This is a genomic window from Noviherbaspirillum sp. FW303-A3, assembly GCF_058788695.1.
Genome location: NZ_JBYTAZ010000004.1, coordinates 106,656 through 220,080, shown reverse-complemented (window position 1 = coordinate 220,080; position 113,425 = coordinate 106,656). Strand labels below are relative to the sequence as shown.

Sequence of the window (113,425 nt, the reverse complement as noted above, 5' to 3'; positions counted from 1 at the left end):
TCCAGCGGGAAATAGAGATGACTTTGAGGTCATTCTTACTTTAGTGCCTACCCTGGTGGCCGGTGACGACGTGGAGCGCGAGCAGATGGAGAGCGATTTGCATCGCGTTCAGGCGCTGGCCGGTATTGGAACCTGGTACTGGACCCCTGCGACAGATCCTTTCGTTTCCTTATCGCCGGAAGCGCTTCGCGTCTTCGGTTTCGACAATAGTACGCGGATGCAGATCGACACCGCACATCTGCTGGAGCGGGTTCACCCTGGGGACCGGGAACGGATTCTGGAGGTACGGCGGGCGGCGCTTGATGAGCCCGGAGGACATTATGACGTCCGTTACCGCGTCGTCCGTCCGTCTGGAGAAATGCGCCATGTCCACTCAATTGTCGAGGTTCGTCATGATGCCGCCGGGCTTCCGTCGATGTTGGTTGGTCTGCTTCAGGACGAAACCGAGCGTGTGCGCGCGGAGGAGTCGATCCGGCGCCTCGCCTACTACGACACGATCACGCCGCTGCCCAATCGCAACTTGTTTGACCTCGTATTTAGCGATGCGCTAAAGCAGGCACAAGCCGCCAGCGGTCGCCTTGCGCTCATGATCGTCAATCTCGTGCAGTTTCGGGACGTCAATTTTGCGCTTGGCCATTCCCAGGGAGATGTCTTGCTAAAGCTGGTGGCAGAACGAATTCAGGCGCAGTTGCGCGACGGCGATTGTGCAGCGCGCGTCGGCTCCCGCTTTCCGATTATGCTACGTGCGGCAAGTGGCAATGAGGCGCGAGAGCGGGCCCACGCAATTCAGCGAGCACTGGAGCTGCCGTTTAGGATTGCGGGCATTGGTTATGAAATCGGCGCGCATGTTGGCATCGCCCTCCATCCAGATCACGGCGACAGCTACGCGACGCTACTGCGACGCGCCGACATTGCTTTACACCAAGCGCGACTGAACGGACAAAGTCTCGCCGTCTATGATAAAGCGATGGACCCGCACACCCCGGAGCGCCTGGCGCTTATCGGCGATTTCCGGCATGCCGTCGAACAGCGCCACATCCAACTCTATTGCCAGCCGAAGGTAGACATGCGGACTGGGACCGTGGTGGGTGCCGAAGCGCTGGTCCGCTGGGAACATCCAAAGCTAGGTACGATTGGGCCAGACCTCTTCGTTCCCTTGATCGAGTCGACGGACCTGATTCATGTCCTGACCCAATACATGCTGACTGCTGCCGCGGAGCAATTTCACGCTTGGGGTGGAGAAGGCATAACATTGCCGCTCGCAGTGAATCTATCGACGCGCGACCTTGCGGCATTGGACCTTGCAGGCAAGCTCGAAGCCCTGCTCTCCACGCATGGTCTTGCACCAGATGCCATCGGACTCGAAGTCACTGAAAGCTCGATCATGCGGAATCCGAACGTGAGCATTGCAGAGCTCAGTCGGCTCAGCCGTATAGGATTTCGCTTGTACATTGACGATTTTGGCACTGGGTACTCGTCCCTCAGCTACCTAACCCGTATGCCGGTGAACGTCATCAAGATCGACCATGAATTCACGATGAAGATGGTGCACGACCGGCGGGTTGCGGCGATTGTGCGCTCTACAATCCAGCTGGCGCACGAACTGGGCATGACCGTCGTCGCCGAGGGTACTGCCGACCGAGCCATTTGGGAGGCCCTCGTGGCTATGGACTGCGATGAAGCGCAGGGTTTTCTCATTGCGAGACCATTTCCCGCAACCGAACTTCGCCGCTGGCTCGCAAGCGCGCCCTTCAGGCTGCCCGAAGTTTCACTGTACCGCGGCCACTGAAACGGCTTAGCAGGTGCCGAAAGGCAACGTCTTTGTCTTTTTCCAGCGACGCCGCAGGGCAGTGGACGTACGGCCTTGATTGGAGGTTGGACACTCACTATGGTCAGGGACGCTTCAGCGCTCCCAATGTGAGCCTAGGAGGATGCTGCAGAGATTTCCGCGCTGGAAGTGAGGATCCTTAAATGCGAGAAAGTCATCGTTGAAGGTGCCGAACGTGGTTTCGGGCCGGTGCTTCAGGCCCTCGTAGAACGTTTCGATCACCTCATCCCCAAATTCGCGACCGCGAGGATACGCTGTGACCACTGCTGTACGTTCTTCTTGCGTGAAGTGGTGGTAGTTGCGGCCAGCCATGTCCATGCCGGCACCCTCCTGTACGAGGAATACTTCAGGATGCATGTGTTCCGGAATGCCCGGCGTTGTGTGTAGCGCGATCGCAAGCCATACCTTCTCGATGTCACCTTCGGAGATGCCATATCCTTTCAGATAATCGCGTGCAGCGTTCGCGCCATCCACCTCGAAGCGCAAATGACTGTCGTGGAAGCGTTTCGTAATGCCGATATCGTGGAACATGGCAGCGGCATAGAGCAACTCGGAATCGAACTTTAGGCCGTGCCGTTTCCCAGTCAGCGCGCCCCACAAATAAACCCGTACGGAGTGATGGAAGAGCATATCGCTCTCGGTGTCGCGGATCAGCTGGGTAATTTCGCGAGCAATGGTGCTATCCGGAATTTTCACACCGAAGATGTCGAAGTTTTTCATCATGTCAGTCTTGTTCTGTCCTGTTGATAGGGCAATGTCTGATTTCCAGGCGTCCGGCGCAAGAACCCCGACGAAGCTCACGATAGTTTAGAAAAGGCCGATTGCTTCGCGGGGGGGGGGGCGGCATGCTGCGGCAATTGCTATTTCGGCACAGGGAGAACCAGTTGCTTTTCGCCTGGGTCGGCGACAAAGATGGCAAGGAGCTTGGCTGGCTTTTCCGTGCTTGGATTACGCGTCACCAGATGATGTGCGCCCGGCGACTCGTACCAGCTTTCGCCAGCGCGGTAAACACGCGGCTTCTCGCCATCAACCGCGCTGACGATCTCCCCGGCGAGTACATAGCCGAAAACAAACGCCGACTTGGGATGGGTGTGGGCGGGGGAATTCGCGCCAGGCGGGAAAAGCACTTCTACGGCGATCAACGCCTTACCAGGCGCGTTCGGCAGCGCATGGTTGAACACCGGCGTAATCGTCTCTGGATGCTTGCCCTCACTATAGCCGGTACCTTGGTCCAACTCATGAGCGCCGGCGTGGATGGACACAGCAGCAAGCGCGGCAATACAAACGCCCAAAATTGCGTGGGTCATCAGACGGTTTCCTTGTCAATGGATCAATTATTGATTGACCGCAGCCGGTGTCGCACGGAAGCTAATCGCCATTCGGTTATATACGTTCATAAGGCCGATCGCGATCGTCAGATCAGCAAGCTGCTTCTCGGAGAACATAGCGGCGGCAGCTTCGTACTCGGCATCCGGAACGCCGGTCTCGGCTACTCGGGTCACCGTCTCAGCCCAGGCAAGGGCAGAACGTTCTGCGGCATCAAATAAGGCGCCGCCTTCTCGCCACGCCGGAACAAGTACTAGCTTATCGACAGACACACCCGCTTTCAGCAAGTCGCGTGAGTGCATGTCAATACAGTATGCACAGCCATTGATCTGCGACACGCGAAGGTAAACGAGATCGACCAGTGTTTTCGGCAACCCGCTTTGCAGAATGTGGCCGTAAACGTTACCGAGTGCCTTCATGCCATCGGGGGTCGCGGCGTTGTGATCCATGCGTTGCGTCATTTTGTATCTCCTAATCAAGGAGCCGGCGCACGGAGCATCGTGCGTCCGGCAGTGGTTAAAAAAACGTTGCCATAAATGGCGGATTTGTATGAGCCATAGCGACACTTCCGATAGGGCTGTGCAGCGTCAGGAAAATCGCGATGCTTACGGAGTGCCCAGCAGGTGCAGAAGCCAACTGGGTAGGGCTAACCGTGGGGAAGACAGCAATACGCCCGCTAACTACCATTCAAATGCCGGCGTATAAGTCTTGCAAGCCGAGCGGCGCAAGATCACAGCCGCGGCCCTTCTCACATTCCCGTTTTTCGCTACGAGTTGCATAGGATTTTGCGCGCGCTACGAGTGCACGGGTAGCGTCCGGACGGACGACATTCGATATAATTGGGCCATACGAAAGATGGCGCCAATTGCCCGACGCACGAAGGTCGCCGTCTTCGCCTTCGACGGCATTACTCCCTGTCCGTGCCGTACCTGATTTTTGGGGGCAATCAACTCGATGCTGCGATAGCAGCGTTCGATGTAGTCGTCTGCGCGGCTGACGCCGGTTCTTAGCTGACCACCTCTGGCTTTTCCATCACTACGGATTTCGGCCTTTGAGAGGTTGAATCGGCCGAGTTTCTAATCATGCCGTCTTGCACGAGGACTGTCGTGAGGCATCGCCCGAATTGATCGAGGCGTTACGCTGGTCGCACCGCCGCAGTGCAACTGTAGTGGGGTAGTGTCCGGGCACATTTCCGCTGGCCCAAGCCGGCCTGTTAGATGATAGAACAGCGACAACCCATTAGCAGCGCGTTGATACGTTAGCAGAACGCCATCCGAAAGTTAGAGTGAATCCGGACGTGCTGTATGTTGACGAGGGAAATATTGTTACTTCCGCTGGTGTCGCGGCTCGACTCGATTGCTGCCTGCACCTGCTACGCCGACTGTCCGGCGCAGAACGCGCCAATCGCTGGGCGAACAGGCTATTGATCTCACCATATTGGCAAGGCGGGCAGGCGCAATTCATTGAGAGCCGCTGCCCTTGACCAAGAGTGCCGGTCGGCTTTCGGGCATCCGCGAATGGGTGATGGCGGACCTTGAGCAGACACACAACATTGAATCACTCGCGAAGCGTGCGGCGATGAGCAAACACAACTTCACTCGTCACTTTCGGCAGGCGACCGGCACATCGTTCATGCAGTGTAAAGAGTCCGCCGGCCGAAATATGACATTATAGCGCTAATGTCATATTTTACGGGCGAGGAGTTAGATAATCGAGGTATTACGTAATATTATCAATGCTCATTTGCCGTTTCCGCGCCCACGAAAACACCCGAATTCAATGAAAGCCAGCTGCTCGCCGATATCGACCAGCTGCGCAGCTGCTTCCCGCACACTCAGGACGTGTACCGCGAAGTGTGCGCGCTGCTGTTCTTCCGCTACGGCATCACCCCGACCACCAACAAGCTGTACCAGCTGGTGCGCAAGGGCAGCATGAGCGCGCCGGCGGAGGCGCTCAACCGGTTTTGGGAAGACTTGCGCGACAAGAGCCGCGTGCGCATCGAGCATCCGGATCTGCCCGAGTCGCTGAAGACCGCTGCCGGCGAGCTCGTCGCGTCACTGTGGTCAGCGGCGCAGGGCGCCGCGCAGGAAGGACTGGCGACACTGCGCAGCGAAGCACAGGCACGGGTGGCGGAAGCCAGGCAGGCACAGGCAACTGCGGAAGCGGATCGGGACGCCGCAAGGGCATCCCAAGCACTGATCAGCCAGACGCTGGAGCAGGCACATGCGCGGGTTGGGGAGCTGGAACAGGCAGTCGCCGCACGTGAGGCGACGATAGCGGCGCTGGAGGCGCAGCTGCAACATGCGCGCGGTGAAAATAGCGGGTTGTTGCAGAAGCTGGACGACGCGAGGCGAGATTTCGGACTCGAACTCGAAAGACTACGGTCGGCTGCAAATCTCGCGGAAGAACGTTTCCGCGCCTCAGAAGCACGCGCACTGATGGAGATTGATCGTGAGCGAACCGCCGCGAGTAAGTTGCATAAGGAAGTTAATGGGTAATAGCTCGGCGAGTACCGTCTGGACGAATTAGCGTCGGGAAGCGACATTAGTCCCCACTGAAATGATGGTGGTGACAATAGTGGAGCGACAAGCGTCGAACGGGTCAGGAAGGCGGCCCCGATTTCCAATCGAGTTCAAGGCCAAGCTGGCCGCACGTGCTTGCGAGCCTGGCGTATCAGTTTCCAAACTGGCGCTCGAGCACGGGCTCAACACCAACATGCTGTTCCGATGGCGCCGGCAATATCGGGATGGCTCGCTCAGCGCGCCGCTGGACACGCCTCCGACGCTTGTGCCGGTCAACGTCGTGCCGCACACCGAAGCGCCGCTGGTCGAATTGCCGAGTCCGGCAACACGATTTGGCAATGCTCCAGCTACGCCACCGACGCCAAGCGCAATCGAGATCAAGATCGCTGGTGCAGTTGTGCGCGTCGAGGGCGAGGTTGATGTGATACGCCTGCGCGCCGTGCTGGCGGCATTGCGCGCATGATCAGCCTACCGGCGGGCACACGCATCTGGATTGCGGCCGGCGTGACCAACATGCGCAAGGGAATGAATGGTTTGTCGGCGCTGGTGCAAACCGCGCTCGAACAAGACCCGTTCAGCGGCCAATTGTTTATCTTCCGCGGGCGGCGCGGTGACATGGTCAAGGTGCTGTGGTTCGACGGCGATGGCTTGTGCCTGTTCATCAAGCGCCTCGAGCGCGGCCGGTTCGTCTGGCCGCAAGCGCCTGACGGCACGGTGTCGTTGACGCCGGCGCAGTTATCCATGCTGCTGGAAGGAATTGACTGGCGGCGCCCACAGCGCACATGGCAGCCACTGATGGCGGTGTAACGCCTGCGCAAGAGTTGTAAACATCGCGCGGTTTAGGCATACTGCTCACATGCCAATTCAACAACAGCTGCCCGAAGATATAGCCACGCTCGACATTGATGCGTTGCGCTCGCTGTTGCTGGCTGAGCGTCAAACGGTTCAGGCGCTCAAAGAGAAACTGCATACACGCGATACTGAAATCGAGCGGCTCACGCACATCATTGCCAAACTGCGTCGCATGCAGTTTGGCCGCTCCTCCGAGAAGCTGGATCGCCAGATCGAGCAGATGGAACTCAAACTCGAAGAGCTGCAAGCCGATCGCGCGGCGCAAGAAGCGGTCGCTGCCAGCGACACGCAGGCCCCGGAGAAGAACAAACCAGCACGGCGTCCCTTGCCTTCGCACCTAGAACGCGAGACCCACACGCATACACCGCAGTAGCAGTGCTGCCCGCCCTGCCAGGGCAAGCTCAATTACCTCGGTGAAGATGTGTCGGAAATGCTGGACTATGTGCCCGGGCACTTCAAGGTAATTCGCCATGTCCGTCCGAAGTACAGCTGCACCGGCTGCAGCCACATTGTGCAGGCCGCTGCGCCGTCGCGCCCCATCGAGCGTGGCTTGTTTGCGCCGGGTTTGATCGCGCAACTGCTGGTGGCGAAATACGCCTACCACCTTCCGTTGTACCGGCAGGCGCAAATGTATGCCAACGATGGCGTCGAGCTAGAAAGCGCGACCATGTCGGATACGGTGGGCGGCGCGTCCCGCCTGCTCGCGCCCCTGGTCGATGCACTGCGCCGCTATGTGTTTGCTTCGTACAAGCTGCATGGCGACGACATTCCGGTGCCGGTGCTGTCGCCTGGCAAGGGCACGACCCAGACTGGCCGGCTGTGGGTGTACGTGCGTGATAACCGGCCAGCGGGAGACGCGGCCGCACCGGCGGTCTGGTTTGACTACTCTCCCAACCGCAAGGGTGAACATCCGCAGCGACACCTGAAGCACTTCACCGGTATCCTGCAGGCCGATGCATTTGCCGGCTATGCGCCGCTGTATCAAACTGGGAAAGTGATTGAGGCGGCCTGCATGGCACATGCGCGCCGTCATTGGCATGACATCCATGTCGAGCATGCCTCACCGACCTCCACCGAGGCGCTCGACCGGATCGCTGCACTCTACGTCATCGAACGGGAAGTGCGTGGCCAGCCGCCGGACATCCGACGTATGGCAAGGCAGTCGCGTGCCGGGCCACTGCTCGAATCAATGCATCGATGGCTGCAAAGCATATTGGCGAAGTTCTCCGCGAAGTCGGACACCGCCAAGGCGATTCACTACATGCTCGAGCGCTGGCAGGCATTGACGCGCTACGTCGACGACGGCCGCATTGAAATCGATAACAATATCGCCGAGCAGGCGCTGCGCGGTGTGGCCGTCGGAAGAAAAAATTGGCTGCATTGCGGATCGGACGCCGGTGGCGAACGCGCTGCGGCGATGTACAGCCTCATTGGTTCTGCCAAAATGAGCGGCCTGGACCCGTTGGTCTACCTGCGGCACGTGCTCACGCACATCGCCGACCACCCAATCAACCGGATCGACGACCTGCTGCCCTGGAACGTCTCCGTCGCGCTCGCACCCGCTCAACTCGCCTGACCTGGCCGGCAACACCACCGCTCACCGTACCACTTCGCGTCGACAAATTCAATACGTGATCGACCGAGGGCTTACGTTAATGGCCTGCGAGAGAGCCTTGAGCAAGCGGCAGAGCGCCATCGCGCCGAACTGGCAGTTCTGCAGGAACAACTTGGCAACTATCGGCAAAAGGCAGGGGAGCTCGAGGGGAATCTGAAGGCGGTCATCGCAAATAGAGACTTGGTGCTGGTAGACCTAAAGACTTTGCGAAGTATGCTGGAAGAGAAACAGTCAATGCTTGTTCGTACGGAAAACGAAGCGGGCGAACTACGGATTCAAATTGAACGTGCACAGCTTAAGATTGAAGAGCTATTGCGCGCCGAAAAGCAGATGCGTATGCCGCGAAAAAAAAGTCAGGCCAAGGGGACAACTAATCCGTAATCAGTAGGGCGGAAGTTTCGCTCCCTCATCGGCACCAGCAAGTAGAGCTAGCGACGTTTTGCGACTGAGCTGAGACAACCCGCTTCGAATGGTGTAGCAGCGCCTTGTAATCCCCAGGACCGTTAGTCTTCCGCATCCGCACCGATTCCGGCGAAGTGAGCGGGGGGGCTGAGTCGACCAGAATGATTTCGACAACATCAGCTACACCACACCACGTTGACAACCACTTTGGCGCAGCAATCGCCGTAGTACCCACCGGCAAACGGCGGCTTTCGGATTACGTGCAGACGCTGATGAAGCCTTTCCGGAAGGCAGTTATCGGCCAAAAGCTGCCGATGTGCGATGAAATCCGATGAGGTCGTTCGAACCTGCTATAAAAGCAGTCTTGTTGCAAAAAATCAATTTTTAGCCATACACTACAAGGAGAATTTAGTTACATTCTTTGGTCCAATGAGGGCGAACATGGACGACAAACTTCTTGCTGTTCTGGTCGGCATATTTGGAGGCGCAGTTGGCTACTTGGTGACCACGTTTTGGATGAGGCCGATACTCCAGTTCCGCGAGTTGCGGATGAAAGTCTTTGCCGACTTTATCTTCTATGCGCAGGTTGTTAATGCCGAAGGCCTGAATGACCGAATGCAAAAGCTGTATGAGGACCGAATTCTTGCGAACCGTCGGCACTCTGCGGAACTTGCCGCGTGTATTACCGAGTTCCCATGCTGGTACATGCGCTGGTTGTATCTTCGCGGTCTTGCACCAGAACTCGCGGCTTCGCATTTGATTGGGTATTCCAATACAACGGACTACGATCAAGCGGCAAAGGTCATGCGCGCTATAAAGAAGTCTCTCGGATACAAGCTAGGCCCCAATGATTAGCGGCGAACCGAACATGACACTCAAGTTTGACGAGGCGCATATCATCTATCGGTACAAATACCTTCCCTTTACGGAAGGCTCCCTTAAGACGATATCTGAGGGCACCATAAAGTTTACCTGTCCACTCGATTTCAACGACCCATTCGATTGTCTTCCCTACTACGACACGACAAATCTAAGCAATATCCACAAGATACGCTCCGATCTATTTAGGGCAGCGGGAAACCGTCGAGGCCTGAGCCCCGCGCAGCGGATTCAAAGGAAAGAAGAATTCGTTTCTCGCCTACGCAATCGCATAAACGACGGGACGTTCGCCAAAGATCGACTGCAGCGCGTTGGCGTTGTGAGCCTGAGCAGAAATCCCCTGAACATACTAATGTGGTCCCACTACGCCGCATATCATCAAGGGTTTGTTTTGGAATTCCGCATACCGACAATGGGTCGAAGTGACGACATTATCCATATAACCGACCGACTTCTTCCTTTCCCTGTAGTGTACCTGACAGATAGACCTAAAATCGTCGTATCGCAGTTTGATACAGAAGACTTGGTTAGTAAGATTCTTCTCACGAAAAGCGATCTTTGGCAATACGAAGAGGAAGAAAGGGTAATTTCCGAGGATCGGCCTCCTGGAATATTCCCATATCGGCGAGATGACATATTGTGTTCCGTTGTGGCTGGAATGCGTATCTCGGATGCCAATTTCGAAACCCTAATGTCTATATGCAATGAAGTCAAAAGGAGCAAAAATCCGGGCTTATCTCTCTATAAGGCTGAGCCACTTAAGGATAAATATGCACTCCATGTTCCCGGACATCCTCGTCTTAGTCTCGGCGTTGATGTATGACATATTGCTTAGCTCGGTAGGCTGGGATGCAATCCCAGCTATCATTAATCGAATTTGATCCTGCTGGGATTGCATCCCAGCCTACTGAACTCACTTTCCGAATCAGTGGAAGCCTGCTTGTCCTTTCTCTGACTGGATTGGTGCTGCCACTTAACAGGGAAATGTCACTCATCTGTTGGATTATTGGAGGCGTGTCTTTGCCGGTTTGTTTGATAGCGGCCAAGAAGTTAAAGGACGTCGAAAAAATCGATGCGCTTGCGGATGCGGCATGGCTCAAAGATGACCATTTTTCAGAAGGAATGCCGGATGCTGCCGACGATTAGCTCTAACTCATTCGACACCGACACACGAGTGCGCAGGTCAACGCTGCGTTAAGTCACATGAAGCTTTATGAATTCGTCAAGCATCTGCACGACCAACTCCTCGCGTGGTCGACGGACCTCGTGTTCGACAAGCGAAACCAGTTCGACTTCGCTCGCGTCGCCATGTACAGCACACTAATCGAGTTCACAGGGGCGATCATCTGTCTTATCGAGAATCGCGCTCGTGTCGCAGTTCCGTCTGCGTTCCGCTCACTTCTGGAAGCCGCAGTGGAGTTAAGAAATCTCAACAAGGATCCTTCGTATGTGGAGCACATGTATGCCAGCCATACAAAGCAGTGGCTGGATGTGCTTACGGAGGCCAAGAAGGGCAATTCATATCTGGCGTCATTCAAACAGCTAAACCTCGACGAAATCATCGCCAATGACGAACGTGCTCTGAATAACTTGCAGAAGAAAGGTAAGCGTCCGCTCAACATCTTCGAGCGCTTCGAGCGCGCTGGCATGGTCGAGGAGTATCGATCCATGTATAACTTCCTGAGCTGCGATGCACACAGCAACATGCGGGCCCTGGTATCGAGGCATTTTGAAGAGACGAGCAGCGACTTTGATCTCGTGCTCTACAAAGACGAGCCGATTGAATCATTCTTGGCTACGCTTGATAGCGTTGCAGGCCTACTAGTGGAGGCGTCAATCGCAACTCACAAAGGCTTCGCATCTAAGCGAATAGCTGAAGTCGAAGCCCTCTACGAACAGCTGGTAGCTTTGCGTGGTGGCTATGCGAACTAACGAGCGCATCAAGTTCGTGCGCTGTGCGCACCCGACTTGCAACGGCAAAGCGGCGTTGACTCGCACCGCGAATGGCCGCTTTCGGCAAGGCTGACCGGCCGGCAAGGGTCGTTCTCGACGAGTCCCAGCCCCGCCACGGGCGTCAGGATCCTGGCGCAAAGCAGCCGGCAATACGGATGCAGCCAACCAGCGAGAACGGCCAATAGCAGACTAAGAAGGCTGTCGCATACTTCCCGCAAGCCGCCGTTCGACAAGCTCCCCTGGCACATATTGCTTTGTCAACATTCTCATGGCAGCATCCATAGAAGCTGTCTGCTTTTCCCGGTTATTTAGTATTGTGTGAGTCCACAGCGGATTGCTGGAGGCCAGCTGCGACAAGGGTTCTAGTCGATGTGTTGCGCCAGGATGGGCGGACACGAAGCCGGGATAGGCAGAAATTTTTTCACCCTAATTAAAGTTAGGTCTCCGTGCAAAAGAAATACTGCTTTATCGGATCGTTGATGTTATGCCTTGCTGGCTGGGTATTGCTTTCCTTTGCGGAGATAAACGCCGAATACAAGGTGGAAGTCAACTTGGCTCCAATGGGAAGCGGCATTGTCCCAACATATGCCGAGTTCCTAAGTCAAAGGCGAAGCGAGTTGATCTGGTATTTATTGCCTGACCTTCGTACCCCGCTTGTAGCACTGCTTCAAGCACCGTTTATTTTGTTGTTTTTCGGCCCAGTTGCTGCTGTATTGATCACTCAGAGCAAACACATTATGCTGGCTTGCGTTTTTGGCGCGGCGATTATGACGACTTTCGATGTCCTTCAGCTACTTGCGTTTGAAGGCGGAGATAGGAAAGGTTGCGAAGGATGCTTCGTACCAATCATTGGCCATGGTTTACTCGGTGGAATTACACTCGCATTAGCGCTCGCAACAAGGAAAAGTCGAATGCCTAACATCGAATTCGACGCGGACGCCGATCGTCGTCGGTCAATATAGTCATTAGCTGTCACTCAGACCCAATGGCCCCTGACGCCATTCGCTTCGGATCAATCAAAGAAGACCGGGGTTGGTACTTTGTCGAGTACTCGCCACCGATGGCTAAATACCCTTTTTCGATATTGCAGCTTTCCGTTGTCGAGCCGCACCCGCCCGCGATGGTGGCAACAGCGATGGAAACAGAGGCACAGAGTTGGCTTAGTCGCTACCCGGTGCCGTTAATGGCAACCGCCTTTTCAGACGATGGGTCCGTATTCTCGCTGGAAGGCGTCCGTCCTATTAACCACCTGATGACTTGGTTGAGTTCACCGGAATCCACCCCCATCCTTCGCTGGGAGCTGGTCGGAAACGATGCACTACCGGACGTAGCCCTCAACCGAGAGTTGCTCAAGGAATTATTCGCCGATGTCCCGTACACGACAGGGCGCGAAATCCAAACCGACTTTGCCAAGTATGTTGCGACCCGTAAGATGCAGTGGTGGCTGGTATTTGTATGGGCCGTCGTCGTACCGCTTGTCGTAGCTGTAGTCGAGTGGTGGAGTGATCTGCTGGGACTCCTGGTCCTCGGGTACGCGTTCTTGAAAGCGATAACCCAAGCTCTTCGCCTCACTGGGCATATTCCTAAGTCAGCGAGGGAGCGTGAAAAAGAAGCCGAAGAGCTAAAGATGAAGCATCACCACTATCACTGTGAGCGCAATCCTGAAGCATTTGAGCGCCTCAGGGCAGAAAATTTTCGCCGAGAAGAAATTGAGCGCACAAGAGCTGAAGCAGCAGCCCTCAAAGCCCACGCGAACAAAAGCGACGGCTAACTATTCGTTCGAGAAGGACGCCTTCCAATGTGCTTTGCCCGCTTTTAGGCGCCCCCTCAACTCAGGCACGTTAGAAAACTTTAGGAAGGCGCAACATGGTGGCACCTTGTGGTCCGGATGACGAAACATGGCGACGAATGGGCCCGCGGGCAAAGAAGGTGTATTGGACGTTTGCAGCTCTCATCGCTGGATGGGTGGTTTATCTATGGCTAATGGCATAGCCATAATGCACCTTCGTTAAGTTCACCGATTGTTGCGGTTTGCGCTGATTTAAAACGTTGAAGGTCCGCTCTCTGGCATATCAAATGGCTGCTCAGGGTCGCCTGCTCGCGTTCGCCGCAGGAAGGACAGGTTGGACGCTGGCTCATAGCCGCCGGTGCCGCTAGGTCATGCGGCAGACACAACCGGCCAATAGCTGCCGTTCGACAAACTCATCTAACTGATATTGCTTTGCCAACTCTTCGGTGGCAGCATTTTGGCTGCGCGTCTTTTGCGCAGATTGGCCAGCCATCACCAAGGATGAGTAGCATTCCAACCACCGGAAAAAGCGATGAAAAAAATAACGAGTGTCGTCCTGCTGTCGCTTTGCTTCTTCCTTTTTAGCCAGGTGGCACAAGCACAGGCATCTGGGATACCGGATAACGGCTGGTTTCCATTGCAGGTCCGCTTTACGCCAGATGATCAACAGCTGCTCGTCAATGCCTGTCAGGAAGCTCATCCGGAGTACTGCCAGTTAATGCTCTACGACCTGCAGTCCAGGACCTGGAGCTTGTTGCCGGGACAGGATTCCAAGCGCACCTACCAGCGCCCGTCATTCTCTCCCGATGGGAAGCATTTGATCGTCTCTAGTCATGAATGCAAACCAGCCTACTGCAACTACATCGATGCCAGACTTACAATCCTTGATGCGGATGGCGGCAATCCACGCGAATTGCCCTTGGAGTCGCAGTTCAAGGGCACCGATCCGAATCGTGATCCCGGCGTCATTGCGCGTTTGCGGCCATCGTTTTCCCCGGACGGCAAACGGCTGATTTATTACCGGATGGTGATCTGGCAGCTGGCAAGTCGCGGCATGTTCCTTCCACGCTATATGCTTTGGGAACTCGATCTCGACACGATGGAAGAAAAGCGGCTGCTGCCTGACAGCGTGTTTGAAAGGATCTTTTCATCGCCAAAGTATCTGCCTGACGGAGATCGATTTCTTTATTCGGCGTGGCCGTCAATCGGTGTGCAACGCGCTCATATGATTTTCATGAACGCGCGTGACGACAAGAAGCTCTCATATTTCTTCGTGCCGAAGGACGATCGATATCACTGGTCGGCGATCTTTGACGTCTCTGTGGATGGACACTCGGTGATTTATTCGGCCGGCTCGCTGGGGACGCTTCGGTATTCCAAACTCAGTGACATAGAAGCGACCAAAAAAACAGTTTTCATGCTCTTGAACGGTGCTGGCCTGATTCTGGATAGCGCCTTTTCCAACAATGGAGATCGTGTTGCGTTAATACGCCAGGAAGCCAATCAATTCAGAAATACATCACCAGGTAAGAAAACCCTCTGGATCATCACGCCGTTGACTGCGAATGGCAATCAACAGCTTATTGCCCTGAATTGGCAACAAAGTCAGTAGTGATTTGATTTGTTGCCTTAAAGGTCCGCTTCCAGGAGCGTTCAATTTCCGCTAAGGGTCGGGTGGAGCAGTTTGCAGCGCACTCGTGACCGTCTGAAATACAGCCTAAAGCAGTCAACCCTAAGGTGCGCCACGCCGGCTCAGTCCGGCCATGAGCTGCCAGTGAGGCACGATTAATGACGCTCCAAAGCAGACATTGTCCGAAGTAACTGGAGGAGCAGCCGCCTATTCAGCGCCGAAAGGACAGAGATTGCTTCGCCCCCGGCATCGGCCAAGCCTTTCGGCTCCGTCCAACCTCGCTTCGCACGTTTCCGAGTCGCGAAGAAACGCCAGTATCCAAGGAGAGGCAACAAGCTGGACGCTCACCCTGCACCGCAGATGAGGACGCCTGAATTCTACCAGGCAGGCTATTGACTGTTTGCCAGGCGTTTCGATAGACTTCCGCTACCGAGGTGAGCAAGCCCAGACACTGTTCACCCAGTCCATTCACGCCGGGGTGACCTTGATCGCAAAAGGTTCACGCCAACTTGGACGACCCAGGACCACCTGAGTACCCCGGCTAGATAGTGCCTCGGTACGGATTTTCTGCAGTGCTGATTGACCGTCAGCACCGCAGAGAGTCTTTACCGATGGCCATCTGACGCGGTAGCGCCCGCAAATGAAGCCATCGATTTCTTCCCAACCTAGGAGATTCACGATGGCTTATTTGCATTCTGACGCCGGTATCCCGGCCAACCACTGGCACCAGCCCACCCTCGACACGCTGGTCTCGCAGGATGATCCCCGCGCGTGGCGGGGGTACAGCACCGAAGCGTGGGCCCGGTCCTGGGGGAACCACGAACTGGCCGACCGTTGCGCGGCGCATCCCGAGCTGCTCCGCAAACTCAGCCGCAGCGAGACATGGACGACCTGTCATGACGATGCCATCGAACCCGATCTGCGCGTTTACGCGGCCATGGCATACGGCGGCGCCAACATGGGGCCCGGCGAGGAGAACAACTGGCGGCTGACCAAATCCATGCCGAATCTGCTGCCGCTGCTGGCCGAACTGCCCAAGCTCACCCGGGCCGACGCCTACGAGCGTTTTCGCAAGCTGCGTCGCCAGGGCTTGCTGCGCGGCATCGGGCCGTCGTTCTTCACCAAGATCATGTACTTCTTCGGCTGCAAGGGCGCCTACATCCTGGACCAGTGGCTCGCCAAGTCGATCCTGGCGCTGCGCGCGCAGAACTGGCGCACTGGCGCCGGCGGAGAGCTGGTCTTCGAGCTAATCGAGGGCAACGGCATCCGGCTGTCCTTCGGCAAGGGCCAAGGCATCCGGGATTCCGTGAACGGGCTTGACTACGACTTCTTCTGCCGCGAACTGGAGGCGCTGGCCGAGAAGCTGGGGCTGCCGGACGGTGCCGAGGCTGAGCGCTGGGCTTTCTCCGCGCCGCAGTCGGCCTGGCGTCTGTTCCTCGACGCTCTGGACTGGACCTCCCCAGGCACCCACAAGAAGCGGCTCGAAGACGCGGCGAAGCGCCCCGCATCGAGCCGGGCACGGTGCGCCGAAGTCACAGCGATGTCGTTTCAGAGCACTCTCGGCAACCATGCCTGCGCATAGCTTGTTGCGCTGATCCCAAGGCTTTAGCCCCTCGATGAATTCATCATGCACTCTATGTCGGAATGGTGCAAAAAGGCGCCGTACCGACTCTCGCATGCTGAAATGAACAATAAACTGGCAGCTGATTCGGTTGATTGCGGACGTTCGGACGGCTGCATCGTACTTCCGGTTTGGGTCGCGTGGTGCAGATCCTATTGTCGAGTAGAAGGTCCGGAGCCTGGCTGAAAGCTGCCGGCGTACTTAACGATCATTTCTGCCGGGTTCGGCCAAAAGCAGCCGGTCACCCTCTCGTCAGACCGACCTCCTGAAGGGCTGCTTGGTGGTGGCGACGAGTTTGGCCATCGGCACGAAGAACAGCGATTCGCGGAACCACTGATCGGCCTCGACCGGCTCACCGGAGACGATGGACATGCACCCGCCTTGGGGTGAGGTCTTGCCTTTTGACGGCGCTCAGTTCGCCGCATGCAAAAGGCAAGACCTCACCCCAGACCGCAGACCGTGCTCCGATTCAGTCTCACCCATCGACTCAAAGGCAGAATCCAATGCATTCCAGCCAGTTGACCAGCCTGACAGCCTCCAGCTTGTATTCCGGTGTGTCACGTGCCCGTCGTTTCGATTCACGCATTTCTCCCTCATAAAACTGATTTTTACCTATAAACGATGGAGTATGTTTTCGAGGGGTAAGCTCCCAGTAAGTCCTCAACCAGAAAATATTTTCGGTTTTAGGGTTGGCTTATATATCAATGAATGTGGGGAAAGCATGAGCAACGAAAAGGAAGATCAACTGTTACAGGACTATATCCAGCGTATGGAGTTGGCCGAACAGATGCTGCCGATGATCGGCAGGTTGTATCGAAACAACGGCATCCTGATGCGTATTTACGGACGGGCCATTAATAACGTGACCACCGTTGACATCCTCAAGACGCACCGTTTTGCGCGTCAGTACACGGGTGAAGAGCTATCCATTCAGCACAGCTTTGACCTGGTCGTGGCTATGGAAGGCCTGCAACTGGCCCCGGCAAAAATTGACCTGGGGCGCCTCACCAACAAATGGCGCGCCAAGGGAGAAGGAATTTCTGCCACTGATTTTCTGCGTGACGAGCTGGCTCCAATCGTGGGCCACCCCGAGCCCCTGATCAAGGAACCACGCGACATCGTCCTGTACGGTTTCGGCCGCATCGGCCGCCTGCTAGCGCGCCTGCTGATCGAGCGCACCGGCAAGGGCAACAAGATGCGCCTGCGAGCCATTGTGGTACGCAAGGGCAAGGGCAATGACCTCGAGAAGCGTGCTGCGCTGCTGCGCCGTGACTCGGTGCACGGCCCCTTCAACGGCTCCATCGTGGTGGACAACGAGAACAGCGGCATCATCGCCAACGGTGTGTTCATCAAGGTGATCAACGGCGAAGGCCCGGACAAGATCGACTACACAGCCCACGGCATCAACAACGCCATCGTGATCGACAACACTGGCTCCTGGCGCGATGAGGCCGGCCTGTCACTTCACCTGCAGAGTCCGGGCGTGTCCCGCGTTCTGCTCACAGCACCGGGCAAGGGCTCGCTCAAGAACATCGTGTACGGCATCAACAGCGGCGATCTGAAAGACGAAGACAAGATCGTCACCGCCGCCAGCTGCACCACCAACGCCATCGTGCCGGTACTTAAGGCCATCAGCGACAAGTTTGGCATTGAGCATGGCCACGTGGAAACCGTGCACTCCTTCACCAACGACCAGAACCTGATCGACAACTACCACAAGGCCGAGCGCCGCGGACGCAGCGCGCCGCTCAACATGGTGATTACCGAAACAGGTGCGGCCAAAGCCGTTGCCAAGGCACTGCCGGAACTGGCAGGTAAGCTCACCGGAAATGCCATCCGCGTGCCCACGCCCAACGTGAGCATGGCCATCCTGAACCTGACGCTGGGCGCTGAAACTACCAAGGAAGCGCTCAATACCTACCTGCGTGATTGCGCGCTGAGCCCTGAGTTCCAGGAACAGATCGACTACAGCTCCTCCACCGAAATCGTCTCCAGCGACCTAGTGGGTTCGCGCCACGCCGGCGTGGTGGACGCGCCGGCCACCATCGCCAACGGACGCAACATCGTGCTGTATGTGTGGTACGACAACGAGTTCGGCTACAGCTGTCAAGTGGTGCGCCTTGCTCAACAGATGGCAGGAATTCAGTTCGCTTCTTTCCCAGCTTAATTTAACCTGTACCCGATCAAGGGGCTGCTGTGCTTGCGCACAGCAGCCCTTTTATGTACGGCAGACAACATAGCCAGATGAGACAGAATCACCCTACAATGCTTGACAAAAGGGAATGCATATTACGACCTTGAGGTCGTGAAAGACTCCACGGATTGATGGCTAGGCCCCAATAGCATGATCGACACAAAGAGAAACATCGACGTCGCCGCAAGAGAGTTGGAGGCAATGGCCCGCACAACAACTTTGAGCGATCTAAAAACGGCTTGGGAGTCGTTCCTGTTTCGTATTGAGCGTGCATGGGAGAGAGCAGAGCGGCTCGTGCAACACCAATCTGGTGGCGCAGCTCAATCCTGGTTGAGCGCAAATGCCAAACTCCGTAGAGCTGACTCGCTCCTGCAATATCTAAAGCAAGCTCGCAACGCTGAAACTCATGCGATTGCGTCCAGCGTCGAGTCAGACAAAGTCATATCCATATCTGATCGCTTTGGACGCCCTTTTACTCTCAATAACGTTAAGCTTTCCCTTGAAGGAACTACCCTTGTCATCGACTTGGACAGCCATGACATCGGTATTGATTGGACTGGCAAAGTGGAGCCATCGGACCCCAGGGCTGCCGCACCAAAACGCATTAAATTTCAATGAGTTGCGAGGCGGGTTGAAAGCATAAGGGAATCGGCGTCTACTCTGTCTTTTGGCGGAGAGCGCGATGAACCAGGAAGTGCGGTTCGAGGTTTGGAAAATACGCCAGCAACGAAGCAGACCCACAGCAGATGCGCTGCATGCGTGGCTGGCGGCACAACGACAGAGAGTGCCGGACGGCAGCGCGACGGCGAAAGCCATCGATTAAAGCTTGGGTCGCTGGAGGCCGCTGACACGTTACCTCGATGATGGCGCGCTGCCCATCGATAATAACTGGGTTGATAACCAGATCCGTCCGATTGCCGTCGGCAGAGGCAACTGGTTATTTGCCGGCAGCCTGCGCGCGGGTAAGCGGGCAGCGGCGGTGATAACCCTGATTTATTCGAACCGGCTCAATGGGCACGATGCCTATCTGTACTTGAAGGACATCCTGGAGCGCCTGCCGACACACCCGGGCAGTCGCATCGACGAACTGCTTCCACATCGCTGGCAACCCTCCGCCTGAACTACCCCGCTAACGTACATACCGCCGTCAATACGTGATGGCTGAACGCTTACGGTGGAGAACCCCCGCCAAATGCATCAAGAGATGGCATTTCCCTCCAACGCAATGGGCGCGATCCTCAAAACACGAGGAGAAAGGGATGAAGCCACGATTGACAAGGGAAAGAGGTGGGAACATAATTGACCAGCGAGTAGAATTTATGTTCAAAAGGTAAAAACATCTTCCAGTAAGTCGAAAATTGGCGGGAAAAGTGCTCCGGAGAGCCCGGTAGCATATTGCACGCATTGATCACTACAACAAGGCGCCGCAAGGCTCCATTCAAGGAGATATGATGTCCGATACTTCCGCAGTCTTCCTGAGCGAACAGGAAGTCATGATCCGCGACTCCGCCAAAAAGGTGGCCAACGAAGTCGTCGCAACGACCGCGGCCGCGCGCGATCAGTCGCAAGCTTGGCCACATAGCGAGCTGAAATCTGTGGGTGAGCTCGGCTTTATGGGTATGTTGGTGCCAGAAGAATATGGCGGATCGGGCGCAAGCTTTGTCGAATACTGTCTGGCCATTGAAGAGTTCGCGGCGGCGGATGCTGGATTTGCAACTATCGTCCATGTCCACAACAGCCTGGGTTTGACGCTGACGTGGTCAGCTAGTGAAGAACAGAAGCGAACACACTTGCCAAAGCTTGCGAGCGGTGAGCACATTGGCGCCTTCTTGCTTACCGAGCCTCACGCCGGATCCGATACCTCGGCATTTCGCACCTCTGCACGACGAGATGGCGATGATTATGTCCTGAATGGCAGCAAACAATTCATTTCCAACGGCAGCGAGGCTGGCTTGGCGATCGTGCTTGCGGTCACCGATCCGGCTGCCGGCAAACGCGGCAAAAGCCTGTTCCTGGTCGACCCGAAACAGCCTGGATATGAGATCGCTCGCGTTGAAAGTAAATATGGCCAGCACACTGCGCATATCGCGCAGATTGATCTGAAAGATTGTCGCGTGCCAGCCGAAAATCTCATTGGTGCCGAAGGCGCAGGCTATCAGCAAACGATGGCATTACTGTCGCACGGCCGTGTCGCAATTGCGGCGCAGGCCGTTGGGGTCGCTCGTGCCGCGCTGGAGGCGGCCTTGCGGTACGCCAAGGACCGGGAAGCCTATGGCGCCCCGATCATCAACTTGCAGGCGGTCAGCTTCGACCTGGCAGACATGGCGATGCATGTAGAGGTCGCACACAATTATGTACTGCATGCCGCACGCTTGGTCGATGCGAACATTCCGTGCGCGAAGGAAGCGTCGATGGCTAAGCTGTTCGCTAGCGAGATGGCGGAGAAGGTGTGCTCTACCGCGCTACAAATCCATGGTGGGTACGGCTACCTCAAAGATTTCCCGGTCGAACGCTATTGCCGGGACGTCCGTGTCTGCAAGATCTATGAAGGCACGAGCCATATTCAGAAGCTCATCATTGCGCGTAGTCTGGCCAAGGAATGACGCCGGGCGGATGTAATAACACCGTCGTCAGTTTTTGTCTCGAATGACGCAAAAAGGAGAATGCATTGAAGATTATGGTTCCAGTCAAGCGCGTGGTGGACTACAACGTCAAGGTGCGCGTCAAATCGGACGGCAGCGGCGTCGATATCGCCAACGTCAAGATGAGCATGAATCCGTTCGATGAAATCGCCGTCGAAGAGGCCACTCGTCTGAAAGAAGCCGGCAAGGCGACCGAAATCGTTGCCGTCTCTTGCGGCGTGACGCAATGCCAGGAAACCTTGCGTACCGCCATGGCCATTGGCGCCGATCGCGGCATCTTGGTCGAGACCGATGCCGAATTGCAGCCGCTGGCGGTGGCCAAGCTGCTCAAAGCCGTGGCCGAAAAGGAACAACCGCAACTGGTCATCCTCGGCAAGCAAGCCATTGATGACGACTGCAACCAGACCGGCCAGATGCTGGCCGCCCTGCTGGGCTGGCCGCAAGCGACCTTTGCCTCGAAAGTGGTGATCGAGGGCGACAAGGCCATCGTCACCCGGGAGGTGGATGGTGGTCTGGAAACCGTGTCGCTGGCCTTGCCGGCGATTGTGACCACCGACCTGCGCCTGAACGAGCCGCGCTATGTGACCTTGCCCAACATCATGAAGGCGAAGAAAAAGCCGCTGGAGTCGGTCAAGCCGGCCGATCTGGGTGTCGATGTGGCGCCGCGCCTGAAGACCTTGAAAGTGGCCGAGCCGGCCAAGCGCTCGGCCGGTATCACGGTGCCGGATGCAGCGACGCTCGTTGCCAAGCTCAAGAACGAAGCGAAAGTGATTTAGAGATCCGATGCCGATCCAAGCGATTAAGGGGCAATAAGATGGATAATCGATTCGTCAAAGAGCAGATCCGGATTTGGTTGAAGGAACGTGCCTCTCGGGACGGACCACCACCGGAGCCGGAAAAGATACGTTACGCCGTCGGCTGGGCACTCGGAGATGAGATGCAGCACACAGAACAAGAGCAGCACGACATTGCGCTATCGTAAGCAAGCGCAGCACGATAAACACATTAACTCATTTACCATGACCGCACTTGTCATTGCCGAACACGACAACGCTTCGCTGAAAGGAAGCACCCTCAACACCATTACCGCGGCTGCCCAGTGCGGCGGCGACGTTCACGTGCTGGTTGCCGGTTCGAACTGCGGCGCAGCCGCTGAAGCCGCCTCCAAGGTCGCCGGCGTAGCCAAGGTGCTGGTGGCCGATGCCGCCCACTTCGCCGATGGCCTGGCCGAGAATGTCGCCGAGCAAGTGCTCGCGCTCGCATCCGGCTATTCGCACATCCTCGCGCCGGCCACCGCCTACGGCAAGAACATCGCGCCGCGCGTGGCGGCCCGCCTCGATGTCGGCCAGATTTCCGAAATCACCAAGGTCGACAGCCCGGACACGTTCGAGCGCCCGATCTATGCGGGCAATGCGATTGCCACGGTGCAATCGGCTGACGCGGTGAAAGTCATCACCGTGCGCTCCACCGGCTTTGATGCGGCCGCTGCCGGCGGCAATGCCGCCGTCGAAACCGTGGCCGCTGCCGCCAACCCGGGCAAGTCGGCGTTCGTCTCGCGCGAGCTGGCCAAGTCCGACCGCCCGGAACTGACCGCGGCGAAAGTCATCGTCTCCGGTGGCCGTGGCATGGGCTCGGGCGAGAACTTCAAGATCCTGGAACCGCTGGCCGACAAGCTAAATGCGGCCATGGGCGCATCGCGCGCCGCCGTCGATGCGGGCTTTGTGCCCAACGACTGGCAGGTGGGGCAGACCGGCAAAATCGTGGCGCCGCAGCTTTACATCGCGGTGGGCATTTCCGGCGCGATCCAGCACCTGGCGGGGATGAAGGATTCGAAGGTGATCGTGGCGATCAACAAGGATCCGGAAGCGCCGATCTTCTCGGTGGCCGATTACGGCATCGTCGGCGACCTGTTCGAGATCATGCCCCAGCTCGTGGACGAACTTGGTTGCTAAGGAGAGAAGTGGCTCGAGCGTGGCATTTCCGGCGTGGGATAGTTCACTAGAGGGTGTTATGAACTAAAGTCGGGGAAAGAAATCTGGCGAGCATGAATGCTCGCAAACCGAACCCAAGGGACGTCAGTGATGAAGAATGGGAATTCGTCGTCTCCTATCTTTCTTGTTGCCACTGGATGCTCGACAGCGTGACCACGATTTGCGCGAGGTCTTCAACGAATTGCGCTGGTTGGTGCGCAGCGGGGCGTCTTGGCGACTGATGCCCCACGATTTGCCGCCGTGGCACACGGTGTATCAACAGACGCAGCGCTGGCTCAAAGCAGGCTGTTTCGAGGCCATGGCATATGACCTGCGCATGTTGTTGCGCATGGCAACGAATCGGCCGCCTACGCCGACGGCGGCCGTGATTGACAGCCGAACGTTGCAATCGGCTCGGGAAAGCGGTGGACGGGCTGGGTATGACGGCGCCAAACGGCGCAAGGGATCGAAAGTGCATCTGGCCGTCGACACGCTGGGGCATCTGCTGACATTGCATGTCACGCCGGCAGACCAGCAGGACCGCGAGCAGGTCGCCGAGCTGGCGCAAACGGTTCAAGAGGTGACGGGCGGGACGGTAGATGTCGCCTTTGTCGATCAGGGATACACGGGCGAATTGGCGCAGACCCAGGCACAGGACTTTGGCATGGATTTAGTGGTCGTTAAACATACCGAGGCCAAGCGCGGATTTGTCCTGCTGCCTCGACCCTGGGTGGTGGAGCGAAGCATTGCATGGATGGCCCGCTTCCGCCGCCTGGCGCGTGACTATGAGCGGCTTGCCGACACGCTGGCAGGACTCCATTTCGTCGCATTCGCGTACCTCATGCTTAGTAAGGCTGCTGCCATGTTGGGGCAAGGTTCATAACACCCTCTAGGGAATGACGCCGGGCGGATGTAATAAGGCCGCCGTATCGTGAGGAAGTTCGCCATGAAAACTGAAGACGAAGGTAGCACAGCTGCCAAGCCTGGCCTGACATATTCGTGCGGAGAGGTTCCAGAGGCGGGAACCGCCAAGGAAATCGCGCAGGGGGTGCAGTGGATACGCATGCCCCTGCCGTTCCAACTCGACCATATCAACATGTGGGCAATCCGTGACGGGGCCGGCTGGGCGCTGGTGGATACCGGCATCTGGTCGCCCGATACGGCGGCGGCTTGGCGCCGGTTGTTTTCCGGTGTGCTTGGGGATCCTGTGACGCGAGTCTTCGTCACTCATATGCATCCCGACCATATCGGCATGGCGGGCTGGTTGACCCGTACGTTTGGCTGCAAGCTGTGGATTAGTCGCCTGGAGTACCTGAGCTGTCGCGTGCTAGGAGCCGATACTGGCAGTGAAGCGCCGCAGGACGCCGTGCAGTTCTATCGTCGGGCCGGCTGGAATGAGGACGACATCGAAAACTACCGCACGCGGTTCGGCGGCTTCGGCAAGATGATCTATGCTTTGCCCGACAGTTATCGGCGCCTGCGGGATGGCGAAGAGCTTCATATCGGCGGACGGCTCTGGCGCGTAGTGGTGGGCACGGGTCATTCGCCAGAGCATGTTTGCCTGTACTGCCCTGAGCTAAAGCTGCTGATCTCGGGCGACCAGATATTGCCCCGCATATCATCCAACGTCTCGGTATTTCCCACTGAGCCGGAAGCTAACCCACTCTCAGACTGGCTGGAGTCGCTTGAAAAATTGAGGCGCGAAGTCCCGGACGACGTACTGGTGCTTCCTTCACATAATGAACCGTTTCATGGCTTGCATCATCGGATCGACTCTCTTTTGCAGAGCCAGCAGCGCGCGCTTGAGCGACTGCGGACAGCTTTGTGCGAACCGCGGCGTGTGATCGATGTATACGGGGCACTGTTCGCCCGGGCCATTACCTCGGACCACCATTTGATGAGCATGGCGACGGGAGAAAGTCTGGCCCATCTCAACTATCTCGTAGCCCGGGGTGAAGCTTCGGTGCGAATCGGAGACGACGGCAGCGCCTGGTATCAGATGGCCCCGCCGCCTAACAGCAATTCGCTAAGTACCGCTCTTGCGATCGACCACTAGTACGGTTTCCGCCGCCAGCGCATCGGCCGCTAGCCATTCGAAGTGATCGGGCTTGAGCCGGGACAGGGTCTGGAATTCCTGGGCCACCGTCTGCGCCAGTGAATCTTGTCGTGCCGAGGGGTCGACCGCCAGGCGTAGTGTGACTTCCTCGCGGTTGCCCGGGCAAGTGATCACCGCCTGAGCGGCGCGCACGCCGGGAATGCGGATGGACAACTCCTCCAGTTGCCGAGGATAAATGAAAATCTCCCTCGCCTTGACCGCTTGTCCGACCCGTCCCTGTATTGGGCCGATCCTGCTAACGCATCCGTCATCATTGGTTTCTAGAGCACAGGCGACGTCGCCGGTACCGAAACGAATCAGTGGCCAACCGGGCGAAAGCGTGGTAACGACGATTTGGCCAGGCGTTCCCGCAGCCACTGGCAAGCCGGTGACTGGGTCACAAATCTGCACCAGACGGTCTTCGTGGATTGCATAACCTTCTTGGCCATTCTGTTCGTAGCCAATCAATCCAAAATCGCCGGTGGCGTAGGTGGAGAAGGTTCGAATGCCATAGCGCTCCTCGAGGCGACGGCGCTTGCCCATCCAATCTCCCATCTCGCCGCCCAGTAGAGCAGAGCGTACTTTCCAAGCTCGCGGCAGCTCGTGACCGAGGCCCTCCAGTGTCTCGACCAGGGTCATGAAAAAAGAGGTGGAAGCACAGATGCACGTGACACCCAAGTCGAGCACAATCTTCGCCTGCAATTCGGCGCCGCCGGTCCCGGCAGGAATGACGGTGGCGCCGCAGGCGACCATGCCCTGGTCAAGCAGAAGACCGGCGGGAACGAGGTGATAGGACCAGGTGTTCAGAACGCGGTCGCCCGGCCCTACACCGGCAGCCTGAAACACCCTTGCAAAACCATGTCCATCCCGGTCGGAGCGCAGTTGAGGCTCGTTCAGGGGGCCGGGCGAGACAAAGATGTGCGCGATATCCTCTTCCCGAGCGGCGAGGAACCCGCCGAATGGCGGATGTGATTGCTGAAGCGCTAGCAGTTCGTCCTTGCTGGTGACCGGAAGGCGAGTCAGATCCTGGGCGGTACGCAGGTCTGCTGGCGTCATCCCGGCTCTTTCATAGATTGCCCGTATGGCCGGTGCCATCTGCCAAGCGGTTTCCTGCAAGGCACGCAGACGGGCGAAGCGGTCGATGGTTGTCATGGTCTCTCTCCTCGCAGATAGGTGTTCTTAGCGGCCAGTGAACACCGGCGCTCTTTTTTCGTTGAATGCGGCCAGGCCTTCCTTCATGTCCGCGCTATGGGCATGCACTTCGGAAGCCAGCAGTTCCAGTCGCAAGGCCGATTCGATCGGCTGGGCCAGTCCATCATCAACCAGTGCCTTCATTCGGCGCAAGCCGAGGGGGCTTTTCCGGGTGAGCGTGGCGACTAGCTTGCCGGTAGCGGAATGTAGCTCCGCATCTTCCACAACCTGGTTCACCAGGCCGGCCGCCAGCAATTCCTCGGCCGGCAGGAATTCTCCCGTATAGAGCAGATACTTCGCACGCGTCGGTCCAATCTTTCGCGGCAGTCGTACCGATCCACCGCCGCCCGGAAGCAAGCCGTAGTTGGCGTGCGCGTCGCCCAGCTTGGCTGAGCGGGCTGCGATTACCAAATCACAGCACAGCACCAGCTCAAGGCCGCCGGCGAGCGCCAAGCCGTTGATTGCGGCAACGACCGGCACCGGAAAGCTCTCCACGCGGTTCATGAGGGCCAGTACCTCGCTCAGGAAGTGCCGTGTTCCATTGTCGGTGTCGCCGACCTGGCTTTGCACGTACTTCAAATCGGCGCCGGCGCAGAAAGCGCGTCCATTTCCGGTCAGTACCACGGCACGTACGCCGTCAGTGTTCTGCGCCTGATCCAAGGCTCGGGAAATTCCGGCCAGCACCTGTGGCGTCAATGAGTTCATTGCTTCAGGACGGTTTAGGGTGATCCACATGGCGCCGTCGCGCACCTCGGAAATGATCTCTTCCTCATTCATGGGCTGTCTCCTCTGGTTTGGATTGAGTGTCTTATATTGAACTAATTTCTACCAATTGGAAAGTGAAATAATTAGGTAGTAATTTGATTTACTCTGCGGTAGAATCAAAACTCGAATTCTCAGCCGTGCTGTGGAGTTCACGAGTTCGGATCGGTAGCTTTTGTGTTTCGCATGAGAGGAAAGCAATGATTCTCCCACTTGAAGGCATACGTATTCTTACCTTGGCTGAACAGTATCCCGGACCGTTCGCCACTCTGGTGGCCGCCGATCTCGGCGCCGAGGTAATCATCGTTGAACGAAGCTCCGGAGACCCGGCGCGCCAATATCCTGGCTTTCACGCCTCACTGAACCGGAACAAGAAGTCGGTGGTGTTGGATCTGAAGACGGAGCAGGGCAAGGAAAGTCTGCGTAATCTGATACGTGACGCCGACGTCCTCATGGAGGGATATCGGCCGGGGACTATGGCTCGCCTCGGATTCGATTACGCCGCCACAGCCACAATCAATCCGCGCATTGTCTATCTGTCTATCTCGGGTTTCGGGCAAACCGGCCCTTACCGCGATCGGCCGGCACACGACTTGTCATATCAGGCGCTGGCCGGCCTCCTGTCTCGCCAAGCGAAAACCGGCAGCATCGAAGCACCGCCGGACCTTGCGATCGGCGACCTGTCGTCCGCAATGTTCGCATTGACCGGCATGCTGTCGGCCCTGCTGCGCCGCGAGCGCACCGACCAGGGTGCATATATTGACGTTTCCATGACGGACTGCTTGGTTTCATTGATGACCGCAATGCTGGCGCCTCGCATGAACGGAATGAATGAAGGTTTCGTCAACGACGAGCCAGGTTACGGCACGTTCGAATGCGCGGATGGAAAGTTGCTGACGCTGTCAATCGCGCATGAGGACTGGTTCTGGGAACCGCTGTGCCCGCTGTTGGGTATGGACGACGTGGCCGCATTGCGGCATCCAGAGCGCGTCGCCGAGCAGGCCGTATTGCGAGCGAGAATCGCAGCCGCTTTGAAGTGCCGATCCCGAGAAGAGTGGGGCGCCGAGCTAGAACGGGCCGGAATTCCCTGGGGGCCGGTCAATTCCCTGGAGGAGGTGGTCGCCGACGAGCATTTCCGGCATCGCGGTATGTTCAGGCAAGTGGCGCGTTACGACGGCGGTTCTTCTTGGCACGTGGCTCAGCCATTGGTATTCGGAGGCTCCCACCCGGGGCCGCTAACCGACGTTTCTCCCCTGGGGGCGGACACGGATACCGTGCTGATCAAGTACAAAAATAACTCACGCGTTAATTAAAAGTACCCGACGGTCGGAGTGTTTACTTGCGGGTAAAAACGGTGTATGGTGCCTGCAAGGCCGTTGTGCAGGCAAAGAAAACAATCTGGATGATGGAGGAGTGACACATGGAACAGATTTACGTGGTGGGCGTTGGCATGACGCCATTTGGACGCCACCTAGATGTCAGCATGAAGGCTCTGACCCGACAGGCGGTCGAAGCAGCGTTGGCCGATGCGGGGCTTGGCAAGGAGGCGCTGGAAGCGGCTTTCTTCGCCAACGCGTCGCAGGGCCACATGGAAGGCCAACACATGATTCGCGGTCAGGTGGCACTGCGCGCGATGGGGTTGGGTGGCATCCCGGTTGTCAACGTCGAGAATGCGTGCGCCAGCGGAAGCAGTGCTTTCACTCTTGCGGTTAACCACCTGCGTGCCGGAGCCGCCGATGTCGCGCTGGCAGTCGGCACAGAGAAGATGTATTCAGCGGACCGCGACCGCATGTTCTCCGTGTTTGACAGCGCCTGGGATGTGCACGAGGCCGAGCAAATTCGCGAACGTTTGCTTCAACTGGGGGCGGGTGTCGCGGTCCCGGAGGGAAGCGTCTCGTCCAAGCCGTACAGCGTTTTCATGGATGTGTATGCTGCGTTCTCCCGCGCGCACATGAAGCGCTTCGGAACAACGCAAAGACAGCTTGCCGCGGTGTCAGCTAAGAATCACGCTCACTCCGTTCACAACCCACTCTCGCAGTATCGCAATTCATATACGACCGACGAGGTTCTCGCGGCCCCTCCAATTACCTATCCGCTGACGTTGCCGATGTGCTCGCCGATTTCCGACGGATCTGCCGCCGCCGTCGTTTGCACCGCAGCGGGCATGAAGCGCTGGAATATCGACCCGTCGCGCGCGATCCGCGTACTCGCCTCGATCGTCCATACCGGGTCAGACCGTGACGATGCGGAATACCGCAATCACTGCACCGCCCTGGCTGCGCGCCGCGCATACGAGCTGGCTGGCGTGGGGCCACGCGACATCTCGGTGGCCGAAGTCCATGACGCCACCGCAATGGGAGAAATTATCCAGATCGAGAATCTCGGTTTCTGCGAGTTCGGTGAAGGCGGCCCATTTTCGGAGCGCGGTGAAACCAGCATTGGCGGTCGGATTCCGGTCAATCCCTCCGGCGGTCTGGAGTCCAAGGGACACCCTGTGGGCGCCACTGGTATCGCTCAAGTGCATGAGCTGGTGACACAGTTACGCAACGAGGCCGGCGTCCGGCAAGTGGCCGACGCGCGACTGGCGCTGGCTGAAAACGGTGGTGGGCTTCAGGGCATCGAAGAGGCGGTTGCCTGCATCACCATCCTGGGTCGCTAAAACATCAATCGCAAGCTGCAAGCTGGCGCCGACCAGCGACGCAGCTTAAACAAGGAGACGACAATTGCGTTTAGCCGATTATTTCGACGCGGCCGCGGCGAACTTTCCGCGGCATGAGGCCTTCTTGGATGGGCAAACACGCCTAATCTACAAAGAGGCACAGGAAATGGTGCACGCCACGGCGCACGCTCTGGCCCGTGAGCCGGGCCTACGCGACGGTGCCCATATCGCGATCTACTCGCCTAACGATTATCGCATCAGCTTGCTCCAGATTGCGGTCAACCGGGCGGAGATGGTTTGGGTCGCGCTACATACGCGCAATTCACCAGCCACCAATCTGGCGATGCTGGGATACGCCGACTGCGACCTGGTTTTTTTCCACAGCAGCTTTGAGCATCTTGTGCCGTCCTGGAAGGCTGACCTGCCACAAGTGCAGCGCTTCATCTGCATCGACCGCCAGTCCGAGCACGGCGAGTTCCTGGACACCTGGATTGCCGCACATCGCGAGATGTACGTTGCCATGCCGGAAGACCCTGAGCGGGCGACGGTACTACAGCCGACCGGTGGCACGACCGGCCCGTCAAAGGGTGCGCTGCATTCCCACCGCTCGCTGGAAATGACGCTGATTTCCATCTTCAATATGCTGAAGATTGACTCGGGCTCTCGAATTCTGGCCGTCGCGCCACTGACGCATGCCGCCGCAATGATCACCTTGGCCGGCGCCGCCCGCGGCGCTTGCACGGTGGTGCTGCCCGGCTTCGACGCGCAAGCGGTTCTGGCCACGATCGAGCGCGAGCGCATCACCCATCTATTCATGCCGCCTACCGTCGTGTACGTCCTGCTCGCGACGCCGCAAGTCGCGATGACGGACCTAAGCTCGCTACGTTGCCTCGCAGTCGGTGCCGCCCCGATTGCGCCGGAAAAGCTTAAGGAAGCGGTGCGGGTGTTCGGGCCAGTGATTTATGAGGTGTACGGCCAGAGTGAATGTCTGTTCCCGATAGTGGCCAAGCAGCCGGAGGACTACATCCGTGCAGACGGCAGCTTCGATGAGGAGGCGCTACGCTCAGCTGGTCGCGCCGTTCCCTATGCCCGCGTCGAAATCATGGACGACGACGGCAAGTTGCTCGTTACCGGCGAAAAGGGCGAAATCGTGGTGCGATCTTCGATGGTGATGAAGGGCTATTACAAGAAGCCGGAGGAAACGGCGGAAGTGTCTGGATTCGGCTGGCATCACACCACTGACGTCGGCATTAAGGATGCGCGCGGGCTAATCACCATTGTCGACCGCAAGAAAGACATGATCGTCAGTGGAGGGTTCAACGTCTTTCCGAGCGAGATCGAAGCGGTGCTCAACACTCATCCTGCCGTTTTGGACTGCGCCGTCGTCGGCGTGCCCGACGAGAAATGGGGTGAGGCGGTGAAGGCGGTAATCCAGCTGAAACCGGACCATCAGGCTAGCAGCGACGAGCTGATCTCCCTTTGCAAGCGCGAGCTCGGCAGCGTCAAAACACCGAAAAGCATTGAATTCTGGGACGAACTGCCACGCAGCGCTGTCGGCAAAGTGCTTAAGCGCGACATACGGGAGAAATACTGGCAGGGCCAGTGGCGCTCAGTGTGACCGATCGAACACCGCGCCGGTAGGAAGGCGCGGTCGACCCGAGCGGTCGTTTCATAGACCTATACCTAAGACAAAAAGGAAATTAGTGCATGAACGTCAATAACAAAGTCGCCGTAGTCACCGGAGCCGCATCCGGCCTGGGATTGGCCACTTGCAAGGCCTTGTCCGCCGCGGGAGCCAAGGTGGCGGGATTCGACCTGGATGGTGAGAAAGTGCAGGCCGCGCTTGGGCCGGATATCAAAGGACTGGCAGTTGATGTCGCCAATGAGAGCGATATAAAGACTGGCATCGACACCGTTCTGGAGCTGCACGGCGCCATCCATATCGTGGTTAACTGCGCCGGCATCCTCGGCCCTTGCAAGACTATGTCGAAAGGCCAGCTATTTCCGACCGAATTGTGGGATCGCGTCATTGCGGTGAACCTGAGCGGAACCTTCCACATGATCCGCTATGCGGCGCTCGCCATGTCGCGCAACGAGCAGGACGATAACGGCGATCGCGGCGTATTCATCAACACCGCGTCAGGCGCCGCCTGGCAGGGCCAAATGGGTCAGGCCGCATACAGCGCCAGCAAAGCCGGTGTCATCGGCATGACATTGCCGATCGCGCGCGACTTGGCTGAGCATGGCATCCGCATGGTGGCGATTGCGCCTGGTCTGTTCGATACCGGCATGGCGGCCGGCATGCCGCCCAAGGTGGCGGACAAGCTGATCAATAACATGGTGCTTTATCCCGCTCGCATGGGGCAGCCGGAAGAGTTCGCTGGTTTGGTGCGTCATATCGTTGAAAACTCATATATCAACGCCACCACCATCAGCATCGACGGCGGTGGGCGCGTCGGCACACGTTAGCGGAGTTACCTCGCCGGACGCGCCGAAAGGAGCGCCGGCTGGGAAGTAATTTCGGTGCGCCCGTCACGCGCCGACGCTGAAAACAAAAAACAGGAGACGAGATGAGACAAGGTATCAAAACAGTGAGGTCGGTATGAGTGCGCCTCGGCCGACGGGGAAAGGCACGAAGGTGGTGCTTGCCTCGGAAGGAATCCGCATGGCATTCGGCGGCATCGTCGCGCTCGATAACGTGTCGGTAGAAGTCCGTGACGACGAGCTGTTCGCTATCATCGGCCCGAACGGCGCCGGCAAGACTTCTCTAATGAATTGCTTGAGCGGGTTCTATCGCCCACAGCAGGGGCGGATCTTGCTAAACCAGCAGGATATCAAGGGCAAGCCTGTCCACGAGATCGCGCGTTCAGGGCTGGCCCGGACGTTCCAGGGCACGCATATTTTTTCCGGAATGAGCGTGGTGGACAACATTATGGTGGGTCGGCACATCCACATGCGCGCCACCTTGCCGGAAGCGTTTTTCTATTTCAACCGCACCCGGCGCGAAGAGTTCGAGCATCGTGAAATCGTCGAAGAAATTATCGAGCTGCTGGAGATTCAATCAATCCGGCACCAACCGGTCGGGAGCCTCGGCTACGGCTTGCGCAAGCGAGTAGACCTTGGCCGCGCCTTGGCCCAGGAACCGAAGATCCTGCTGATGGACGAGCCAATGGCCGGCATGAACTCGGAAGAGAAGGAGGACCTTGCCCGCTTCATCCTTGATGTGCGGGAAGCCAAGCGCATCCCAGTTGTACTGGTCGAACATGACATGGGCGTCGTCATGGATCTGGCCGATCGAATTGCCGTGCTCGATTTCGGCCGCAAGATTGCGGACGGTACGCCCGCTGAGATCCAGGTCGATCCGGCGGTCCTAAAAGCCTATCTTGGCGACGGAGGAAAATGATGTTACCCATGTCAACTATTCCGCAGCTGCTACAGCAGCATGCGGACCGGACGCCGGAGCGCCTTTCGCAACGTCATAAGTTTCGCGGAATCTGGCGTGAGTTCAGCTTCGGCAAGGTCCAGGACAACGTGCGTGAGCTGGCACTTGGCCTACATCGGCTCGGTATGCAGCGCGGTGAAACGATTGCGATCATCGGCGAAAACGAACCCGAGCACTTCTGGGCTGAATTCGCGGCTCAGGCACTCGGTTGCAAGGTCGTGTCCCTTTACCCTGACCTGACAGCGGAGGAAGTTGCCTACGTTCTGGAAGATAGCGAAACGGTGTACCTGTTCGCCCAGGACCAGGAGCAAGTCGACAAGGGCTTGGCCATCAGGGACCGCCTACCGCTCCTGCGAGGGATCGCCTATTGGGACAATACCGGCATGTGGTCCTATCGTCAGGATGTGCTGCGCACGGTAACCGGATTGCAGGAGGAGGGGCGGCGCCTGCATCGCGAACAGCCCGAGCTGTATCGCACATTCGTGCAAGAGGGCAAGCCCGATGACATTGCGGTGCTCTCATACACGTCAGGGACAACCGGAAAGCCCAAGGGCGTGATCCTGAGCCACAAATATTTGATAGACAATGCACAGCGCGTCATCGACGCTACCGGTGCCAAGCCGGGCATGGAATATCTCACCTATATCGCTCCAGCTTGGGCGACCGAGCAGATCATCGGCATCACGCTCGGCGTAGGCCTGCCCTTCGTGGTGAATTTTCCGGAAGGGCCGGAACAGGTGCTGAGCAATATCCGCGAACTGGCGGTGGAAGCGATGGTGTTCGCCCCCCGCCAGTGGGAAAGCCTGGCATCGACTATGCAGGCGCGCATGCTCGACGCTGGCAAGATTAGCCGCCGCGTCTACGAATGGGGATTGAGTATCGGCCACGAAGTCAATGTCGCTCGCCTGGAGGGGCGGCCGGTCAGCACGCGAGCGCGCCTGGCATTCCCGCTGGCCGAGGCGCTGGTTTTGCGGCCGTTGCGCGATCAACTGGGCCTGACTCGCCTCCGGATTGCCGGCTGCGGCGGTTCGACCATGGCGCCAGACGTGTTTCGCATGTTCCATGCAATCGGCGTGCCTTTGCGTAATATCTACGGTTCGACCGAGACCGGCCTGCTGACCATGCATCAGGGCGACTGCTACGACCTGGAAACGGTTGGGCACTGGCTGCGCGCTCATCCCGCTGCCGATGCGCCGCTGGAGTGGCAACTGACGAAGGAAGGCGAGTTGCAGATTCGCGGTGGCACGCACTTCCGCGGCTACTACCGCCGCCCCGACGCCTCCGCCGAAAAGGTCATCGACGGATGGTTTCGCACCGGCGATGCGGTCACGCGTAGCCAACGCGACGAGTTGGTGTTTTTGGAGCGCATGAGCGACCTGCGGCGCCTCGCGTCGGGGGAAAGCTTCCCGCCGCAATTCGTCGAAACGCGCTTGCGCTTCAGTCCCTTCATCAAAGACATCATGACAGTCGGTGACGCCACACGCGAATTCGTCGTGGCGCTGATTAACATCGACATGAACGTAGTGTCACGCTGGGCCGAGGAAAAGAATCTCAGCTTTTCCACCTTCACCGACTTGTCGCAAAAGCCCGAAGTGGCGGACTTGCTGCGCACCGAGATACAGCGCGTCAATTCCTTCCTGCCCGCCCATGCGCGGGTTCGCCGTTTCGCCAATTTCCCCAAGGAGCTGGACCCGGATGAGGGGGAATTGACGCGCACGCGCAAACTGCGACGTGAATTCCTGGAGCAGCGTTACGCCGCCGTGATCGACGGTCTGTACGCCGGGGCCGATGCAGTCGATATCCAGATTCCCGTCACTTATCAGGACGGGCGCCAGAGCAGTTTGATCGCCCGGGTCACCATTCACGACAGCGAGACGGCCGCACAGCGCCGCGGAGAAGCTGTCTCCCAGCGGAGGGTAGCATGATCGAGTTTCTGAATTACCTGATCAACGGTGCGCTGATCGGCTTGCTGTATGCGCTGATCGCCATGGGCTTCGTGGTGATTTACCGCGCTTCCAAGGTGTTCAATTTTGCCCAGGGCGAACTGGTCGTGTTTGGCGGCTTCCTGGTCTGGTGGATGATCATGGAGCTAGGCCTGCCGATGTGGGCCGGCCTGCCCCTGGCATTTGCAGCGGCCGTGGCGTTCGGCCTCTTGATCGAGCGCCTGTTCTTCTCGCGCCTGGTTGGCGAATCGGTCTTCTCGATGGTGATGGTAACCATCGGCCTGCTGATTCTAATCCGCGGCGTCATCCTGGTGGCCTTCGGTCCTCAGGTGCGGCCGTTTCCCATCGTATTCCCGCTGGCGCCCATCATGGTCGGTGACCTGCTGATTCCGCGCTCGCTGCTCTACGGGGGACTTCTGACCATCGTCATTGGTTTCGGCTTGTCTTGGTTCTTCAATAAGACGAGAGCGGGCCTGCGCATGACTGCGGTAGCGGAAGACCACCAGGTCGCGATGTCGATGGGAATCTCGGTGCGGCGATCCGTGGCCTTTGCCTGGGCTCTAGGCTCGGTGCTCTCGACCTTAGGCGCGATCGTCTATCTGAGCGGGAAATCGCTCAACCTGCTGACCTCGGAAATCGGCATGGCCGCTTTACCTGTCGCACTCTTGGCAGGGCTCGAGTCGATTGGCGGCCTGTTGCTGGCCGGGCTACTGGTTGGCATCGTACAGGGACTGGCGATGGCCTACCTCGATCCCCTAGTGGGCGGCGCGGTGGGCTCCGTCCTGCCGTTCATCATCATGCTTTTAGTGCTGCTAATCAGGCCGACCGGCATGTTCGGCTGGAAGACTATCGAGAGGGTATAAATCATGGATCCAGCAGGCGTATTCGCAACCAGTTTTGCACGGGATCAGGCGCTGATCCGTACTTCCAATCAGCGCTGGGCCCTGGTCTTGTTCGCATTGTTCATGGCGGCCCTGCCGCTGCTGTTCGAGCCGCGCATTGTCGCCATAGTGACCACGATGCTGATTACGGCGGTGGTGGTGCTTGGCCTTCAGATCAACACCGGCCTGGCGGGACAGATCAATCTCGGGCAAGCCGCGTTCATGGGTGTCGGTGCCTACACTACAGCTATCCTGGCAAGCAAGGCTGGATGGCCGATCTGGGCGGCGCTACCGGTGGGCGGGGTGGCAGCGGCCGTATTCGGTTTCATCTTCGGCATGTCGGCAGTTCGCATCAAGGGCTTCTACCTGGCCCTGACCACCATCGCGGCCCAGATCCTGTTCCACTTCCTGGTGCTCAATCTGCCGGCCTCCTGGCTGGGTGGTTCGGCCGGCATCACGGTGCAGCCGGCGGAGGTTCTGGGATTCCGTTTCGATTCCGACCGTTCCATCTACTACCTCTGCTTAGCGGTGGCGGTGCTCATGCTGTTCGGGGCCTTCAGCGTGGCGCGCAGTCGGCATGGGCGCGCCTTTCTAGCGGTGCGGGACGACGATGTCGCCTCGGGGATGATGGGGATCAACGTAGTCCGTACCAAGGCGGTGGCTTTCTTGCTGGGCGCCTTCTATGCCGGCATTGGCGGCGGCTTGTGGGCGTATTACGTGCGTTTCGTAGCCGTCGACCAATTCACGCTGTTCCACTCAATCTGGCTAATCGCCATGATCATCGTCGGCGGCGTCGGCTCAATCACCGGCGCCCTGATTGGCGTATTCGTGATCAAGCTATCGCAGGAAATCATCAGTTCGGCCGGGTCCACGATTGTGGAGCATGTGCCGTTCCTGGGCGGCGATATCGTCTTCGCCGCCATGAACATCTTTCTGGGGGCGATGATCGCCGGCTTCCTGATATTCGAGCCGCGCGGTCTGATGCACAGATGGCAAATCCTCAAGCGCTCATACCGTTTGTGGCCCTTTCCTTATTGAAGTAAACGGGGACGGCGAGATACGTCGTCTCCCTTGTCGGTGCGTTTGTTCAATAACTATCAAGGAGATAAAAATGGGTACCTTTGACAAAAAGCTCAGCAAACGTCCGCTCCGTGGACATGTCTGCTTGCTCGGAGCCGCCGGCGGCCTGAGCATGCTGCTCGCCGCCAGCGGCGCTCATGCTCAGACCACCTACAACCTCGCCGGCTTGGCCGATTTTACGGGGCCCTACGCCGACATCATGAAGGACGTCACGGGCTGCCGCCGCGGCGTGGTCGACTGGTGGAACGCCGAAGTTGGGAAGGAACTGGGTGTCGCTCTGAAGATCAAGGATTACGACACCCGCTACGACGTCGCGCAGGTAGCGAGCCTATGGCCGGGAGCCAAATCGGAATTGAATCCGATCTTGGTGTTCGGCATTGGCGGACCGGATGCCGCGGCGTTGCAGGAGCGTCTGCCGAATGACAAGGTGCCAATGATCATGGCCACCGCCGGCTACGGTTACGGATGGAAACCGAATCCCTGGGTCTTTAATGCGCGTCCCACCTATCCGCACGAGGCGACAGCCTTCATGGAGTGGTTCCGCAAGAAACGCGGCGGCGAGGGCCCTCTGAAGCTGGGCATCATTTCCTCGGAAGCTTCGCCGGCCTACGTGGACATCCATAAGGGCATGGAGAAGTACGCGAAGGAGAACCCGAAGCTGTTGGAAGTGGTTGAAACCATCTACACCGAGGTACAGCCGACGGATCTGACGCCGCAGGTAGCACGACTGGTACGCAAGGGCGTGGAAGTCATCCAGATCCAGACCAACACTGCGGCCGTGGTAGCGACCAGGCGCGCGTTGCAAAGCCTGGGCAAGACCAACATCCCCGTAATGATGAGTGCCCATAACAGCCTGTTGGCGTCCGGTAAGGCCATCGGCGGTCTCGCGCAAATGGAAGGCAATTACGAAGCCTACGGCATGGCCATCCCGACCGAGGACAAGACTACGGCGCGCGGCTTTTATGAAAAGCTGCGTGACAAGTACAAGGTCACTTCTGGCTACAACGTTCCCTGCCTCATGGGCCTGAACCAGGCGATTGTAGCGGTGCGTACGATCGAAAACGCGGCGAAGGCAGTGGGCGCGACCAAGCTGACCGGCGAAGTCGTGCGCAAGGCGCTGGTGACGACCCCGATCACGACCGAGCAAAGCTTTGGCGTATTGCCGACGTTAACCTACTCCGAAGAGGCGCCGTTTCCGACGCGCGGCCTGACGGTGAACATTGGCACGGTGCAAGGCGGCAAGTACACGATCGTGGACCAGAACGTGGTCGTTCCTGTCCTGAACAAATGGTAATACTGCGTGACGCGCCCCGTCTCTTACGGGGCGCGTGAACTGCTTGGGAGAGACACTTGCTTGAATTGAATAATGTGGAAGCGCTGTACAGCGACGTCATCCTCGCCGTAAAAGGAATTTCTGCCAAGGTTCCAAAAGGGAAGTGCGTGACTTTACTGGGCGCCAACGGAGCTGGTAAAAGCACGACTTTGAAGGCCATATCGAACCTGATCAGTTGCGAGGACGGCCGGGTTTCAGGCGGCGGGATTTCCTTCGATGGTGCGCCGCTGACCAATCAGGAGCCGGCGCATATCGTCCGGCACGGCATCGTGCATGTCGCCGAAGGCCGGCAGGTACTGCGGCACATGACGGTCGAGCAGAACCTTATTGTCGGCGGTCACATGGTGGGCGGCGCCGAGGCGCGCCGGCGCCTGGACCAGGTGTACCAGCGCATCGGCCGCCTTGCAGCTTTGCGCGGGCGTACCGCGGGTTATTTGTCGGGCGGCGAACAGCAGTTGCTGGTGATTGGCCGTGCCCTGATGGCTGACCCGAAGCTGATGATGATTGACGAGCCTTCGCTAGGCTTGGCACCGCTAATGATCGAAGAAGTGTATGCCTTGCTGGCGCAATTAAAGGCGAGCGGCCTTACACTATTGATCGTGGAACAGAACACGCGCGTTGCGCTCGACTTGGCGGACTACGGCTACGTGATGGAAAACGGTCGCATCGTGCTTGAAGGCGCCGCCGCCGACCTAAAGGCGAACGAGGATGTGCGCGAGTTCTACCTCGGCCTGACCATGGATGGCGAACGCAAGAGCTATCGTGACATGAAGCATTACCGGCGGCGCAAGCGCTGGCTCGGTTGAGCGACGAAACGATGGGGGAGGAAAGCATGACCAATTCGCATGAGGAGCTGGTTACCCGTTCGGACCGTGGCGCAGTGAGCTATCTAGGCCTGAACCGGCCTCAGCGCGGCAACAGTCTGTCGCTCGCGATGATCGATGCACTGCATCGGCGCCTGCTCGAGCTGCGTTCGGAAACGGGCATTGGCGTGATTGTGCTGAGCGGTGTGGGCCAAAGAATTTTTTGTGCCGGACACGACCTGAACGAGTTCAACGATGAAACGGACCCTGAATTCTTCAAGGCCGTTTCTGTGCGCTGCTCGGCCATGATGCAAGCGATGCGCGAGCAGCCGCAAATTGTGATCGCGCGGGTGGAAGGCGTCGCTACCGCTGCCGGCTGCCAACTGGTGGCCAGTGCCGACTTGGCGATCGCCGCCAGCGACGCTCGATTTGGCACGCCGGGCGTAAACATTGGCCTCTGGTGTCTGACTCCGATGGTGGCGCTCGGGCGTAGCGTCCTAAGCAAGCATGCCATGCAAATGCTTGCGACAGGTCGTCTGCATGATGCTGAGTTTGCCTTGCGCGCTGGCCTGGTCAACCAGGTGGTGCCAGCTGCCGAGCTGGATGCTGCGGTTGCGGCGCTGGCAAACGAGATTGGCAACAAGTCCACATATACGCTGGCGCTCGGCAAGCAGGCGTTTTATCGGCAGTTGCCGATGCCGCTGGCGGATGCCTATGAGTACTGCGGTGAAGTGGTGGCGCGCAACATGGCACATGCCGACGCCAAGGAAGGCATCCGCGCCTTCGTGGAAAAGCGCGCTCCGCAGTGGATCGGCCGGCAGCCCTGAGTCATTCGGAGGCGCTCGCCGCAGCAGCCAGCGGCGCCGCAAAAAAGGAAAAATCTGATGGAAAACCTGTTCAGCCTGCACGGCAAAACGGCTCTCATCACCGGAGCCTCAGGTGGGATCGGCCAGCATGTTGCGGGCGTTTTTGCGCGCGCCGGCGCCACCGTGGTGCTAGCCGCGCGGCGCATGGATCGTATCGAGACGGCAGTTGCGAACTTGCGTAAGCAAGGCCACGCCGCCCATGCGGTTTATCTCGATGTCACTCAGTCTAAGACCATCGCGGCGGCATTTGATGGTGCGGAGCAGCGGTGCGGAGCCTCTATCGATATCCTCTACAACAACTCGGGTGTCATCTACGTCAGTCCCTTCGTCGAGCAAAAGGAAGAGGAAAGCGCGCGCATCTTCGATACCAATCTGAAGGGCGCCATGCTTGTCGCACAAGAGGCAGCACGTCGCATGTTACCGAAGGGCGCAGGAGCAATCGTCAACATCGCCTCGGTGGCCGGCATGCGCGCTGGCGGCTGGCTCGCGAGCTATGCGGCGTCGAAGGCGGCGCTGATCCACCTGACCAAGGTGATGGCGCTCGAACTGGCGGGCAAGGGAATCCGTGTTAATGCGATTTGCCCCGGTACGATCGAGAGCGACATGCACGATGCCTTGAGCAATTTCCAAGAAGGTTTGCTCAAGCGCACACCATTGCGGCGCTTCGGCAGGCAGGACGATCTAGACGGCGTGTCTCTGTTGCTGGCATCCGATGCTGGCCGCTACATTGTAGGTGCGGCGATACCGGTAGACGGCGGGCAGGCGCTGGTCTGGATGTGAAAAAGGGTGAGAGTGCGACTACTCAGACGGCGAATTGATTGAACTCCTTGATCAGCGTCCTCGCAATCTCGGCGGCCGGCTCGACGGTGCGCACCGTGCCCACTCCATGGCCGGCGCTCCAGATATCGCGCCAGCGCTTGCCTTCGCTTTCCTGACCAGGGATGCGAAAAGTTTGATCGTCGTCGTGCTCTGGATACAAGCCGTAGCGTTCCAAGCTGCTGCGCAAGAAATTACCAGGCATGCCAGTCGCCGCCGTGGTCAGCACGATGTCGTCGACGCTGCTGGCTGCCAACGTGCGTTTATAGTCTTCCGAGGCGAGACTTTCCTGGGCCGCTAGAAAGCGCGTTCCCATATAGACGCCATCAGCGCTGAGCAATTGCGCGGCTCGTATCGCCCGGCCATCCGTGATGCCTCCGGCCAAGACGATGGGGCCATCGTAGAAGCAGCGTACTTCGCGAAGAAAGGCGAAAGGATTGATCCATCCCGTATGACCGCCGGCGCCGGAACACAACAGGATCAGGCCATCTACTCCCGCCTCGATGGCGCGGCGTGCGTGCTTGACGGTCGCTACGTCGCAAAACACCTTGCCGCCATAGTCGTGTATTGCGCTGATTGCCGGTCCCGGATTTCCGACACTCGCAATGACTAGCGGTACGCGATGCCGTACTAGGATGGCGAGATCGGTGTCGCGCCGACTGTTGCTGGGATGCATAATAAGATTGACCGCAAAGGGGACCACGGTTTGTCCAAGTCCCGCCGCGCGAGCAGTGGCGAGAGATGTCTCTATGTCCATCAGCCAGTCTTCTAACACTTCCGGCGTACGGGCATTAATCGACGGAAAGGAGCCGATTACTCCAGCCGTGCAGCAGGCTTTTACCACCTCGGGACCAGAAATTAGAAACATCAGCGCCACGATGACAGGTAGGGTAGGCGGGCCGGGAATGCGGCAGAAGGAGTCGAAGGTCAAGACGTAAGCTGGCCAATCAGGCTGTCAATAAATTCAGCGGCTGCCGGGAACGCAGGGCGATTTTCATCTAACCAGGGTGTGAACTAGGCACGCATCAGCCACAATTTACCTGTTGGTCAATGGTGCTACCATATGGTTAAAATTTCGTCCAGTGAAAGAATGGCAGGTGGTTCTTGGAGAAATGAGTGATTCACATCTAAAGCACCGAGCGCCCGGGCCGGGCGCGGAAATGCAACTCCCAAGGGGCCGGAAGGCTTATTCTTAATAGGACGACGCGCGCACAAGTTTTATAATTGAACCTTTGGTAGAACATGTTATCGACAAGTAGACTGTGCCGGCACAGCGACGAGGGAATCCAATTGACAAAGGCAGAAAACATCATCGAACGCGCGGAGGCAAAGATGGCGGGCACCAAGAGGAAGCCGGCAGCACCCAGACGCTGGAACAATCTGGTTAAGAGCCAAGACGAACAATATCAATTGAAGCGGCAGGCAGTGATCGCTGAGGCCACACGCGCTTTCGGACATCGGGGCTACCAAAACGTCTCGCTCGACGAGATTGCAAAGAGCCTTAATGTGACCAAGCCAGCCTTATATTACTACTTCAAGAGTAAGCAGGAGCTGCTATACGAATGCCACAACCTGTCGATGGAGATCGGGGATATGGCGCTCGAGGAGGCGATCACGACAGGCAAAAACGGTCTCGAAAAACTTGAAAAGTTTTTGTCCATATATATCCGTGACTTTGCCAGCGAATTGGGAGCTTCTGCGGTCCTTCATGAGTACAACGGGATGACCCCCAACGACCGCAAGCGGATCATGGCACGCCGTCGTCAATTTGACCTGCGCCTGCGGAACTTGATCCAGGAAGGTATAGAAGATAAGACCATCGCCGAGTGCAATCCGAAACTCGCTGTCTTCTGGTTCATGGGTGCAATCACCAGTATTCCACGCTGGTACAGGCTTGACGGCGATCTCTCCGGTACCGATATTGCGCAGGCGTTCGTTCAGTTTCTTGTGAAGGGCATTCAAGGTCAGAAGTAACAAAGTTCGCTCGATATGGCGGTTGCGTGTTGATGTTCACGTAAAACTGACCCAGTGGGAAATTCCAGCGGCATTGACAATTACCGCGATTGCAGACCGTGGCTATTTCAGTGGCGTGGAGATCCTGGCCTGCGAAGAGCAAGGGATCACGCCGCTTGTTCCCAAGCCGATCACATCAAACAACCGGGCAAAGGGGCTCTTCGACAAGCGCGACTTTACTTACCTGCCGCAAAGCGACGAATACCTGTGTCCCGCAGGGGAACGTGCAAAGTGGCGGTTTCAGGCCGTAGAGAACGGCATGGTACTCGACAAGTACTGGTCCTCATCTTGTCCGAGTTGCTCAATGAAGCCCCGGTGTACCACAGGGGACTATCGAAGAATTGCACGCTGGGAGCACGAAGACGTGCTTGAGCGGATGCAGCGCAGACTGGATGCGCGGCCGAAACTGGCAATGGTGCGTCGATGCACCGCCGAACATCCCTTCGGCACCCTGAAAGCGTGGATGGGTGTTACCCACTTCCTGACCAGGACGCTACCAAAGGTGCGAACGGAGATGAGTCTTCATGTTCTGGCGTATAACATGAAGCGGATGATGCAAATCATGGGGATGCAACAACTGATTGCAGCGATGACGGGATAGGCAGTATTTAAATCACATTCTAAAAACACTCTTTTAGGAACGCTCCCGTTACCTTCGAATCGCTAATGCGTTATCACACAGCCTCGGTCGCTTTTCCCCGTTTAACTAATAGGTATGGCGGTCCGGTAAAAGACTTATTCCTGACGGTGCTCCAGGTACTACCCTAACCGTGGGCGACGCCTGACAAGCCGAGAATTATTATCGGTATACGTTGAGCTGCCGAATTCAAGGCCGCCAGGCGGCGTAAATTCCCACATGAATTCCTCGTCAGTCATCCAGTGGCGCGCTTGCTTGAGCGCCAGCACTTTGGCATAGAGCCGCGATTTTCTAAGCCTGTTTTTCATTTATACGTATCCGGAATCAGCTGATGCCGATACTCGTACTACCACTTGATCTTGTGCAGTTCCTCGGTCTCACGGTGACGAGCGTCGTCTGATGAATGAAGATATACGCTAGTCGTGGTGATCGATTCATGCCCAAGGTTGTCACGAACATGTCGAAGATCCACCTTGCTGTTCGCCATGTGGGATCCAGCAGTGTGTCTCAACCAGTGTGCTGATGCAGCTTCAACGCGAGCAGCCACCGGTTCAAAGCCTGCGCCGCGAGCCTTTAAGCGATTCGCAGTGTCCAGGAAAACTTGCTTGACGAGCGCGTGCACTGCGCCGCGTGTCATCTGACGCTGCCGTGTACCAATCGGTAGAAGCAGTGGGATTTCTTCGGAAGGAGTGGGGAAGGGAGCTAGGCCTTTTTCTCGCCGATAGCGCGCCAGCTCGACCATCAGCTCGTTGGTCGCGGGGACAATTCGCGTCTTTTCCCCTTTGCCTACGATTTCAAGCCACCACCGTTCCTCGCCATCCTTGTCCCGGCGGCAGAAAAAGCCGCCCATCGTGTTCCCGACGACTTCCGAGATCCGCAGGCCACAGAGATATAGCAACGAAAACAGCCATCGCGTCCGCAAGTAGTGTTCGCGCTCCCGATCCGTCTCCTTGGGCATCGCATCGATGGTGAGCTTGACCTCGGTCCACAGGTCTTCTTCGAGATAACGAGTGACCCGAGGCTTCGTTTTCCTGGTGCGCTGACGTGACAGGGACAGCGGATTACCGGCTAGGTAGCCTGCATTCACAAGCCACGAGAACAGCGTGTTGAGGATGATGAATGCCTGGCGCTGGCTCGCAGGGGAGAGCGGGCCAGCGAATGGGCGCCATTCCGGATGCGACCTCCCGAACTTTCTGCCGTCACGCATGACCCAACGCGCTGCTGGCTGCGGGTCGGCAAGGAAGTGCTGATATGCGAGCAGGTCCTCGTGCGTCAGCGACGAAATCGGTTTCTGCAGTTGCGCCGTCGACCACAACAGGAGCCGTTCGGCTTCCTTTCGATAATTGTCGAACGTGGTTTTCGTGTCGGCGAAGCGGGCAAGCCAGGCTTTGATCGCATCGATATCGTTCTGTGCGGCGATCTGAGGGCGGTTTCCTGTCGCACGGTTCGTACCGTTTCGGCCGTCAAAGTCAAGTGAAATAACGACGGATTCAATGGGAGCCAGTGAGCTGGCAGATGAAGAGACGTGAGCGTCGATGGGCATTTGAAGGCCGTCGAGGAATGAGAATTTTATTCGACATTATAGTATTAATGTCATATTTGCCGGAAGGGAGGGTATTTCGGAAATGACCCAATATTCGTGAAGCCAACAGTGATGCACACTCAACAAATGAACAAAAGCCAAAACTTCACCCACTATCTTATCTTTTATTCTATTAAAAACTCCGATAGCAAAATTTAGTTTTGGTGATGTGCCCGCGGGTACCGAAACTTGGGTCATTTCGACCTGGGCACCAAGCGTACGGATTGGGGAAAACTGACGCTACTTATTTCGCCTTGCGGCTGCCCGAGGCCTGATTACCGGCGCTCTTCGAAGTCGTCGATCGTTTCGCCGGAGGTTTAACTTTTCTGGCGTTTGCAAAGAGTTTGGTAACACGTTCAAACGCGACCTCGTCCCCGGGCAGTGGGTCACGGCCAACCAGCTTATCAAGTTTGAATTTTCCGCCCGAACTATCCGACACCAGCTGCCTCTTTGTTTTTCCGGCCGTTTTCGGCGGCGGTTGCACTTTTCGGGCGCGATCGAATAAAGCATTAATGCGGTTAAACGCGACCTCATCGCCAGGTAGCTGATCACGTCCGACGAATTTGCTCAGCCTGATTACCATAGGCTTCTCCTCTTTAGGGGCGGGCGGGGGTTGGCGCGGCCTTGTTTCTTTCACCGCAGGTACTGCGACTTTTCTTGCGCGAGCGAAGAGCTCGGTCACGCGGTTAAACGCCACTTCATCCCCGGGAAGTGGGTCGCGACCAACCAACTTATCAAGCCTGTAGTTCACAGCACTTTACGTGGAACGTGGACGTTCATCAGAATACCTTAACTCCATACTACCTTAATCCCGCGACAACGTATGGGGTGAATCAGAGCGGGCAAAAACGCGAATTTTCTATAGCCAGCGCACCGAAAGGCCACTTGAAGTAAAAATATGACGACAAAGAATCGGCATCATCACGCAAACTAAAGCTATGTGGGAAAGAGCAAAATCGGCGTTTTGCTCTTTCCATCATGCGATTACTTCTTATTCCAACACACATTTAGTTTGGAGCACTACTCGCACAAATTTGCTTAAAAGGAGGCGATGCTTATAGAAAATGTTTTCTACTGATAACTGTAGTTATCCACGGCATTGATTATCAGCGGCAATACGTGCTTTAATTACTCCATAATTAGCGTATTACCCCTATGACACATGCCGCGCATCTTTAAAACGCCGCTACCGCTCGAAAAGATTGATCCGTTAGTTTTACCTGATAACTTATCAGGCGTCAATGGCACCAATCGCGTCACTCAGGCTGACTGCGGAATCCGGGCGTCTACCGATCTTGAAGCAATCCAAAGCTTCCTTGAGACAAAAACCCAGGGCGCCGGCAGTCAGCAGACTTATCGCGCTTACCGAAAGGAATGCGAGCGTTTGCTTTTGTGGTCCTGGATCGAGGCTGGCATTCCAATGTCATCCCTGAAGGCCGACGACATCCAGGAGTACCGCCGTTTTCTGGCGGACCCTCAGCCCGCGGAGTATTGGGTCGGTAAATCGAACTCCCGCGAAAAGGAGAACTGGCGCCCTTTCCAAGGACCGTTGGCCGAGGACAGCCGTATCTACGCAAACAAGATCCTTCTGTCCCTCTTTGGCTACCTGCAAAAGGCCCATTTCCTCAAACAGAACGTCGTGGAGCTGGCGGGCCCTATTCGAAAAGAGGAAGAGGAACACAAGGACACGCTGAAGGCGATGGACACCAACCGCTACTTTCCGGAGCGGTTGTGGGCTGAAATCGAGAAGGCGCTTGATTCGCTTTCTACGGAGACCGAGAAGCTTGCCATGCGCAGTGCGCGCCTGCGGTTCATCATCTACGCTTACTACATCACCGGCTGCCGACTAACCGAGCTCACCAGCGCAACAATGTCGCAGTTCCGTAATTCCGAGGAAAAGGACGGAATCAGCCGCTGGTGGTTGAAAATCCGGGGCAAAGGCCGCCTGGACCGGGAGATTCCAGTCCACGACTTGATGCCCGAGTTGGTCCGGTATCGGAAGGCGCGTGGCCTGACCCCCTACCCTCGCAAAAGCGAAACAACAATTCCTCTCATTTCACGCATCCATAACCCGACCGAGGCGGTGACGGGAAGTGTCGTTGACAAGGAAATCCGCCCTTTTTTTGTCGCCCTGGCGAAGCACATTCAAGCTGATTATCCTGAAGGCGCGAATCGGTTAACGCGCGCAAGCGCGCATTGGATGCGGCACTCGCGCGCATCTCATGCGCTAGCCGACGGCGCGTCACTCCTCAGCGTTAGTCGCCATCTCGGGCATTCCGATCTCAAAGTCACATCGGCCTATCTGCATGAAGAAAAGATCGTGCAGTATGAGGAAATGAAGCGGCCGCCAAAAGCCTAGAGTTGATAACCACCTCCCATATAGAGAGGTACTGGCGCGTTTGCAGATGGCACTGGGTGGCCATCATGTTCTAATCACCCCTCATATAGAGAGATACTTGAACCAGTCCGTAGTCACCGTCTGAATCGCCCCGGAATTCGTGGAGACTGGTTGGTTTAAGTTGAGACCTCAAGGCCGGTCTCGATGGCCTGTTGCTGACAGAAAATCGTTGAGTACACTCCCGGGCAACGGCCCCTGTCGGAACCGGCAGGGGATTAAGCCGTCGACGACTTCATAATCCGACCTTGCCCCCGGGACATGTGGCCGCCGGCGGCCCAGTATCCCTCCAGGTTTGCGCACATCGTGAACCGTGCCCGTTTTATCAATATTTCGTAGGAGCTGCGTTGAGCACGTGGCACGCTCTCGTCGGGTGCGATCACATCCTCTAGCTCAATCGAGTTCCTGATAACAAGGCCCGTTAGCCCCGCTATTGACGGCTGGAGGAAGCTGATCTGCTTTAGAAGATAACGGTCGACCAATTCTGCGAGTGCAAGCGGCCGCTCATCAGGAGGCAGTTGGTGCAAGCGCTGCCGCCTGTTCACCTTGCTGCGCGAGGTGAATCGGTACATGACGTAGTCCACTGGCTCTTCTACCAGTTCAAATCGTTGCAGGGTAACAGTGCGCTTTGCGAAGCAGCGCTCCCCAAGTGCTTCTTCCAGAACCAGCCGTAATTGGACCGCGTACCGGTCCAAAAGCGCTCCCATCTCATCGCCGGTTGCAATCACTGACACGGTGTTCTTGTATCCCGTCATTACAAACCGCGGCAGGGCGCCCGGTTCTCCTTCATTATCGTGATCCCCACCATGAGAAAACAGGAACTTTGCCGCGACATCGGGCGGGAAAAAACGTCTTATCTGCTCGCGCAGAATGCGAGTCGCCTCTCGAAGGGGAAGCGCCGTCTCAAACATGTAGTCGTACGCGATCTGCAGCTGAGTCATTTTGCCTGTCTCCCGAACCGCTCCTGGCAACTGCAGAATTCATCCCATACGGCGTGAATGTCGCCGGTATCGAGCGGCTTGGTGTGGGCGAGATGGTTGCGCGCTTCCTTCAGCGCATGCAACAGCCGGTACAGCCCGTCCGGCATCCGTTTGAGGCGGTGCTTGCCGAAGATGAAGATAATCTTTCCCGGTTCTACGGCCGTGTATTGGTCACCCTCCTCCACAATCAGCCGTTCCCACTCGTCAGTGACATGCGTCGAAATCCAATACCCAGCGTGGCGGGTGAACTCGAGCAGGGTTGGAAGCAGGGACGTAACCTGTTCCTGCCAGATCAGTCGGTCTTCGTAATCGCGTGCCGCCGCCGGCGCCACGCCTTCCCACGGGATCTGCGGCCCGCGATCGAGGGTCATGCCAGCAAGTTCCCCCCTTTCCCAGCGCAGCCAATATGCGTCCGGAACGTTCCAGCGGATTTCGCTCCGGGGCAGTTCCATCGCGTCGGGCATGCACTTGCCATCCGTCTGCAAGCCGCTCAAAAAGCCGTTACGGATGCCTACGATCTGGCGCGGCGCCTCCGCGCAGATTGCTTTCAACAGAAAAGGGTCGCCGTTGGCCGCGCCCGTATAGGACGCGATCTGCCATGCCTTCGTCAACGGATTCGTCGCTTCGCTTTCCAGCCAGGCCGTCGCCAGTCCCCGCATGTCTTCCCACCGCAGCGCATTCCAAAGGTAGCGGTGTTTCACTGCGGGAGAGCTTTTGGTGACCGGTACCCGCGCACCGTGGCAAAACACCACGAGCGGTCGCAAGCCGCCCTCCTCCACCGACTTCTCATACATCCGCTCCAGCCTTCCGAAGAGCTTTCCCCAAGCCTGGGAGGGCGGACGACTGAAGCCCACCGACAGGACGGTCACTCGCCGGGAAATCAACGACCCTTCCAACGCCTCTTCGAGACTTTTTGCCTCGTCATTGATCTCCTGCTGAAAGCTGTGTTCAGGGCGCGGGTCGTTTTCGTCGAGAAAAACCGTGTTTACCCCCTCGCCCAGCCTGCGGCTGATCGCCGCAACCAGTTCGGTTTCCCAGTCCTGCGCGCGGGCAATGGGCGGGAGATGGAAGAATGCGACCTTCCCCCCCCGCAGGTCCGTGACCGTATGTTCGGCAACGCTGACAATCGACGGTGCTGATGATATTTCCATCTTTTCTTTCTGCTAACAACCCACGAAGCACGTCTTCGCGACAATGGCCGGGACCACAAACTCGTCCGCGGAATGCGACGTACCGCGCAGCAGTCCGAGATGCGTCATCCATTGGATGAAGACGTCGGTTGCCATGTCCTTGCTCAAATCCGCGAAGACATCCCACCACTGGTCGCCATCCAGCTCCGACAACACCTCGCTCATCAGGGCACGGGTCACCGTGAACCGGCCCGTCTTCTTGTCCTCCTCCAGCACGAACGGGAACATCGATTCCGCCGCGCAGCGCAATGCGTGCGGCAAGTCGGTAATGCCGAACAGCTCCCGCACGTCGCCAGCGGCGACCGCGCCCAGCCTTTCCTCGAGGATCGGCAGCGCGGCATCCGCACTGGTGATATCGCGGGTCCTGCATTCGTTGACCAGTTCTTCAACCAGGAAGTGGAAGCCCCCGCTCTTCTCCTGAATCTCGCTGCTGAACTGCTTCGCCTTGTTGCGGATGCCGGCGACCTCCAGTCCCTTCCACACGGCGCCATCGCTCCACGGTTGCAGGATGATCTCGCTGAACTGGGTGCTCCGCGTGTCGGAATGGGCGCGGCGGTCACCGGCCGAACTGCGTTCCGCATGCACGCGGCGCGTTACCAGCCAGTCCCAGAGCTGCTTCGGTCCGGCCGTCACGAACAGCCTTCCCTTGGAGTTCTTGCTGCACGTGCTCTTGCAGTGGAACTGGATGTCCCTCACCACATCGTTGAGTGGCATGCCCGCCGCCAACAGTTCCGCGGGCGCCGTGATAAAGAGGTGCTTGCGGTCGCGGGGCCGGAAGAATTTCACCACTTCCGCCGAGAAGCGCTCGACGTTACCCATGAATTGCTCGCCGACGTCCTTGCGCGCCCAGGCGTCCTGCCCCTCACCCAACGCCTTGGCGACGCGCACGATGTTGTCATCGACCTTGGGCAGGCCGAGCGCGCGGCTCCCGAACACCAGCGTTACGCCGGAGGCCTCGGGGCGGCTAAACAGTTCAGCTTCCTGCCCCATCGTCAGCGCGCTATAGTGAGCGCCCTTTCCGGACTGGTAGTGATGGAACTCGCGCGGGTTCGCCTTGCGACGCGACTGCTGCGCAATCAGACGCTCCATCTCGTGCTCGATGACGTCGCGGTTGCCGAGCAGCCGGAGCAAGTTCGGGCTGCGCAACTGGTAGGTACGGCTGCCGTCGGTGTCGGTACGGACGAGCACCCCGAGACCCTCCATCTCCTCCAGCAGGGAACGGATGCTTGCAAGGTCCATCGAGGCGAACTCCGCGCCCCACCAGTACGCGCCAAGTTTCTGGAATTCCGACTCGCTGCGTGCCTGCGTCGGATTGCCACTCAGGACCAGTGCGTAGACCAGGACCTTGTAGCGGTCGTCCAGATCCAGCGTCCAGTCGAAGCGATCACGGATGTCCTCCGTCAGTTCCGGGTTGCGCTCCACTTCGCGCAGGTCATCGCGGGTGATGACCCGTACCGCGCCCTGCACTTTCTTCTGGCGCGTGGTTTTCTCGTAATACCGCGACAGCAGGCGGTGGCAAAAGATCTGCATCAGTCCGGGGTGGTAGTTCACGGTCGACATGATCCGCAGAACCAGCTCGGGGCTCTCGAACTCGAAGCCGAGTGCACGCATCGGGTTGACCACGAGACGCTGCGCCGCCTCGGGGGGCAGCGGGCTGATCACGATTTCCCTGCCCAGCTGCGCGAACGGATGGTTCTTCCACCGCTGGAACTGCTGTACCGACTGGAGACCGGCGAACACCGCCTTGAACTGGCGATTCGTGTCTACCATCAGGCCGCGGATCGTCTTGATCAGGCCAAAATCATGCTGCGCGTCGAGGTTGATGAGGTCATCCGCCTCATCGAGGAGAAGCGTCAGGCTGAGCGACGGGTTCTTGGCGAACGCTTCTTTGATCGCTTGCGTCACCGCTGCCTCAATGCGATGCCCCGCTTTGGCCACCGTTGCCTTCAAGTCTGCGAATTCGGACAGCGTCAGTTCGTTGGCAACGTATTCCCAGAACATGCTGCGTACTTTCTCGTACGCTTCAGTTCCTGCGCCCAAATCGTCGATGTCACGGTACAGGATGTACCGGTTCGCTTTCGGCTCATGGTACTTGTTCACCAGGTGGCGCAGGGTCGCGGACTTGCCGAGTTGCCGCCCGCCGAACACGATGCACGCCCCATCCTTGTCGAGCAGGCTATTGACCTCCCGCTCGCGGCCGACAAACGTCTCTTCCGGAACGCTCTCGCCCTTCATCTGATAGGGTTGCGAATATGTAAACGGCAAAGCGACGTCAAACAGAGTCTGCTGCCGGTTTGCGCGACTGAGGATGAAAATAAGGCTGATCAGGTCGACCGTCAGCAACTGCATCTGATCCGCCGCGCACAAGGCGCGCAGACGATGACGCATCAGGTTGCTCATCGGATGCAGCGACAGTACCAGTAGCGGGGCGCGCTTGAGTGCCAACTGTCCTACCAACTCCCGAATCTCATCTTCCGTGTAGCGGCGCAACAGCAGCAGAACCGACAACTTGCGCTTCAATTCCGACCCGAAAGCGGGCACCGGGCACGTCGGGTTGAAGCGCAGTCCGACATCGGCGACGCGGTAGTCGTTACCCCGGGTGCGGATCTTCACTTCCCCGACCATCTCGATACCCAATGCGGCAACGATCAGCGGCACGAGCGTGGGCGTGGAATCGGAGGCCAGTCCTTCGCGGGCACGCTGAATACCTTCGAACGTCTTGATTGCCGATTCGCGTTGCGGTTTTTCGAGCGTATCGAACGGCAGTCCCCACGCCGCCGTGCCGCCCTTGATGCTCTTGATCAACTCGTCCAGCCGCTGGTCAGCCTTCTGCAATGCTTCAGCAATGATGGGTTCAGCGGCTTCAAACTCACGCACGAGCGAACAACCACTTACCTGCGTGTGGGCCAGGCGGCGATGAGCACGCAGGGCGTTTTCTGCCTGATGAATGATTTCGGCGGCTGCGACCTGGTCGCCGGCGCCGGTGCTGGCGGAGAAGTGCTGGACGAAGTACTCGCGATCTTCCTGCCCTTCGGGCGTGTCGGGGAACAGCTTCGCGATCTCGACGCTTCGCTCCTCCATCTTCAGTTGCGACGCGGCCTTAACGCGGTCAGTGAAAGCAGCCACTTCCCCGATCTTTCCGATCACTTCCAGCATTCGAGGTTCGTCCGCGGTACGGATTCCGGTAAGCGCTGTCCTGGCGGACATGAGTTTGCCGAGAATTTCCGACCGGTTGACGTGTTGCTTGGCCCGTTCCGTCTCACCGTGACCGTCACCGGCGCTTTCCGGCTGCTCGAATTCGGTCAGTTCGCCCAACAGGTACGCGTCTTCAACCCGCGTCTCGAGATCGTAAATCTGAATCAGGAGATCGTTGCTTGTCTTTTCCAATGCCTCGGAATAGTCGTCCTGCGCGCGCTCGGACAGCGCAAAGGTATCGACCAGGTACTTGGCGCGCACGAATTCGTGGCGGCGCAGCGCTTCCTCGAAAGCCGCCTGCGGGTTGGCCTTGAGGGCATGCTGCAGCATGTGCACGAGGTCGTCTTCAGCGCCGTCCAGCGGCATGAAGTCGTCGTCGAGCCTCACACTGGCGTGCGGCGCGAGCATGGTATAGATGTCGCGTTCGACCTGAAGCGGTTCGCCGGCCAGGACGCTGCTGATTCGCTTGACGGTGTACGAAACCGACTGCAGGGCTGCGTCCATCATCGCGGTATTACGCCCGAGGTTGCCTTGAATTTCAGAGATAACCGCTGGCGCGGCTTTGCGGATGTAGGTGCGTAACGCCTCGATTTCCTTGCGGCGGAAATTATCAACGGTGCCAGTCGACATCTCGGTGAGTTCCACCCAACGACGCGCAAGCCCGAGGCTTGTGTTGACGTAGCGCATGAACTTGGCACGTGCGGGTCCGATCATCGGCGGGCAGCGCCCCGGAACCAAGCCCGGCGCCAGTTCGTAGCTGTCGGCAAGGGTGTCAGGCGAGATGCTTTCGATCAGACTCTTTGCTTCTTGAATCTTCGCACGCTCGTTGCCGGTTACGATCGCATGCAACATGGCCAGCGGCATTCCCTCGCGGTAAATGGCGTGAATGAGGGATTCGCCGGGCCAGAACGCCATCTTCGACACGCGGGCCTTGTGTAGTTCGTTGGCGGATTCAACCGCTAGTTCTTCCAGCTCTTTCGAGTGGTCCGTCGATGCGCCCGCGAGCATGACATCCGATGGGGTCAGGTAAATGGACTTGTTGCCCAGGTCGACCAGCTTATTGAACATCTCGTCGAGCTTCGGAAGTCCCGTTTCAGCCTTCTCGCGGAGCGCATAGATGCTCGACGGCTTGTCAGCGCAGAACAGCATCGGCGCCATCAGAGCCCCTGCGAGCAAGATCCGATTGTGCGGCGCGTCGGGGAAGGACTGCTCCAGCTCGGCAAGGCTACTGCTGAGCTCGCCCCCAATGAATCCGCCAGGCAGGATCCGGTTGCCGAACACGAAAGCGGTGAACGCCGAGTGTGACCAGTCGGGCTCGTGGTTGCGATGCGCGAGCCACGAGAGCCAGAACGCGACGTCGTAGCGGCCTTCGGCGCACGCGCTAAAGCAGCCGTCGATTGCGGAGACAGCCGGTTCTGATGCTGACGCAATCGATTCATCCGCCTCGTCAGTCTTGGCCACGTCGCTGGCAGCGGGAACCCCGGCCAGCGCCGGCGGGTCGTTTTCGGTCGTTTGCGAGTCGGTCTCCTCCATCATTATCGCGACCTCGGGCTCGACAGCGGCCTCGAGCGTCGCCTCGCCAGCGGATACGCACGATTGCTCCGCGGAGGCTGTTGCGCTCGCGGGCGTCTCGGGCGCGGGCAGAGAGTGCTTCTTGGCGTTCCCAACGATTCCGGCCAGCGCGTCCTTAGTAATGGGGGCGATGGGTGTTGTGTCGCCGGGCTTGGGGATAACTACAGGCGTCGAAGGCCCGAGTGGAGGCTTCTTGCCGAATGCGGTCGACAGTGCCTCACGCAATTCCGGGGCGGACGGTGCCGGACGCAATTTGTCGTTTTCCGCCGGGATCGTCGCCGCATCCGGCTCCTCGCCTGCGTCATCGCCTTCTTTGCCTTGTGCTTCAGGGGTAGCGTCGCGGAGATCAGGGCGCTCGACGGTAAGGTCGAAGGTGTCGTGATCCGTTGCCTGGCAGCGTTGCACCAAGGCGATGACGAATTGCGTGATCGTCCAGTCTGCCGGGTCTTCCGAAATGGGCGTCTTGGGTTTGGACGGGATGGCCTGCAATTCTTCCATCGCCGTGTCGACGTCCTTTTTGGCGGCCTCGGCTTGCGGGACGAGCTCCGCCATCTTTGTGTACTGCCGTGCTGAAGTTGCCTCTTCGATCAAGGCCTGGACTCGCTTTTCAACTGTCATCGCATTCACGATTTTGTCCAGCGCTCGGACGATTTGTTCGACTCCCCCGGTAACCAGTGCGCGACCACGTGGATCGGCAGCGGAAACCTGCTCGAGGAACCAATCGATGCGTTTGGCCAAGTCGCCAGCGCGGATGCATGAGGTGATGTAGTCGAGGCCCTTACGCAGGCCTTCGTTCCGATCGCATCTGGCAAGGTAGCCGATACGTACCAGGATTTTTGCAACAGCGTCGATAACTGAGATACGGTCGTCAATCATCTCCTGCTTGGACAGGTTGGAAAGGAACGTGACCTGTTCCTGAATCTCCCCGTATGCGTTAGCGCAGTCCGCTTCTGCAGCATAAGCATCAATGTAGTAGTCAGCGAAAGCGATGTCCCCGAGCATATCCTGTGCTTCCTCAAGCCAGTTCTCGGATATGTCAGCATCGTCCTCGCGCCGGATGAACTGCGAAAACCACTCGTAGCAGGTAATGAAGTCTTCTGCACCGGGAATGTTGCGGAGGTGCTGGCAAAGCCGGACGGGCCGCTCATCGTTGGGCACGTCCTGTATGTCGTCCGAAATGTCTTTTAGGTTTTTTTCTTCCTCTTTGGCGACCAGTTCCATGCCGCGCTGATACCACCGGAGCGTGACGAAATACTTGAACAGGCTTTTGTCCTGATGGTTTCGCTCCTGGTTGCGCGGGTCAAACTTGGTGGACTGGACAAAGGCGTGAAAATCCTTGAACGCTTCGGCGTCGCTCAGCTTCTCGAAAAGCTGCGCCGTCAGCTTGGCGGGGTCCTTGGACCATTCGCCCCCGGGTGCGTCCCAGAGCTTCTTCAGTCCGTTGCTCAACTTGTTGATGTGTTGTTGTTCCCAACCCATCACTCGGCGGAAAATCTCGGCGTTCATCGTTGTCATCAGTGTCCGGTCCCAGGTTCGTTATGGCGAGACGAAGGCGATATCATCTCACGCTGTTGCCGCACGATAATATGCAAGTACATCAAGAAAATCGAATTAGCACTGCGTGACGTTGGCGCGATCCCATATCCATGGGAGGAAGGGGCCAGCCATGGCATTAGCCTGCTGCGGTCGTGTATCCTTTTGGTCATGACTGCGTGTTGGAGACCGGTAGATGGAACTGATACTTCGACTGATGCTGGCGATCGGCGTCCTGTGGGCGATGGTGACGTTTGTGTTGATCATTCACGAGTACGGGCACGTGGCGGCGATGAATAAAGTCGGCGTCAAGCCGGACGAGATCTCGATCGGCACCCTCACGGTGTTCGAGGTGAAGATCGGCGGACTGGTCCATAAATTCGGACTGTTCCCGATTGTGGGCTACGTGGTGTCAGAGGGATACCTACGCGCGGGTGTATCGAAACGCGCCATCATCGCCGCCGGCGGTCCGCTCGCCTCGGTCCTGCTTGGTGTTCTTTTTCTCGCTGCCGGATACCTGACGCAAAACTGGCTGGTAGTGATCTGCGGGCAGGCAAGCCTTTTCCTCGCCATCACCAATCTCATCCCCCTTCCCCCGATGGACGGGTGGCCGCTACTTGAGTGGGCGTTGCACAAGCGGGGAATCGTTGTGCCGGAATTCACGAAACGCAAACTGCTCGCCGCCGGCTGGGCTGTAATCGGCGCCGTGATCTTCATCTGTGCCCTGTAGGTCACGGTATTTAGACTCCTGCTTTGAATTACCCTAGAATCGCGAGTACTTCTCCAGCAGGTACTCAACGTGAAAAAAGCACTGTTACTGGCCGCCCTCACGGCCGCTCTCCCCGCTGCGCACGCGGCCGTCGAACTCGGCACTCTCAAAATCCAGTCCAAGGCGGGCGGACCGCTCCGTGCGGAGATCCTCCTTGCGTATGACCATCCGGACGAGCTGCAAGGCCTCATGGCTGGCATTGCCTCGAAGTCCGCGCAAGCCGGGGGAGCCAAGAAGGAGTGGGAAAAGACGCTGAGCTTCGCCCTGGTCGAACGAAACGGGGCGCATTACCTGGTGGTGGAGTCCGTAAAGCCGCTGGCCGAACGCGCCGTCGAGGTCACGGTCGGGGTCGAGAACCGGGATGGGAAGGTGTTCCGGGATTACACGCTCGCACTGATGCCGACCGGATGGAAGGTCGATAGCGGCTCCACGCTCGTCGCGGCAGCGGCCCCCCAGGCTCCCGCGCCGTCGGGTCAACAGCCCGGTGACATCCCGCTGAAGGCGTCGAAAGAGCTGCACCACGTTCTACCCTTCCCTGTCGGCCAAGTTGCCCTGACTTCACCGAAAAGTGTCAAAAACCTAAGGAGCCTCGCGGAGGTGTCGCGCAGCGCTAGTCGCATTCAAATCAAGGGTTGGGCCGGCAAGCAAGGGAGTGACGAAAAGCGCCTCCAGATGGCGTTTTCCCGAGCCTACTTCGTCAAATCGGCCTTAATTCAGGGCGGGGTCAGCCCGGACGTCGTCAAGATCATGCGCCCCGAGCTGGCGCTGACCATGCTCGATCGGGACGCTGACACGACGCCGCGCGTCGTGGCGACCCTGCTGCAGGACGATGCACCCCGGGCAGAAGCGGAATCCGTTCGGCGTGGCGTGGAAGCAATCGCCTTGGCACCGGTCGGCGGCGCTCCCAGCAGCGCCGTTCCGCTACAGCTCGCGCGCGCACTGGAGTTGCGCCGATACTGAGCGGCTGCCGGTGGGCAGCACCGGCCGCTCACCTGATGTACACTGAAATCCCTGCCATATTGACAAGCTGCTATGCGGATACTTCGTCCTGCACTCACCCTCGCCTTGATCGCTGCCGCTATCAACGCCAATGCGGCTGAGCGGGATTTCGGTGCACGGACCTGCAACGAAGTCAACAGTGCGGCGGGCAAGGTCATCGCCGGCGTGACCAGCGGCGCCGGATCCATCACAGCGGGGGGAGGCATTGCGCTGAAGGCGATCGGGGTGTCGTCACTGCCTCATAGCTCCGGCGCGGCGATTGCGGCCGTCGGCGGCAAATATATGGCGGGCACCCTCGGTGCAATCGGCACGGCCACGGGTTTTATTACCGCACCAGTGGTGATCGGGGTGGGAGTAGTAACTGCGGTTGGCGCAGGCGGGCTCGTTGCCTACTGCCAGACCCGCTACCGCTAAGGCGGTTATGCCGCTTTCGCGTGCGCGGTGCGCTGCTCAGGGACGGCGACCACACTATGGGCGCCTTCGGCGGCAACGACCAGTTGGGCCGGCCGTTCCTCAACTACTGCGATCTGGGCTCCCCTGAGGCGTGGTTTGATCAGCCAGTTGTAGGTTCCAAGTACAGCCGTGGCCATGAAAAATACCTGCATAACGATCATGGGCACGTTCTTGGAGAGAATGCCATAGGTCATCCACGCGCTATTGGAGACCATGTAAAGGATGAACCCCCACCCGGCCAGGCGGTGGCGGGAGGCCAGCAACAGCGACCCCGCGATGCCTGTCGCGCAGCCCATCCACTCAATGATGTCGATGCTCATCGCTTGTTCGCAATCTGGAATTCGTGGGTGAAGCAGTCTTCTTGACGGCTGGTGCGGCAATCATTTTCGCTGCCAGTTCTCCGGTGTTCACAGCGTGGTCGACCAGGGCGGCATAGGAGGCGCGGTTGAACGCGGTGCCATGCTCGGAGATCAGGTATTGCGCGTACTGGCCATACTCCTGCTCGGAGAGACCGTCAAACACCGCCATGAAGTTGACGATCGCGGCATTACGCGCAATTTCGGTGGTTTCGACCCGCATTGCCGACACGACCTGCTCGATCTCCGCGGCTGACTTGCGCTGGTCTGGAGCGACGGTACCGTTGATCGTCGTGAGCATCGATTTCATCAACGCATACTGCATCTCAACCATCGCCTTGGACATGCCAATCGCGTTGTCGACACGCGTTGCCCAGTTAATGCGGCTTTGGGGAGGAGGATTGCTCTCGTACTTTCGAGCGAACGCATCGAACTTACCGTCACCCATCAGGAAGTCCTTTTGCATGCGGATGGCCTTCTTGCCGAGGTCGGTCGCACAAAAATCGAGGTTTGTCTTATTGGCTTCCGGCGAGACCGCCTGGCGCACGCGGTTCACGAACGCTTTGCGCACCGCTGCCTCCGAGTTCAAGGTTTGCGCGATCCGCTTTGCCTTGTCCAACGACGCCGGATCGGCGTTTTTCATTTCTTCGACCAGGCCTGCCTGCGACTGAGCGGCGAACTCCTTGATCTGGATGTCCATCCCGCACTGCTTGACGAGGGTTTGTGCCGTCCGGTCATCAATGAGATAGCGCGGGGAACTGGCAGTAGCCGTTGCCGCCATCGGGCAGGCGGCGAGAAGGGAAAGGACGAGCGACGCTGCTTTTTTCATTTGGTATTTCCGGTGAACAGGTTCGTTCGAGCCTATCAACCGAAGTGCTTAATTTCAACTTATCAAAGAAGAAACGGCGCGGGTCACGCGCCGTTCTCCATCATGGCCGTTACCGCTTAATAGCTCACGACCTTCGAGATCGTGGTGGTAGCGCCGGAATCGTCGCGAACCTCCATCTCCACAGGCACCGAACCCGACAGTGCGGTGTAGGCGTAGGTGACCCGGTTGCCAGTGGCGGACATCGGGCGCCCATCCACAGTCCAGCGGTAGCCGACGATCTTGCCGTCGGAGTCGCCGCAGGTCGCGCTAAACGACAGCGTGCGTGCCGTGGGCGAGTTCTTCGCAGTCAAGTCGCAGGACGGAGCGCGGTTCTGCACGACCACCATCGGGAAGGTCTTGGTCTGCGTTGCGCCCATCTTCGACGTCACCGTCACTTCCACCTGGTGGTTGCCGGCGTTCTCGAGCAGGAAGCGCGCAACGCCGCCGCGGTTCTCTACCGGCGTACCATTTACCGAGTAGCTATAGCCAATGATCCGGTCAAACGGGTGGCCGCCGGTCACTGCCGGTTTCGCATTGACGCTGACCGGTTCCCGCCACATTGCATTGGACGGCGACAGCTTCATGTCGATGTTGAACGCGGGTGCGTCAATCGCCAGCAGTTCCTTGGTCACGGTGCTGGAATTTCCGCGTCCGTCGGCGATCGTGATCGACACCGGATACGCCTTGCCAGTCGGCAGGCGAAGCTGCGCTGAACCGTCCTTCTGCTTCATCACTTCGGCGTCGCCCGGCAGATCCCACGTGATCGTGAGCGGCTCGCTGCGATACTGGGACATCAGTTTGCGGTTATCGAGGACGAGGTCCAGTTTCGCGACGGACGGGGCGTACGTCGTGTCCTGCTGCACTTTCAGGTCCCATACCGGCCAGACATACTTCCAGACGCGGACGCCAAACTCCCCGGAGGCGACGGCCCCGTCATCAGCGTACCCTTCCACCCAGGCGGTGTACTTCAGCGGCATCTTCTCGCCGGTTGGACTCATGTCTGCATCGACGGGAGCCCAGTTCAGCGTCGGGCCCTCGACCTTGCGGCCGTTTGGAAGAGTCCATTCGCCGCGCATCGAAAGCGCTGCCTTGGCAGGTGCCCACGGCTCGGTCACACGTGCTTCGAACGTGTAGGACTGGCCAACTTCAAGCACCGGCGGTCCCACGATCGTTACCTTCGGAGCAGCCGGAGCAGTGAATTTCACCGTCAGTCGCTGCGTGGTCCAGGACGCGAGATCGGCGGGATTGGCGGCGGAGGAGCGCGCCTTCGCCGTCACCTTGATCATCTTCGTTTCGGAAGAATTGATTGCCACACCGGTTCCGGTCAGCGGGGTGTCCTGGCCTTCGACTTCCCAAACCACTACCGGCGTTTCGGCGATCGGAGCGCCCTGCACGCCGGACACCGTCCCGTTCGTTTCGGTAAAACTTGCGGTCAGGTTGATCGGGGTCCCCGGGTAGGCCACGGTCGCCCCGGCCACGGAGAACACCGGCATCTTGAACGTCGTCACGGTGATCGGCGCGGACTCAGATTTGGCGTTGCTGTTCTTGTTGGTGAATACCGCCTTGACGAGGAACTTGCCCAAGCCGAGCGTGCGCGTCATCCGGAAAGCGGCTGCCTCCTGCTCGCTGCTCACCTTGTTCCAGCTCACACCATCATCGGTCGACATGTAGAACTCCGACGCGCCGAGGGAGGTGACGTCATCTTTCGATGCCATCTTGGCGCTGAAAGTCACCACGGCGGGCGCAGGCGCGGAACTGCGGTTTGCAACGACCTCACCCGAAAGCGGCGAGCCTTTGCTGATCGGTACAGTGCGGCTGTCCGAACGGATCTCGTACGAGAACCCCTCGATCGGGGACACGACCGATGCCACGGCGATCAAACGCGGAGCCAGCATCGTGTTGGTTGCCGGGACGGTGACGTTTGCGCGGCCGTTGACCATCTCCACTGGCTCGGTCAGGTAGACCAGGCTGTCGTTCTCGGTGAACTTGGCGATACGCACCATCCATTTGCCTTGCGTGTTCTGGTCATAGGACAGACCGGTGTTTGTAGGCAAGCCCACGCGCACGCTTACGGGAATCGTGGAGTTGTCGAGCGACACGGCAGGCGTATCCAGCGCCAGTTTCATCTTGTCGGACGGGGTGACAATGACGTCGATGTTTTTCTCATTGAACACGCCAGGCATCGCGGTATAAGCGCTCTTGATCTGCACCTTCTTCGTGCTCCACAGCACCCCCGGCCGGAATTCCACGAAGCGTGTGGCCGCGCCCTTGGGTGTATCGAACGTGATCGGAGTATCGCCGTCAATGGAATAGTAGGTTGAAACGCCCGCCCCCATCGAGTCCACGTACAGCTTGGCGCCAATGCCACCCGAAGCTGGCACGGTGAACAAGTTGGTCACGGCGTCCGTGGACGAGCGGATCTGAATATCCGGCAGCGGCGGCTCGGCCGCGGCGAACGTCTTGGTGTAATTCTTGAAGGTGACCTTTTCGCCGTTCGTGCGGAATACGGAAACGTCCCACTTAATCGTATGGTTGCCGACGGATCCTGCCGAACCGATGAGCTGCGGGTAACCCTGCCCCGGCTTTTGCACGACGCCATTGGGCAACTGCGTCCATTCCACGAGGCACTTGAGTGACTGGTCCGGGGCAAGACTTGCGCGCGCCTCGCTCTCAAGAGCCGTCAACGAGCAGAAATTCGCGCCGAAGGACTCGATCGTCACATTGACCGGATCAATGAAGGCCCGAGGGGTCCAGGTATCCGCCTTCAGGTCGTAGATGGCCTTGGAGGGATCAAGGAGATGTAGCGCAAACTTCTTTTGTGCCCGCGCGTTCTCGACGTTGTCGGCCATCGTCACATCTGCAGTGAAGTTCGCAGGCTGGAGACCGTTGTAATTGATCGTGATCGTCTTGTCGGTGCCAGTGGGCAGTTTCTGGTACTGGGTCAAGTTCGAATCCGCGAGGATACCCATCGGCTGGGTGCCATCGAACAGCTGGATGTGCAAACTCGTGTTTTTTGCGCAATTTGGAAGCGTATAGGTCAAGGTCACGGAGCCGGTGGCCATCGCGGGATACGGAGCGACCTGGAACTGCTTCAGCTCCGGATTCGGGCAAGCGGTTCGCACCGTGCCTGTTCCTTCCACCGTGTATCCACCCTTATCCGTCACCATATAGGTGAACGTCTTCGACCCGGTCCAGTCAGCATTGGAGACGAACGTCATTTTGTTCGTCACCGGGTCAATGGTCACCGTTCCTGCGCCAAGCGGCTGGCTCGTTATCGAGACCGTGTGCATATCGGTCTGGTTCGGATCCACAATGATTGGCGTCGCCTGGCCGGACCCGTTATAGTCCGCGCGGATCTCGACGGAGGAGCTCGCTACCGGAAGGTTCGGATACCCGACATCCTGCCCGTTGCCCGTCGATTCACCAAGGACGTTTTCCGAGCTGACAGTGAAATACAGGTTGCGGCCGTCGCGGTACAACGCCATCAGGTTGCCCGCTGCCGCGTTGACATAGTAGCTCGCGTCGCAGGTCGGCGCCGGTTGTCCCTCGGGTGCCGGCGGCAGCAATGCCGGGTCACACCATGCCATCGTGGACATCTGGTAGTCAGGAATATTCTTGACGTAGGTGCCCTTTAGGCCCTTGCTGTCCGACACGTACAGCTTGTAGTTGCCAGCACCGACTACACCGTCCCACGTGATTTGGACGTTGTTGTTCAAGGTGCCGTCCGTTGCCGTAACGTTCTTTGGCGCGTCAGGTACACCGGATAGCGTGCCTACTGCCTCGAAACGGAACTTGCCCGCATTCCAGGGGCCGGCGCCGATTCGTGCGGAGTCGGGGAGGTAGGCGCCGGGGTTGTAAGGCGGGTAGTTGTACCCGTGTGCGGCGCCCGAATACAGGATGGTGTTGTTCTTGGTAACGTAGTACGTACCGCCAGAACCCATCGCCATGATCTGGATGTTTTCCTGGGTTTTTTGCCACCCTGTATTTGATGTTGCGCATGCCGTTAGCGAGGCGGCGCAGTTGTTATCCGACGTGACCTTAGCAAAAACCCGCCCGTCGCGGGTCAATGCCTGTGAAATGTTCCGATCGACAAACCAGTGACTGTCCTGTGAAGACTGCGCGGGATTGGGTTCCTGCATATCGATGAAATCCTCGTCAGGCATTCCCAACGCGACATTCTGATTGATAAGCAGGTTCAATTTGTCTTCGGGCGCAGCGGCACTCAGTTCGTAACTACTCCAGGCGTTCTGCGGCGCCGTCGTGGTCATGCGGAACACTTCGCCGGTTTTTGTGTAGATATTCCACGCGTCGATGCGCTCGATGGCGTCAACGAAGCGGGTGAAACCTGCGTTGGTCATACGCTGGGTTAGCGGCTTCTTCCACGCAATACGTTGCTGACTGTCATTCGAAAGGAGCTTGCCGTTGGCGTCGAACGTCCACGGGCGCGGCCCATAGTAGGAGTTGGTGGAGTAAATGACTCCATCTGTGCCGAAAAAGTGCAGGTTCCGTGTGTAGCTGCCGTTGTAGTTATTCTCAACGTAGCGCTGGTGCGCCATCTTTTCGATCACTTTGCCCGGGAGAACGTCTACATAGCCACCGGTTTTTACACCGACCTGGACCTTCCCGTCCTTCGTCAACACGTAGAGCAAATAATCGCCCTTGTCATAGGTGTTTGCGTAATCGGATGCAATGAACCAGTCCTTCGCGTTGGTATGGACGCGGTACCACTTCCCCGCCGGCGCGGTCGCTTGCCAGAGACGGCTGGCGATGTCGGTCCGAGCCGTCCACAGTTCGCCGTTCTTCAACAAGTACACTTCCCCGTACACGAACTTGGCGACTTGGTCCGGTGCGAATGGTACATCGATACGTTTCGCGGTACCGAAGGTGATCCCTTCCCACCCCGTGCTGGCCTTCAGATACCAGTTGCCATCGGTCCGCTTGAATACCGATTTCGGCGGCCCGCCAATCAGTTCCACAGATTGCGCAATTGCGGCAGTACCGAACGACATGAACATCGCGGCGACCACGGCCAGAGGTGCAAAACGGGGTGACGAAACGTTGAACATTTTGGGGGGCTCCCTGACTACTTTATTAGTGCTGTAATTAGAGCAAAGAAACGCCGCAAGTGATTTTTGTAAGACAGCCCTTCCGGGCGCGTTACATCAATTTCTTGCGGCGGAAACGAAAAGGGGCACCGTTGGGTGCCCTTTCCATGTGCTAGAAGGTGATCATTTTGTTCACTGTGGTTACTGCACGGCTGTCATCTGTGGCTTCCATCGTGACGTTGATTGATCCGCCGACATCAGCAATCGGGTAGGTAATCTTGTTCGTTGTTGAACCCATCTGGACACCGTCGACGCTCCAGCGGTAGCCGATCACCTTACCGTCGGCGTCGGTGCAGACACCTGTTATGGTCATGGTCCGCGTGGTGGTGCTCACCTTGTTCGTGATATCGCACGTCGGAGGCTGGTTCGGAACCACAGTAATAGGTACGGTTACCGTCTGGACCGCGCCAAAGCGCGAGGTCAGGGTGACGTCGAGCGAATGTTCGCCGGGCGCCTCGAGGGTGAAGCGCCCTACACCCGCCTTGCTCTCGACCGGCGCTCCATTGAGCTTGAAGTCGTACGTGGCGGCACGATCGAACGGATGTCCGCCGGCTGCGCTCGGCTTGGCCACCACACTCACAGGTGCACGCCAGAGTGCATTCGATGGCGACAACTTCGTGCTGATAACGAACGGTTGAGCCACAAGCGCCATGAGGTTTTCGGTCAGCGTGGTCGTATTTCCGCGTCCATCCGACACGGTAACCGACACCGGGAAGGTACCCTCGGTCGACAGGCGCAGTTGCGCCTGGCTGCCCTTGTGCTTCATGATCTCCGCCCCGGGCGGGAAGCTGTAGGCAAGGTCAAGCCGCTCGTTGCGGTACTGGCCGAGCAGTTTGCGGTCCGTGGCCACCACATCGAGTTTGACGATTGACGGGGCGTAGGTTGTGTCCTGTACCACCTTCAATTCAAAGGTCGGCCAGACATACTTCCAGACCGTCACCCGCGACTCGGCATATTGCTGAGCGCCCTTGTCATCGTAGCCGTTGACCCATGCGCGGAAGGCGATAGGCTGCTTCTCAGTGGCGATATCGGCGTCGGTCGGGGTCCACGTCAGGTCGAATCCAGGGACTTTCGCACCGTTTGGCAGGATCCATTCGCCGTTGATTTCATGCACCGCCTTTGCCGGCGCCCACGGCTCCGTTACGACGGCCTTGTAGTTATAAGTCTTGCCGACCTCAACCGTAGCCGGTCCCGTAATCGTCACCTTCGGGGCGCCGATGTCGAGGAACTTTGCGGTCAGCTTCTGCGTTGTCCACGACGCTGGGTCCGCCGGGTCAGCTGCAGCCGATCGCGCACGCGCGACGATGCGAACCAGACCCTTTTCGACGGACTCTAGGGAAAGGCTGGTCGATGTAACTTTTTCCGGCTTTCCCTCGACTTCCCATTCCACAACCGGGGTGTCATCGACATTGCCAGCGCCAGCGGACGCGGCCTGCACCGTGTCTTCAAACTTTGCTTGCAACACAATGGGCGTTCCGGGGAATGCAGTCGTTGCGCCCTCAATGACCATTTTCGGCATTTGGTATGCAACGAGGGTTACCGGCTCCGATTCGCTGGTCACACCGTTATTCTTGTTCGTAAATACCGCCTTCACCTTGTAAGAACCGTTCGGGAAGGAGCGGATCATGCGGCCGCCTGCGGCCTCTTCCGGCTTGCTGTACTTTGCCCAGGTCGCCCCGTTATCAGTGCTAACCATGAAGTCTGCGGAGCGCATGGCCGCTGCATCCTCCTTCGTTGCCATTTTTACCGACAGTGTCATCATGGCCGGCGCGGGCGCGGACTTGCGGCTCGCAACGATCTCGCCGATCAGCGGCGAACCCTTCGCCATTCCGATGACCTTCGGGTCAGCAACGATCTTCTTAGTGAAGCCTTCTAGCGGAGAGATGACCTCGGCGACTGCCGTGATCTTCTGCGCGAGCATCGAGTTGAAGGCCGGTGCTTCCAGCATTGCCACGCCGTTGGATGCCAATACCGGCTTGGTTAATGGCACCAGCTCGCCCTCAGCGCCGCTCTTCGCGAGGTAGACCTTCCATTCTCCGTGCAACGCCGGGTCGTAGTTCATGACCGGGCCAGATGGAATGCCGACTTTAACGGTGATTGGCGTGACCGCATTATCGAGCGCCGTCAGCGGCGCCGTCATGGCGACTTTGATCTTTTCGCTCGGAGCAGTCAGGACGTCGACAGTTTCTTCGCTGTAGATCGTCGGCTTGTTGACGTAGTAGGTCCGCATGTAAAGCGTGTGCTTGGACCAAAGCGGAGCCGATTTTGCGTCGATTGTTCGGTCGACACGGCCCTTCATCGTCGCGAATTCCTGCATCTCGCCATCGTCGATCTTGTATTTCGTGACGACGCCGGCGCTCATGCTATCGACTAGGACGCGTGCCATCGAACCGCCATTCGACGGGAAGGCAAATACCGGTGTCCCCGTGGTCGGGGTAAGCGTTTGGGTTGGTGCTGGCGGGCGCGGAGCGGTAAAGACCTTCGATGCCTCCTTGAAGGTATGTTTCTCGCCGTTATCCCGGAACAACGAGATCTTAAAGTCGATCTTCTGCTCGCCCTCAGCGGTTGGGATGCCGGCCAACTGTGGCTCAGTTACACCGTTCACCTGCGCTAGGCCGCCGGGCAAGGAGACCCACTCGAGCAGGCACTTGTACGTAAGCCCTTCGCCGATACTGTTGCGAGCGTCCTGCTCAACCGTGGTCAGCCTGCAGAACGGGTCACCGTAGTTGTCGTGCTTGATCAGCATGCTGTCCAGGTAGGCGCGGGGCGACCAATTCTCCGACTTGAGTTGGAAATCGGTCTTCGTCGGATCGACAAGCACAAACGGGAAGTCGCGGTCGGTAGACGTCTTCCAGACCGAATCGCCCATGATCACTTTTGCACGGTATTCCCTTGATGCCAGGTTCGAGAAGTTGATCGAGATTTCACGATCAGTCCCGGTGGGCAGCTGGTTCAATCCGGCGTCGGTGGGGACCAGGTTGCCCATGTCAATGGTTCCGTCCTTCAACATCACTGCAATCCCGAGATTCTTGGAGCAGGCAGGCGCGTCATAGGTAATGATGACCCGGCCATTTTTGAAGGCTGGCTTGGGAGCGGAACGCATTCCTTTGATCGTTGGCGGCGGACAGTCTACCTTTACGGTGCCGAAGTGCAGTGTCGAGCGCCCAGCCTTGTCTGTCACCTTAACGACAAATTCATCCGTGCCCGTCCAGTCCACGTTGGGAGTGAAAGTAAACACGTCGTCATCGGTTGCTTTGACTACGCTTCCTGCCCTTGCTGGCGGAGAAAGCACCTCGAAGGCGAAGGTATCGTGTGTTCCCCATTTGATGTTGCCATCAGTGATTGTCGGTCTACCTCGGCCGCTTCCATTGTAGGTCCCGACGATGTCCAGCTTGACAGCCGCGATAGCGGCATTGGAGTAGCCGGTATCAGAAACTGTCTGTATCGCTGCCCCATCAGCGCTTTTCGCCTCGATCCAGAAGTAGACTTTTCGACCGTCGTTTTCGCCGGTCATCATGCTGGTCAACGCCTCCCCCGTTGCGCAGGAGGTGCCCTTTGTCGGCAAGAATGCGCCTATCGCACTGCATCCGTAGTAGGCCGGGTTGTAGTTGAAGTTGAAATTGTCGTTCGACAGTGGATTAACTTTGCTTGATACAGCGAATTTGTCCGATCCGTCTTCGTTAAGACCAGCGTAGAGCGTGTAAACCGACGCGCCGGGCGCATGCTCAAAATCGACGTGAATCGGACTATTGTTGAATCCCAACAGTCCATCAGTTGCCGCGATCTTGAATTTGTCGATCGCATCTGTGAGAGTGTGTACGGGGACGGGCTCCTTCGTCTTCCATGACCTATTAGAGCTCACCAGCTCCTCAACCTTCTCCTTGGGGACAACGATACCCGCTACGCCGTAGGGAACGTTCCGGTTGGAGTCGCCGAGATACTGGCTGCCCAATTGGCCGGAGAAGTAAATCTTTTGGTCATTTTTTGTGAAGAACAGCGCGTTGCTCGTGTAGACGAATGATGTAACCCCGGTAGCTAACGGCGTCCATGTCGTAGCGGTGCTTGGGCACGCTAGACCGAACTGACACGTATTTCCCTTTACAAGCAATTCACCATTTGCTTTTAGCGCAATGGCGTCCGTGCTATACGCGAATCCGTAGTAGTCGACAGTGTCATCGGGCGTACCTGCTACTTCAGCCCAGTCACGCAGGACGTCGCCACTTTTCAGGAAAATGAGAGTTCTTTCCTTCCTCTTCGCGATCGCCGTCGCCCAGGTCAAACCCTGCTGAACTGCGCGTGAGGGAAGCGTCTTTGATGACACGTTCAGGACTTTTCCGAAATCGGCCTTCCAGCGGGAATAGAATTTGCCGTCGGACTCCTTTGCGGCATATAGATATGAGGAATTTTTTGGGTATCCACCATTGGTGTCATAGTAAGCCCACGCAAACCCGTCACCGAGCTTCGTCCACGTGACTTTGGCCGACGCCTGCTCACCGTGGCTCATCTCCCACATCGACCCGTCGTTTTTGATCACAACGACCTGTGCGTCGTCGTATATCCCGGTCCACTCCTGAGAGGACCCCGTGGAATGCATGTGGCGTACGTCGTCGTTAATGCGGTAGTACGTCGTATTGACTGCATGTTGTACCGCAGAACCGTAGCGAGCTGCGCTAAAGGTAGGGGCGTATGTTCCTGACGCCCACACCGTGCCGTCCTGGAGGTGGACGGTGTTCATGACCCTGCCGCGGTAAGTGCCCTCGTAGCTATACTTCGACACAACCGGTGCTTCCCATACCATATCGACCAGCTGGGTATCAGTGCCCCAATGGGTACCAATCCTGTGCACTAACGTCCTGCCGTTCGTTTTCGTGTAAACGATATCGAAGGTCCAGGAATTGCCGGCTTCGCGCAAGGTCAGTTGTGCATGTGCGGTTGCGCTAGCAGCGAGGAGAGCGAGCGTGCTCGCGACGGTGGCGGCGGTGCGAAGGAATTTCATCACGGGAGAGCCTCTTGCGAGTGACTTTTCGGTACCCGTAACTGTAGCCAAGAAACGCCGCAACAACTTTTTGTAAGGCGACCCTAATGGGCACTTCTCATTTGTTTCCTGTACATTTTTTGCGGATATGATCAGGCGTATGCAGAAATAGGCCGGAGCCAACGATTCGCTGCCTATTTGACCCGCACTCCCCTCCCCAGTAAGGATTTGAAAGAACGCATGAGTCAATACCGTTACGACCCGTTTGACGTCACCGGCACGATTAACGTCACCGATGCAAATGCCGTCGCCCGGCACGTCGTGGGGATCTACAATGTCTTATACCCGGACCAGAGCCCCGCCCGAATTGAACGGTACTTCTATGACTTCAGCCTTCTCTTTCATGGCCAGTATCCTGGCTATCAAGCGTGCGACACGCCCTACCACGACATTCGTCACTCACTTGACGTCACCGTTGCGCTCGCCAGGACGATAGCCGGGCACGACGGTCACCGGCCGGCGGAGGACAGGCTTGGCGCCGAACTCTTTGAAATGGGCATCCTGGTCGCGCTATTTCACGACGCGGGCTATATCAGGACTGAAGGCGACCCTGCCGCGTCGGGAGCGGTCTACACCTCGACACACATTAGCCGGAGCGCGGACTTTCTGAAGCGATATCTGTCGGAGACCGGAAGTGAGGATCAAAGGGCCGCAGTGGAGCGTCTTGTGCATTTCACCGGCTATGAAGTGATGCGCAGCCCGCTCGAGGTGCGGATGAGCCGGGAACATCTCCTCGGCTGCATGATCGGAAGCGCCGATCTGATGAGCCAGGTGTCGGATTACGACTACCTCGAAAAATGCCGTGACTGCCTGTATGTCGAGTTGGAGATCGCGGGCGTGACGAAAAAACTGGATGAAGCCGGCGAGGTGCGCCGCGTCTTCATGTCGCCGCAACACCTTCTACGCGGGACCGCCAATTTCTATCCAAAAGTGATGGATAAATTGCAATACCAGCTAGGCGGCGTCTACAACTATACCTCTCAGTTCTTCGGCGGGAAGAACCTGTACTTGATCGCGGCGGAGGACAACCTCCGTCTGTTGAAGGACCTTATCGCGCGCGGTCAGCCTGATATCTTGCATCGCACCCCGCTGCGGATCTATCGCCGGCACGAGGGTGAAGGGGTACGCCTGGATGCATGAACTCCTTCCCATTCCCCTCTCGACGATCCTGGATGCTCGGTATCACCAGCTCCCGCTTTCTGAGAAGTACCGCCGGCTGAAATCGGTCTTCCCGCGCGGGATTGAGCGGGGCTACGAGTTTTTTGCTGCGGAGGGAACGAACTCGGACGTGGTCGTGATCCGGATTCCGGACGGGAAGGTCCTGTGTTTTGACAACGGCATGTTCGACGTCGCGCTGGGATTCGACGACCCGGTATCGCTTGAGCAGCTGAGGGAGCATTTTCGCGCGCAGTTCGGGGAAGCGCCGCGCCAGTGCACCTGAAAGGCTGCGTATTAGCAGCTAATTCGGTGTTGGCACCTTGTTATCATTTTGTGCCCCACTTACTGACCCACTGGCTGACGTCGGCATCGGTAATCCCAACGCTATCGTCGGCGCCGAGATCCACTTCCTCATGCCCTTCCGCAAGGCCGATGAAGGTGGCTGGCTCTTTGCCGAATATGGGCCGGATGCCTTCCATGACACCGATTGAACCAGGAGCGCCGTCGCAGACCAATAGGATGGTCAGCGCTCCATGATGAAAGGTCGCTGTTCCCACCTCGCCTTCGTCACCCACCTCCCCTGCTCGCTCGCACTGGTCCGCTGCCATTTCATCCATTTGCGCCGCAGCCAGGTCGGCGACGTTGGCGGAAGCAATCCGCGCGCGCCCCTCGTCCGACAGCCGTGCATACAATGCAGGCGACATCAGGATGAGCGAGACCACGACCAACGTTCCGTCCGGGAGACGGCCCAGAAATGCACCCCCCGTCCAACAGGGCGAGTCCACCAACGGATCAGCGTTCAGAGATTTTTCCCCTGAAGGGTTCGCGGCCAAAAAACGCTTTACCGCCAATTTCGCGGCTTGCGCACGGTCACGGCGGCCGGAGGCAGGCCATTTGCGGCTGGCCTGGCGCACGAGCTCGATCTTTCCGGCGACGCCAACGACATGGACGCGGCGGTATTCGGCCAGACGGTGCCGCAACGCCCGCGCCAACTCAATCGCGTCAACGGATGGGGAACTAGCGCTGGGGGTAGCCATAATTTGAATTTCTCCGCGAGAGGAGTATTTATGTAATTGCGAATTGTAATACTTTGGAGCTGATCATGAACGCAGTACTGCAACGAAGCGGCATGTACGACGACCTCGATAACGATGCGTACCACGCAGACCGCACCGCTGTTTCCTCCAGCGGCTTGAAGCAAATGCTTCGCTCGCCCGCGCATTACAAAGCGTACATCGACGGCAAGATTGAGACCACGGACGCGAAGGAACTCGGCACGGCTATCCACTGTGCGATCCTGGAGCCGGACAAGTTCAAGTCAGATTTCGTCATCGCGCCGAAGTTTGACCGCCGTACCAACGCAGGCAAGGCCGACGCGGAGGCCTTCGAGAAGGCGAACCTTGGCAAACAGATCATTACCAAGGACGAGGCCGAGCTGATTCAGTATATCCAGCACGCGGTCCATTCGCACAAGACGGCCCACGAACTGCTTGCACGCGGCGTGGCAGAAAAGTCGGTCTTCTGGAAAGACAAGCGGACAGGCCTGATGTGCAAGATCCGCCCGGACTGGCTCCACCCTGCGGCGATTTGCGACCTCAAAAGCGCGGTCGATGCCAGCCCGGTGGGGTTCGCCGCCGCCTGCGCCCGCATGCATTACGACCTGTCAGCGTACATGTACCGTCTGGGCATGAAGACGGTGACGGGCCGCGACATGCCCTTCATCTTCATTGCGCTGGAAAAGAACGTGCCCTACTGCCCGGCGGTGTATATGGCATCCGAAACGATGCTCAATAACGGGCGCCTGAAGTACGAGCGCGCGATGGACTCGCTGAAGATGTGCCTGGAAACGGGTCTGTGGCCGGGCTACCAGGCCGACGGCCGCGCGCAGGAAATCGACCTGCCCCGCTGGGCAATCCTGAACGGCAACACGCAGTTCTCGCTGCCGAACGATTAAAGTGCATGGCGGGTGCCCTTTTGGGGCACCTTTCAAAAGTTCGTTGCAGCGTTTGTTCTTTATAGTTTGCCCTTATGACAAACCGCCATACGGCGTGCCGTTAAGGAGCATTCCCATGCCACGTCTTACTCCCCACATAATCGCTATCGCCGTTGCCGGCGCTTTTGCCCTGCCCGCGGGTGCGCAAACGGACGTCGGAAGCAGTGCGCTTTCGGTGTCGCCCGCACAGCCACGCGCGTTCACCGATCTCGTCACAGTGTCGATGGCCTCTCGCTCCGACTGCGTCCCTGTCACGGCGTTACCGGCGACTGCCGACACCACCGGGTTGCCCTATTGCGTCGTGAGCTGGACGTCGGCGCCGGCCGGGCTGACGCAGGACACCTCCACTTCGTCCCCTCGCCTGACCGGCAAGCTGGCGGCGGCCGGGACTGCCCGGGTCGCCTACTCCCTGTCGCTAGTCGACGGGACAACGATCAGCCCGGAGGTGATGGAAACGGGGGCCATCGATATCGTGTCTGCCCTGCCTGCCCCCCGTGTTGAACTGAAGGGGCCAAAGGCGGTCGCCGCCGGCGCACCCGTCCGGTTCTCCGCAGTCGTGAAGGACCAACGCGTTCCCGCGGATGCAACCACCCTGCGCGGCGAATGGCTGCTCCCCGATGGGACTGTCGTTCCCGGACTGGGGCTGACCTGGACGCCGAAGGAGGAGGATTTTCAGGCAAACCGTCTGGCTACGCTGCAATTCCGGGCGTGGGTCGACGGGCATGAGAGCGATACCACCACATCCGGTAACGCCGTGGTTTCCATCAACAATGTCTGGCCTCGCTTCACGCTGAGCACCCGCACCGACGGAAATATTGCTCCCTTCAAGACGTGGCTGAAAGTCGGTATCGATCCAGCGGACAAGGATCTGCTCGGGCAGTTCGGGTCGAAAAACCCGCTGCGCATGAACTGGAGCGTGCCTGCCTCCGGTATTGCGGTGAAAAAGGCCGACAAGAACAATGCTGAGTTCACGGTGACGGCTGCCGGTACCTACCCCATAGCAGTTGAAGTCACCGACAGCCGGGGACGGTCCACGACCCTTGAGACCGTTCTCGAAGCCTACGCCCCGGCGGACTTCGATCTCGAATGGAGCATCAAGGCTTCCAATGCACTGAACCGGCGACCGGTTGAATTCAAGTTGGAGCCGCGCATTGCCGGCGGCCATCCGCGTGATCGTCTCAATGTTTTTGAATACTCGGTCAACGGGGCGCCGGTGGTCGGCAACGGATCGAAAGCCCGGCTCGCTTTTGATCAGGCGGGAACCTATTCCGTCACCCTCGATGCTCGTTCGAAACTTGGATTTGCTATTTCGCGTACCGTGGAGCTGACAGTAGCGCCCAACCAGTTGCCGCGTTGCTCGATGACCTACGACTACACCCCGGTCGACCGCGGCGGCAAGCGCAGCATTCTGGTACGGATGAATTGCACCGATCCGGACGGGAAGATCAAAGGGTACGCGTGGACCGCGGATGGGGTGCTCAATAAGAGCGCGGCCAGCAACGGCTATCGGTACACCTATGACGTTACCGTGTGCACGAGTGCCGGCAATACAACTCCCGACCCGGCCGCCTGCCCGGCCAATGCGATCCTCGATGTTGTCGTAAAGGACGACTCGGGCGACATCGCCGAGTATCGCTACGAGCTGCCGCGCCTGTATACGCAGTGTGCGGCGCAAGCGGATGGGCGCTGCAACACCGGCGACACAGTCCAACAGGACCCGACTAACGGCACATCCAATCCTGGTCGCAAACGCCTGTAGCACCGACCTACCCTGCCTCCCGGGGATTCCCCCGTATCCAGAACGGCATCTCACGCGACCGTAAGATGCCGTTTTTGGTGCTTTTACGAAATTTCCATGTCACGTCGTTATGGTTAAATCCATAGGCTCATCAACCACGTTATCTCCCCCTACCATGACCGATCACGTTCAAGAAGCCGTCACCCGTCAGAAACTCGTTGAGGACGTTCGCACCGTCATTGCTGACTGCGAATCGCTCCTGCGCTCTACGTCCGAAACAACCACTCAGGCAGCCAAGGAGCGCATTGAGCAGACCCTGCAGAGCGCACGGCAGCGCCTCGCCACGATTGAACAAACCGCACGTGTCTCTGCGCGCGTAACGAACGAGTACGTCAAAGAACATCCGTGGCACGCCGTGGGCATCGGCGCCCTCGCCGGCGCTGTCGTCGGCATCCTGATCGGCCGCCGCTGATCTGCAAGCGGTCCCGGTTCACCCGCCATGATGAAAGCTGCCCTTGCCGCTTTTCTCGCATTTGGCTTGCCGGCGATCGCCGTCGCGTCGTATCCCTTTCACGTCGTCGTCGACAAAAAAGATGCCGAGGCGCGCATCATCGCGGTGAATCGGGGATACGCGCCCGTCACAGTGTCGGTGGACATCCCCGCCACTGCTGACGACCGGAAAAACATCCGGTTGGAGGACCTGCCGGCGACGGCCAAGAAGTCCGTCGTCGCCGCTCGCTCGACCTCCACCGTCCTCACATTGCGCCCGGCCGCCCCCGACCAGCCCTACGTGTTCCGTTATACCTACCGATGGGCCTTCGGCGACGAACGCGCGATGCACGATGAAAACGCGCGGTACCGTCTACCCTTCCCTGATGGCATGACTTCGAGGATGGAGACGTCACTGGATGCGAGGCATACCGGATCCGCGCACCAGTTCGACATGGACATGGTCCTGCCGGAATGGACACCTGTCCTGGCGGCCCGGAGCGGCATCGTGTTCGATGTGCGGGGCTACCATGAAGGCGACCCTGCCAAACCGGGTTTCAGCCCGACAGAGGAAACAGAGGCGGGCCACGACTTGGGCGACCTGGTACGCGTTCTCCATGACGATGGCAGTCTTGCGCTTTACTCAAACCTGATGCCCTCCAGCGTCCTGGTCAAGCCTGGCCAACGCATCGAAGCCGGAACAAGGATTGCCTTTTCCGGAAATAGCGGTGACTCCCGGCGTCCGCACTTGCATTTCGGGGTGTACACGGTCACACCGCAACAGAAGATGCAATCCGTCCCGTGGTTCGTCTATACCAAGGAACGACCGCAGCTGCGCCCGTTCAGCGGAGACGAGCTGCTCGCAGATTATTCGATGCCCGCCGCGCCGCAGGAGCCGCAGGGCGAGCAACGACCGAACCGCCCATCCAAAGTCGAGGACATGGCGTTGGTGCTGAAGAGCCCGCACGCCAAGGAGCGCCCTGCGCGGGTGCAGGAGGACAGTACCAACCCGGCGGCGGAAGTTCCCGAGAAGAAGGAAGGCGGAAAATTCGTTTGGCTGGCGATTCTTGTCGTGGTCATCGTCTATATCGTGTACGCACGTAAAGAATCAGCAAGAAAGGCTGCGCAGCCGCAGCCTGAAGAGGTCAAATGAATGCTTACCTGAAGGCCTTTTCCGCCGTCATCCTCTGTCTCGTCCTCCCCGCCGCGCTCGCCGGGGATTTGTGGGTCAGCAAAGAGGAGCTCAACGCAGCACCAGTCAAGACCTACGATCGGAAAACACGCATGGCATTCATTGAGAAATGCCGGCGCCAGTTCGCCGCGGAGGAATCGTCGGTACCCGCGTGGTGCCCCTGTGCGTTCGACTTCGTAACGAAACACAACTACTACGTCGAATACCTTTCGTTCAAGGCAAAAGGATCAGAGATGAACCGTGCTTTGCGCCCGTACGCCCGCAACATTGCCCGCCAGTGCGGGTGGTCGGAGGATGGCGACGGCGCTCTAAGTGGTCCGGCGGCGAGCGCGCGCAGCGCGAAGAAGTAGCAAGCCGCCTTTCACGTCCCCTTCCCCGGATCTCCTGGCGAGACGTGGGTGGTAATTTGAGAAAAGGCGGGCGCACAGGATAATGATGGCAAAGGAGAGAAATGCCATGCATCTCGAACAAGCCGCCGCCGCCCTCGTCAACTCCGGAGAGTATCGACTTCTCCGCAAGTTCTGCCCCGTGGCGCAATACCACCAGCTTCCCGATTCATCCCCTCTCGCCCTCCTGCTCGATTGCGAAACCACAGGGTTAGATCCGGAGAAGGATCAGATCATCGAGCTGTCGTTCATTCTCTTCCAGTTCGACCCCGTCACCGGGCGGGTGGGCAGAGTCGTGGACTCCTACGAGGGATTGGAAGACCCCGGCTTCCCGCTGTCGGAGGACATCAAGCGGGTGACCGGGCTGACCGATGAGATGGTTGCCGGGCAGCGCATCGACCGTGGCCGTGTGGCGAAGGCTCTTGCGGAAGCGGCCATGGTGATCGCCCACAATTCCGGCTTCGACCGCAAATTCTGCGAGGCGTTGATGGTCGAGTTCGCGGAGAAGGAATGGGCATGCTCGATGGCCGACGTGCCGTGGAAGGAGTACGGCTACGCGAGCGCGTCGCTTGAATTCATCGCCTACAGGGCGGGCATTTTCTTCACTGGTCACCGGGCATTGATTGACGCCCAGGTAGCCCTGCACATCCTTGCTACCCCTGTGGTGAGAGAAACCCCGCCCATGCTCGATCTGCTACAGCGAGCCAAGCAGGGACTTGTCCGGGTTTGGGCGGAGCGATCGCCCTACGAGATGAAGGACACCCTGAAAAAGCGCGGGTATCGCTGGAATGACGGCGAAAACGGCAAACCGAAGGCGTGGTGGATGGAGCTCGACGCGGCGGCGCTGGACGCGGAACTGGAATACCTCGCGAACGACATTTACGGCCGGACGCTCAACATCCCGGTCGATTTCATCGATGCAACGGTCCGGTATTCCAGCCGCGACGGCGTTCGCAAGACGGTGACTCTGCCCTTTCAACCTGCTTGACCGCACCGCCGCGCGGAATCGCTCCTATTTCGGCGCGGTGATCGGCTTGCCGTTCGGGTCGGCTTTGGCAATGCCGGCAACCCTCATCACCGGCCCGGTATAACCGTCCTGCGGCATACGCTCGAGGAAGGCGATCACACGGTCACCCTCGGAGACCATCCCCAGGTCCTTCCCGTTCCGCAGCTTGGCTGGTACGCGTAGCGTTGCAGGCAGGACGTTCATCTGCGGAATGTACTCGTGGTCGATCACCATCTGGTCATTCGACTTCGTCTTGAGCGTTCCGAAAATGACCAGGTCGCTTGGCTTGTTCTTCGCCGCGTTCGCTTTGTCGGTGCCGGACAGCGCCGGCGTCTTGCTGGTGTCCCACAGCAGCATACTGTCGCGCTCTTCTTTCAGCGCCTGATACTGCTTCAGTTCTGCAGCTGACATCGGCTTGACCGCGTCAGCCGGAATTTTCCCCAACACGGTTGTCTGGGCGATGGCAGTCAGCGACAGCGTCGCGAGAAGCGCGGCAATCAGGGTTCGTTGCATGTTCATCCTCCAGTCGGTGTATTCACGGTAGGTGGATGATAGCGAAGATGTGTGACGGGGAAAGTTCGTAAAACGACCCTTTCGGGCGCGTTACACCGTTATCCACGCAATGGTCCAGCGGAAGTGCTCGAATGGTGCCCAAAAGGGTTCTCTTACGCCCGTCACGGTGTCACGCCTGCCGGTTATGATCGCTCCAACACCCTTTCTCCCCCGCCTATGAACCAATCTGTCATACCCCCGGCATTGCACTTCTATTCCTCGCAGGACAGTTACATCGGCCGTCATCGCCGTTGGCTGTGGTATATCTTTGGCGCGATCCTGCTGCTCGTCCTCGCGGTGTCCAAGGGGTCGTTCACCGCGTTGTTACTTGCCACCTTCGTGACGCTGCCAATTCTTGTGCTTGTCGACTGGCGGTATCGGCGCGCGCTTGCGCCCGGCAAAGCGTTGGTTACGCTCACGGACAGCGGCATAGAGTCCCCGTTCCTGACCGGCAGGCGGAAAACGTACCAGTGGAGTGAGGTTTCGGGACTAAGGCTACTTCAACAGCCGGGTAACGAAGCGCTGGCACTGACCCTGGTCGAGAAAAAGCCGAGCCGGCTGCGTTCCTTTTTTCAGCAGGAGCCGTCCATTCCATTGACCGCGCTTTCCGCCACCGATCGCACAGCGCTCCTTGCCGCCGTCCACGGGTACGTCAGTGCGGAATCGACAACAGAGGTAATGGATTTGAACCACGACATCAACGCTGCGGCCGAGTTTGAAAAGCGCTTGAAGGCGCTTGCGCCGCACGCGTGGGTGACCTACGCCCTCGTCGGTGTCAATGTCGCGATCTGGCTGCTCACCCTGGCACTCGGCGCCGAGCTGCTGGACGCTCCGACGGCAAAGCTATTTGCATGGGGCGGTAACGCTGCTTCGGAGGTGCAGCGTGGAGACTGGTGGCGGCTCGTGTCCGCGATGTTTCTGCACAGCGGCGTGCTGCACGTCGGGATGAACATGGTCGGGCTTGTCGCCGCCGGCGTGACGGTAGAACGGATTTTCGGACATCGGCAGTATGCCTTGATCTACTTCGGCTCCGGCCTGCTTGGCGGGGCCTTGAGCCTGCACTTCTCCGCGCAAAAAGCCGTTTCCGTCGGCGCATCAGGCGCGGTCTTCGGGATCGCGGGAGCACTGCTGGTGGCGGTCTACCAGCACCGGGACAGCCTGCCCAAGGTGTTTAGCAGCCGCACGCTGTCCAGCATGGGGTTTTTCGTTCTCTATTCGCTCTTGCAGGGATTCGGCAAGCAGGGGATCGACAACGCGGCGCACATTGGCGGCTTGATTGGCGGCATGGCGCTCGCCTTCATTCTGCCGGAAAGGTTCGATCCCGAGTACTTCCGCCGGCGCTTCCGGACCGGCGTGGCGGCGGCAATCGCTGCCCTTGGCATTTCCGTAGCCGCTGTTGTAGTGGCGGCGCCCGCAGCGATCATCGACCAGCGCCAGGTGTTCGCATCGGCAGCAGCGTTTGAGAAAGGCATGCACTCGCTGCAGGCAGCGCTTGCGGCGCTCCAGCAGGAGCAAGAGGCGGTGAAAAGCGGGAGGCTGTCGGAACGCGAGGCGGATGACCGCTCGCGCACGGTGTTTGCACCGCGGTTCCGGGCCTTGCATCAGGAATTGATGGCAATCGAGTTTGTGCCTGGCGACCCGCGCGCGGCATTTCTGAGCGAGGCCGCGCGCTTCACCGAGTTGACCGGCGAGATACTGGCCATGGAATCGGTATTGTCGGAGGGAACCGGCAAGTACGAACCGGCTGACCGGTTGCGTGCCGAGGCGATCAACCAGGAGATCGCGCAGATCGACGCGCGGATGTCCCAGTGGGCGAAGGACGCGGCGGCGAAGCGTCCTCGCAAGCTTTAACCTGCGGCGGCGCGATCGCCGCCGCACGGAACATCAAGCTTCCGTTACGCCTCGCCGACAAGCGCAAGCAGTCCGGCCTCGTCGAGCGTCGGGACGCCGAGCGACGTGGCTTTCGCCAACTTCGATCCAGCGCCCTCCCCGACCACGACAAACGCAGTTCTCTTTGACACGGAGTCGGATGTTTTCCCGCCGTGCTTTTCGACCAGTGCCTTTGCCGCTTCCCGAGAAAGCGACGGCAGCGTGCCAGTCACGACGATAGTCTTTCCTGCGAGCGAATCGGACGCCCTCGCTGCTTTCGGGTTCTCGGCCCGGACGCCATACTGCACCAGGCGTTGGACCGTCTCCCGGTTGCGCGGATCAGCGAAGTAGCCGGTAATGCTGGCAGCAATGGTCGTTCCCACCTCATCGACTTCTTGCAACTGCGCATCCGAAGCGCCGATGATCGCGTCCAGGTCGGCGAAGTGGGCGGCGAGATCCTTCGCGGTCTGCTCGCCCACGTTCGGTATTCCAAGCGCGTAAATCACGCGGTACAGCGGCTGCGCCTTGCTTTTTTCGATGGCCGCGACAAGGTTGGCTGCGGACTTGTTGCCGAAGCCGTCCAGCGTAACCAGTTGATCGACGGACAGTGTGTAGAGATCAGCGGGTGTTTCCACCAGGTCGTTATCGACCAGCTGGTCGACGGTTTTCTCGCCCAAGCCTTCGATGTCCATCATCAGGCGGCCTGCGAAGTGGGTCAGCGCGCGGCGCGACTGTGCGGTACAGGCGTCGCCGGTGCAGCGTACTGCCGACTCCCCTTCCACCTTTTCAGTGGGGGCCTTGCAATGCGGGCAATGTGTCGGAAACACGAATGGCGTCGTGCCTTCGGGCCGCTTTTCGTGAAGCACGCGCTCGATGGCGGGAATCACATCGCCGCGGCGCGAAACGATGACGCGGTCGCCGACACGCACATCGAGAGCCGCAATAATGTAGCCGTTGTGCAAGGTGATGCTGCTGACGTTGACCCCGCCGACAAAGACGGTGCGAATCTTGGCAACCGGGGTCAACTTGCTGGTGCGTCCGACTTGGGTGACGATATCGAGCACTTCGGATTCGGCTTCTTCCGGCGCGAACTTGTATGCCGTAGCGAAACGCGGTTCGCGAGAGACAAACCCCAGCCGACGCTGATAGTCACGGCGGTTCACGGTGAATACCGTGCCGTCGACTTCAAACGGTAGAGCGCCACGCTTGGCTTCGATTTCACGGTAAAAAGCGTGGATTCCCGCAATGCCGTGGACGGTGCGCAGCGCCCCCTCCACCGGCAGTCCCGCGCCTTTGGCCCACGCCAGCGCCTCGGCATGCGTTGCGAAGTCGAAACCGGCTTCGTCGCACAGCACGTTGTAGGCATAGAAGGACAACCGGCGCTTTGCAGCTTCGGACGGATCAAGCAGACGCAGCGATCCTGCAGCGGCGTTGCGGGGATTGGCAAACTTCTTTGCTCCGATGGCTACCTGATGCTCATTGAGATTTGCGAAATCGGTCTTGAACATCAGCACTTCGCCGCGAATCTCGACCCGACGAGGGATGCGGTCGCCGGACAGGCGAAGCGGAATGGAGCGAATCGTCCTGATATTTTCGATCACGCGCTCGCCCGAGGCGCCATCGCCGCGCGTCACCCCGTCCACGAGGATGCCGTCTTCATAACGCAGTCCGACCGCAAGTCCATCGAACTTCAACATCGGCAGGTATTCCACCTGGTCGTCCGCAGGCAGCTCCAGACCGTCGCGCACGCGCTTGTCGAAGCCAGCAATGTCGTCCTCGGTGAACGCGTTACCCAGCGATAGCATCGGCACGTTGTGCGCGACGACCACGGCGCCGGCGCGCGGTGTACCGCTCACACGCAGCGTCGGCGAATCCGCCGTCTGGAGGTCCGGGTGGGCACGCTCAATCTCCTTGAGTTCCCGGAACAACGAATCGTATTGGGCGTCGCTCATGAACGGGTCATCGAGGACGTAGTAGGCGTGATCGGCTTGTTGGATTTCTGCGCGGAGGCTGGCGGCGCGTTGGGCGATCTGGTGTTTGTCTTCCATGTTTTCCTTTTCGGCTCAAGGGTGCCGTTGCCACCTACTATACGGAGCCGCCAGCGCGATTCAAATTCCCGATTTCCATTGCTGGTAATTGGATTGCGTTTTCCCGAAATTGTATCTTCATATCGTGATCAATCACATGCCGCCGGCGCCCCGTTTGCACGAGATTCAACGCTGGCGGCTTCTTTTCTTACAGGGAGAATCTATGCACCGCCAACCCATACCCGTAGCGCATGAGACGCTTGCCGTTATTGAGCCTACCCATCTTGATGATGTGAGCGCCGACCCGCGATGGGCGGCGGTCTATCAGGGCAGTGACCAGTTCATCGGCGCGTTCAAAGACCCGGAAGGCACGATCTGGAGCCTGGAGCGCCCGCGCGCGGACGGCGCGGCTGCGATGCTCAACATGGGTTCGGAACGCGACATGGAACGCTTCGTGTCCGACATGCTGCTGTTCGCGCAAAACGGATGGGTGAGCGTTGACGATATTGAAGCGCTCGCGCTTGCCAACTAACGGAGGGATCATGCAGACAGCGCAGGATCAATCCGTGGCACGGTCGAACCGCCCTGAAACGCGCAACCCCCTGCTGCGGCTGCCGAGTTCAGCGAAACTGGCGGCGTTGCCTCCCGAGGCACGCGAAGCGTTGCGTGAGGTGTTATTGGAGCTTCGAGCTGATGCGCAGGTGAATGCGGAGTACTGTTGGAGGCGTCACAAAGCACCGATGGCCGCATACTTCAAGGCGCTCAGCGTGTATTGCGGCCACTGTGCGAGATTGCTGCGCGCTCCCAAGCCGCCCGTTTAAGCCCTACTGCCGTTGCGGCGCGACTGCCTGACCGCTGCGGGTGCGCGCCAGCTCCAGCGTTTCGGTCCGCTGCTGCTCCAGCGTCTTTCCAGCCTCAGATGGAGGGAACACTGGGGCACCGGAAGGAATCGACTTCAGGAAGGCCGGAAACACCGCAACCGAGTACTCCCGTTGCGTGATCTTGCCGTCGCTCAAGGACTGCGAGACCTCGTACTGCTCCCCGGGTCCACCCTGCAGCAGCACGACGCGCGCCTGGTAATAGGCGGATTGTCCTGCTTCCGTAATGAACTCGAGCGGGTTGTACTTGAACGCGAGAACCAGGACGGCGACGATCAGGACCGCTGGCCACCATGATGATCGGCGCGTGGTCGGAAAGCGTGAGGTCGTGTTCATGGCGTATCCGTGCTATCTGCCGATCGCAAGTGCTCCAGGTCACGGCGTACTGCCGGCGGCAAGAGATCGGCTCGTGTCGCTTCCGACCACTTCTCCTTTTCGGCGATCTTCCAGATTGCGGTCGATAGGGCTGCTACGATGGCGAAGCCGTGCACTCCGGACGCAGTCAGGTTTTCCACTGCACCATGCAGGACTGCCTCCGCCGTCTCGACTCCTGCGACACCGCGCTTGGGAGTCAGTGGCATGCTGCGGAAAAAGGCTTCGCCAGCGGATTCTTGTTTGTTGTCACTCATGTTTGTCTTTCTGGTCATAGCCCCTGCACCGGCACGCTCTTGCCCATGGACTTGATGCGGTCCAGGTCGCCCGTGTCCAGGTTAAACCATTCGCCTTCGAGGCGCTTGGCATGGAACATCTGGTGAAAATTGCGCTCGGCGTGGGAGTAATCCTCGAACCACGCGTAATGCTCGACCGAGATGGGGAACGGCAGCTTGACGGCAAAAAGCCGCGTGCGCTCCCTCACGTTGACCGACTTGCCGATCTTGTAGCCGTGCGGGGACTTGATGACGTAGACATAGCCGCCGGTGGGCGAGCTGCTCGGGCGCGGTCCTTCAGCACGCGGGCGCGGCGGTGCGGCGCCGAAGGACATGTCCGCGTAGTCGGGGAAAGCATCCTCGAACAACGAGGCGAGCATATAGTTGACGACCACGTCCGGCGCGAATCCGAAGAACGGCTTCTCCTGCTTCCAGAATCGGCGGCCACTGGCGCTTGGCCGGAAGGTGTTGTCGGCAGGGACCCATGCCACTTCTGCTGCGCCGGAGTCGCCCCGAATGGCGCGAACGATGCCAAGCCTCTTGGTGACGCCAAGCTGCTGGCCGTCGTCCCACGCCGCAAGTACGATGCCGTGGCCGGGCTTGAACGACATGATCAGTTCGCGCGGTTCGATCATGATGGTGGCGCCCGGTGCAAGTTCGCGTTCGACCAGTTTTGCCGGGTCCAACCGCCAGTATTTTTTTGGTGACATTGTTCCCTTATCCATTCATCGGCGCGCGGGCGCCCCTGTATATTCGAGCGAGCGCCAGGTTCTGCCTACCCGCACATCTGCTTTGAGCCGCACCAGTTCGCGCGACAGGAACGCCAGGTCGCGGCCGGCGCGCAGCAGCTTGCCGGTGGAGTCCAACAGGATACCTGCCCCGGCCATGATGCCCTCCAGGTCCTTGTAGGCGTTCAAGAGCGCCGCAGCTTTCTTGGCCCCGATCCGATCGACGCCGGGGATGCCGTCTGAACTGTCGCCGGCCAGTGCAAGGAAGTCTGTCAGCATCTCGGGCGGCACGCCAAAGCGATTGAGCACCCAGTCGCGGTCGTGCCACTTGCTCTCGAAGTGGTCCCAGAGCAGCGCGCCGTAGGCGATCAGCACATGCAGGTCTTTGTCGGTTGCCGCGACCACGGCGTCGCCCCGCCCTTCTGCCAGCCACTTCATGACCACCGTATTGATGACATCATCGGCCTCGACGCCGGGAACGGAGATAGGCGCGAAACCGAGATTGGGCAACGTCTCGTAGAACGCTGGGAGCCGGGAGCGCAGCGCCTCAGGCATCGGCTCGCGATTCTGCTTATAGGCGGGATAGAGTTCGTGCCGCCAGGTCTGGCCGCCGTAGTCGAAAGCGGCGGCAATGTGTGTGGGCGCATGCCCTTCGATCAGAATTCGAAACGAGGAAAAGGTCTTGTCCAGCGCCGCTTCGGCCTTCTCGGGCGTGTCGTCGCCCGGGATTGCCTTGTACACCCGGCGCACGAAGCTGAGCCCGTCAATGGCGAGAAGTTTTCCCATGGCCGACATGATACTAAACCGTCGCGCAGAGTAGCCCGCCAGGAGAGGAATTTTCTGCTCCGACGCGCATGGGAGGGAAATCGCAGTCCGCCGCTTTCGGATACGGCAATGGCGGCGCGAAGCGTGCGGCGTAGAGACGGCGCTCGCGGCGGTCGCCCACGGAATAGACGTACACGAAGTTGCCGGGATGCCGCACGCGGGTGAACGGCCCCTCGCGCAACGCGCGGCGAAGGTACTCGTCGGCCGGCTCTCCGGCCCGTCGCGCTGGAGCGCCAGCGGCAAGGAGCTGGCGGTACGCATAATCGGCGCCCGTTTCGTCACCCCGGATTTTGCTCAATGTGCGTTCGCTGACAATCAGTCCGGAACGGGTCAATACGAGCGTGCGGGCAGCCGAGCGCCCCACCATGCGCGCATTGATCGCCTGGTAGATGACGCCCATATGGCCCGGCTTGACGCATTCGCCTGCGTCGTTGATGCGCGGGACGGGATCGGAGTAGCTGACAACAGCGCGGATACTCGTTTCACGCTGCAGCAGGCGGTTTGCCGCCGCAGCAAAGAAGGACTCGCCGTTGGACTCCACGTTGTCCAGCAGCACGAAACGCCCGAGTTCGGCGCCGGTTTGGTGATCTGTTCCGAGGTGCTTGGCCAACACGGCGTTCGTCATGGGGACGCTGAAGATGCAAACGCCGGCCAGGTGCGACTTCTCGAACGGCATTTTGCGCATGAGACCCACCCGGAGGCGCGACGCGGGCATCGAGCCGCTGTAATGGTGCTGCGCGCAGAAGTCCTTGGCCTCGGTTTCGGCGAGTAGCACTACTTCATGCCGGCTTGGATTGAATGCCTCGCCCACGGGTCGGAACGTGGTGCGGCGATGGCGCCAGCGTTGGCATACCTGCGGCAATTCCCGATGAGCAAGAGAGGTCATGCCTCCATGCTATCGACTCGTCCGCACAGATCAAATTACCGCCAAGGCTGACCGGGTATCGAAGAGCGAGGTCAATTATCGTAGTCGTCGTGGCTGGGCGCGGACCCGAACTGGCCTGAGCCAAACTCCCTGAACGCGTGCATGCCCCTTGTGGCGTCGAGTTCACGTTCATCCGGACGGTACCGTGTGTCGGCCTGTTCATCCAGTGCCTGTCGCAGCTTTGCCCCGAGGATGTCGTTGATCGGCGGCCGCGGCTTGGCAGGCTTTGGGGAAGATTTTTGCGGCCCTTTGGGATTACCCTTCGCCGGCTGCGGCTTGGCGGACGGCCGCGCGGTGACGGACGGCTGTTTCTTTCCCTTGCGTATAGCTGCTTTGTTGGACTTGGATTGCGCCCTCGCCTGCAGCTTCTGCAGTGCGAGCTGGAGCGGGGTCAACGGCTTGTCCCGCACTTCTGGCTTGATGAGGACGGGGTCTGAATAGGTCGTAGACACGCGTCCTACATAGTCATATTCAATTTTGGCGTTGATGCGCGTCTTGCCTTCCGCGTTTCGGCTGTGGACGACGAAGTCCGCATGGTCTGGGTCGCGCCATGTTATCGCCGCTACCACCCCTTTACCCTCGGCCATGATGTCGCTGGTGCGATAAGCCATAGCGCCGGGGGTGAGCAGCCGGAACGGATATGCGGTCGCGAAGGTGACGGTGCAGTGATGCCCCGGCCGCAAGCGTTGGAGGTGGGCCAGGCACAGGGTCTTGAAGCGGTCCATGGTCATGGCGCTACTGGTGCTCACGCGCGTCGCCTCTTCGGCGGCCTGGCGGACGATCTGTGCTTCGCTGCGATGCACTACTGGCGGGGTACGGCGTCCCTTGATGATGCCCAGGCCGTCGCAGTGCATGCAATTCGGATTTTCACCACCGCATGTGCAAGGGACCTCGACCGATGGGACTTGCTGCGACGGCGGCAGCACCGTTTTCCGACCACCGCGTACGATTCTAGCCATCGAGCCGATCCTCCATGTCAGTGAGTGTCGTTAGCTTATCGCGAATGCATCTGGTGTCAAAGCAACAGGTCAAGGGAAGGCAAATAGAAACCGCTGAGAATCCATTCCCTTGATCAATGTCCATATCGGCTTTCGTCCTCGCTTGTAGCGTTGTTGATACAAGGAGGACTCGATCACGATGGCGCGCGCTCAGTCTGCCAGTGGCATTCCTGCCCCTATCAGGGAGCTGCTGCTACGCGCACCGCCCGAGGCGCTCCCGGCGCGAATCGAACCCATGGCGGCGCAGGCGGGCAAGGCATTGCCGGACGGCGATCACTGGCAGTTCGAGCCGAAGTTGGACGGGTATCGGATTACGGCCCATGTCGGCCCCGGGGAAGTACGGATGCTGACGCGAGGCGGATTAGATTACGCTCCCTACTTCCCGGCGGTCGCCGCGGAACTTGCGCAGCTCCCCATCCAGCCGGTTGTACTGGACGCGGAGATCGTGGCGTTCGAAGAGGGGCGGCCCTCTTTCCCAGCACTTCAACGGCGCGTGAACAGGCGAGCGGCTGCCGCGCCGGTGGACGCCGCCCAGTGCGTCCTTTTCTGCTTCGACGTCCTTCATCTCGCCGGCCACGACACTCGTTCCCTGCCCTACAACGATAGGCGTGCGCTGCTGCAGGCTTCGGTCAAGCCGGGTCCAGCAGTACAAATCGTGCATAGCGATGCGGACGGTCCCGCGCTCTACAACACCGTCCTTGCGATGGGGCTTGAAGGGATTGTCGGTAAGCGAAAGGCTTCCACGTACCAGCCCGGTGCGCGATCGCCGGATTGGCTCAAATTCAAACCGATGCAGACCGAGAAGTTTCTGGTGCTCGGGTATCAGCGGGGTAAAACCGGGATTGCTGCCGTCGTGCTCGGCAAGGAGGCGGACGGCTCGTTCCGGTATGCCGGGCGAGTGTCGACCGGCGTTTCGGAGGTTGATGCCCGCGAACTGATCGCCGCCACCCGCCCTCTGCCGCCGGACGCCCCAGGTTACCGGCGCGGGATGAAGAACGTCGTTTGGGTCGAGCCAGCTGTCACCGTCGAGGTGAAGTACTTCGAGCGCACCGGCGAGGCGTCCCTGCGGCATGCGAGCTTCGTCCGGATCCGGGAGGACGTGGCGACGGTTCTCCGGCCGACGTCGCCGTGCGCTCCCGCGATGCCAGAACAGCTTGACGCACTCGTTGAGGCGCTTGAGCGTCTGCCGGACGCCAGCGTGCTCACTGTGGACGGTGAATCGCTTCCACTACGCGACCTCAAGACGCCGTTATGGCGCATCGGCGGTAGAGGGAGCGCCGTGACCAAGCGGGACTTGTTGCGGTATTACCTTCGTGTGTCGCCGCGCCTCCTGAAGCACCTCTACGGCAGGCCGCTGACTGTCGTCATGCTGGCCGACGCCGGCGACGAGCCGGTGTACCGGAAATCCCTCAATCTTCGACTCCCGCCCTTTGTGGAGACCGTAGTGCGCGAAAGCGCAGCCGGGCAAAAGCAAGCCATCCTGTGCAACAACCTCCCTACCCTGCTATGGCTGGCCAACGAAGGCGCAGTCGAGTTTCACGTTCCTCATGCTCATAAGGAAGCGGTCGACGCATGCCCGGACTACCTCGCCTTCGACCTCGATCCGTTCATCTATTCGGGACGGGAGCGCGAGGGCGAGGAGCCCGCTTACAACCGCCGTGGCTTCGCCAGGTGCCGTGAGGTCGCGTTCTGGTTGAAGGACATTTTCGACGGTTTTGCACTGCGATCCTTCGTCAAAACGACCGGCAAGACTGGGCTGCATGTCTTTGTGCCAATCGCCCCGACCGTGCCCCCTGAGGTAGCCAAAGAGATTGTGGGCACGATCGGGCGGCACGTCCTCGCCCTCCATCCGGACGTCGTGACGATGGAGTGGCGCGTCGCCGACCGCACCGGGAAGATCTTCATCGACCACAACATGAGCGGCCGTAATCGCACGTTGATCTGCGCCTGGTCGGTGCGCGCGGCGTCGGGGTTGGTCTCGGCCCCGGTGACATGGGAACAACTGCCCCAGATCGATCCCCTCCGCCTGTCGGTAAAGATGAACGTATGCGCAGACCCATGGCAAGAGTTGTTTGACTATCAACAAAACGTGGAGGATGCCTTCCGGCGATGATTCAAAAGAGCAATGAATGGTGCGGCAAAGAACGACCACAGGGAGACAGACATGGCATCACGGGCACTGGCGGAATTTTCGATCTCGTTCGGGTTGGTTTCCATTCCCGTCAAGCTCTATAGCGCGACCGACGAGAAAGACGGCGTCTCCTTCAATTTCATCCACCGCGGCTGCGGGTCGCGGGTGAAGCAGCAGTACATCTGTATCCGGGAAGACGTCCCGGTCGAACGCTCCGACATGGACCGCGGCTTCGAATTCGCGCCTGAAAAATACGTGATCTTTTCGCCAGAGGAGATCAAGGCGGTTGCGGAGCGCGGCCATCACACGATCGACATTGTGGCGTTCCTGCCCGCCGGCGCGGTCGACCCGATCTATTTCGACAAGCCCTACTACCTCGGTCCCGGTAAACGCGGCGAGAAGCCGTACAGCCTGCTGCTTGAAAGTATGCGCAAGTCCAGCCGCGTCGCGTTAGCTCGCTGGGTGTGGCGAGGCAAGGGATATACCGTCCTGGTCCGCCCCGCCGATCAAGAAGGCCTTGTTTTACAGCAACTTCGCTATGCGGATGAGGTCAGACCGATATCCTCGATCGGTTTTTCGCCGACCGAGGTCAAACCGGCGGAGCTGGACCTTGCCTTGATGCTCATCGAGCAAACCGGCCGCGAGACTTTCGATCCCAAGGAATTCCGGGATGATGTGAAGGACCGGATCGAAAAAGCCATTGAAGAGAAGATCCAGGGCAAGGAAATCACGCTGGCCGAGGAGCCGCAAGCGTCAGGCAAGGTCATTGACCTGATGGAAGCACTCAGGGCAAGCCTGGCGGCGCGAGCCGGCAAAACCGGAGCGCCGGAGCAGGCGCCTGCGGCGCCAAAGGCGCGCAAGCCAGTCAAACGCGTTGCAGCACCAAAGACACCTGCTGGAAAGAAAGCAACAGGCGGCAAATGAAGTGGTTCACGGTTGACGATATGCAACGAAAGTACGGCGTGCAGCGGCGCGTCGTATCGGTCATGGTCAAGGGCGGCTTCGTGCAGCCCTCACGCGGGCGCCAACGGGAGTACCGCTTTTCCTTCCGCGACGTCGCCGTGTTGCGGATGGCGCAGGAGCTGTATTCAGCGGGCTTCCCACCCGCCCGCACGGCCCGCTTCCTCAAGCAGATCGCCAACGACCGCGGCGAGCTCGATTTCCCGCAGGTCAGGCTAGCGGCATGCGGGGGCGAAATTGTAGTTCGGGACGGGACGGCGCTGCGCAACCAGCGCGGGCAACTCGTCATCGACTTCCCCGCCGCCGGCGGCGCTGCGGTGCAGCGGCTGGAACGAAAAGCCAAGACGGCCGACGAAGGGGAACTGACCGCCGAACAATGGTTCTGCGCGGGGGTGTACATCGAGGCGACTGACCCGGTCCAGGCGATGTCCTATTACCGCCGCGCGCTGGAGATCGACAGCCGGTATGGCGAAGCGTATGTGAACCTGGTGTGCCTGCTGGTCGACGGCAAACAATGGCTCGAGGCGCATGTCGTGGCAGAGGAAGCAATCGTGCATTGCCCGCATGTGGCGCTGCTTCACTACAACCAGGGCGTGATCAACGAAGAACTGGGCAGGTATCCGCAGGCGCTCGACGCCTACGGGCGCGCGCTCGAACTCGACCCTACTTTGGCCGACGCCCACTACAACCTGCACCTTCTCCATGAGGCGCTGGGTGAGCGCTCCGCGGCGTTCCGACATCTCAAGGAATACCACAAGCTGTCTGATTAAGCCGCGAGGGCGCGGGTGCGGCTGTCCATTCGTCGCCACATCCGTCCCACTACCCAGTTGGCGATACTTTTAATTCGCAGGGGAAACGTTAAACTCTCGCCTCGTGGAACTTCTATGAGTGACGACGGTGGCGACAAAATTTCTCGACTGGGCGCGGTGGGACTTTATCAACCAGAGAATCCCGAAAACGAAGGGAGCAAAGCAGCGGGTGATGCGGCATGGCGAGCGCTTTCACCTTTACTCGCTTCACCATACGTACCTCGACGACCTTACCCGTTCGCTCGCGGACCACTGCCATGCGCGGACTGGAACGCATGTTACCGTTCTAACGCGCTCTTATTGGATCGACTGCAGGCCGAGGGCGACTTGGCACCCTAGTCCGGGCGCAACGACTACTGCCGAGTTGGGTGACCTGTTGGTGGACGTTCGTGTCCGATATCAAGGGAAGCCCGCGTTTAGGAGGGCTGTCCTTATTCAAGGGAAGTGGACACAGCAGTTTGACCAGTTGGACGCTGGCTCCTGCGTGCCAGGAGCAACTAATGCAAGCAATCGTGAAAGAGACTTGCTCGAGGACCATGTGGGCCCCGTTGTCTTGCAGACCAACGGATCCGCGCCAGGTGCGTTAAATCCCATGTTTAATGTGTCGCTCGACGGATTTACCCGAACGCTACTTGGCCATACTCACTACCTTCTGTTCCTCGATGCCCCGACCAGCCCGAATACCCCTGGTGCGCAGCCCTACCTGTGCTTACGGCCGTCATCGCGCATTGCGACCAATGGGAGCTGTCGCCAATACGAAGACATGCTCACTGACCTCGCGGTGCCGTCCACAGCGCCTCCGGACATACACCGGACGCAAGAGTGGCGTATGGCGGTCGATGCGATAAAAAAATGGGCGGCGAACAGGCAGCGCAGTGGCAGCATTTTCGGTGTCCAGAGTTATCCGCATTCGATGGTCGGTTTAGGTGCAGCATTCATCGCAACAACCGGCCCTGGGGGCAACTCCGGTCCTTTGCACCCCGGTAATTCGGGCCCGGATCCGGGGGCTTTACTCGACGAAAGCCAATCAGGATTTCTGATTCTGGAAATGTTAGTAGACTACGCCTCCCCGCCCCCTGCCGGAGGGTAAAGGTTTTCCCGTGCGCTTACGGCGCAACGAGTCGAGGAATGCCACAAGCTGTCTGGATAGGCGGTGCCAGACAGCAAAGGGATGCCTCGACGCGCGGGGCATGCCTTTGGGAATCCAAACCGATACGTCCGCCTGCTCCAGAAGGAGCAAGGCGGAGTATCACCGTATCAAACGGTATTGTATGAAGTTGCAACCAGGTTAGACGGCGTGAGCCTGTTCCTCGTGGAAGCAATCGATGGCTGCTTGACGATCTTCGCCGGCGGCATTGTGGAAGTCCTTCTGAAACTGCAGGGCTTCCGCCAAAGCGTCGGACAAAAACGCATGTGGTTCGCCAACTACAAAAACCGGCTCGCTCGTGTCACCCCATCCCTTAGGATGGACGGTTACCAGTTGGTATTGCTGATCGGGAGTTACTCGGACTTGCAGCTGAAACCCGGATTTACCGTAGCCGTTATAGCTGATCATGGTGCCCCAGACCGGCTGCTCTTCCTGCAGGAGGACGGCCGGATCATGAAACGCCATTTGAGCAAGTGCGAATGCAACCAAAGCAATGATAGTCATGTTGTTTCCTTGTAATGAGTGCGGTCGCCCGCGGTGTAGTTACGCCGCTTCAGCACAAAGCTGTTGCGGATTGGGATCGACGAGTTCACTGAGGGTCACCGGCTTCCAGCCCTCCCCCGGCACGTAACGGCCCGGAGAAAAACTGCAGCGCCACGGTCCCTCACACTGCGCGTCCAGCTCCTGGAAGCGAGCTTCGACGGCAGCCAGGACATCGGGCGTGACGGGATCGAAGTAGCCGTGACGGCGAACGATTCCGACCGACGACATCACCTCGCGGTAATACGTCTCACGGTCGTTGCGCCAGACGCGGCCGGCGTTCTCTTCGAAGTCCTTCAGGTACCAGTCGGGATCCATGTATCGGACGCTGATGCGTTCCCCAGCAAGGGGGCCGGTCAGCACGCGATAGTCACCTTCGCCCCGGTAGTCGGAGAGAAACTGGATTTTCGCCATGGCGGTCATGCTGTCCTCCCTTCGGCCATCAGCTGAGCCCACGAGCCCGCGTACCGGGTCATGCACTGCTGCTTCTTGGGTTTCGGGGGGGTATAGCTGTCCACCGTGACACCGGTTTCGTCGTCGACGATTTTCCAGGCACGGTCGCCCCGCTTTGCGGGAGTGTGAAACGGAAGGTGAGCGACGCTCATCTTCATGATTTCACTCTTACCAAAGATCAGGCTGAGCATTTCATGGTCCTTTCAATTGAAAGAAGGCCACAAGCAAGCGCCAGCCGAAGCTGGGCTTGCAAGGGCAAGTTGATAACGGGACTTAAGCAGTAACAGTCGAACGCGGGGACAGAACACGGATGGTCTTGGGGACCATAATCGTTTTTTCAGTCACCTCGTACTCATCGAGCATGTCGATGAAGGCCAGGCGAAGCATGTCGGCCGCCTTGTGAAACTCGCAGACGAGATCCACACGGGCTTTCAGGCTGTTCTTGCTCAGTTCGTACACATCGGAGGCATTCACGCCGCCTCGGGTCTCAAGGTAGCGCGGACGGACCGTGTAGTTGACACGCTCCTTGCCGCACACACCGCAAGCGGCAGTCGCCGAACAACCACGCAGCTCCGTCAGGAAACGGCGGATGAGCGTGAGCTTGGCGTCGTCCGGAATGTCGAGAGCCTGAATCGCGCTTTGGCCGAGGTAGGTTTCGGCACGCCACGAGAACTGGCTCTTCAACACTTCGCCCGCAATTGCAGCCTCTGCCGGGTCAGTGAACTTCGGGGGAACCTTCATGAAGTTGCGCTGGCCGCAGTGAACGCAGTGCGAGTGATGCTCGATGGTTTTGTAGTAGGAGTGGTACAGCACGAGGTAACCCGACGAACGGCCGTTAAAGCCGATCGTGTAGTCACCGTTGTACTGCCGGGTGAAGTCGTCGATGACATGATCGATTTCGTGATGGAACTCCGTTCCGCTGCAGGCGATATCCCACGCGCGGTCCTCCAACTCCTTGCTCAGGCCCAGGCGATGGACCTTCACATTGAGGGAGAATCCGGCCGAGCGGCGATCCCCGTACGTCGAATGACTTTCCAGAAATTCGATCATCGACTTTTCGGAGCGGCGGTCTACCTTGCCAGTTGTAAAGAATGGTTTCATTGCGTCCTCTCATGGATGAAAAGAGAGGGAGCGCGCCATGCCCCCATGTGGGAGAAGGTGTGCTCCCCAGGGGGTTGAATTACTGATTGGCTGCCCAAGCGATAAACTCGGACGTGAGTTGTTGCGACAGATCGGCCACGGACGGACCCCAATCGAAATTGGTGGCCGCAACGCGTGTGATCTGAAGACGCGGGATGCTGCTGGCAAAGAAACCAATGGTCCGATGTCCAACATTGCCCCATGTCTTGCTTTGAGCGAAATCGCAGAATTTCACTCCGTCATACCCTTTTGCTTCAAGTCGCCGGAACAGGCCGACTTTCTTGTAGTCGAGGTCGAGCAGGTCTGAATCACGATCGCCGGCGAGGTCGAAGATTTTCATCTCCTTCCAGCCGTCGATGATCAACAGCCAACCGGGCTTTTTCCAATCCGCCTCAGCAAAGACGTGCCCCCTTTCGGAGAGCGACTTCACTTTGAGCCAGTAGCGTTTGTCGCTGCCGTGCTCTGCGGGTGACTGATAGCCAAGCTGATCCTCCACGTACCGGACAATGTCACGGTAGGTCGGATGCCCTTCTACGATCCTGAAGCTGGTTGCCCGGCCCATGTGATCGTAGGTGCAATCGTCCATTGCAAATCCCATGTGGTTCCTCGCGATGTCACTGCAGGGGCTCATGTGGGGTTGCGCGGGACGCACACGTTCGTCCATCTGATAACTGTTGATGGAGAGCAGAGTTGACCCCCCGGCTTCGGGGATGTAGTTCTGCCCAACGGTTGGGGAGAAAGCGGCGCAGAACAAACCGTCATAACCGCCGGGTCGTGGAACGAGAAAATCGTTACACGTGCCGTGGTAGAGGTAGTTCGGGCGCAGCAAGTCTGCCTTGATGATGGCGGCGTCGGTCAAGTTCATGCCCGGCCCCCTTAGTGAACGCTGTGATTACGCGGATTCATGCCCAGCGTGTTGCGCGCCGTGCAGTACACGTCCCACAACTGCTCGCGCAGTGCGGGTTGCATATCGAACGTCTCCAACACACGTGACGCAGTAGACGCATTACCGGCCATTTCAAGCAGGCGTGCGTGCTGCTGGCGTTGCCAGGATGAATCTGTAACAAAGGTTCTTGGTTGCATGGTGCACTCCTTTTTTGAAAAGAAAGGGAGAGCACCAAGCCCCGAGAGGGAGAAGGTGAACTCCCCACGGGATTGAGATAGCGGCCCGGTAATGGGCTTGCGACAGGCATGGATGGTGGTCCATGCTATTCCGCTCCACTATGGAGCTGCTGCGACAGAGCGCAACACGTGCACAGGGCACAAGAAACCAGCATTCCGGTGAAGCTGTCACGAGAATGCAGGCTTCTGGGAGGGATGCACCGGATAGCGCGAGGCTATCCGATGGCATCTTCCAGAGTCTTACTGTTCTGCGAACCGGCCGTAGCGGCGGACCTGTACCGAGTACCGGTCGCCGATGCGGCGGATCTGGTAGCTCAGGTCATCGACACCCTCGGTAGGAAGGGTGCCGAAGACGCCGTGCAGGATCACCGTGACAACGGCGAACTGCCACGACCAGGCGACATAGGCGATGAGACAGAGTGCGAGCGCGACAAAGGCATACACCCGTGTCGTTCGCATCTGGTCCAGCGCGAAGCCGTTCATCGGACGCTGTTCCACGATTTCGAGGAAGTGGTTCATTCGTTCGGCGTAAGCGTTGCGAATGACCGCCAGCGAGATATAGAGCAGCGCCGTGATGCAGGCGTACTCCACAGCCATCCAAAACAGATCAGCAAGATTGATTGAATCGAAGTTCATGATGCTCTCCTTAAGGGAAGGAACGAGCGAAAGCACCATGAGCCCGTTGCGGGTCATAATGCGTCCCGCTCAGGGTTGAAAAATTGAAGTTGCTTACCGGCTGGTGCCGGCGGCTCGGCGCAGTCGCATCCCGAAGGGCACGAAAGACGTCTTGATGCGACGTAGTGCAATGGTCAGCAAAGATTGCTGTTGAAGCGCAGTCAGTTCCGCTTGCAGCTGGGCGTGAGACACGGCGACAGAAGTCAGATGGCTGTGCAACCATTTGTACTCCTGATACCAGTAGTGGCCCAAGCCGCGAAGCGTATCGTTCGCTCGCCGGATTGTCTCGAGTGTGTCTTCGGTGCCCCGAAACTCACGTTCGATATCATCCAGACGGTCGCGCAATTCGGCTTCGTCCAGTTGCTCGACCCGTCGCGTGGCAAGTCGGATTGCATTGTCGATGTCGCCGATCACAGAGTCGATGAGCGGGCAGGTGTTGTCGGGAATGGCTCCCGCCGCCTCTACCAGCTGATCGATATCGGGAATGTCGTCCACAGGGTTATACATGGCGCACCCATCTGCTATCGCACGACACGAAACAACCAATGACTCTGGGTAGGGATTTTGCGGCGATTGCGAAACAGCGCGGTAATGCGGTTGTCCCACGTACAGAGCGCATAGACAGCGGTGCCCGTGTAGTAGGCGTACAGCAGAACCATCAGCCACAGCTCGTTCCGAACCGAAACGGCGATCAGTGCGAGATTGCCGACAATCCACCATACGAAGCCAGAAGCTTCCTTCCGGGCGACGTAGAAGTTGCCGACGATACCAGAGATCAGGATCACGGCCTGTATGCCAAACGATGTGTCGATATTCATAGAGACTCCTTGGAAAAGAGATCGCTTGCGCGAGATTGAGGAATGCCGGCGGCTGCCGGGTATTTTGCGAGAGGCTCTGCCGACAGGTCGGTCGAGCTATCTGTCTCCGCGACGGAGACCATGCGCGTGATGCGCAAGCGTGCCAACGGCACAAGAATGATTGCGGGGATGCGCGTGCAAGCCCCTTCCACAAGGCGTTTCGGTACTTGTGGGAGAGTCCTGGATGCCGGAATCGGGCGCGCGAACACGCTGCAGGCCTGTGTCAGGCTGGCGCGTCGTTTGAAAGGTGGGTGTTGCGGTTGATAATGCGCTTCTCGCCGCGCTGGCGCCCTTAGGGGATTTGGGCATTCTGCCAATATCGGGCGGCCCAGTCAATCGCCGTATGGTGCCCTTTCGGGCACTTTACAAGGCCGTTTTGGTGGCATGCCGCCCGGAGATGGCCCAAGTGGAGTCCTCTTCGCTGCATATTTGACTGGGCAGCCGCTGCCGGTAGGATAGGTGGCATGACAAAGGCTGACATTGGGGAAAAAGTATGAATTACGGGCAGGCGCAAGCAGTCATGGTGCTGGTTGGGGAACGCATGGGTTTCGAAATGTCCAATGCGGGCGTGGCAAAGCAGGTGCTCGAAGGCGCGACCTTGCACCCAATGCGCTTTGCTGACCTTGAGCGGGAGGCGGTCGAGCTCAACAATCGGTTGCGCACTCAGCCGTCGTCGATTGCAAAGGCAAATAAATTGGGCGGCGAGGTTGCCGCAGAATATGGATTGAACTAACCAGAGGGGTACTACAAAATGGCGAAAAAGACAATGCGAATGAGTTGGGGTAATGCGGCTGCCCTGGTTTTTCTGATGTGGGTCGTGATAGCCGGAATTGACCGGCTCACATGGGTCAACGGTGGATCGGGGTTGCAGGGTTTCGTTAGCGCGGGTTTCGTGGCCGACCTGCAGTTGCCCGGCTGCGAAGGCCGCGGGATCGAGTTCAAATCCGTATCCAAGGGGCGTGTCGCGTATCGATGCAATATCCTGGACGGGAATGGGAGCGTGCCGATTTGGCCACTTCAACGCACTGGCGAAACCGACCGCCTCGGTCCGGTCATCGCGCGCGTGTTCCCGAGCTGGGCGGGATAAGTAATCCGAGGGTGACGAAGGCCGGGAATGTCTGGGCCACGGCGAGGTCGGGGTTGGGCACCAGAAGTTAGACAAGAGACAAAGGAAAGTGACAATGGCTGGCAATACTTCACCCGATGCCGACGACGCGAGGCGGCAGGCGGCGATCGACGCGATTCTGTCGAACGACGAAGCCAGCAGTGACGACGAGCTCATCGCGCATTTCCAGACCTTCGGTCTGACGGAAGCCGAAGCACGCAACCAGGTGGCGCGGCGCACTGCCATGCTCAATCAACGCCTTGATAGCGGCGGCAAGCTCCCGTGACAGCTCACCACGATAAAATGATGGCTTCGCCATGGATAAACAAACATTGGCTGGCGATCCAGCGCATTGTTGTTTGCGTCATGGTGGCTGTCGTAGCGTCTCTGGTTATCTTTGTGGCGCAGCGCGTAGCCGTCGGCGCGGTCGCAGATAGCGCGGTGCACAAAGCGACGGGACTGGCATCTCTCCTGGTCATGATATGGGCGCTTACCGTTTTCTGGCTCGTGCTGACCGGGCGGCTCGATGCGAAGCTGGTGAAAACGCGTCAGCTATTGCGTAGGCCCGAGCTCGTTGTGGACAACACCAAATAGCCGTTAAGGGAATACGCGTTGAAAATGAAGATTAAATGGTGGTATTGGATTGCCTTCTCATGGCTGGCGGCTGTCATCCTGCGACAGATTTTGCCTCGCACCGCCGCGGTCGAGGCTGCTTTAATCGTGGTGATCTTCTCCGGCGGTCTGCTGTCGATCTTCGGGGCGGGCTGTGACCGAGACTCCACGAAGCAGGATGGATAAATGCAGAGAAGCGAAGACTGGAATGGAACACGAATGCCTGCGAACTCCGACGCCCAAACGCTCCGCTTAATCAAGAAAGCTGCCCGGCTGAGGGAGCAGAAGAAATCCTTCACTGAGATCGCGACGCTCCTCGACGTCTCGCCCGCACGGGCCCGGCAATTGGTTGCACGCGGCGAGCAGCTGGGGACGGAGACATACAACGGGAAGCTCATACCCCCTGCGCTCAAGCAGGCTATGGCGCGCGGAGGGTTTAGCAATCCGGACGACGTCCGCTGCGCGCTTCTGGATGGTCAATTTCGACTGACCGGCCGGACCTACCCTCCCACCACGGTAGACGGTATCGGCAGGGCGAAATTTTTGCTGATATGCGCGTTTTTGCGCGTCAACCCGGCGAAGCTGCCCTTTGCCGCGCCACCGGAGGTTCGTATTGCGCGGGCGATCGCCAACGGCGACCCCATTGATGAGGCTGCGTTTGAGGTGATCGGCAACGCAAACCACCTTCGTAGCGTCTTGCAGTTCGCAGCACGCCTGACCAAGCATCTATCCCCTGCGGCTAGAAAGCGATTCCAGGAATGGGGAGTAAAAGGTCGATAGGAGGCTTCAATCTACCCTCGCAAGGCGGTTCCGGCCGCGGCGCTCTGGCACGCAAGATGTAGAAGGGACACTGCTAAAGAAAAAAGCCCGAGACCTTTTGGGAGGTCCGGGCTTTTTTGCATCAGATGCGATTGCACCTGTTCGCTGCGATTGAGCGATTGAGATTGCCGAGGTGTTCGAGTATCGGCACTGCGACATATCTGGCGGTGTTCAAGGCATCGACCTTGCTGCGGTCGAATGTCTCAAACAGCACCTTCCCTGTCGCTTTCTCGCTGATTACCCAGCTCGATGAAGGCCTTACCATGGCTTGTGTCCTTCCCCATTAACCGGCATAAGCGCCGTAACGTGCAAGGATCGCCTTGATGGTCGCGAAGTCCTTTGTGGCATCTTCGGACATCTTGCGAGACGGGCCTGCCATGAACTCCGACACCTGGTTGATGAGTCCGACACCGATGTCCTCGGCGGCGAACTGACCGGCAGTGTCGACAAGGATCTCGATGTAACGGGTGCGAGCCTTCTCATCGCCTTCCTCAATGCCGGCGTCCGGGTGGTCGGCCATTTCTTCAGCGATGCCACGAATTGCTGCGTCGTGGTCGTTCGCCCAGATGCATTCGCAGTAGTCGCCCTCCTCCGAATTGCTCGGGTTCCATGGAAGGGTTACTCTGAAGAACCGCTTGTGTGTGAGTTGCGTTGTCATTGTTTGCTCCGGTTGATTGTGGTGCGGAGCAGCGCCCCACGCGGGGTGCTGCAAACCGCGTGGGTTGATGTATTGGTGCTTCGATTAGGGCGTGAGGCGATCCACGATTTCCTGCGCCGTTGCCGACGAGGTGCCTACGCTGTTGGCGCCGTAATTGGTATCGTCAACGGCATAAACGTCCTGGATCAGACCTTCATGGGTGATGTTGAGATGCAGCTCAGCGTTGACCGAGCCATCGCCAGTGGCTTCTTCCTTGCCCTGGTCATTGAAGGTGACGTCCGTAAATATGACACGGACACCGTCCGGAGCGTCGTGGTAGGTGCGGCCGCCGTCGGTGCTAACTTTAAGGTTCATGCGATTTACTCCAAAGGAATGCCCAATATGGAGAATCGCTCACCCTTCCGGATGATGATTCCCGGCTGGGCGAGGTTGTGAAATGTCGGGAAATCCGACGTTGCGAAAGGCATGCCGCAAAAACGGACATGCATCTGTTCCCGAGATGGGAACCAAGCGCGCGAAGCGCTTGCGTGCACGGGGCACAGTAGATAGTTCGAGAGGATACGAGCAAGCCCTCTCCCGAAATAGTCTTAATCCCTTTCGGCAGAGTCCTGCAATGGAGGAGTCGGAGGTGGTGAAACGTTGGCTATGCGCTTCTCGCCGCGCTGGCGCCCGAAGGATGGAGCGATTTTGCCCCGTTTCGGAAGGATCGTCAAATCAAGGTAATCCCCGCGCAAAGGCGGTAACATAGGTTTGCCCTACTGTTCACCGGAGTCGTCATGCCGTTACGCGCCCTGCGTCAATATGCTGCCTGCGTACTATTTTTGACCGTCCCTGCCGTCGCCGCTCCGCTCCCACACACCGGGCAAACGGTCAATGGCATGTCCAAAGCATACGGGTTCCTCTTGGGGCAGGAGATGTCGCTGGATCGCATCGAGAAAACCTACCCTTCCGCCGCAGGCCAAGTCGAACTGGTAAGGCTGGGCTTTAATGCCAAATTCCCTGAGTTGAAAGCCAAGCTTGAGGCGGAGCTGCGCGCCGCATTGAAGGACAAATTTGGCGCCTATCGGGACGAAATGATGAAGCAGATGCCCATCTCCCTAGCCAAGCAGCAGATGGCGCCCGAAGTGGCGGAGCGATTTCTGAAGATTGTCGAGTCGCGCGCCAAGGGCGACGAAATTGACCCGGAGATCCTGCGCTACATGCTGGCGGTCCAGTATGCGAAGAACCCGGCGGGCGAATTTGCCGGCGGCTTCCAGCAGCGATATCGCACCGACGGGTCAGGGAAGGCGCTCGGTGTGAAGCTTTCGCTCCGTCTGCCGAAGTCATGGCAGGGCAAGGACGGCGACCGTCCGCATATCCAGCAGAAATGGGTAAGCGCTGGCGGCACCGAGACCGGGATGTACATGCTTTATATCAACGACAGCGGCGAGAAGGTGGATCCGACGCGGCGCGAGCTCGAGGAATTGGTGAAAACTGGCGAAGTGAAGTCCTTTGTCGACGAAGGTGGCAAGATCAACGCTGCGGGAGTGGTGCAGCTGGAGCGTAGGAACGCGCTCTGGATCGATACCAGTATCCGCCTTGAACGCGCCGGTCTGGCGATGTACCAGCGCGGCACGATCCATTACGTTTTCACAGGCGGTAAGGTGGGGGGTCTGTTCTGCCAGGTCACTGCGAAGGACAGCGACGCGGCCAAGGCCGATGCCACTTTCAACGAGATCAAGCCGCTTTGCAACCTAATCTTGAACAGCCTCGTCCTTGAACAGGTTTATTGAAGACCCACCCAGGAGAAACGCATGGAACAGAACACCAATGAAGCACAAACTTCGGTGCAAAAGAGCGGTAAGTGGTACGACTACGTGTGGCCGGCCCTCATCGGGCTGCTTCTGTCGAAGCTCTTCGGCCTGGTCGGCGCACTGTCATCAATGGTGATCTTCTTCGCCGTGAAGCCGCGCTTCGGCACGATTGCGGCTGTGCTCGCCTCCGCAGTTGGTGGCGTCGCAGTGGCCTTCATCCTTGCCATGCTTATTCGATAACCATCGGAAGCAAAAGCGGTCGCTGCTGCTTGGGGAGGTCGTCTCACTGCCCCTGCCCGTTCGCGAAAAACGCGGCGAACGCATCGGCCGCCGCATCCCACGGAATCGCGATCGACGACACCGCGTGCTCCCCCTTCAATGTCACCAATACCTTGCGCTGTCCAGTCTCCCGCAGCTCCAGTTGCGCTCCGGATGCGTCGTCGGACCGGAGCACAATCTCTTTAGGAGGCACGCCTGCTGATGCCGGGTCAGGCTCGCGCTGAACCGCGCCCGACTGGTATGCAACGATGGCCTTCTTGAGAATCCGACGGTTTCCGTCCGCGATGAACCACCGTTTCTCGGCTTCCCTCCATATGCCCTGGCGTCGTAACAGCGTCGCGATCGTGTTGTAGCTTCGCTCCGGATGATCGGGTGTGACGTGGAATCCTCCCGGCGCCTCGCTCACAACCAAATCGCCGATTCGGCCAGTGGCGATGGGCGTAGCCGCAATGGCGGCTTTCCTGCGCGCGATTAGCCCCGATACTGCCGCCAGCCGCTGCCCGTCCACAATCAGATCGAGAAAGGTTTTGATGGCCGTGGACCGCTTTTCGCGGACCTCACGCGGCGCGGTAACGGCGACAGGTTCGGACACCCATGCGTTGACGTTTTTCGCCCGCTTGGTCTGCACAAACCCTGTTTCGGCAAATACGGCGGCGACGTCCCGCGCTTTTAGAAGCCGTCCGAATACCTCGGTCTCGGTCGTGATGAGGACAAGCGCTCCGTCCGATTGCTGCTTTAGGCGTGCAATGCCGAATTGCCCGAGGTCAGTTGAAGGTTGACGCGCTTGACCCATCGTGTTCTCCTCGCCGCCAAATTAGCAGCTTATATCCGTGTTGTTCGGTCGGCCTGGTGGCTTGCCGTAATTCGATTTTCGTGAACTGGTGCCCTAATATGGGTACATGGACAAGCTCACTAAACATCTCGTCATCGCAGGCCAGCAGTGCCCGCGTATGCTTTGGTTGCACAAGAACCGCGCTGATCTGCTCCCGTCCGAACTGGAGTCCGAACGGGACGTCGACGCCCTCGACTTCAGCCTTTTCGGGAAGAAGGCATGGGCGAAGAACACCCGCACCGCGCCGCTCTCGTCCTTGGTTGCGATGGAAGTGCCGCCTGCGCTGGCGTCCGGCGAGCCGGAAATCTATTTCGACACGCCGTTTGAGCGCGACGGCATCTTCGTCAAGCTCGACGTGCTGGCGATTCAGGACGGGCGTACCGAGATGATTAAGTTCAAGTCGTCTACCCGCGTCAAACCGCATTTCATCACCGACTGCGCCATTCAAGCGTGGGCGGCGGAGGCCGATGGCCGCCGGTTCGACTCGATCAAGCTCGCCATCGCCGACTCCAAGGCCCAGTACGACGGCGATCCGCGCTCCGTCCTCGCCTTGCAGGACGTGACCGAACAGGTACATTCCATCATCGATCTCGTCCCCGCATGGATTGAGGAATCGCGGCGCATCCTCGCAGGGGAAATGCCGGATGTTCCGGCGGCTCCCACATGCGGCTCGCCGTATGACTGCCCTTTCCAGAGCTTCTGCCACCCGGCTTGCGCCACCGAATACCCGCTGTCCATTCTCGGTCGCAGCAAGGATGTGGCGGAACTTGGCAAACAGGGTGTGCTGGACGTGCGGGACGTGCCCGCTGGCTCCTTGAAGTCGAAGGTCGCCGAACGGCTGCGTCGTATTACCGCGTCGGGCAAGGCAGAACTCGATCCGAAGGCGGCTGATTTCCTCGGTTCGCTCGGCTACCCGCGATTCCACCTCGACTTTGAGTCGGCGCAGACCGCCGCCCCGATGTGGGAAGGCGTGCGGCCTTACCAGCAGGTGCCATTCCAGTGGTCGTGCCATATCGAGGAATCGGACGGCGCTATCAACCACCGTGAGTTCCTCGACCTCACCGGCGACAACCCGCAGCGCAGATTCGCCGAAGCACTGATCGCAGCCGTCGGCACTCGTGGCCAAATCTTCGTGTACAGCACGTTCGAGCGCGACCGCCTGAAGGAGCTGGCCGATCAGTTCACCGATCTTGCCCCTGCTATCGAGCGCATACTCGTGCGTATCGTTGATCTGTTGCCCGTTGTCCGATCCAGCTACTACCACCCGCAGATGAAGGGGTTGTACTCGATCAAGGTCGTGCTCCCGATCATCGCCCCGCAGTTGGGTTATGAAGACTTGGGCGACGTGGCAAACGGTGTGGCAGCCCAACGCGCCTACATGGAGGCAATCGCGGCGGACACCGCTCCCGAACGGAAAGTGGAACTTCGGGACAAGCTGCTGCGCTACTGCGGTCGGGATACCGTCGGCTTGGTCGCTCTGGCACACTTTCTCGAAGGTCGGTTCGATCCTCACGCCGCGCTCTTTGTGAAGTAGCGGCGCGTCACGCGCCGGTACGCATCGACTCTTCCTCGGTGATCTCATACGGGCAGGATTCGTCCTGCTCGTCTTCGACTTCCGTCGGCACCTGAGACATGGTCGGAGCGCGGTTGTTGAACAGGATCGCGGCTAATCGGCTGTCCGGTGACGGCCGGCTGGCTTCGGCCAGAACTTTCTCCAGGCGCCCCGGCGTGGCAGGTTCGTCAGCCCGCGCGGGTGCTGGTGCATCGGCCAGCAGTTGCTGCACTGGCGCCACCGCGCGGCGCTCGGCGTCGCAACCGGCGGCGAGCAGGCAGGCAATCATCAATAGAACGGGGCGCAGATACATGCGGCGATTCTAGCGTCTTACCGTGACAAGGATGCCGGTCTAAGATGACCAAAATGGGCAACTTAAGACGGCTTTCCTGCGGAAGCTGGCTTGGGGGTGGGTTTTGCTTGCCGGCGGCGACCCGAGGAAGTGCCCCGGGCGCCCCAGTTGCAAGTCCCCAATGCCCCGGAAAACCTAAAATCCGCTTTGTTGTTGGAGTCGGTTGTTCTCTCTCCGGACAAACGTGCAAGATAGCTCCTGGTCGCCAATATCCACTTCGCCTTTACCTCGTCTGAAGCGGCGTGGCCAGCCTGCCAGGAGATGGGCCGCGTCGATCGGCCGGGACACAGGGATGGTCGTGAAGTGCTCTTCTTCTTCCCTGTATCGCGTGTCTACAGCACGTCGTCGGGGTCGCTGTCACCGTTGAACCATGCGCTTTCGACCGCCCTCGTAGCGGCTGAAGTTCAGCTGTACCAGCCCCGTGAGTTGCTCATCATGCCTGTTGGGAACAGGCGGAAGGATCAAAAAGGCAACGTAGACTGGCCTGTTCCCGCCGTGTTCGACGCGTTCAATGCTATTTTTGCCACGATTTCGCTCGTTGTCCGCCGTGCAGTCTCCCACTGGTTGACCATGTCGACGATCCTGCAGCGGGCGGCGCGGGTAAAGCCAGGCGTGCGCGCACCATACTTGCCGTCATAACAACCGGTGATCTCGTAATCCTCCGGCAGCGGCGGGATCTGCGGATGTAAGTCTTTTGCGGCGTCCTGGTAACAGTCCCATCGTATGGAGAACGCTTGCCGGCCGATGGTATTCATGAACTGCCGATGTTCCCGCCCGTTACTGTCGACGGTGAACACGTTATTGCCGACTTTCTTGTACAGGCCGACTACGTACACCTTACCCTCCCGCTGGCGCAAGATGCCTCTCTCCGCGGCCAACTCCATTAGTGATCGGTCACTGACACTCATGAGCCTTCGGTTCCAGAGCAGGTAGTTGGCCAGCAGGCGCGTGTCGCTGTCCTGGATCAGCGCGCGGGTATTGAAGGCATGCAGGACTTTGCCCCATGCTGACTCAATGGCCCAGACGCGAGCGTCGTCGGGGTGAGTCGTGTTCGACGTCGTGCACGAGACCGAGCAGAGCGCTGTCTTTACCGCGCGGGCGATCGCGTACTCGGTTTCATCTGCGATCTTTTGTGGCCGCTCCAGTGCGGCGAGATTCGACAGGATCAGGCGGTGATACTCGTCACGGTCGGCGTTTGCGACGGCGGCGGCAATCTGTGCGGCAAGTGTATTGTTGGTCATGTGAAGGTCCTCCTGAAACCCATGCTATCGAAGGCACCTCTCCCAATCCAATTCCGGCGAGCCAATTTTCCGAAAATTGACATCGAAGGTGTGTCCGATAGCATGGAAGGCACCAATGAACCGACAGGAAGGAGGTGGAACGATGGCGGCAGTCAAACAGGTTGCAACCCCCACGGGCGTGTCTCCTTCGCTCGTGCGCTCAGTCGTGCCCGGCATTGTGGGGGAACTGCGTGTGGATAAAGCGCCCTTCGGGTTCCGGATTACCCATCCAACGAAATTCAATAAGCGCGTGCATACATGGCTGAAAGAAGTCGGTGCGCGCTGGAACCACGACTGCTGGGAAATTGCCGCCGTCCTCGAAGTCGGACTCGCCCAGCGCCTGCGCCGCTACGAGCGCGAATGTGAAAAGACAGGCCGCACATACGAGAAGCTGGCGGCAGCGTTAGAGAAAGAGGCTGCAACGCCGCTTGGATTCAAAGGCGACGGCTACCACATCGTCTTTCGGACCGACACCTATTTCGTTGCCTTCCCCTTTCATCCGCGCCTTGTCGCAGAGATCAAGCAGATCCCGGGAAAGCGGTTTGTCGACCACGAGTGGCGCATTCCGGTGACCTCGTACGGTGAGTTCGCATCGTTCGCGCACCGGCTTCGGCAGGCGTCGGAAAAGCTCGCCGCGCCAAATGACGCAGAGCTTGGTGGTTTGGCGAAGGAAGCCGCCGCAAGTCTTGCGTCGAATACCTCGGGGGTGCGGGTCAAGCTCGACGGCAAGCGTTACCAGGTCAGCTTTGACGCCACGGATGGAGGCGACTTTCTCCTTTCGCATGTTCCCGGGGCGTTCTGGCACGACAAGACAGGCGTATGGTATGCGCCGGTCTCTTCATACGACAGCCTGTGCGGCGCTTTGCTGCGCATCCGGTCGCTGCTCATCGATGCCCGTTCGCCGCAACCGCCAGCGCAGGGACTCCTGCTATAGATGGACAATGCCGAACCGATACATCAGATCGCCCTGCCATCCGCCGCGCTTCCGTTGCAAGTTGCGGCGCGTCATCCGCGAGCATAACGTCCAATGGCAGCGGCGCCTCTATACCGGTTTGCGTGACGCGATAGGCGTCTCGCTGGAGTGTATCTTCCGGCTGACTTAGGATGACAGCAGTTTCGCTTTCGCCTTTGCGAACTCTTCGGCAGTAAGTGAACCACTGGTATGCCGCGCGGATAACTCTGCGAGCTGAGTGGCGAGGCCTTTGTCCTCAGCGATCGCAGCAGGTTGGGTTTCGGCTGGCGCCTGTCCGCCTTGCTGCATCTGTATCACGACCCCGACCCATGTTCTCGCGGTGCCATCGTCGATGAAACTCAGTGCAAAGGCAGGCCACCGTGCGCCAGTGAGATAGATGGTGAGGTCGTAGAACGTCGTGACCTGGCCCTGTTGTACTTCGAAGGAGGCAAAGCCGTTCTTCTTGATCTCGTCGTTCTGCAAGCGCACTTGCCGCGATGCAAGGTCATACCCGGTCACCTGTCCGCGGCCCACAATGCATCCGTCGATTTGGTCGCCAATGAGCGCTGCAAGGGCAATTTTGGTTGGTCCCGAATCGCAGGCGATGACCTTACTAGCGCTCGCTGCGCAGTAGCTCGCTGATGCAATGCTGAAACCTGCGTTTGACTTCAGCCATTGCGTAAGGCGGTCCATCTTTCCATGCACTTTCTTCATATCCAAATGATGGCCGAGGAAAAAGCCGCCGAAGAATACAACGAGGCCCCCGACTAAGCCGACAAGAAAGCTCGGTTTAAGGACGAACCCGATGATGATCCAAACAACGAAGCCAACAATGGGGAGGACGATAAACATGGTTCTCGGGATTGAAAGGGGAGCTGCGATTGTACCTTGATCGGTCAAAGGGCTCGCGGACGTGGCCATCGGGAATTGGAAATTCCCTGACCCGTTTCATAGGATGGTCGCATTGAGTACAAGGAACGAATAATGGGACAAGCAAAACAACGCAGGTTGGCAAGTGCGTCGGTAGATCCGGCTTTAGTGGCAGACATGGCACGGATCGCTTCGGCGGTCCGCCGCCTCTGCGCGGCGTCCAGTGCTCGGCTGGGTAGCGACTGCGCCTTGCATGCGGCCTTGTCGGCTGCGCTGCTTGAGCGGCTCGGCTATTCTGCCCGCGTCGTAGCCGGTTTCGCGGGCTGGCGCACCGGCGCCGGCCCCAACGATGTGATCTTCCATGCCCCGATGCCCGACATGCCGCCGCCGAAACCCAACGAGCTGCCGTTTCATGTGTGGGTTGAAGTAGGAGGCGTCCTGTTCGACCCCACGACCTACCAGATCCGCCAAAAAGCCGCGGAGCTTGATATGCTCGACGGTCAAACTACCGGTGTCGATTGGTGCCCCGACTACCTGGCTGTCCACCTCGCCTCAGTGCTATCGCTTCGCTCTGTCATCGGAGGCACCGCAGGCGCCTACTACTATCAGCGCGAGCCATTGGTGGAGGAAAAGGTTCTTGGCGCCGGCTTCGGCGCCGATCCGGATGACATCGCGATGGCGTGGTTCCTGTTCCGCCAGCAGGACATTGCCGTGCTTGGGCGAAACCACTTCACGCTGGATCACGTATAAGCGCTAGATCTTCAGGCGGAGGTTGTGCTCCGCTGCAATCCTGTCCAGCATATGCTTTTTGAGCGATCGGAGGTCCTTCAGCATGGCCTCCGCCTCCGGCCCCTCACTGCCCTGGTACTTGTCGATCAGGGATAGCACAACCAACACATCCTTGAATCCCATCGCGTCCAACAGTTCGGCGCGCTTTTCCTTCGGGATTTTTCCCCACAATTCCGAAACCCACGGGCGGCCGACGGCCAGGAGCCACTTCGGCTCCGGCTTACGGCCGTTCTTCCAGTCCGACATCTGCTGCGGCGTCGGCGGTGTGTCGCGCCCGGCACGCAGCCTCAACCCCTCCGCAATATCTACTAACAGGAGATCGGTCATTTCATAGATCAAACCGATGACCGTATCGGTGTCTCGGTGAGCGTTTGTGCGGGGCATAAAAGGGCTGTCGTTACGGGGTAACGGTGATGCGGCGAGTATTGGGCCGTAACACCGTTACGCGGAATGTAATGCCGGAATATTACCACTTTATTTGAGAAGTACTGTGCCCGCCTGGCTCTTGTCACGGTGCTTCCGCTGGCTGTTTGAAGGTTGCAATCTGCGAAAACATTGCGTGCGATGGGCGACCGGAAAAGCCGATGCCGTCAGGGGTTCTGGAAATTTGAATTTGCGTTGCCGATGCGTAGATTGGGTGACAGCAACGAATCAATTTCACGAAAAGGAGAACCTCACAATGAACCACGCAGACTTTCCGACGCAGCGCCTTCCCCTGACTTCTCTCGTCATCGGTGACAACCCCCGCACGTACTTCGACCAGCAGGAGATGGACGAGCTGATCGCAGCCGTTCGCGCCAAGGGCGTGATCCAACCGATCCTGGTGCGTCCGCTTGGTGACGACAAGTACGAAATCATCGCCGGTGAGCGCCGTTACCGCGCTTCCATCGCCGTGTATGGCGAGAGCGGCACCATTCCGGCAATGGTTGCAGATGTGACCAAGGAAGAAGCCGAGGACTTGGCGCTGATCGAAAACACCGTTCGCGCCGACATGAGTCCCACGGAAGAAGCCGAAGCCGCCTACAAGCTGCTCGTCCGTTACAACAACGACCGCGACGAGGTTGCGCTGCGCCTCGGTTGGCCGGTGTCGAAAGTTGAGCGCCGCGTTGCACTGATGCGCTGCGCTCCTGAGGTTCGCGTCGCCCTCAACGAGCGCCGCATCCTGCTCGGCCACGCGGAGCTTCTGGCCGCGCTCCCGACAGAAAAGCAGGTGTCCGCGCTGGCGAAGATCATCGAACACAAGTTGACGGTGGATTACGTCAAGTCCTTCATCGCCAAGTCGGCGCACACACTTGAAGGCGCGATCTTTGACAAGGCCGAGTGCCTGAACTGTAACTTCAACAGTTCTTGCCAGAGTGCCCTCTTTGCCGAGGCATTGAACGACGGTCAATGCACCAACGGTTCCTGCTACGAAAGCAAGACGACCGCCAAGCTCGAAGCGATGCGCGACGAACTGACTCAGGACTATCCGGTCGTGAAGATCGTCGCGCTTGGCGATGCCATCACCGCGATCCCGATTGTCGCGTCCGGCAAGATGGGCGTGGGTGAAGAACAGGCGAAGGCTTGCAGGGGTTGCCAGAACTTTGGCTGCACGGTAAGCGCCCTGCCCGATTCACTCGGCAGCGTCGAACGCGCTGTGTGCTTCGATGCGACCTGTAACACCAAGAAGGTCGCGGCGCACCTGCGTTCCCTCGCACCGGCTCCCACCGAGAAGGCTACCAAGGCAGCAGCGGCAGGCAAGAGCGCCCCCGCCAAAGGAAAGACCAGCACGGCGGCAACCGCGCCCAAGAAGAAGGCGGCAACCGTGCAAGTTCCGAACAAGGTCAAGGAATACCGCGTGAAGCTGTGGCGCGATGTGGCGAAGAAGGAGTTGCTCGCCCGTCCGACCGACGCATTGACGCTGTTGGTTGCCCTCGGCGTGGTGGGCAGCGCACGGCACATCAGCAGCAGCAAGATGGGCGATGCGTTCAAGAAGCTCATGCAAACCGATGCCTCCACGCACACTCACAACCTCGGCGGGGTTCTGGAAGCGATTGCCAGCCACGAAACCGCCAAGGCCAAGATGCTCGACGCGTTGTCGGCCTCCGCGATGGGCGACATTGAGGAATCGCAGTTGGTCACGATTCTGTCCTTCCTGAAAGCCAACATGGCCGCGCACTGGAAGCCCTGCGCTGAGTACTTCAATCTGCTTACGAAGTCCGAAATCGAGACAGTGGCAGAAGAACTCGGGTTGAAGGCGGCAATGGGTGACAAGTTCGCCAAGCTCGCTGGCGGCAAGAAGGACGCTTTCGTCAAGGCGCTGCTCGAAGTGGAGGGGTTCGACTACACCAACGCCGTTCCCGCTGTGCTGGTGTACGGGCACAAGGATGCAAGCGGAGCGTTCGTTACTGGCGAAACCGGCGCGGACGACGACGAGGATACCGATGACGCGCCGAGCGCCAGCGCCACCGCTCCGATCAGCGCCGCCCCGGCAGACGAGCCGGTGACGCAGGATGCTGGCGACCCCTGCCAAGACGGCAGCGACGATAACGGCGACAACGACTAAAGGGCAGCGTGGCGGTGGAAGCACCGCCACCTTGCCGATATCCGTCACTCGCGTATCGATCCCCTACCCAAGAAAGGAAACGCCATGCGGTTCGCCCTTCAAGCACACGCCCTGGCTGAGATGCTGCAACACGCCAATGCCGATGCCAGTTCGGTACTTGCCAGTCACGTTGACATGGAGCTGCGCGCGTGCGGCAGCGGCAACGAAGCCTACTTTGAATCGGTCAACCGTTTGGGCGATCCGGTGGGACAGGTCGCCACTGTACTGACTGTCACCCTGTCCCAATAGCGCCAGCACACGCAGTCCGGTGGTTTCGCGCCGATCCGTTTTCGGGAAATTGATTCTGGCGATTCGGTCGGTAGCATGGACTTATCACTACAGGAGGTAACAAAGATGTTCCAAGAACTTCATCAACTGGCCGTCGAAGGCAAATGCAAGCTGCTGCTGGCAATGGCGGTCGAAGGCGAAAACCTTGCAGTCACCGTCACCCCGCTGCCGAGCGAGAAGGACGCCTCTGCCGGTCTGTCGCAGCCGTTGAAACTGGTCGGCACACCGGCTGAGCTGGACGCACAGTTCCCGTCGATCCTCGCGTCGTTCAGCACCAGCCGTAAGACCTTGCAGGAGTCCCTGGCCGACGCGCAGGCCGTCATGGACGCGGCGGCAAAGGACGCATCGAAGAAGGCCGTTGAAACCGTCGCCAATGGCGGCAAGAAACCGGCAGCTCCGGCTGCATCTGCCCCCGCCACCGAACCGGCTGCAACCGGCACCGCGCCCGTTCCGGCCACCGCAAACGCCGGTGAAGTCGTCCTGTTCTAAGAAAGGAGTTGCCATGTCCATTACAGTCACCGCGCTTACGCGCACCTTCCGCTACAACGGCATGACCCTGCCGGATGCCGATCCGACCATGACGGTCGAACAGGTCAAGGCCGCGTATGCGGTCGCCTACCCCGAACTGGTATCGGCGGCAATTGAAGGCCCGACCGAAAAAGACGGCGTTCTCACCTACGAGTTCCGACGCGGAGTCGGAACCAAGGGCTGATCGTGAAGTCGGCGCGGCTGCGGCAGATGCTTCTGGCATCTGCCACTGATGCCCCTCCCCCATCGGACACCATCTACCTCAACGACCCTGATCTGCAAGCCAACAAGGAAACCGTCGAATGCGCCGTACTGCTGAAAAAATTGGTGGAGACTTCGCGACAGACTGCTTCGCCAGAGCAGAGCCGCTTCCCCAACTGGCAGGACTTGCCCCTGCTGCCCTGACGCTGCCGGAACTCACGGCCCCCAAACGGGTCGTGTTGACGAACAACAATCCGTGGTGGACGGGTGTGGCCATAGCGCTGCTGGACGCAGGGATGGTCGATCCCGAAGCCGTAAACATGGATCGCATCGACGCGGCTGAGATTGCGCGGAATGCACTGAACGATTGGATCGGCAAACGGTTGGGCAATTTGCGGCATATCGGGTTGAACATCAACCTGTCGGACAACCTCGACAATGCAGTGCGATTTTCCTTCGACGAGGAATCGGTTGCGGAAATCCGCAAGATGCCGCTGCTTGTCTCGGACAAGCCCCGCTTCTACCTTGGCAACGAGCCGACCGATTGGGGATTCGTGCGTCTGGAAGGCGCGTTCAACGCGCTTGAATCGTGCGCCAAGGGGCTTGGTGAGACAGTATGGTTTCACCTTGACCGTTGGCTTATGGGCACCAACTTGAACGCCTATACGCCCTGTCGTGCGCTGGATGACCAGTGCAATTACTCGTGGTGGGGCAATGACGACGAGTCGGAAGTCGTGGCGCAGTACAACAGCGTGGATGAGTTCCAGGAATCCGGCTGCTTGACCCGCGCCGAGTTTGACGCACAGTTGCCGCCGCAAGTGGTCAGGGCAAAATGTGTGCTGTCCTTCAAGAAGATGAAGGAAATTATGCACAGCGAGACAACCGGCGCGTCCGAACGTGCTCTCCTGGG

Annotated in this window: 107 protein-coding genes and 4 pseudogenes (2 of these 111 only partly in view); 70 read left to right on the top strand and 41 right to left on the bottom strand. The window is 58.8% G+C overall.

The features are described from left to right. Positions 1 to 1,789 carry the 3' portion of a putative bifunctional diguanylate cyclase/phosphodiesterase gene (locus tag AC3WOY_RS29325; RefSeq protein ID WP_492430121.1) on the top strand. Its footprint begins 269 nt before the window's first position, so the window shows 1,789 of its 2,058 coding nt (coding positions 270-2,058); its start codon lies off the left edge, out of view; it ends in the stop codon at positions 1,787 to 1,789. Between the two features lie 114 nt (positions 1,790 to 1,903). Here the strand turns inward: AC3WOY_RS29325 and AC3WOY_RS29320 are convergent, their stop codons facing one another. From AC3WOY_RS29320 to AC3WOY_RS29310, 3 genes are all read right to left on the bottom strand, one after another. Beyond that, on the bottom strand, positions 1,904 to 2,551 hold the full coding sequence (locus AC3WOY_RS29320; RefSeq protein ID WP_492430119.1) for an HD domain-containing protein: 648 nt from the start codon (positions 2,549 to 2,551) through the stop codon (positions 1,904 to 1,906). 137 nt (positions 2,552 to 2,688) lie between these two features. Further along, positions 2,689 to 3,135: a cupin domain-containing protein gene (locus AC3WOY_RS29315; RefSeq protein ID WP_492430117.1), complete on the bottom strand. Its 447-nt coding sequence runs from the start codon at positions 3,133 to 3,135 to the stop codon at positions 2,689 to 2,691. A 27-nt stretch (positions 3,136 to 3,162) separates the two neighbouring features. After that, on the bottom strand, positions 3,163 to 3,615 hold the full coding sequence (locus AC3WOY_RS29310; protein ID WP_492430115.1) for a carboxymuconolactone decarboxylase family protein: 453 nt from the start codon (positions 3,613 to 3,615) through the stop codon (positions 3,163 to 3,165). 1,380 nt (positions 3,616 to 4,995) lie between these two features. Here AC3WOY_RS29310 and AC3WOY_RS29305 point away from each other — a divergent pair. The 21 genes and pseudogenes from AC3WOY_RS29305 (at position 4,996) to AC3WOY_RS29205 (ending at position 25,279) form a co-directional block, all read left to right on the top strand. After that, the gene (locus AC3WOY_RS29305; RefSeq protein WP_492430113.1) at positions 4,996 to 5,652 is read left to right on the top strand and encodes a DNA-binding protein; all 657 of its coding nucleotides are present in this window, start codon (positions 4,996 to 4,998) and stop codon (positions 5,650 to 5,652) included. A 79-nt stretch (positions 5,653 to 5,731) separates the two neighbouring features. After that, entirely contained in the window at positions 5,732 to 6,139 is a 408-nt protein-coding gene (gene tnpA, locus AC3WOY_RS29300; protein WP_492430111.1) for an IS66-like element accessory protein TnpA, read from the top strand. Then, entirely contained in the window at positions 6,136 to 6,483 is a 348-nt protein-coding gene (tnpB, locus tag AC3WOY_RS29295) for an IS66 family insertion sequence element accessory protein TnpB (protein WP_492430109.1), read from the top strand. Before tnpA ends, tnpB begins: the two co-directional genes overlap by 4 nt. A 49-nt stretch (positions 6,484 to 6,532) precedes the next feature. Then, positions 6,533 to 8,104 (top strand): annotated as a pseudogene (gene tnpC, locus AC3WOY_RS29290) (IS66 family transposase). A 252-nt stretch (positions 8,105 to 8,356) separates the two neighbouring features. Beyond that, on the top strand, positions 8,357 to 8,524 hold the full coding sequence (locus tag AC3WOY_RS29285; RefSeq protein WP_492430107.1) for a hypothetical protein: 168 nt from the start codon (positions 8,357 to 8,359) through the stop codon (positions 8,522 to 8,524). 462 nt (positions 8,525 to 8,986) lie between these two features. Beyond that, positions 8,987 to 9,400 (top strand): hypothetical protein, encoded by a 414-nt coding sequence (locus tag AC3WOY_RS29280; protein WP_492430105.1) that lies wholly within the window; start codon positions 8,987 to 8,989, stop codon positions 9,398 to 9,400. Then, complete coding sequence (locus AC3WOY_RS29275; RefSeq protein ID WP_492430103.1) at positions 9,393 to 10,247, top strand: DUF2971 domain-containing protein; 855 nt, start codon at positions 9,393 to 9,395, stop codon at positions 10,245 to 10,247. Before AC3WOY_RS29280 ends, AC3WOY_RS29275 begins: the two co-directional genes overlap by 8 nt. A 26-nt stretch (positions 10,248 to 10,273) precedes the next feature. Next, the gene (locus AC3WOY_RS29270) at positions 10,274 to 10,570 is read left to right on the top strand and encodes a hypothetical protein (protein ID WP_492430101.1); all 297 of its coding nucleotides are present in this window, start codon (positions 10,274 to 10,276) and stop codon (positions 10,568 to 10,570) included. A gap of 57 nt (positions 10,571 to 10,627) precedes the next feature. Next, complete coding sequence (locus AC3WOY_RS29265; RefSeq protein ID WP_492430099.1) at positions 10,628 to 11,356, top strand: DUF5677 domain-containing protein; 729 nt, start codon at positions 10,628 to 10,630, stop codon at positions 11,354 to 11,356. A gap of 467 nt (positions 11,357 to 11,823) precedes the next feature. Further along, positions 11,824 to 12,339 (top strand): hypothetical protein, encoded by a 516-nt coding sequence (locus AC3WOY_RS29260; protein WP_492430097.1) that lies wholly within the window; start codon positions 11,824 to 11,826, stop codon positions 12,337 to 12,339. A gap of 23 nt (positions 12,340 to 12,362) precedes the next feature. Continuing rightward, the gene (locus AC3WOY_RS29255; protein ID WP_492430095.1) at positions 12,363 to 13,148 is read left to right on the top strand and encodes a hypothetical protein; all 786 of its coding nucleotides are present in this window, start codon (positions 12,363 to 12,365) and stop codon (positions 13,146 to 13,148) included. Between the two features lie 550 nt (positions 13,149 to 13,698). Continuing rightward, entirely contained in the window at positions 13,699 to 14,778 is a 1,080-nt protein-coding gene (locus AC3WOY_RS29250; protein ID WP_492430093.1) for a TolB family protein, read from the top strand. A 697-nt stretch (positions 14,779 to 15,475) separates the two neighbouring features. Further along, entirely contained in the window at positions 15,476 to 16,378 is a 903-nt protein-coding gene (locus AC3WOY_RS29245; RefSeq protein WP_492430091.1) for an 8-oxoguanine DNA glycosylase OGG fold protein, read from the top strand. Between the two features lie 760 nt (positions 16,379 to 17,138). Further along, positions 17,139 to 18,584 carry a glyceraldehyde-3-phosphate dehydrogenase gene (locus tag AC3WOY_RS29240; protein WP_492430089.1) on the top strand — a complete coding sequence of 482 codons (1,446 nt, stop codon included), beginning with the start codon at positions 17,139 to 17,141 and terminating at the stop codon, positions 18,582 to 18,584. A gap of 177 nt (positions 18,585 to 18,761) precedes the next feature. Continuing rightward, positions 18,762 to 19,229, top strand: coding sequence for a hypothetical protein (locus tag AC3WOY_RS29235; protein WP_492430087.1), 468 nt, complete (start codon positions 18,762 to 18,764; stop codon positions 19,227 to 19,229). A 49-nt stretch (positions 19,230 to 19,278) separates the two neighbouring features. Beyond that, positions 19,279 to 19,731: pseudogene (locus tag AC3WOY_RS29230) on the top strand (IS66 family transposase). Positions 19,732 to 20,062: 331 nt separating this feature from the next. Beyond that, on the top strand, positions 20,063 to 21,214 hold the full coding sequence (locus AC3WOY_RS29225; RefSeq protein ID WP_492430137.1) for an acyl-CoA dehydrogenase family protein: 1,152 nt from the start codon (positions 20,063 to 20,065) through the stop codon (positions 21,212 to 21,214). 65 nt (positions 21,215 to 21,279) lie between these two features. Further along, positions 21,280 to 22,029: an electron transfer flavoprotein subunit beta/FixA family protein gene (locus AC3WOY_RS29220; protein ID WP_492430085.1), complete on the top strand. Its 750-nt coding sequence runs from the start codon at positions 21,280 to 21,282 to the stop codon at positions 22,027 to 22,029. Positions 22,030 to 22,272: 243 nt separating this feature from the next. Further along, entirely contained in the window at positions 22,273 to 23,205 is a 933-nt protein-coding gene (locus tag AC3WOY_RS29215) for an electron transfer flavoprotein subunit alpha/FixB family protein (protein ID WP_492430083.1), read from the top strand. Between the two features lie 92 nt (positions 23,206 to 23,297). Then, positions 23,298 to 24,106 (top strand): annotated as a pseudogene (locus AC3WOY_RS29210) (IS5 family transposase). Between the two features lie 63 nt (positions 24,107 to 24,169). Beyond that, entirely contained in the window at positions 24,170 to 25,279 is a 1,110-nt protein-coding gene (locus tag AC3WOY_RS29205) for an MBL fold metallo-hydrolase (protein ID WP_492430081.1), read from the top strand. Here AC3WOY_RS29205 and AC3WOY_RS29200 read toward each other — a convergent pair. Further along, complete coding sequence (locus AC3WOY_RS29200; protein WP_492430079.1) at positions 25,250 to 26,470, bottom strand: phenylacetate--CoA ligase family protein; 1,221 nt, start codon at positions 26,468 to 26,470, stop codon at positions 25,250 to 25,252. The two genes, AC3WOY_RS29205 and AC3WOY_RS29200, sit on opposite strands and share 30 nt — an antisense overlap. 27 nt (positions 26,471 to 26,497) lie before the next feature. Continuing rightward, positions 26,498 to 27,286: an enoyl-CoA hydratase/isomerase family protein gene (locus AC3WOY_RS29195; RefSeq protein WP_492430077.1), complete on the bottom strand. Its 789-nt coding sequence runs from the start codon at positions 27,284 to 27,286 to the stop codon at positions 26,498 to 26,500. Between the two features lie 185 nt (positions 27,287 to 27,471). Between AC3WOY_RS29195 and AC3WOY_RS29190 the strand changes: the two genes are divergently transcribed. From AC3WOY_RS29190 to AC3WOY_RS29135, 12 genes are all read left to right on the top strand, one after another. Continuing rightward, positions 27,472 to 28,584 carry a CaiB/BaiF CoA transferase family protein gene (locus AC3WOY_RS29190; protein WP_492430076.1) on the top strand — a complete coding sequence of 371 codons (1,113 nt, stop codon included), beginning with the start codon at positions 27,472 to 27,474 and terminating at the stop codon, positions 28,582 to 28,584. A 107-nt stretch (positions 28,585 to 28,691) separates the two neighbouring features. Beyond that, positions 28,692 to 29,930 (top strand): thiolase family protein, encoded by a 1,239-nt coding sequence (locus AC3WOY_RS29185; RefSeq protein WP_492430074.1) that lies wholly within the window; start codon positions 28,692 to 28,694, stop codon positions 29,928 to 29,930. A 64-nt stretch (positions 29,931 to 29,994) separates the two neighbouring features. After that, entirely contained in the window at positions 29,995 to 31,548 is a 1,554-nt protein-coding gene (locus tag AC3WOY_RS29180) for a class I adenylate-forming enzyme family protein (RefSeq protein WP_492430073.1), read from the top strand. An 89-nt stretch (positions 31,549 to 31,637) separates the two neighbouring features. Then, the gene (locus AC3WOY_RS29175) at positions 31,638 to 32,399 is read left to right on the top strand and encodes an SDR family NAD(P)-dependent oxidoreductase (protein ID WP_492430072.1); all 762 of its coding nucleotides are present in this window, start codon (positions 31,638 to 31,640) and stop codon (positions 32,397 to 32,399) included. Positions 32,400 to 32,532: 133 nt separating this feature from the next. Next, entirely contained in the window at positions 32,533 to 33,333 is an 801-nt protein-coding gene (locus AC3WOY_RS29170) for an ABC transporter ATP-binding protein (protein ID WP_492430070.1), read from the top strand. Positions 33,334 to 33,341: 8 nt separating this feature from the next. Then, positions 33,342 to 35,297 (top strand): AMP-dependent synthetase/ligase, encoded by a 1,956-nt coding sequence (locus AC3WOY_RS29165; protein WP_492430069.1) that lies wholly within the window; start codon positions 33,342 to 33,344, stop codon positions 35,295 to 35,297. Next, positions 35,294 to 36,178 (top strand): branched-chain amino acid ABC transporter permease, encoded by an 885-nt coding sequence (locus AC3WOY_RS29160; RefSeq protein ID WP_492430068.1) that lies wholly within the window; start codon positions 35,294 to 35,296, stop codon positions 36,176 to 36,178. Before AC3WOY_RS29165 ends, AC3WOY_RS29160 begins: the two co-directional genes overlap by 4 nt. Positions 36,179 to 36,181: 3 nt before the next feature. After that, positions 36,182 to 37,234 carry a branched-chain amino acid ABC transporter permease gene (locus AC3WOY_RS29155; protein WP_492430067.1) on the top strand — a complete coding sequence of 351 codons (1,053 nt, stop codon included), beginning with the start codon at positions 36,182 to 36,184 and terminating at the stop codon, positions 37,232 to 37,234. A 73-nt stretch (positions 37,235 to 37,307) separates the two neighbouring features. Then, entirely contained in the window at positions 37,308 to 38,570 is a 1,263-nt protein-coding gene (locus tag AC3WOY_RS29150) for an ABC transporter substrate-binding protein (protein ID WP_492430065.1), read from the top strand. A gap of 74 nt (positions 38,571 to 38,644) precedes the next feature. Then, a complete protein-coding gene (locus AC3WOY_RS29145) occupies positions 38,645 to 39,415 on the top strand; it encodes an ABC transporter ATP-binding protein (RefSeq protein ID WP_492430063.1) in 771 nt (256 codons plus the stop codon). Between the two features lie 26 nt (positions 39,416 to 39,441). Then, positions 39,442 to 40,239, top strand: coding sequence for an enoyl-CoA hydratase (locus AC3WOY_RS29140; RefSeq protein WP_492430135.1), 798 nt, complete (start codon positions 39,442 to 39,444; stop codon positions 40,237 to 40,239). Between the two features lie 57 nt (positions 40,240 to 40,296). Continuing rightward, positions 40,297 to 41,058, top strand: coding sequence for an SDR family NAD(P)-dependent oxidoreductase (locus AC3WOY_RS29135; RefSeq protein WP_492430062.1), 762 nt, complete (start codon positions 40,297 to 40,299; stop codon positions 41,056 to 41,058). A gap of 22 nt (positions 41,059 to 41,080) precedes the next feature. Here the strand turns inward: AC3WOY_RS29135 and AC3WOY_RS29130 are convergent, their stop codons facing one another. Then, positions 41,081 to 42,025, bottom strand: a complete 945-nt coding sequence (locus tag AC3WOY_RS29130) for an NAD(P)H-dependent flavin oxidoreductase (RefSeq protein WP_492430061.1) — start codon at positions 42,023 to 42,025, stop codon at positions 41,081 to 41,083. Positions 42,026 to 42,384: 359 nt separating this feature from the next. On the opposite strand from AC3WOY_RS29130, the gene AC3WOY_RS29125 reads away from it, so the two are divergent. Continuing rightward, the gene (locus tag AC3WOY_RS29125; RefSeq protein WP_492430060.1) at positions 42,385 to 43,068 is read left to right on the top strand and encodes a TetR/AcrR family transcriptional regulator; all 684 of its coding nucleotides are present in this window, start codon (positions 42,385 to 42,387) and stop codon (positions 43,066 to 43,068) included. 79 nt (positions 43,069 to 43,147) lie between these two features. Next, positions 43,148 to 43,708, top strand: a pseudogene (locus AC3WOY_RS29120) (transposase); the annotation flags it as partial. 382 nt (positions 43,709 to 44,090) lie between these two features. Here the strand turns inward: AC3WOY_RS29120 and AC3WOY_RS29115 are convergent. After that, the gene (locus AC3WOY_RS29115; RefSeq protein ID WP_492430058.1) at positions 44,091 to 45,287 is read right to left on the bottom strand and encodes a tyrosine-type recombinase/integrase; all 1,197 of its coding nucleotides are present in this window, start codon (positions 45,285 to 45,287) and stop codon (positions 44,091 to 44,093) included. 283 nt (positions 45,288 to 45,570) lie between these two features. Further along, positions 45,571 to 45,909, bottom strand: a complete 339-nt coding sequence (locus tag AC3WOY_RS29110; RefSeq protein ID WP_492430057.1) for a hypothetical protein — start codon at positions 45,907 to 45,909, stop codon at positions 45,571 to 45,573. Between the two features lie 579 nt (positions 45,910 to 46,488). Here AC3WOY_RS29110 and AC3WOY_RS29105 point away from each other — a divergent pair. Further along, positions 46,489 to 47,685 (top strand): tyrosine-type recombinase/integrase, encoded by a 1,197-nt coding sequence (locus AC3WOY_RS29105; protein WP_492430056.1) that lies wholly within the window; start codon positions 46,489 to 46,491, stop codon positions 47,683 to 47,685. Between the two features lie 254 nt (positions 47,686 to 47,939). Here AC3WOY_RS29105 and AC3WOY_RS29100 read toward each other — a convergent pair whose 3' ends face one another. From AC3WOY_RS29100 to AC3WOY_RS29090, 3 genes are read right to left on the bottom strand one after another with little or no spacing between them, the layout of a single operon-like run. Next, positions 47,940 to 48,662 carry a hypothetical protein gene (locus tag AC3WOY_RS29100; protein ID WP_492430055.1) on the bottom strand — a complete coding sequence of 241 codons (723 nt, stop codon included), beginning with the start codon at positions 48,660 to 48,662 and terminating at the stop codon, positions 47,940 to 47,942. After that, the gene (locus tag AC3WOY_RS29095) at positions 48,659 to 49,852 is read right to left on the bottom strand and encodes a hypothetical protein (protein WP_492430054.1); all 1,194 of its coding nucleotides are present in this window, start codon (positions 49,850 to 49,852) and stop codon (positions 48,659 to 48,661) included. The genes AC3WOY_RS29100 and AC3WOY_RS29095 overlap by 4 nt, the downstream gene beginning before the upstream one ends. Positions 49,853 to 49,864: 12 nt before the next feature. Continuing rightward, positions 49,865 to 56,173, bottom strand: coding sequence for a hypothetical protein (locus tag AC3WOY_RS29090; protein WP_492430053.1), 6,309 nt, complete (start codon positions 56,171 to 56,173; stop codon positions 49,865 to 49,867). A gap of 214 nt (positions 56,174 to 56,387) precedes the next feature. Between AC3WOY_RS29090 and AC3WOY_RS29085 the strand changes: the two genes are divergently transcribed. The 3 genes from AC3WOY_RS29085 to AC3WOY_RS29075 all read left to right on the top strand — a co-directional run bounded on the left by AC3WOY_RS29085 (position 56,388) and on the right by AC3WOY_RS29075 (position 58,373). Then, positions 56,388 to 56,921, top strand: a complete 534-nt coding sequence (locus tag AC3WOY_RS29085) for a site-2 protease family protein (RefSeq protein WP_492430051.1) — start codon at positions 56,388 to 56,390, stop codon at positions 56,919 to 56,921. A gap of 69 nt (positions 56,922 to 56,990) precedes the next feature. Beyond that, positions 56,991 to 57,920: a type IV pilus assembly protein FimV gene (locus tag AC3WOY_RS29080; RefSeq protein ID WP_492430050.1), complete on the top strand. Its 930-nt coding sequence runs from the start codon at positions 56,991 to 56,993 to the stop codon at positions 57,918 to 57,920. A 72-nt stretch (positions 57,921 to 57,992) separates the two neighbouring features. Then, the gene (locus AC3WOY_RS29075) at positions 57,993 to 58,373 is read left to right on the top strand and encodes a hypothetical protein (protein ID WP_492430049.1); all 381 of its coding nucleotides are present in this window, start codon (positions 57,993 to 57,995) and stop codon (positions 58,371 to 58,373) included. Between the two features lie 5 nt (positions 58,374 to 58,378). Here AC3WOY_RS29075 and AC3WOY_RS29070 read toward each other — a convergent pair whose 3' ends face one another. The 4 genes from AC3WOY_RS29070 to AC3WOY_RS29055 form a co-directional block, all read right to left on the bottom strand. Then, on the bottom strand, positions 58,379 to 58,732 hold the full coding sequence (locus tag AC3WOY_RS29070) for a nicotinamide mononucleotide transporter (protein ID WP_492430048.1): 354 nt from the start codon (positions 58,730 to 58,732) through the stop codon (positions 58,379 to 58,381). Next, a complete protein-coding gene (locus AC3WOY_RS29065; RefSeq protein WP_492430047.1) occupies positions 58,713 to 59,597 on the bottom strand; it encodes a hypothetical protein in 885 nt (294 codons plus the stop codon). Before AC3WOY_RS29065 ends, AC3WOY_RS29070 begins: the two co-directional genes overlap by 20 nt. 116 nt (positions 59,598 to 59,713) lie before the next feature. Continuing rightward, positions 59,714 to 64,702 carry an Ig-like domain-containing protein gene (locus AC3WOY_RS29060; protein WP_492430046.1) on the bottom strand — a complete coding sequence of 1,663 codons (4,989 nt, stop codon included), beginning with the start codon at positions 64,700 to 64,702 and terminating at the stop codon, positions 59,714 to 59,716. Positions 64,703 to 64,853: 151 nt separating this feature from the next. Then, positions 64,854 to 69,737, bottom strand: coding sequence for an Ig-like domain-containing protein (locus AC3WOY_RS29055; RefSeq protein WP_492430044.1), 4,884 nt, complete (start codon positions 69,735 to 69,737; stop codon positions 64,854 to 64,856). Between the two features lie 219 nt (positions 69,738 to 69,956). On the opposite strand from AC3WOY_RS29055, the gene AC3WOY_RS29050 reads away from it, so the two are divergent. Together AC3WOY_RS29050 and AC3WOY_RS29045 are read left to right on the top strand one after the other, a co-directional pair. Beyond that, positions 69,957 to 70,916 (top strand): hypothetical protein, encoded by a 960-nt coding sequence (locus tag AC3WOY_RS29050; RefSeq protein WP_492430043.1) that lies wholly within the window; start codon positions 69,957 to 69,959, stop codon positions 70,914 to 70,916. After that, positions 70,909 to 71,217 (top strand): hypothetical protein, encoded by a 309-nt coding sequence (locus tag AC3WOY_RS29045; protein WP_492430042.1) that lies wholly within the window; start codon positions 70,909 to 70,911, stop codon positions 71,215 to 71,217. The genes AC3WOY_RS29050 and AC3WOY_RS29045 overlap by 8 nt, the downstream gene beginning before the upstream one ends. 43 nt (positions 71,218 to 71,260) lie before the next feature. Here the strand turns inward: AC3WOY_RS29045 and AC3WOY_RS29040 are convergent, their stop codons facing one another. Continuing rightward, entirely contained in the window at positions 71,261 to 71,971 is a 711-nt protein-coding gene (locus AC3WOY_RS29040) for a hypothetical protein (RefSeq protein ID WP_492430040.1), read from the bottom strand. 65 nt (positions 71,972 to 72,036) lie between these two features. On the opposite strand from AC3WOY_RS29040, the gene AC3WOY_RS29035 reads away from it, so the two are divergent. The 6 genes from AC3WOY_RS29035 (at position 72,037) to AC3WOY_RS29010 (ending at position 77,720) form a co-directional block, all read left to right on the top strand. Next, the gene (locus AC3WOY_RS29035) at positions 72,037 to 72,888 is read left to right on the top strand and encodes a PD-(D/E)XK nuclease-like domain-containing protein (RefSeq protein WP_492430039.1); all 852 of its coding nucleotides are present in this window, start codon (positions 72,037 to 72,039) and stop codon (positions 72,886 to 72,888) included. A 115-nt stretch (positions 72,889 to 73,003) separates the two neighbouring features. Then, positions 73,004 to 74,686: a hypothetical protein gene (locus tag AC3WOY_RS29030; protein WP_492430038.1), complete on the top strand. Its 1,683-nt coding sequence runs from the start codon at positions 73,004 to 73,006 to the stop codon at positions 74,684 to 74,686. Between the two features lie 154 nt (positions 74,687 to 74,840). Beyond that, positions 74,841 to 75,137, top strand: coding sequence for an ElaB/YgaM/YqjD family protein (locus AC3WOY_RS29025; protein WP_492430037.1), 297 nt, complete (start codon positions 74,841 to 74,843; stop codon positions 75,135 to 75,137). A 27-nt stretch (positions 75,138 to 75,164) separates the two neighbouring features. Then, positions 75,165 to 76,307, top strand: coding sequence for a peptidoglycan DD-metalloendopeptidase family protein (locus AC3WOY_RS29020; protein WP_492430036.1), 1,143 nt, complete (start codon positions 75,165 to 75,167; stop codon positions 76,305 to 76,307). Then, entirely contained in the window at positions 76,304 to 76,696 is a 393-nt protein-coding gene (locus AC3WOY_RS29015; protein WP_492430035.1) for a hypothetical protein, read from the top strand. The genes AC3WOY_RS29020 and AC3WOY_RS29015 overlap by 4 nt, the downstream gene beginning before the upstream one ends. Positions 76,697 to 76,778: 82 nt before the next feature. After that, complete coding sequence (locus AC3WOY_RS29010) at positions 76,779 to 77,720, top strand: 3'-5' exonuclease (protein WP_492430034.1); 942 nt, start codon at positions 76,779 to 76,781, stop codon at positions 77,718 to 77,720. Between the two features lie 24 nt (positions 77,721 to 77,744). Here the strand turns inward: AC3WOY_RS29010 and AC3WOY_RS29005 are convergent, their stop codons facing one another. After that, a complete protein-coding gene (locus AC3WOY_RS29005) occupies positions 77,745 to 78,251 on the bottom strand; it encodes a hypothetical protein (RefSeq protein ID WP_492430033.1) in 507 nt (168 codons plus the stop codon). 51 nt (positions 78,252 to 78,302) lie between these two features. On the opposite strand from AC3WOY_RS29005, the gene AC3WOY_RS29000 reads away from it, so the two are divergent. Then, positions 78,303 to 80,141, top strand: coding sequence for a rhomboid family intramembrane serine protease (locus AC3WOY_RS29000; protein ID WP_492430032.1), 1,839 nt, complete (start codon positions 78,303 to 78,305; stop codon positions 80,139 to 80,141). Positions 80,142 to 80,185: 44 nt separating this feature from the next. Here AC3WOY_RS29000 and ligA read toward each other — a convergent pair whose 3' ends face one another. Further along, complete coding sequence (gene ligA / locus AC3WOY_RS28995) at positions 80,186 to 82,207, bottom strand: NAD-dependent DNA ligase LigA (RefSeq protein ID WP_492430031.1); 2,022 nt, start codon at positions 82,205 to 82,207, stop codon at positions 80,186 to 80,188. A 202-nt stretch (positions 82,208 to 82,409) separates the two neighbouring features. Between ligA and AC3WOY_RS28990 the strand changes: the two genes are divergently transcribed. Together AC3WOY_RS28990 and AC3WOY_RS28985 are read left to right on the top strand one after the other, a co-directional pair. Further along, positions 82,410 to 82,718, top strand: coding sequence for a hypothetical protein (locus AC3WOY_RS28990; protein WP_492430030.1), 309 nt, complete (start codon positions 82,410 to 82,412; stop codon positions 82,716 to 82,718). A 10-nt stretch (positions 82,719 to 82,728) separates the two neighbouring features. After that, positions 82,729 to 83,007, top strand: coding sequence for a hypothetical protein (locus tag AC3WOY_RS28985; RefSeq protein WP_492430029.1), 279 nt, complete (start codon positions 82,729 to 82,731; stop codon positions 83,005 to 83,007). A gap of 3 nt (positions 83,008 to 83,010) precedes the next feature. On the opposite strand, the gene AC3WOY_RS28980 is transcribed toward AC3WOY_RS28985, so the two are convergent. The 6 genes from AC3WOY_RS28980 to AC3WOY_RS28955 form a co-directional block, all read right to left on the bottom strand. Next, complete coding sequence (locus tag AC3WOY_RS28980; protein WP_492430028.1) at positions 83,011 to 83,400, bottom strand: hypothetical protein; 390 nt, start codon at positions 83,398 to 83,400, stop codon at positions 83,011 to 83,013. Continuing rightward, positions 83,397 to 83,693, bottom strand: a complete 297-nt coding sequence (locus AC3WOY_RS28975; RefSeq protein ID WP_492430027.1) for a hypothetical protein — start codon at positions 83,691 to 83,693, stop codon at positions 83,397 to 83,399. The genes AC3WOY_RS28980 and AC3WOY_RS28975 overlap by 4 nt, the downstream gene beginning before the upstream one ends. 14 nt (positions 83,694 to 83,707) lie before the next feature. Continuing rightward, entirely contained in the window at positions 83,708 to 84,421 is a 714-nt protein-coding gene (locus tag AC3WOY_RS28970) for a GIY-YIG nuclease family protein (protein ID WP_492430026.1), read from the bottom strand. Between the two features lie 15 nt (positions 84,422 to 84,436). Continuing rightward, positions 84,437 to 85,225 carry a 5'-3' exonuclease gene (locus AC3WOY_RS28965; protein ID WP_492430025.1) on the bottom strand — a complete coding sequence of 263 codons (789 nt, stop codon included), beginning with the start codon at positions 85,223 to 85,225 and terminating at the stop codon, positions 84,437 to 84,439. Positions 85,226 to 85,238: 13 nt separating this feature from the next. Continuing rightward, complete coding sequence (locus tag AC3WOY_RS28960) at positions 85,239 to 86,150, bottom strand: Mom family adenine methylcarbamoylation protein (protein ID WP_492430024.1); 912 nt, start codon at positions 86,148 to 86,150, stop codon at positions 85,239 to 85,241. A gap of 71 nt (positions 86,151 to 86,221) precedes the next feature. Continuing rightward, on the bottom strand, positions 86,222 to 87,043 hold the full coding sequence (locus AC3WOY_RS28955) for a hypothetical protein (RefSeq protein WP_492430023.1): 822 nt from the start codon (positions 87,041 to 87,043) through the stop codon (positions 86,222 to 86,224). 379 nt (positions 87,044 to 87,422) lie between these two features. On the opposite strand from AC3WOY_RS28955, the gene ligD reads away from it, so the two are divergent. The 3 genes from ligD to AC3WOY_RS28940 are packed head-to-tail and all read left to right on the top strand — an operon-like array spanning position 87,423 to position 91,048. Beyond that, entirely contained in the window at positions 87,423 to 89,300 is a 1,878-nt protein-coding gene (gene ligD, locus AC3WOY_RS28950) for a DNA ligase D (RefSeq protein ID WP_492430022.1), read from the top strand. Between the two features lie 51 nt (positions 89,301 to 89,351). Continuing rightward, on the top strand, positions 89,352 to 90,242 hold the full coding sequence (gene ku, locus AC3WOY_RS28945) for a non-homologous end joining protein Ku (RefSeq protein WP_492430021.1): 891 nt from the start codon (positions 89,352 to 89,354) through the stop codon (positions 90,240 to 90,242). Then, positions 90,239 to 91,048, top strand: a complete 810-nt coding sequence (locus tag AC3WOY_RS28940; RefSeq protein WP_492430019.1) for a tetratricopeptide repeat protein — start codon at positions 90,239 to 90,241, stop codon at positions 91,046 to 91,048. Before ku ends, AC3WOY_RS28940 begins: the two co-directional genes overlap by 4 nt. 1,327 nt (positions 91,049 to 92,375) lie before the next feature. Here the strand turns inward: AC3WOY_RS28940 and AC3WOY_RS28935 are convergent. The 9 genes from AC3WOY_RS28935 to AC3WOY_RS28895 all read right to left on the bottom strand — a co-directional run bounded on the left by AC3WOY_RS28935 (position 92,376) and on the right by AC3WOY_RS28895 (position 96,982). Beyond that, positions 92,376 to 92,738, bottom strand: a complete 363-nt coding sequence (locus AC3WOY_RS28935) for a hypothetical protein (RefSeq protein WP_492430017.1) — start codon at positions 92,736 to 92,738, stop codon at positions 92,376 to 92,378. Between the two features lie 39 nt (positions 92,739 to 92,777). Next, the gene (locus AC3WOY_RS28930; protein ID WP_492430016.1) at positions 92,778 to 93,197 is read right to left on the bottom strand and encodes a hypothetical protein; all 420 of its coding nucleotides are present in this window, start codon (positions 93,195 to 93,197) and stop codon (positions 92,778 to 92,780) included. After that, positions 93,194 to 93,418, bottom strand: coding sequence for a hypothetical protein (locus AC3WOY_RS28925; RefSeq protein WP_492430015.1), 225 nt, complete (start codon positions 93,416 to 93,418; stop codon positions 93,194 to 93,196). Before AC3WOY_RS28925 ends, AC3WOY_RS28930 begins: the two co-directional genes overlap by 4 nt. Before the next feature lie 82 nt (positions 93,419 to 93,500). Further along, positions 93,501 to 94,328: a cysteine protease gene (locus AC3WOY_RS28920; RefSeq protein ID WP_492430014.1), complete on the bottom strand. Its 828-nt coding sequence runs from the start codon at positions 94,326 to 94,328 to the stop codon at positions 93,501 to 93,503. Between the two features lie 79 nt (positions 94,329 to 94,407). Next, a complete protein-coding gene (locus AC3WOY_RS28915) occupies positions 94,408 to 95,232 on the bottom strand; it encodes a hypothetical protein (protein WP_492430013.1) in 825 nt (274 codons plus the stop codon). Between the two features lie 11 nt (positions 95,233 to 95,243). Continuing rightward, a complete protein-coding gene (locus tag AC3WOY_RS28910; RefSeq protein WP_492430012.1) occupies positions 95,244 to 95,450 on the bottom strand; it encodes a hypothetical protein in 207 nt (68 codons plus the stop codon). Positions 95,451 to 95,729: 279 nt separating this feature from the next. Further along, on the bottom strand, positions 95,730 to 96,125 hold the full coding sequence (locus tag AC3WOY_RS28905; protein WP_492430011.1) for a hypothetical protein: 396 nt from the start codon (positions 96,123 to 96,125) through the stop codon (positions 95,730 to 95,732). Positions 96,126 to 96,218: 93 nt separating this feature from the next. After that, entirely contained in the window at positions 96,219 to 96,659 is a 441-nt protein-coding gene (locus AC3WOY_RS28900; RefSeq protein WP_492430010.1) for a hypothetical protein, read from the bottom strand. Between the two features lie 26 nt (positions 96,660 to 96,685). After that, entirely contained in the window at positions 96,686 to 96,982 is a 297-nt protein-coding gene (locus tag AC3WOY_RS28895; protein WP_492430009.1) for a nicotinamide mononucleotide transporter, read from the bottom strand. 532 nt (positions 96,983 to 97,514) lie between these two features. On the opposite strand from AC3WOY_RS28895, the gene AC3WOY_RS28890 reads away from it, so the two are divergent. From AC3WOY_RS28890 to AC3WOY_RS28865, 6 genes are all read left to right on the top strand, one after another. After that, entirely contained in the window at positions 97,515 to 97,754 is a 240-nt protein-coding gene (locus AC3WOY_RS28890; protein ID WP_492430008.1) for a hypothetical protein, read from the top strand. A gap of 75 nt (positions 97,755 to 97,829) precedes the next feature. Then, entirely contained in the window at positions 97,830 to 98,108 is a 279-nt protein-coding gene (locus AC3WOY_RS28885) for a hypothetical protein (protein ID WP_492430007.1), read from the top strand. A gap of 94 nt (positions 98,109 to 98,202) precedes the next feature. Continuing rightward, positions 98,203 to 98,412 (top strand): hypothetical protein, encoded by a 210-nt coding sequence (locus AC3WOY_RS28880; protein WP_492430006.1) that lies wholly within the window; start codon positions 98,203 to 98,205, stop codon positions 98,410 to 98,412. Next, positions 98,409 to 98,720 carry a hypothetical protein gene (locus AC3WOY_RS28875; protein WP_492430005.1) on the top strand — a complete coding sequence of 104 codons (312 nt, stop codon included), beginning with the start codon at positions 98,409 to 98,411 and terminating at the stop codon, positions 98,718 to 98,720. Before AC3WOY_RS28880 ends, AC3WOY_RS28875 begins: the two co-directional genes overlap by 4 nt. 18 nt (positions 98,721 to 98,738) lie before the next feature. Continuing rightward, positions 98,739 to 98,924, top strand: a complete 186-nt coding sequence (locus tag AC3WOY_RS28870; protein WP_492430004.1) for a hypothetical protein — start codon at positions 98,739 to 98,741, stop codon at positions 98,922 to 98,924. Further along, a complete protein-coding gene (locus AC3WOY_RS28865) occupies positions 98,925 to 99,518 on the top strand; it encodes a hypothetical protein (protein ID WP_492430003.1) in 594 nt (197 codons plus the stop codon). Between the two features lie 121 nt (positions 99,519 to 99,639). Here AC3WOY_RS28865 and AC3WOY_RS28860 read toward each other — a convergent pair whose 3' ends face one another. The 3 genes from AC3WOY_RS28860 to AC3WOY_RS28850 form a co-directional block, all read right to left on the bottom strand. After that, on the bottom strand, positions 99,640 to 99,822 hold the full coding sequence (locus tag AC3WOY_RS28860; RefSeq protein ID WP_492430002.1) for a hypothetical protein: 183 nt from the start codon (positions 99,820 to 99,822) through the stop codon (positions 99,640 to 99,642). Positions 99,823 to 99,840: 18 nt separating this feature from the next. Then, positions 99,841 to 100,215: a hypothetical protein gene (locus tag AC3WOY_RS28855; protein WP_492430001.1), complete on the bottom strand. Its 375-nt coding sequence runs from the start codon at positions 100,213 to 100,215 to the stop codon at positions 99,841 to 99,843. An 84-nt stretch (positions 100,216 to 100,299) separates the two neighbouring features. Continuing rightward, a complete protein-coding gene (locus AC3WOY_RS28850) occupies positions 100,300 to 100,569 on the bottom strand; it encodes a hypothetical protein (RefSeq protein WP_492430000.1) in 270 nt (89 codons plus the stop codon). 422 nt (positions 100,570 to 100,991) lie between these two features. Between AC3WOY_RS28850 and AC3WOY_RS28845 the strand changes: the two genes are divergently transcribed. Then, positions 100,992 to 101,987: a hypothetical protein gene (locus AC3WOY_RS28845; RefSeq protein WP_492429999.1), complete on the top strand. Its 996-nt coding sequence runs from the start codon at positions 100,992 to 100,994 to the stop codon at positions 101,985 to 101,987. Between the two features lie 21 nt (positions 101,988 to 102,008). Then, positions 102,009 to 102,248, top strand: coding sequence for a hypothetical protein (locus AC3WOY_RS28840; protein WP_492429998.1), 240 nt, complete (start codon positions 102,009 to 102,011; stop codon positions 102,246 to 102,248). Between the two features lie 43 nt (positions 102,249 to 102,291). On the opposite strand, the gene AC3WOY_RS28835 is transcribed toward AC3WOY_RS28840, so the two are convergent. Continuing rightward, complete coding sequence (locus AC3WOY_RS28835) at positions 102,292 to 103,080, bottom strand: hypothetical protein (RefSeq protein ID WP_492429997.1); 789 nt, start codon at positions 103,078 to 103,080, stop codon at positions 102,292 to 102,294. A 106-nt stretch (positions 103,081 to 103,186) separates the two neighbouring features. On the opposite strand from AC3WOY_RS28835, the gene AC3WOY_RS28830 reads away from it, so the two are divergent. Then, positions 103,187 to 104,653: a DUF2779 domain-containing protein gene (locus tag AC3WOY_RS28830; protein WP_492429996.1), complete on the top strand. Its 1,467-nt coding sequence runs from the start codon at positions 103,187 to 103,189 to the stop codon at positions 104,651 to 104,653. Positions 104,654 to 104,660: 7 nt separating this feature from the next. Here the strand turns inward: AC3WOY_RS28830 and AC3WOY_RS28825 are convergent, their stop codons facing one another. Both AC3WOY_RS28825 and AC3WOY_RS28820 read right to left on the bottom strand, forming a co-directional pair. After that, a complete protein-coding gene (locus AC3WOY_RS28825; protein ID WP_492429995.1) occupies positions 104,661 to 104,984 on the bottom strand; it encodes a hypothetical protein in 324 nt (107 codons plus the stop codon). Between the two features lie 500 nt (positions 104,985 to 105,484). Continuing rightward, positions 105,485 to 106,264 carry a hypothetical protein gene (locus tag AC3WOY_RS28820; protein ID WP_492429994.1) on the bottom strand — a complete coding sequence of 260 codons (780 nt, stop codon included), beginning with the start codon at positions 106,262 to 106,264 and terminating at the stop codon, positions 105,485 to 105,487. Positions 106,265 to 106,379: 115 nt separating this feature from the next. On the opposite strand from AC3WOY_RS28820, the gene AC3WOY_RS28815 reads away from it, so the two are divergent. Further along, the gene (locus tag AC3WOY_RS28815) at positions 106,380 to 107,237 is read left to right on the top strand and encodes a hypothetical protein (protein ID WP_492429993.1); all 858 of its coding nucleotides are present in this window, start codon (positions 106,380 to 106,382) and stop codon (positions 107,235 to 107,237) included. Between the two features lie 165 nt (positions 107,238 to 107,402). Here the strand turns inward: AC3WOY_RS28815 and AC3WOY_RS28810 are convergent, their stop codons facing one another. After that, the gene (locus AC3WOY_RS28810) at positions 107,403 to 108,107 is read right to left on the bottom strand and encodes an SHOCT domain-containing protein (RefSeq protein WP_492429992.1); all 705 of its coding nucleotides are present in this window, start codon (positions 108,105 to 108,107) and stop codon (positions 107,403 to 107,405) included. A 132-nt stretch (positions 108,108 to 108,239) separates the two neighbouring features. On the opposite strand from AC3WOY_RS28810, the gene AC3WOY_RS28805 reads away from it, so the two are divergent. Further along, positions 108,240 to 108,875: a hypothetical protein gene (locus AC3WOY_RS28805; RefSeq protein ID WP_492429991.1), complete on the top strand. Its 636-nt coding sequence runs from the start codon at positions 108,240 to 108,242 to the stop codon at positions 108,873 to 108,875. Positions 108,876 to 108,878: 3 nt separating this feature from the next. Here the strand turns inward: AC3WOY_RS28805 and AC3WOY_RS28800 are convergent, their stop codons facing one another. After that, positions 108,879 to 109,298 (bottom strand): hypothetical protein, encoded by a 420-nt coding sequence (locus AC3WOY_RS28800; protein ID WP_492429990.1) that lies wholly within the window; start codon positions 109,296 to 109,298, stop codon positions 108,879 to 108,881. Between the two features lie 295 nt (positions 109,299 to 109,593). Here AC3WOY_RS28800 and AC3WOY_RS28795 point away from each other — a divergent pair, with 295 nt between their 5' ends. The 5 genes from AC3WOY_RS28795 to AC3WOY_RS28775 all read left to right on the top strand — a co-directional run. Next, on the top strand, positions 109,594 to 111,459 hold the full coding sequence (locus tag AC3WOY_RS28795; RefSeq protein WP_492429989.1) for a PRTRC system ParB family protein: 1,866 nt from the start codon (positions 109,594 to 109,596) through the stop codon (positions 111,457 to 111,459). Between the two features lie 84 nt (positions 111,460 to 111,543). Next, complete coding sequence (locus tag AC3WOY_RS28790; protein ID WP_492429988.1) at positions 111,544 to 111,747, top strand: hypothetical protein; 204 nt, start codon at positions 111,544 to 111,546, stop codon at positions 111,745 to 111,747. 105 nt (positions 111,748 to 111,852) lie between these two features. Continuing rightward, the gene (locus AC3WOY_RS28785) at positions 111,853 to 112,275 is read left to right on the top strand and encodes a PRTRC system protein E (RefSeq protein ID WP_492429987.1); all 423 of its coding nucleotides are present in this window, start codon (positions 111,853 to 111,855) and stop codon (positions 112,273 to 112,275) included. A gap of 13 nt (positions 112,276 to 112,288) precedes the next feature. Beyond that, complete coding sequence (locus AC3WOY_RS28780) at positions 112,289 to 112,498, top strand: PRTRC system protein C (RefSeq protein ID WP_492429986.1); 210 nt, start codon at positions 112,289 to 112,291, stop codon at positions 112,496 to 112,498. A 118-nt stretch (positions 112,499 to 112,616) separates the two neighbouring features. After that, positions 112,617 to 113,425: the 5' portion of a PRTRC system protein F gene (locus AC3WOY_RS28775; RefSeq protein WP_492429985.1), read on the top strand. 346 nt of this gene lie beyond the right edge of the window; only the first 809 of its 1,155 coding nucleotides appear in the window; it begins with the start codon at positions 112,617 to 112,619; its stop codon lies off the right edge, out of view.

What these genes read in the sequence shown, in the direction of transcription:
- AC3WOY_RS28970 (WP_492430026.1), bottom strand. Translation starts at nt 84,421, where the DNA reads ATGTCACCAAAAAAATACTGGCGGTTGGACCCGGCAAAACTGGTCGAA.
- AC3WOY_RS28920 (WP_492430014.1), bottom strand. Translation starts at nt 94,328, where the DNA reads ATGAAACCATTCTTTACAACTGGCAAGGTAGACCGCCGCTCCGAAAAG.
- AC3WOY_RS29310 (WP_492430115.1), bottom strand. Translation starts at nt 3,615, where the DNA reads ATGACGCAACGCATGGATCACAACGCCGCGACCCCCGATGGCATGAAG.
- AC3WOY_RS29245 (WP_492430091.1), top strand. Translation starts at nt 15,476, where the DNA reads ATGGCTTATTTGCATTCTGACGCCGGTATCCCGGCCAACCACTGGCAC.
- ligA (WP_492430031.1), bottom strand. Translation starts at nt 82,207, where the DNA reads ATGGAAGACAAACACCAGATCGCCCAACGCGCCGCCAGCCTCCGCGCA.
- AC3WOY_RS29270 (WP_492430101.1), top strand. Translation starts at nt 10,274, where the DNA reads ATGCAATCCCAGCTATCATTAATCGAATTTGATCCTGCTGGGATTGCA.
- AC3WOY_RS28965 (WP_492430025.1), bottom strand. Translation starts at nt 85,225, where the DNA reads ATGGGAAAACTTCTCGCCATTGACGGGCTCAGCTTCGTGCGCCGGGTG.
- AC3WOY_RS29250 (WP_492430093.1), top strand. Translation starts at nt 13,699, where the DNA reads ATGAAAAAAATAACGAGTGTCGTCCTGCTGTCGCTTTGCTTCTTCCTT.
- AC3WOY_RS29085 (WP_492430051.1), top strand. Translation starts at nt 56,388, where the DNA reads ATGGAACTGATACTTCGACTGATGCTGGCGATCGGCGTCCTGTGGGCG.
- AC3WOY_RS29135 (WP_492430062.1), top strand. Translation starts at nt 40,297, where the DNA reads ATGGAAAACCTGTTCAGCCTGCACGGCAAAACGGCTCTCATCACCGGA.
- AC3WOY_RS29150 (WP_492430065.1), top strand. Translation starts at nt 37,308, where the DNA reads ATGGGTACCTTTGACAAAAAGCTCAGCAAACGTCCGCTCCGTGGACAT.
- AC3WOY_RS29165 (WP_492430069.1), top strand. Translation starts at nt 33,342, where the DNA reads ATGTCAACTATTCCGCAGCTGCTACAGCAGCATGCGGACCGGACGCCG.
- AC3WOY_RS28850 (WP_492430000.1), bottom strand. Translation starts at nt 100,569, where the DNA reads ATGAACCTTAAAGTTAGCACCGACGGCGGCCGCACCTACCACGACGCT.
- AC3WOY_RS29280 (WP_492430105.1), top strand. Translation starts at nt 8,987, where the DNA reads ATGGACGACAAACTTCTTGCTGTTCTGGTCGGCATATTTGGAGGCGCA.
- AC3WOY_RS29035 (WP_492430039.1), top strand. Translation starts at nt 72,037, where the DNA reads ATGAACGCAGTACTGCAACGAAGCGGCATGTACGACGACCTCGATAAC.
- AC3WOY_RS28790 (WP_492429988.1), top strand. Translation starts at nt 111,544, where the DNA reads ATGCGGTTCGCCCTTCAAGCACACGCCCTGGCTGAGATGCTGCAACAC.
- AC3WOY_RS29320 (WP_492430119.1), bottom strand. Translation starts at nt 2,551, where the DNA reads ATGATGAAAAACTTCGACATCTTCGGTGTGAAAATTCCGGATAGCACC.
- AC3WOY_RS29225 (WP_492430137.1), top strand. Translation starts at nt 20,063, where the DNA reads ATGTCCGATACTTCCGCAGTCTTCCTGAGCGAACAGGAAGTCATGATC.
- AC3WOY_RS28825 (WP_492429995.1), bottom strand. Translation starts at nt 104,984, where the DNA reads ATGTATCTGCGCCCCGTTCTATTGATGATTGCCTGCCTGCTCGCCGCC.
- AC3WOY_RS29160 (WP_492430068.1), top strand. Translation starts at nt 35,294, where the DNA reads ATGATCGAGTTTCTGAATTACCTGATCAACGGTGCGCTGATCGGCTTG.
- AC3WOY_RS28975 (WP_492430027.1), bottom strand. Translation starts at nt 83,693, where the DNA reads ATGAGTGACAACAAACAAGAATCCGCTGGCGAAGCCTTTTTCCGCAGC.
- ku (WP_492430021.1), top strand. Translation starts at nt 89,352, where the DNA reads ATGGCATCACGGGCACTGGCGGAATTTTCGATCTCGTTCGGGTTGGTT.
- AC3WOY_RS28990 (WP_492430030.1), top strand. Translation starts at nt 82,410, where the DNA reads ATGCACCGCCAACCCATACCCGTAGCGCATGAGACGCTTGCCGTTATT.
- AC3WOY_RS28910 (WP_492430012.1), bottom strand. Translation starts at nt 95,450, where the DNA reads ATGCAACCAAGAACCTTTGTTACAGATTCATCCTGGCAACGCCAGCAG.
- AC3WOY_RS29050 (WP_492430043.1), top strand. Translation starts at nt 69,957, where the DNA reads ATGAGTCAATACCGTTACGACCCGTTTGACGTCACCGGCACGATTAAC.
- AC3WOY_RS28860 (WP_492430002.1), bottom strand. Translation starts at nt 99,822, where the DNA reads ATGGTAAGGCCTTCATCGAGCTGGGTAATCAGCGAGAAAGCGACAGGG.
- AC3WOY_RS29040 (WP_492430040.1), bottom strand. Translation starts at nt 71,971, where the DNA reads ATGGCTACCCCCAGCGCTAGTTCCCCATCCGTTGACGCGATTGAGTTG.
- AC3WOY_RS29195 (WP_492430077.1), bottom strand. Translation starts at nt 27,286, where the DNA reads ATGAATGAGGAAGAGATCATTTCCGAGGTGCGCGACGGCGCCATGTGG.
- AC3WOY_RS29030 (WP_492430038.1), top strand. Translation starts at nt 73,004, where the DNA reads ATGCCACGTCTTACTCCCCACATAATCGCTATCGCCGTTGCCGGCGCT.
- AC3WOY_RS28835 (WP_492429997.1), bottom strand. Translation starts at nt 103,080, where the DNA reads ATGGGTCAAGCGCGTCAACCTTCAACTGACCTCGGGCAATTCGGCATT.
- AC3WOY_RS29315 (WP_492430117.1), bottom strand. Translation starts at nt 3,135, where the DNA reads ATGACCCACGCAATTTTGGGCGTTTGTATTGCCGCGCTTGCTGCTGTG.
- AC3WOY_RS29025 (WP_492430037.1), top strand. Translation starts at nt 74,841, where the DNA reads ATGACCGATCACGTTCAAGAAGCCGTCACCCGTCAGAAACTCGTTGAG.
- AC3WOY_RS28780 (WP_492429986.1), top strand. Translation starts at nt 112,289, where the DNA reads ATGTCCATTACAGTCACCGCGCTTACGCGCACCTTCCGCTACAACGGC.
- AC3WOY_RS29090 (WP_492430053.1), bottom strand. Translation starts at nt 56,173, where the DNA reads ATGACAACGATGAACGCCGAGATTTTCCGCCGAGTGATGGGTTGGGAA.
- AC3WOY_RS28895 (WP_492430009.1), bottom strand. Translation starts at nt 96,982, where the DNA reads ATGAATATCGACACATCGTTTGGCATACAGGCCGTGATCCTGATCTCT.
- AC3WOY_RS29105 (WP_492430056.1), top strand. Translation starts at nt 46,489, where the DNA reads ATGCCGCGCATCTTTAAAACGCCGCTACCGCTCGAAAAGATTGATCCG.
- AC3WOY_RS28855 (WP_492430001.1), bottom strand. Translation starts at nt 100,215, where the DNA reads ATGACAACGCAACTCACACACAAGCGGTTCTTCAGAGTAACCCTTCCA.
- AC3WOY_RS29015 (WP_492430035.1), top strand. Translation starts at nt 76,304, where the DNA reads ATGAATGCTTACCTGAAGGCCTTTTCCGCCGTCATCCTCTGTCTCGTC.
- AC3WOY_RS29140 (WP_492430135.1), top strand. Translation starts at nt 39,442, where the DNA reads ATGACCAATTCGCATGAGGAGCTGGTTACCCGTTCGGACCGTGGCGCA.
- AC3WOY_RS28925 (WP_492430015.1), bottom strand. Translation starts at nt 93,418, where the DNA reads ATGCTCAGCCTGATCTTTGGTAAGAGTGAAATCATGAAGATGAGCGTC.
- AC3WOY_RS29075 (WP_492430049.1), top strand. Translation starts at nt 57,993, where the DNA reads ATGCGGATACTTCGTCCTGCACTCACCCTCGCCTTGATCGCTGCCGCT.
- AC3WOY_RS29100 (WP_492430055.1), bottom strand. Translation starts at nt 48,662, where the DNA reads ATGACTCAGCTGCAGATCGCGTACGACTACATGTTTGAGACGGCGCTT.
- AC3WOY_RS29235 (WP_492430087.1), top strand. Translation starts at nt 18,762, where the DNA reads ATGATCGACACAAAGAGAAACATCGACGTCGCCGCAAGAGAGTTGGAG.
- AC3WOY_RS29110 (WP_492430057.1), bottom strand. Translation starts at nt 45,909, where the DNA reads ATGGTAATCAGGCTGAGCAAATTCGTCGGACGTGATCAGCTACCTGGC.
- AC3WOY_RS29060 (WP_492430046.1), bottom strand. Translation starts at nt 64,702, where the DNA reads ATGTTCAACGTTTCGTCACCCCGTTTTGCACCTCTGGCCGTGGTCGCC.
- AC3WOY_RS28845 (WP_492429999.1), top strand. Translation starts at nt 100,992, where the DNA reads ATGCCGTTACGCGCCCTGCGTCAATATGCTGCCTGCGTACTATTTTTG.
- AC3WOY_RS29200 (WP_492430079.1), bottom strand. Translation starts at nt 26,470, where the DNA reads ATGACAACCATCGACCGCTTCGCCCGTCTGCGTGCCTTGCAGGAAACC.
- ligD (WP_492430022.1), top strand. Translation starts at nt 87,423, where the DNA reads ATGGCGGCGCAGGCGGGCAAGGCATTGCCGGACGGCGATCACTGGCAG.
- AC3WOY_RS28960 (WP_492430024.1), bottom strand. Translation starts at nt 86,150, where the DNA reads ATGACCTCTCTTGCTCATCGGGAATTGCCGCAGGTATGCCAACGCTGG.
- AC3WOY_RS28885 (WP_492430007.1), top strand. Translation starts at nt 97,830, where the DNA reads ATGTGGGTCGTGATAGCCGGAATTGACCGGCTCACATGGGTCAACGGT.
- AC3WOY_RS28905 (WP_492430011.1), bottom strand. Translation starts at nt 96,125, where the DNA reads ATGAACTTCGATTCAATCAATCTTGCTGATCTGTTTTGGATGGCTGTG.
- AC3WOY_RS28810 (WP_492429992.1), bottom strand. Translation starts at nt 108,107, where the DNA reads ATGTTTATCGTCCTCCCCATTGTTGGCTTCGTTGTTTGGATCATCATC.
- AC3WOY_RS28915 (WP_492430013.1), bottom strand. Translation starts at nt 95,232, where the DNA reads ATGAACTTGACCGACGCCGCCATCATCAAGGCAGACTTGCTGCGCCCG.
- AC3WOY_RS28930 (WP_492430016.1), bottom strand. Translation starts at nt 93,197, where the DNA reads ATGACCGCCATGGCGAAAATCCAGTTTCTCTCCGACTACCGGGGCGAA.
- AC3WOY_RS28985 (WP_492430029.1), top strand. Translation starts at nt 82,729, where the DNA reads ATGCAGACAGCGCAGGATCAATCCGTGGCACGGTCGAACCGCCCTGAA.
- AC3WOY_RS29170 (WP_492430070.1), top strand. Translation starts at nt 32,533, where the DNA reads ATGAGTGCGCCTCGGCCGACGGGGAAAGGCACGAAGGTGGTGCTTGCC.
- AC3WOY_RS28880 (WP_492430006.1), top strand. Translation starts at nt 98,203, where the DNA reads ATGGCTGGCAATACTTCACCCGATGCCGACGACGCGAGGCGGCAGGCG.
- AC3WOY_RS29205 (WP_492430081.1), top strand. Translation starts at nt 24,170, where the DNA reads ATGAAAACTGAAGACGAAGGTAGCACAGCTGCCAAGCCTGGCCTGACA.
- AC3WOY_RS28820 (WP_492429994.1), bottom strand. Translation starts at nt 106,264, where the DNA reads ATGACCAACAATACACTTGCCGCACAGATTGCCGCCGCCGTCGCAAAC.
- AC3WOY_RS28940 (WP_492430019.1), top strand. Translation starts at nt 90,239, where the DNA reads ATGAAGTGGTTCACGGTTGACGATATGCAACGAAAGTACGGCGTGCAG.
- AC3WOY_RS28955 (WP_492430023.1), bottom strand. Translation starts at nt 87,043, where the DNA reads ATGCACTGCGACGGCCTGGGCATCATCAAGGGACGCCGTACCCCGCCA.
- AC3WOY_RS28935 (WP_492430017.1), bottom strand. Translation starts at nt 92,738, where the DNA reads ATGACTATCATTGCTTTGGTTGCATTCGCACTTGCTCAAATGGCGTTT.
- AC3WOY_RS29240 (WP_492430089.1), top strand. Translation starts at nt 17,139, where the DNA reads ATGAGCAACGAAAAGGAAGATCAACTGTTACAGGACTATATCCAGCGT.
- AC3WOY_RS29185 (WP_492430074.1), top strand. Translation starts at nt 28,692, where the DNA reads ATGGAACAGATTTACGTGGTGGGCGTTGGCATGACGCCATTTGGACGC.
- AC3WOY_RS29045 (WP_492430042.1), top strand. Translation starts at nt 70,909, where the DNA reads ATGCATGAACTCCTTCCCATTCCCCTCTCGACGATCCTGGATGCTCGG.
- AC3WOY_RS29010 (WP_492430034.1), top strand. Translation starts at nt 76,779, where the DNA reads ATGATGGCAAAGGAGAGAAATGCCATGCATCTCGAACAAGCCGCCGCC.
- AC3WOY_RS29155 (WP_492430067.1), top strand. Translation starts at nt 36,182, where the DNA reads ATGGATCCAGCAGGCGTATTCGCAACCAGTTTTGCACGGGATCAGGCG.
- AC3WOY_RS29055 (WP_492430044.1), bottom strand. Translation starts at nt 69,737, where the DNA reads ATGAAATTCCTTCGCACCGCCGCCACCGTCGCGAGCACGCTCGCTCTC.
- AC3WOY_RS28800 (WP_492429990.1), bottom strand. Translation starts at nt 109,298, where the DNA reads ATGCCCCGCACAAACGCTCACCGAGACACCGATACGGTCATCGGTTTG.
- AC3WOY_RS29275 (WP_492430103.1), top strand. Translation starts at nt 9,393, where the DNA reads ATGATTAGCGGCGAACCGAACATGACACTCAAGTTTGACGAGGCGCAT.
- AC3WOY_RS28840 (WP_492429998.1), top strand. Translation starts at nt 102,009, where the DNA reads ATGGAACAGAACACCAATGAAGCACAAACTTCGGTGCAAAAGAGCGGT.
- AC3WOY_RS28980 (WP_492430028.1), bottom strand. Translation starts at nt 83,400, where the DNA reads ATGAACACGACCTCACGCTTTCCGACCACGCGCCGATCATCATGGTGG.
- AC3WOY_RS28805 (WP_492429991.1), top strand. Translation starts at nt 108,240, where the DNA reads ATGGGACAAGCAAAACAACGCAGGTTGGCAAGTGCGTCGGTAGATCCG.
- AC3WOY_RS29285 (WP_492430107.1), top strand. Translation starts at nt 8,357, where the DNA reads ATGCTGGAAGAGAAACAGTCAATGCTTGTTCGTACGGAAAACGAAGCG.
- tnpB (WP_492430109.1), top strand. Translation starts at nt 6,136, where the DNA reads ATGATCAGCCTACCGGCGGGCACACGCATCTGGATTGCGGCCGGCGTG.
- AC3WOY_RS29005 (WP_492430033.1), bottom strand. Translation starts at nt 78,251, where the DNA reads ATGCAACGAACCCTGATTGCCGCGCTTCTCGCGACGCTGTCGCTGACT.
- AC3WOY_RS28865 (WP_492430003.1), top strand. Translation starts at nt 98,925, where the DNA reads ATGCAGAGAAGCGAAGACTGGAATGGAACACGAATGCCTGCGAACTCC.
- AC3WOY_RS29265 (WP_492430099.1), top strand. Translation starts at nt 10,628, where the DNA reads ATGAAGCTTTATGAATTCGTCAAGCATCTGCACGACCAACTCCTCGCG.
- AC3WOY_RS29020 (WP_492430036.1), top strand. Translation starts at nt 75,165, where the DNA reads ATGATGAAAGCTGCCCTTGCCGCTTTTCTCGCATTTGGCTTGCCGGCG.
- AC3WOY_RS28795 (WP_492429989.1), top strand. Translation starts at nt 109,594, where the DNA reads ATGAACCACGCAGACTTTCCGACGCAGCGCCTTCCCCTGACTTCTCTC.
- AC3WOY_RS29095 (WP_492430054.1), bottom strand. Translation starts at nt 49,852, where the DNA reads ATGGAAATATCATCAGCACCGTCGATTGTCAGCGTTGCCGAACATACG.
- AC3WOY_RS29175 (WP_492430072.1), top strand. Translation starts at nt 31,638, where the DNA reads ATGAACGTCAATAACAAAGTCGCCGTAGTCACCGGAGCCGCATCCGGC.
- AC3WOY_RS29065 (WP_492430047.1), bottom strand. Translation starts at nt 59,597, where the DNA reads ATGAAAAAAGCAGCGTCGCTCGTCCTTTCCCTTCTCGCCGCCTGCCCG.
- AC3WOY_RS28890 (WP_492430008.1), top strand. Translation starts at nt 97,515, where the DNA reads ATGAATTACGGGCAGGCGCAAGCAGTCATGGTGCTGGTTGGGGAACGC.
- AC3WOY_RS29215 (WP_492430083.1), top strand. Translation starts at nt 22,273, where the DNA reads ATGACCGCACTTGTCATTGCCGAACACGACAACGCTTCGCTGAAAGGA.
- AC3WOY_RS29115 (WP_492430058.1), bottom strand. Translation starts at nt 45,287, where the DNA reads ATGCCCATCGACGCTCACGTCTCTTCATCTGCCAGCTCACTGGCTCCC.
- AC3WOY_RS28785 (WP_492429987.1), top strand. Translation starts at nt 111,853, where the DNA reads ATGTTCCAAGAACTTCATCAACTGGCCGTCGAAGGCAAATGCAAGCTG.
- AC3WOY_RS29070 (WP_492430048.1), bottom strand. Translation starts at nt 58,732, where the DNA reads ATGAGCATCGACATCATTGAGTGGATGGGCTGCGCGACAGGCATCGCG.
- AC3WOY_RS29255 (WP_492430095.1), top strand. Translation starts at nt 12,363, where the DNA reads ATGGCCCCTGACGCCATTCGCTTCGGATCAATCAAAGAAGACCGGGGT.
- AC3WOY_RS28830 (WP_492429996.1), top strand. Translation starts at nt 103,187, where the DNA reads ATGGACAAGCTCACTAAACATCTCGTCATCGCAGGCCAGCAGTGCCCG.
- AC3WOY_RS28815 (WP_492429993.1), top strand. Translation starts at nt 106,380, where the DNA reads ATGAACCGACAGGAAGGAGGTGGAACGATGGCGGCAGTCAAACAGGTT.
- AC3WOY_RS29190 (WP_492430076.1), top strand. Translation starts at nt 27,472, where the DNA reads ATGATTCTCCCACTTGAAGGCATACGTATTCTTACCTTGGCTGAACAG.